We start from the raw sequence: 115,343 nt of genomic DNA, 5'->3' as shown, positions 1-115,343 counted from the left end.
GTCACCGGAGAGCCCGTCGGCAACGGCTACGCCCTGGAGATCGAGGACCGGGGGCTCGGCATGGGCGACGAAACCCTCGACGAGGCCAACCGCAGGATCGAACAGTCCGAGGCGCTCGACCTCTTCGACAGCGACCGGCTCGGTCTCTTCGTCGTCAGCCGCCTCGCCGCCCGCCACGCCGTCAAGGTCCATCTGCGCACCTCGCCGTACGGCGGCACCACCGCGGTCGTCCTGCTCCCCACCGGCCTGCTGCAAGCCGCCGTCACCGCCCCGTCCCGCCCCGCCGCCCGGCGCGAGGAGCAGCCGCCGCAACCGCGCGGCCGGATCGAGGCGCCCGTCGAAGCCGCACCCCGTCCCGCCCTGGTCGCCCAGCACGCGCCCCGGCCCGACTCCGCCGCGGTCCCCGCCGTCAGCACCCTGCGCCAGCGGGCCCGCGGCATTGCCCCCGACCGGGCCGAGGACGGACTGCCGCGCCGGGTGCGGCAGGCGAGCCTCGCTCCCCAACTGCGCGAGGCCCCCGCCCCCGAGGCCGACCCCGGCCCGGACGCCGCACCACCCACCCCCGAGCAGGCCCGGGACCGCATGACCGCCTACATGGGCGGCTGGGCCCGAGGCGGCGCCTCCCGCACCGCCACCAGCACTCCCGCACCGGGCGCACCCGGCGGCGACCACACGAGCGAAGGAGACCGCGCATGATCGACCACCAGAGGCTCGACGCCCCGCACCCCACCGGCTCGGCACCCGGTACGGGCGAACTCGACTGGCTCCTCGACGACCTGGTCCTGCGGGTGGGCGAGGTCCGGCACGCGGTCGTGCTGTCCAACGACGGCCTCGCCGTGGGCGCCTCCAGCGCGCTGACCCGAGAGGACGCCGAGCACCTCGCCGCCGTGGCCTCCGGTTTCCACAGCCTGGCCAAGGGCGCCGGACGCCACTTCAGGGTCGGCGGCGTGCGCCAGACCATGGTCGAGATGGACGAGGGCTTCCTCTTCGTCGCGGCCGCCGGGGACGGCTCCTGCCTCGCCGTACTGTCCTCGCTCACCACCGACATCGGACTCATCGCGTACGAGATGGCGCGCCTGGTGAAGCGGGTCGGCGAACACCTCTACACGCCGCCGCGGCACATCGTGCGCCCGCCGGCCGCCGGTTGACCGGAAAAGGGGCGCCCCTCCCATGAACGAGCCCTGGCCGGACGGCTCCCCGGGCCGGCCGAGCCACTGGTACGACGCCGACGCGGGGCCGCTGGTCCGCCCGTACGCCATGACCGGCGGCCGCACCGCGCCCGGCCCCAGCGGCGTCCGCCTCGACCTGATCGCACTCGTCACCCTCGCCGCGCCGCGGGGGCCCGAACCCGCCGAGGAGTCCCTTCTCGGCCCCGAACACCGGGCGCTGCTCGCGCTGTGCCGCAAGGAGACCCAGTCGGTCGCCGAACTCGCCGCCGACGCGGACCTGCCCGTCGGCGTCGTACGCGTCCTCGTCGGGGACCTGCTCGAAGCGGGCCACGTGGTCGTCAGCCGGCCGGTGCCGCCCGCCCAACTGCCCGACGAGATCATCCTGAGAGAAGTGATCGATGGCCTCCGAGCCCTGTGAACCCACCCCCGCCCTCGCGCTGAAGATCCTCGTCGCGGGGGGATTCGGCGTGGGCAAGACCACCCTGGTCGGAGCGGTCAGCGAGATACGGCCGCTGCGCACCGAGGAACTGCTGAGCGAGGCAGGGGAGTCGGTGGACGACACCGGCGGCGTGGACCACAAGACCACGACCACCGTCGCCATGGACTTCGGCCGGATCACCATCCGCTCCGGCCTGTCCCTGTACCTGTTCGGCACGCCGGGGCAGGATCGTTTCTGGTTCCTGTGGGACGAGCTGTCGCAAGGGGCGCTGGGCGCCGTCGTCCTCGCCGACACCCGCCGCCTGGAGGACTGCTTCCCGGCGGTCGACTACTTCGAGCACCGTCGCATCCCCTTCGTCGTGGCCGTCAACTGCTTCGCCGGCGCCCGTTCCTACGGCGCCACTGATGTGTCGGCCGCCCTCGACCTGGACCGCGGCACCCCCGTGGTGCTCTGCGACGCCCGTGACCGGGACTCCGGGAAGGAGGTGCTGATACGGCTCGTCGAATACGCCGGGCGCATGCACACCGCGCGCCTGCTCGACTCGGTCGGCTGACGCCGTCTCCCCGCGCCGCCGCGCGACTCCCCGGCATCCGGCACCGCTTGCCCGGGGCGCCCCGGTGGTGAAGGGTGGCAGGGAACCGGGAAACCGGGATAGCGGGACAACGGGGACAACGGGGAATTGCATGAGCGGGGAGGCCTGACATGGCACTGAAGAAGGAACTCGACTGGCTGCTCGACGACCTGACCCGGCGGGTGGAGCACGTACGCCACGCGATCGTGCTCTCCAACGACGGTCTGGTCACCGCCGCCAGCGCCGACCTGAAGCGCGAGGACGCGGAGCACCTGGCCGCGGTCTCCTCCGGCCTGCACAGTCTCGCGAAGGGTTCGGGACTGCACTTCCGGGCCGGCAAGGTGCGCCAGACCATGGTCGAGTTCGACGAGGGCGTCCTGTTCGTCACCGCGGCCGGCGAAGGCAGTTGCCTGTGCGTGCTCAGCTCCGCGGAGGCGGACATCGGCCAGATCGCGTACGAGATGACCCTTCTGGTCAACCGCGTGGGCGAGCACCTCTCGGTGGCCGCAAGGCAGCCCGGCGATTTTGGAGTGACAGAGCTCTGAACAGGCGCTTTCCGCCCACGGATTGAGGCCCTGGCCGGGTTGTCCACAGGCCGGGCGGGATGTCGGCGCGGCGGGGTACGGTCGTCACCGAGAGTATTCGTTCCGAGTACTCGTTCCTCACGGGGGAGGATCCGATGACCGTAGTCACCACCAAGAACGCCCTTGTTCCCGCCGTCGCCGCGCGTGCGGCCGCTCCGGCCGGGCCATGGCTCGCGCCGGGTGCCGCGGCCCGTGAACTGGAGCTCAGGCTCGGCGAGTTCGAGCTGGCCGTCCAGCTCGGCCACATCCGTACCGTGCCGGATCCCGGCGGCGGACACCGCCGGGTCGCGGTGCGCGAGGTGGCCCGGCTGCGAGCCGCCGCGGGCTTTCCCGAGGCCCTGCGCGAGCGGGTGCGGACCGTCGGCACCAGCGACGGCGCCGAGCTGCTCGGCGTCGCTCCGGGACGCTTCACGAGACTGGCCCGCACCGGGCGGCTCACTCCGGTGCGGTGCTACCTCAACCGCTACCGGGCGGTCGTCTGGCTCTACCTGGCCGAGGAAGTGGTCGAACTGGCCCTGCGCGAGCCGGGGTTGCTCAGCGGCCGCCATCCGGACCCCGACGGCGGCCAGGACCGGCGAGCGCGCAACTGGCGCGGCCGCAGAATCGCCATGCTGGCCCGCCAGACCGACGACCAGTGGGAACAGGCGGCCGCGGTCGCCTGCGCCCTCGACAGCGCACACCTCGCCGAGATCGTCCGGGATCCTTACGAACGGGCCTGTTTGCGCCGGTTGCGCCCCGAGACGTTCCGGGTCCACCCCGAATCCGCGATCGCCCAGGGCATCGTCGACCGGCTGCTCCTTGCGGACGAACCGGACGAGATCGAGTGGTTCCGGCTGCGTCTGGTGGAGGCTCTCGCCGACGCCCGGAACCAGCGCCCGGCTCCGCGCCCGGTCACCAGCCCGGCGGGGGAGCAGGGCCTTTCGGCCGCGGCGGAAACGCTGGAGCCACGGGCGTTGGGGCGGGCCGGACCGAGGGCGCCCGGTCCCGCGGCGCGCCGGGCGCGCGCCCCGCAGAGCCCGCCGACCCGGCAGGGAGGAGCGCCGCCGCAGCGAAGTCTGCTGGGGCGGCTGCGGCGGGCGAAGCAGCCGGATCGGGGTGGGCGGCGACCAGCCCGCGGTTCATGACATCCTGTGACGTCACAGCTCGCCGGACGGGATCGGCGGACGTCCGGTACGGGGAAGGTCGATGAGGCTCTGCTTCCTGGTGGAAGAGCACTACCGCCATGACGGCATGCCCGTCGAGGTGATCCGCCAACTCGACGCCTGGGGGCACCAGGTCGACGTGGTGCGGCCCGGCGGTTCACTGCTGCGGATGTCCGAGGCGGTCCGCGCGGGCAGCCACGACGCGTGGGTGCTCAAGACGGTCTCCGGCGGGCCGGGGCTCCCGCTTCTGGAAGCCGCGGCCGCGGTCGGGCTGACCACGGTCAACGACGTCCGCTCCATCCGCGGGGTGCGGGACAAGGCGCTCGCGTCGGCCATCGGCCGCAGCCGCGGACTGCCGGTGCCGATGACCTACGCGGCCGCCCGGCCCGAACTGCTCGCGGAGATACCCGAGTCCGAGTACCCGCTGGTGGTGAAGCCCGCCGACGGGAGCTCGGGGCGCGCCGTGCACCTGGTGCCGTCACCGGACCGGCTCGCCGCGATGCTGCCCGTCCTGGCGGGCGAGGGGATGCTCATCGCCCAGCCGTACGTCCCCAACTCGGGCATCGACCTCAAGGTGTACTGCGTCGGAGGGGAGCTGTACGCCACCGAGCGCCGCTCGCCGCTCCACCCCGACCACGGCGTGCGCGAACGGCACGTCCCGCTGCCGTCCGAGGTGGCCGCCATCGTCGACCAGGTCGGCGCGGTCTACGGACTCGACCTGTACGGGGTGGACGTGCTGCTCGGCCCGGACGGGCCGGTGGTCGTCGACGTGAACGACTTCCCGAGCTTCCGCCAGGTGCCGGACGCGGCTGCCAAGGTGGCCCGGGCGGTGCTCGAACTCGCCCGTACGGGCAGCGAGGTGGCCGCCGCGGCTTTCGTGGCAGGCGCGGCACGGATCCCGGAACAGCCCTTCGGCGCCGACGGGCCGGGCTCGGGAGCGCGGCCGGTCCGCAGCTCGGCCGGGGCGGGCGAGAGCCGGTGAGCAACGGCACGACGATCGGTCTCATCACGCCGGAGCCCGGCCACCCGCTGCTCGCGGCGACCACGGAACTGCTCGCGCGTGAACACCGCGTGGTGGCGGTCCACCCGGAGACGACCGACCCGGCCCGACTGGAGCGGGCGGCCGGTGTCTATCTGCTGAAGTCGCGCACGCCCCGCGCGCTGGCGCTGGCCCGCGACCTGGAGTCGCGGGGGGCGGTGGTGGTCAACTCCGCGGAGGCCACCTCCCTGTGCCAGGACCGCACGTACCTGGCCGACCAGGCCCGTCAGGCGGGGCTGCCCTTTTCGGCGACCCGCACCTTCGGGTCGCTGACGGAGTTCGCGCGGCTCGCCGGATCCGCCGGTGCGGCGAAGTGGGCGGGACCGCTGGTGGTGAAGAGCCGCCACAGCCGGCGGCACGACCTCGTGGCACGCGTGGACAGCCCCGGTCGGCTGGCCGAGCTGGCGGCGCGCTGGGCGGACGAGCCCGTCGTGGTGCAGGAGTTCACCGAGAACAGCGGCTACGACCACAAACTCTGGGTCATCGACGGAACGGTCTTCGCGGCGCTGCGCCGCTCCGAGCTGTCGCCCGGGGGCCGGGGCCCCACCGTGCCGCTCGCTCTGGCCGAACTGCCGCGCGGCTGGGCCGACTTGGTGGTCGAGGTCGGCGCCGTCTTCGGCCTCGACGTCTACGGGGTCGACGTCCTGGACGCGGGGGAGGGCGCCCCGCTCATCGTCGACATCAACGCGTTCCCCGGGATCCGGGGGCAGGCCGGTGCCCCCGAGGCCTTGGCGGCGCTGGCTCTGCGCAAGGCCCGGGAGACGGTGGTGGCGGCCTGAGGGCCGGGCCGGGGACACGCGGTACCCGGCCCGCGTGCCCCCACCGCACGGTGCGCGGTCAGTGCGCGGTGTGCTGAAGAACGGTGTTCCAGGCGGTGATCACCGGGCGGTCGTGTTCGCGGCCGAGCCGGGACACCGCCCCCGTGTCGAGCACGAACAGCGCGCCGCCGGAGGCCGGAAGGCCGAGGTAGCGGGCCGTGAGGACCCGCAGGAAATGCGAGTGGGCGATGAGGACGACGTCCTCGTCCCCGGCGCGCAGAGCGTTCGCGACCTCGGCGAGGACCCGGTCGGCCCGCTCGCCGACCTCGGCCGGGCTCTCGCCGGGGTGGTCGGCGGGACCGGGCGCGACGCCGTCGGTCCACAGGTTCCAGTCGGGTCGGCTGCGGTGGATCTCGGCCGTGGTGATGCCCTCGTAGCCGCCGTAGTCCCATTCGTGAAGGTCCGGGGTGATGCGGGCGTTCTTGAACCCGGCCAACTCGGCCGTGCGCACGGCTCGTTGGACCGGGCTGACCAGGACGAGACCGACCGGCCGGTCGGCGAGGAGCGGTGCGACCGCGCGGGCCTGCTCTTCCCCGTGCGCCGTGAGCGGCAGGTCGGTGTAGCTCGTGTGCTGCCCCGACAGCGACCATTCGGTCTCCCCGTGACGTACGAGGATCAACTCACCCATGGCTGTGTATTCCGTTCTCCGTGTGCGTCCCCCGGGCCGGTACCGCCCCGGCCGTACGCGAGGACAACCTCCGAGGAGCCGCGCGCATTCCGTGCGCGGGGGTGTGTCGGGCGTGGGATGTCCCACGCTTTCGCGACCGGGGGAGGGAGTATCCGCGCCGCGGATGCGGGAGGGCCCCGCCCTCTGGGCCGCGAGGCCGACCCGGCCGACCCGCGTTCCCTCCTGCTACCCAGCACCGTGAAGCGCAGTGAAGCCCGTCAGGGGTGCATGCGCGCGCCCTTGAGGGCCTTGTCGACCGCGTTGCGCGGCCCGTGGACGGCGAGCCCGACGAGATCAAGGTCGGCACCGGTGACGGCCCGGACCGCCGCCCGGTTGTCCGCGTCGTTGCCGGTACGGAACATGTCGCCCGTGAACACGGCCAGGGGCAGGGCGCGGCCCACGGCGCGGGTGTGGGCGGAGCGCAGCACTTCCTTGCTCCCCTCGAAGACGAGCACCGGCTGGCGGAACAGCGGGAGATAAGGGGTGCCGTCGGCATCGGCGTACGGTTCGCCGATCGTCTCGGGCCGTACGGTGCCGAGCCCGCTGACGAGGAAGGCCGTCACGTTGAGCCGCTGCCAGGTGTGCAGGTCGTCGCGGAGCAGCACGGCGATCTTCGTGTCGAAACGTACGGGCGCACTGTCTGATGTCATGGACTGAGACTGCCGAACCCGTCCCGGGCGCGTCTTGTACGTTCCTTGCATGACGGCCGGACAGGAGATCTCCGCTTGGCGCCCCCGGGTGGCGGGCGTGGTGGAGGTCTTCCACGCGCGGTTCACCGAGCACTCCTACCCGATGCACGTCCACGACAGCTGGACGCTGCTGCTCGTCGACGACGGAGCGGTGCGCTACGACCTGGACCGGCACGCGCACGGCACGCCGGGTGACGCGGTGAGTCTGCTGCCGCCGGACGTGCCGCACAACGGCTCCCCGGCCACGGCCCACGGCTTTCGCAAGCGGGTGGTCTACCTGGAGCGGACCCAGCTCGACGACAGTCTCATCGCGCCCGCGGTCGACGGGCCCGACCTCGTGGACCCGGTGCTGCGCCGCAGGGTCGGGCAACTGCACATGGCTCTGGCGCACCGCGGCGAGGAGCTGGAGGCCGAGAGCAGGCTCGCGCTCATCGCCGAGCGGCTGCGCGGCCATCTGCGGCCCCGGCTCGGAGGCGACCGGCGGCCCCCCGACCGTTCGGTGGCGCGGCGCCTGCGCGAGCTCCTCGACGCGCGGGTCGTCGACGGAGTGACGCTGGAGGAGGCCGCGGGCCTCGTGCACGCCCACCCCACGCATCTGGTGCGGGCCTTCACCGCGGAGTTCGGCATCGCGCCGCACCAGTATCTGACGGCCCGTCGGATCGACCGGGCCCGCGGGCTGCTCCTCGACGGCCGGGCACCCGGTGACGTGGCCCGCGCCACCGGGTTCTACGACCAGTCCCATCTGACCCGCCACTTCAAGCGCGTGGTCGGCACCGCGCCGGGCCGCTATGCCCGTACCTCCCGGCGCGGGCCGGACTGACGCCCGGGATCAGACGAACAGGAACGCCGCCGACGTGGCCGCGCCCAGCGCGCCGCCCGCGACCGTCTGCATGATCGTGTGGTAGCGCAGGGCCACCCGCGACCAGCACACCGCGACCGACACCGCGTAGGCGAGCAGCCACCAGGGGGAGTGCACCACGGCGAGCAGGGCCACGACCGCCGAGGCGACCGCGGAGTCCACCGAGATCTTCCACACCGTGTTCACGGCGAGCAGGAAGATCGTCATCACCCACAGGGCGAGCATCGCGGTCAGGATGCCGGTCGGGGCGTGGCCGAGGACCATGACGACCGAGCCGGCTCCGATCGACCCGAGGATGACGAAGAAGATCGGCGCACGCTTGGTGCGGTCCACGACGTGCCGGTCGCCCCAGGTGCCGCGCTTGCGCTCCCACTCGATGTAGCCGGCCGGGATGAGCCCGGCGCACAGCGCCCCGAGCAGCCCCCACAGCAGGCCGGTCCACTCGCCGGCCGCGGCGAGTCCGATCCCGAGCATCCCGGCGAGCAGGACGTTGCGGGGTTGCAGGACGTCGGTGACGGTGCGGGCCACGGCCGTCGTACGGCTCTCGCCGGCCTCGGTCAGGGTGTCGCTCACGCGGTCTTCTCCAGGGAGTTCAGGACGCCGCGGGCCCGTTCACCGCTGACGGTCCGGTAGGCGGCGGCCACCCGTACCAGCCAGGCGACCTCGCCGTCCTGGTCGGTGGCGTGCTTGGTCTCGACGGCCGCGGCGTCGCCCGCACGCGCGCCGTCCGCCTTGGCGGCGAGCGCCGCCTTGATCCAGTACGCCTCGGCCAGCGGCTCGGCGTTCTCCTCCCGCGGGCTGTCCTCGGCGGCGGCCCGCTTGGCGGCCGGGAGCAGACCGTCCGGCACGTAGTGGCGCAGCTTCTCGACGGCGTCCGCGATGTCGGCGGCCCACCGGTCGACCCGCAGGTCCGCGGGGGTGCCGAACCGGGTCAGCTCGCGGATGAGCGGGGCCGGGGGTTCGAAGGGCTGGTCGGGGAAGGCCGTCATCAGCTCGTGCCACAGCGGATGCAGCCGGGCCTGCGCCCGCCACAGCCGCACCCGGCGCCAGCCCTTGCTGAAGGCGGGGATGGAGGCGCCGAGGGCGAAGAACGCGAACAGGACGACCTGGGCCGCCTCGGTGATCTCGTCGAACTTCAGGGCGAAGGCGGGGCTCGGCTGGTCGGCGACGCTGACCCAGAGGAAGAGGGTGCGGCTCACGGTGTAGCCGACGCCGATGAACATGGCGAACGTCATCATGCCGAGGCCGATCCGCAGATGGCGGGCCGTGGCCCCGGCGGTGGCGAGCGCCCACTGGTAGGCGCAGACGGCGGAGGCGGCACCCAAGTAGAGGTAGAACACGCTCATGTAGAGCGTGGCGCCCCACTGCCCGGCGTGGTCGGAGACGAACCGGTCCGAGGCGTACGAGCGGTCGACCACGGTGAAGAAGAGCACGGTCAGCAGGATCAGCGTGGCGACGGACGCCTTGGCGGCCACCTGCTGGATCACCCGGGCGAACCGGACGTGGCGGGGGATGACGCCGCCCTCCGGGAAGTGCCCGTAGATGGCGACGATGTAGCTGAGGATCGCCAGGATCGCGATGGTCGCCGTGTAGTGCTTGATCAGTACGGCGAGGTCGACGACCGGGCTGTTGTTGAGGCCGATGCGTACGACCTTCGTCTTGGTCCACAGCGCGACGGCGAACCCGGCGTAGCAGCCCCACAGGGCGCGTCTGCGTTTGTCCTCCTCGTCGCCCCAGAGCGCCGCGGGCATGCGCCACAGGGCGACGGCAGTCATCACGCCGGCTATGAGGTAGCCGGCAAGGTCAAGCGCGGTCACGGAGATTCCTCGGGGGTCACGAACAGGGGACGGAGGGGGAGCGAGCCTGGGGATCCGATGGGCTAGGAGCGGCGGAAGAAGCCCCGGCGGCGGTGGGCCACGGGCCGGGACAGGGAGTTGGCGAGCCGTCCGACCATGTCGTCGCTCGTCACGTCGCGGGCCATGCGGGGGATGAGCGAGGCGCCGAACTCCGCGATCCGCTCGTCGTGCGTGTCGTACTGGGCCCGCGCCTGGATGGGGCCGCCGGAGCGGAAGGCCTCGGTGACCGCGGGCGGCAGCCCGTCGGGTTCGGCGGCGGGCTCGGCCGGGTCGGGTCGGCCGCGGTCGGCGGGCGCGTCGGAGGCGAGGACCCGTTTGATCAGGGTGGTGTTGAAGACGGGGAGCAGCTGGCGGAGCTGGTCCGCGCTCAGGGTCGTGCCGTGGTCGAACCACTCGTGGCACAGCTCGTGCAGGATCACGTGCTGGGTTTGGTAGACGGTGGGGCGCCGCCGGTAGAGCACGAAACTGGTGCCGCCCGACTTGAGGCGCAGGCCGCAGGCGGCGTTCACCCGGGCCAGCCGGTCGGGGAGTTCGTGCAGCACGATGGTGCGGCCGCGGGCCTCTTCCATGTTCGCCACAAGACCCGGGATGCTGAACGGGGCCGGGATGGGAAGATCCGCCAGTCCGGCTTCGCACTCTCTCCGCAGCTCGCGCATGGACATTGAGACCTCTTGATCGTAGTCACGCGTGTGTGACAAGCGGTCTGCGATCTTAGCCAATCGTCATGAACACGCGGCGGCCGCTACCGGGGCTGTCCGCCAGGTGCGCCTTCGGGCCCGTTGTCCCGCCCGTCCTTGCCGTCCTTGGTGTCCTCCAGCAGGGAGAGGACGAACTGGAGCAGCTCGGGGTCGAGGCCGTCGTCGTCGATGCCGCGGCCGGCCAGACCGCTGATCTCCCCGGTGCGCCGCTTGGCGAGGAACTGGAGACCGGCGACGACGTCGTCGACCACCTCGGACTCGTCCTTGAAGAAGCGCCAGTCCACGCCGAAGCCGAGCCCGAGCGCCTTGAGGATCTCTTCGGAGGGGTTGGTGACCTTGCCGGCGAGGATGTTGGAGAAGTAGCTGTGCGAGAGGGAGCCGCCCCGCTCCTTGACGAGGTCGGCGAAGACCCGGCCGGAGATCTTCTCTCCCGGGAAGGTCTTCTCGACCATGTACTCGACCTTCTGCTGCAGCGTCGTCAGCTCGGGCGTGCGCTCTTCGCCGTTGTCCATCAGGGTCCCCACGTCCACGTCCGCCGCTCATGTGTTGTCCGACGATGCGCGGTGTTCGATTCGGTCAACGGATTCGTACTTTAACTGACCTTGGTAGAAGGGCTCGGCCCCCGGGGAGTCTGTCGGCCATGTCGGGCGGTGACAAAACGGAACACTTTGCTCCGCGGTCAGAACCGGACTTGCGGAAACACTCTACGTCACTGTTAACTCGAAAAAACAAGAACAAGGGGCCACGAGGGGAGTCCCTTGCTCGGGTGGCTGCTGTGCCCTGCGCGCTTGGCGTGTTCGGTGCGCACAGCCGTGGCAAGCAGGTGTAGCCCTTCGCGACGGGGGACGCGCGAAGGGCTACACATGCATTATGCACCTTGTCTGTGGAGTCCGGTGACCACACCGCACGAGAAGCCGACCGGCTCCGCCCAACTCCTAGCCGGATACGACCGTTTGTCGAGAGCGGCCGACGGCGGCCGCCCCTGCGACTTGGCCGGGAAACACCTCCCGGCGCCGGGGGAGGAGACTGCCATGCTGACCGGGTGACGTCGAGCTATCAGCCGATCCTCGCGCGGATCCTGGCGCAGGCGGAACCGGCCACCCCTTGGCGGGTGCGCCACCGCGACCCGTGGTGCATGGTGACTCCGGCGCACCACATCAGCCGTCGGCAGGGCTGGAAGCTCCATCTGTCGGCCACGCCCGTCTCGGCGCCCGCCGTCCTGGAGAACGCGGCCCGGGTGCTGGTGGCGCACGGCTGCGCGTTCAAGTTCGCGGCCACGCCGGGCCTCGCCGCCGAGATGAACGCGGTGCGCGCCGCCCGCGCCCAGTCCGGCAAGTTCCTCACCGCCTACCCCGCCGACGACGACCAACTCCGGCTGCTGGCCGAGCAGTTGCACGACCGAACCCTCGGCCTTCCCGGGCCCGCGATCCTGTCGGACCGGCGCTACCGTCCCGACAGCCTCGTGCACTACCGCTACGGCTGCTTCGCCAGACCCCGCGAACTCAACGACGAGGGGTTCTACGAAGGCCGCCTGCGCGCACCCGACGGCACCTTCGTGGCCGACGAGCGCACCCCCTGGTTCGCCCCGCCGAGCTGGGCGGGCAACCCCTTTCCAGCAACCGCGGCGGCGAGTTCCGGACGACGCCGCGGCGAACCCGTGCTGCTCGCCGACCGCTACCTCGTCAAGGAAGCGATCCGGCACTCCAACCGCGGCGGCGTCTACCGCGCCCGCGACGAGCGCACCGGCGACAGCGTCCTGCTGAAGGAGGCCCGCCCGCACGTCGGCGCGGGGGCGGACGGCAGGGACGCGCGGGACTGGCTCCGGCACGAGGCCGAGATCCTGCGCCGGCTCGCCCCGCTCGGCCTCACTCCGCAGGTGCGGGAGGTGTTCGAGGCGGGCGGTCACGTCTTCCTCGCCGAGGACCTGATCGACGGGGTGAACCTGCAACAGTGGACCGCCGACCGGCTGCGTACCGGCGAAGGGCACGTCCTGGTCGCCGAGGCCTGGTGTCTGGCTCGCGAACTCACCTCCATGATCGGCCAGTTGCACACCGAAGGCCTCGTGCTGCGCGACTTCAAGCCGGGCAATGTCGTGATGACCCCCGACGACCGGCCCGTCCTGGTCGACCTGGAGTGCGCGGTCCGCACCGGTGCCCCGGCCCCCGTCGCGGGGACAGGGGGCTTCACCGCGCCGGAATACCTGGAGAGACCGACCGGCCCCGAGGAGGCCCGGCCCGCGCCCGGTCCGGAAGCCGACTGCTTCAGCCTGGGCGCGACCCTGCTCCACGTCACCGCCGGGATCAGCCCCGTGCTCGCCCCGGACACCCCGCCCGCCCGGCCGCCCGGCGAGCGCCTCGCCGCGCTCGTCGCCGCGGCCGCCCCCGAACTGCCCGCCCTGCGTGCGCTCGCCCCGCTCGTCACCGGCCTGACCGCGGACGGCGCGCGGCGCTGGACCCTGGAGCGGGCCGCCGCGTACCTGCGCACCGGCCCGGAGGCCAGGGCGGGGCATCGGCCGCCGGGAAGAGCCGAACCGGCAGACGCCGCCGCGCGACAGCGGTCCCGCCCGGCCGCTTCCGTACCGACCGCCGAGCGGTTGCTCGCCGACGGGCTGGCCCACCTCCGGGACACGATGGACCCCGCGCGGGAGTACCTCTGGCCCGGACCGGCCGCACTGCCGGACGGCGACCCGTGCAACGTGCAGCTCGGAGCGGGCGGCGTGCTCGGGGTCCTGGACCGGGCGGTGCGCTGCGGGTACGCAGCGGCCGAGCCCGCCCTGCGCACCGCCGCGCAGTGGCTCGACCGCAGACTGACCGTGCCCGAACGCGTCCTTCCCGGACTGTACTTCGGCCGCTCCGGCACGGCGTGGGCCCTGTACGAGGCCGCCATGACGCTGGAGGATCCGGCGCTGGCGGAGCGGGCGATCGCGTACGCCTTGAGCATTCCGCTGGAAGGCGGCAACCCCGACATCTGCCACGGGCTCTCCGGGGCGGGCCTGGCGCAGCTGCACCTGTGGCACGCGACCGGCGACGGGCGCTTCGCCGAACGGGCGGCGCGGTGCGCGCAGGGGGTGCTGCGACTGCTGCACGACGGTTCGGGGGTGGAATGGGAGGCGGGCCCCGCGTTCCGCGCCGAACTGGGCGGGTCGGTCTGCTACGGATTCGGGCACGGTGTCGCCGGCAACGCGGCCTTCTTCCTCGCGGCCGGCCGGGACCTGGACCGCCCGGACCTCACCGACATCGCCATCGGCGGAGGCCACGCGCTGTGCGCCGTCGCCCAATGGCGCTCCGGCAGCGCGCACTGGCCTAAGGGGCCGGGCCGTGCCGAGCGCCCCGGCCTGAACTTCTGGTGCAACGGGACGTCCGGCATCGGCGGCTTCCTGGTACGGCTGTGGCGCGAGACGGGCGACGAACAGTTCCTGGAACACGCCGAGGGCGCGGCCCGAGCGGTCCGCCGGCAGCGCTGGCAGGTCGGCCCCGGCACCTGCCACGGAGTGGCGGGCAACGCCGAGCTGCTACTGGACCTCCACGAGTTCACGGGCGAGCCCCGGCACCGGGAGGCCGCGCTCGACCTCACGTCCTGCCTGACCGTGCGGGCGGCCCGCCGCGAGGACCGTTTCCTGGTGCCGGACGACACGCTGCGCGAGGTCTGTGCCGCGTACAACGTGGGGATCTCCGGCGTACTCGATTTTCTGCTCCGCCTCATCCACGGCGGAGCGAGGTCGTGGCTGGTCGACCGGCCGGCCCGAGGGCACCATCCAACCCCCGGAAGGGACACGGCACATGGAGAGCCTCGTTCTGGAACTGCAGGAACTGCCCGAAACCGATGAACAGCAGCTTGAGCCGATGATGTGTTGCGACACCGGCCACCGCAGCTTCGAGGTGACCGATCTGTGCGCGGCGCTCGACTGACGCCGTGCGACGTTCGCTGACGGCGTGCTGACGTCCACGATCTCCCCCGCCGCCGACACGGCCGGGACCCGCGCGTAACGGCCCGGGTGAGCGGCACCTGCGCGGGCATCTCGCTGCCCGCACAGGATGCCCGGGCACCGCCGCGCCGCGCTGGCCGACCGGGCTACTCCGGCTGCGGGTTGTGACCCGGAAGGTGGACGACGACGAGCACGATGCCCGCCACCATGAAGTTGCGGGCGGCCGCGTCGAGGCCGTTCCAGGACTTGGACTGCCACATCGCGAACCACTCCCCGCCGACGGCGATGAACCCGGCTCCGAACAGCAGCAGCACCATCAACAGCCCCAGCGTGCTCAGTCGCCGGGCCCGGCCCAGGCCGGTGCGACGCCGCAGCCCGGTCAGCCACGCGGCCGACGCGGCGATGAGCACCAGGGCCGCCAGCGTCTCCCAGGCGATGATCAGGACGTAGGCGATGTCCTGGAGTGTGCCCGACGTGATGGCCCGCCACATGAGGTCGGGGTCCTTGAAGGTGGTGTCCATCGCCAGGACGTGCCGGACGAACTGGCGGTTGGTGTCGAAGTCGGTGATGTTGCCGAACGCGACGAGCGCGATGTACAGCGCCACGGTCGCGGTGAGCAGCGCCGCGGCGACCGGCAGCGCGGGCAGCCGTATCCCGGTCGCGGGCCGTGCGCCTCCCGCCGAACGTGCTCCGAACCTGAATCTCGACGTCATCCCGGACTCCCCTTGTCGGACGGACCGAGCCGATCTTATGCGGAGCACACACGGGTGCCGCGCGCGCCCGTGGTCCAGCCTTCCGCCATCGTGCCGCTCACCCCTGACCATCGTCCCCGGCGCCGACCGTCCATGACGCGGGGCCGCCTGCCTCGTACCCCGGCCGATCAGCACAAGTCCTCTGCTGGGCAGGGGAGTTGACGGCTAAGTGGTCGAGGAGTTGACTCGGGGTTGAAACGGCGCACCAGGGAAGGGAGCTTGACCATGATTCCCGAGCAGCCTGTTCCTCTTACGACTCCACTCGCCCCTCCGTTCGCGACGCCCCGCCCGGCGACCGCGCCGCCCGTGCGCGCGGCCAACTGCTCCTGCGGCCCGAGCTGCCAGTGCGGATGCCAGAGCGGCGGCCCGTGCCAGTGCGGGGGCGCCGTCCCCTGCTGATCCCGTGACGACAGCGCGGCCCCGCCGGAACCGGCGGGGCCGCGCTGGAGCGAAAGGGCGGTTGCCGTCCCGGTCAGCCGAGCCGGGTGAGCTTGGCGCCGAACGACGGCTCGGCCAGGTCGTCCTTGAGCGTGACGGGCACCTTCGCCTCACCGGCCCCGCTGCCCACGGTCAGCGTGCCGACCTCGGTGCCGGCCTTCGCCGAGTGCGGCAGTGTCTTGCCACCGTCGGTCAGCTTGATCGTGACCGAGGCGCCCGACCACACGGGCACCGCCAGGTCCTTGGCCGCCACGACCGGAACCGTACCGCCGAGGCCGTCCTCCACCTGGCCGACCACCTCGCCCTTCTTCACCACCGTCTCGGTCTTGAGCGCCTTGTCCGCCGCCAGGATCAGGCTTTTGCTCGCCGCGGTCGCGGTCTCGATGATGCTCGGCTTGTGCTGACCGAACACGGCACCGACGACCAGCTGCTTGGTGTCGCCGACGGTCGTCTCCGCAGCGAAGAGCAGATTGCCGCCCGCCTTGGTCGTCGAACCCGTCTTGATGCCCACGACGCCGTACAGCGGCACCAGCTTGTTGAAGTTGCGCTGGGTCTTGGCCGTCTCGGTGGTGGCGCCGCCGGACGTCGTCGTCGACGTGTACGAGGTCAGCTTGGCGATCTGCCGGAACACCGGGTCGGCCATCGCGCGCTTGGCCAGCTTGACCTGGTCCTCGGCCGTGCTGACAGTCGACTCCATCAGGCCGCTCGCGTCGGTGTACGTCGTGTTGGTCATGCCGAGTTCCTTGGCGGCGTCGTTCATCTTCTTGATGAACGCCTCCTCCGTCGAAGCGTCCCAACGGGCCAGCAGGCGGGCCACGTTGTTCGCCGACGGCAGCATGACGGCCTGGAGGGCCTCCAGTTCGGAGATCTGCTGCCCCGCCTTGACCTCGACGACCGACTCCTTCTCCTTGACGCCGTTGGCGTAGTCGTCCTGTGCCTTCTGGTCGACCGGGATCGACGGCCCCTTGTCACCGGCCTTGAGCGGGTGGTCGCGGAGGATGAGGTACGTCGTCATCACCTTGGCCACGCTGCCGATGGGCAGGGGCTTCATCTCCCCGTACGACCCCATCCGGCCGAGGCCGTCGATGTCGACCACCGCCTGGCCCTCGGACGGCCATGGGAGGGAGAGGGCGCCGCCCTCGGCGGTGTGGGTCGACTTCGCGGTGAGCTTCAGCGTCGGGGTCGGGATCGGGCGCAGCGCCTGGACGGCCACCAGGACGACGGCGAGCAGTGCGACCAGCGTGCCCCAGATCTTGATCCTGCGCGCGACGGTACGCCCCACCGTCTCGGGCTTCGGCGGGGTGTTCGTCAGCTGCGCGAGCAGGTCGAGCGGAGGCGGCGGCCCCGCGGAGTCGCCGCCTCCGGACGCGGTCGCCGGGGGCGTGACGGCGGGGGCGGGCGGGCGGGTCAGCGCCATGGTGCGGTCGTCGTCCCCGCGCGCGGGCGCGGCGAACTCCCGGGTGCGTTCCCGGTCGACGGCGGGCTCCCCGGGCTTCTTGCCGGGCGTCGGCGGCGCGGGGGTGGACCCGGCCGGGCGGGGCGGGGTCGGCCGCGGCAGGTCCGGCTTCAGCGCGACGAACTCACTGGTCCGCTCGGCATCCGACTCCCTGCGGGCGGCCCACGAGGGTGCGGGCGGCTTCTTCGCGGAGGCGGAGTCCGAGCCGGATTCCGTGTCGTCGGCGGTGTCCCGCTCGGGGGCGGGAGCCGCGCCCGAGGCGGAGGGCGCGTCGGAGTCGGAGGCCGAGCCCGGGACAGGTGTCGATGTGCGGGTGACTTCCGAGGCCGAGGCGGCGACAGCGGCCGATGCCGAGCCTGTGCCCGGGGACGAGTTCGCCGGAGAGGCCGGGCCCGCGCCGGGGCCCGATGCGGAGGCGGATCCGGAGGAGGCGGCGGGGGTGGGACGCGATTCCGCCTCCGCCGCCTCTCCGCGCTCCGTGTCCGCGGTGCGGCCCGGGGCGGGCTCGGGCTTGGCCCCGGCGCGGTCGGCTCCGGTGGGCCGTTCGCCGTCGGATTCGGTTGTGGCTGCGGGTCGTTCGTCGCGCTCCGGAGTGCTGGAGGTCGCGTCGCCGGCGCGCGGGTCGCGGGCGGCCCCGGCGTCCGTGTCGTCGGGCTGGCTTTCGTCACCGTCGGAGGCTGCGTCCTCAGACGTCCGTGCGGAGGAAGCAGGCGATGCCCTCGGCGTGAAGACCAGGGTCTTGTCCGCCCGGTCGGACTGACCCTGATTCGCCGCGGAGCGACCGGAGTCGGGGTCGTCCTCGTCCTCGTCGTGGTCTTCGCCCTTGTCCTTGGGCGCCGTTGTGGCCTGCGCCGCCCCGGCTTCGGGGGCTGTGCGGCCGGTGCGCGTCGATCCGGTCGGGGCCGTCCCGGTCTTCTGCCCCGTCTCGTCGGCCGGTGGGGACGCCGGAGCCTCAGCGTCCGGAGCGGCTTCCTCCGTCGCCTTCACCGCGTCGGCCCTCTCGTCCGGTACGGCTTCCTCGCCGGAAGCCCCGCCCGCCCTCGCGCTGTTCTTCTCGTTCATACGTAGTGCAGCCCGCCTTGCTGATACTGGTCTCGCCCTGTGCTCTGCGCTGTCGGCCGCCTAGACGCCCAGAACATACGAAGGCGTTCCAGTCGGAAGTCTTCAATTCCGATCCGGTCCGGAACTTTCGTGGCGCCAGGCGACCAAGCAGGCAACACCACGATCGCACGTCCGTGTGACCAAATGATGACAAAGGCGCTGGGGGAGCCGTGGTGCGTTCTCGCCGGTCCGCCGACTTGGGCGCATTGTCAGACCGGCTTCCTATGCTGGCAGGGCAAGATCGAACGGGGACCTGTCGGGAGGCAGAGGTGCGGATCGAGCGCCATCGGGTCGATGAGGCGGCGTGTGCCGCCGCGGAGTCCGGCTTCGCGGAGCGGATCGCCAGGGACGTGCAGCGGATGCAGGACGACCCGCGTCCGGCGCGGGGTTGGCGGCTGATCGCCGCCGCCTTCCTCGACTACCTCGGGGCGCGGTCGGCACACCGGCCCGACCTGGGCGGAAAGGACGCCGAGGTCGCACTCGGATCGGCCGCGGCCGCGGCGCTCGGAGCCCTGGGACTGACGAGCCTGCCGGGGCGGCAGTTCGACGTGTTCATCGACTACGTCGCAGCAGGGGTCTCCTACGGCGGCGAGTTCGAACGTGCTGCGCGGGACGAGGACCCGCGGCGGGACGGGGACATGGACAAGGGCGCCGCTGCCGCGAGGACCGGGCGGCGGGACGCGCCGGTCTGCACCTCCCCTTGGGTGGACTCCTTCTGCCTCGCCTTCCTCGCCCGTGCCGCCGACCGCGCGGCCGACGTCCTCATCGCGGCCGCCCCGCCGTGGCGGGGAAACGAGGGTCGAGCCGACGTGGCGCTGGTCCACGCCTTGATGGCGTACGCCTTCGGCCACGAGGAGGGGGCGGACGGGTTGGCCGCCACCGGCCCCGTTCAGGACATCGAGAAGTGCGCGCTGATCGACATGATGGTCGCCACGCTCGGCGAAGGCGACGACCGGCCCGGCCCCCGGGCCGCGCTCGGCACCCTGCGCGCGCTGGCGGCCGGTGACGAATCGGTCTTCACGCGCTGTCTGGCCGCGCAGTTGGAGCAGTACCGGACCTGCGTCGAGGAAGGGCACGCCGAGCCGCGCAGCCTGCTGCCGCTCGACGCCCTGGCGCTCGCGGCGTTGGCCCACCGCCGCTACGGCTGGTGGCCGCGGATCGACTCCGGGTACCTTCCGCGGGCCCTGGTGACCGGGTTTGCCCCCGGTGCGCCGAGGGTCCGGGCCTACGGACGGGACAAACGCGCCGATGCCGTGGCCGCGCTCGGCACCGGCCCCCTCGTCATCGAGCGCCCGGCGCACCCCCTCGTGGCCCGGGCCGCGGACGCGTCGTTGTACGACGACTACGCGGTGCGGGAGATGGCGCGCTTCCACGACCCGGGGGAAGACGCGAAGGTGCTGGCGCGGGATCTGACGTCGTTCATGTCCGACCAGCGGCGGCGATTGCTGGCGCGGGCGGCGCTCGATCCGGACGGGACGGATCCGTGCCTGTACGAGGCCCTGTTGCTCGCTGCCGAGGCCGGAGCCGGTGCCCTGCGAGTGGCACGGGCCGAGCCGGGCACCGAGGTGGAGGTCGCGATCGGCGGCACGACCCGGCCGCTGCCCGCCTGGCGCGGCTCCTTCCGGCCCAATCCGCACCAGTGGCAACGGGCGGTGGCGCTGGCACTGGTCGTCGGTGCGCGCGGGCCGCTGGCCGACTGTGTGCTGATGGAGCCCGAGTTCTTCGCGGAGGACGACCACCCCTCGCCCGGTGGGGCGTACTGCGCGGCGCTCCACGACTATCTGCGCGGAGTGGACCCCGAGGCCGCGACGGACCACGCGCTGGCGACGGCCGAGCGGACAACCGGCGGCGGTTTCCTCGTCCCGCCGGTCTTGTTGTTGTCCCAGCTCGTCGAGGGCGACCAGCGGGGTTTCGCCCTGGCGCTGGCCGATGCGCTGGAGGAGCACCGCGAGCACTACGCCGTCGGGGACCGGGGCAAGGACCTCGAAGCCGCCGTCAACCTCGATGTGCTGGGGCTGGCCTGCCACGCGCGCCGCATCGGCTGGCCCGTCCCCGTACGGTCGCCCTACCTCCCCGAGGGGCTGCTCCGGTAGCCGCGAGGACGGCCGCTATCGAGGGGTGACGGACCCCGAGCCCCGCACGACGAGCCGGGTCAGCAGGACGACGGAGCGGGGCTCGGAGCGGTCGCCGTCGATGCGGGAGAACAGGAGGTTCGCGGCCGTCGCCCCGAGGGCGACCGGGTCCTGGCTGACCACGCTGAGCGGCGGGCTGAGCCGGTCGGCCAGCGGGAAGTCGTCGAACCCGACGAGGGCGACGGGGCTCGGATGCCCCAGCCCGTCCATCACCCCGATCGTGATCAGGTCGTTCGTGGTGAACAGCGCTGTGGGGGGATCGGGCAGGGCGCGCAGTTCGGCGAGGGCGGCCGCCGCGTCGGACCGCGAGCGCAGTTCGTGGCGTACCAGAGCGGGGTCCTCGGGCACGCCGTGCGAGGCGAGGGCGTCGAGGTAGCCGGCGTGGCGCTCGCGCTGGGTCCAGATGTCGAACCGGTCGCCCAGATAGGCGATCCGGGTGTGCCCGTGGCCGAGCAGGTGCCGGACGGCCTGCTCGGCTCCGGCCCGGTTGTCGACGGTGACGGTGTCGACGGCCAGGCCCTTGGCGGGCCGGTCGACGCAGACGACACAAGTGCCGCCCGCCATGGGCTGCTTGAGGAATCCGTGGCCACCGCTGGTGGGGACCAGGATGAGTCCGTCCACCTGGCGGGCGGTGAAGGCGGCTATGACCTCGCGTTCCCGGCGGGGCTCGTCATTGGTGCTGCCGACCAGCACGAGACAGCCGCGCCGATGGGCCTCGTCCTCGACGGAGCGGGCCATGAGCGCGTAGAACGGGTTGGCCAGGTCGTCGACGACGAGCCCGATGGTGGACGTGCGGAGGTTCTTCTGGCGCAGGTTGCGGGCGTTGTCGTTGCGCTGGTAACCCAGCTGCCGTATCGCCTGCTCGACCCGGGCCGCGGTGTCCGGTGAGACCCCGGGCTCGCCCGACACCGCGCGCGAGACGGTCATGGGGCTCACGCCCGCCGCGCGGGCCACGTCCTTCATCGTCGGGCGCTTCACGAGCCTCCTCATCGACCGGTCCGTGACCGGGGCCCGGCACGGCGACGGGTCGATGATGACAGACGGCGCCCCATGTCAGGGGGCCCCTGGGGTACCTGGATCGGCCGAGGCGCAACTGCCGGAACCGCCGTTCCCGCTTGGTAACGTTCCCATCGTGCGAGCCCCGGGGGATCTTCTGAACTGAGGCGACGTCAAAGAAGGCTGGGCAGGGGCGGATTGGTGCCTTGGATTCGACACGGGCAGAGCTTCCGAGCGACGAAGGGCTCGATTTCGCCCCACACTCTTGACGGTTGGTCAGGGACACCTCAACAATCCGGAGTTGATTGGTAACGTTCACATGCACACCGAGCATCCCCCGTCCCGAGGCCGCTCGCCGGACGGCGAGTGGTCCTTTGCGAGAAGGTGGTCCCCCCTCGTGCTCCGCTCCGTGCTCTCCTCCGGATCCGTGGTCCGGCCCAGACGTGCCTCCCGATGCGTCAGCGCCCTCGGTGCTCTCGCGCTCTGCGCCCTGGGGCTCGCGGGCCTCGCCGCGGCGCCCGCCCACGCGGCGACCCTCCCGCTGACCGGGTACGTCGACCCGTTCATCGGCACCGACGACAGCAACGCCCCCAACCCGGTGCCCGGCGGAGCCGGGGGCAGCACCTACCCCGGCGCGGTGGTGCCCTTCGGCGGTGTGCAGGTCGGGCCGGACACCCCCACCGCCTCCCCGTCCGGCTACCGCTACAAGGACACCTCGATCGAGGACTTCAGCCTCACCCACTTCGACGGCGCCGGCTGCGCCAACAACGAGGACCTGCCGCTGCTTCCGGTCACCGGCGCGCTCGGCGGCTCTCCGGGCACCAACTGGACGAGCTACGCCTCCGGTTACACCAAGGCGAACGAAGTCGCCAAGCCCGGCTACTACAAGACCCGGCTCGACCGCTACGCGACCGACGTGGAGCTCTCCGCCACCACCCGCACCGCGATGGGCAAGCTGACCTATCCGGCCTCGACCGCGTCCCGGCTGCTGATCAACACCGGCCGCAGTGCCACCGGGAACCGCGCCGGAACCGTGCGCGTCAACGGCAACGAGCTGACCGGCAGCGTGACGGCGGGCGGATTCTGCGGCTCGTCCAAGACGTACCAGATCTACTTCGACGTGCGCTTCGACCGGACCCCGACCGGCTTCGGGACCTGGTCGGGCGGCACGGTGAGCGACGGCTCGGCCACCGCGTCCGGCACCGACACCGGCGCCTACGTCACCTTCGACACCACCAGCAACGCGGCGGTCCAGTTCAAGGTGGGCCTGTCCTACGTCAGCGTCGCCGGCGCCCAGGCCAATGTGACCTCGGAGAACAACGGCTGGGACTTCGGGGCCGTGCGCACCGCGGCCGACGACGCGTGGAACCGGATGCTCAACCGGATCCAGGTCTCCGGCGGCAGCGCCGAGGAGCGGCAGAAGTTCTACACCGCGCTCTACCACGTCCTCCAGAGCCCCAACATCTCCAGCGACGTCAACGGCGACTACCGGGGCTTCGACAACGCGGTGCACCACTCGGCCCGGCCGGTGTACCAGAACTACTCGGGCTGGGACATCTACCGGTCCTGGGCGGCGCTGATCGCGCTCATGGCGCCCACCGAAGCCGGTGACATCGCCAAGTCGATGGTCCTGGACGGGCAGCAGGGCGGCCTGCTCCCCAAGTGGTCGCAGCAGACCAACGAGGACTTCGTCATGACGGGCGACCCCGGCCCGATCATCGTCAGCAGCATGTACGCCTTCGGCGCCCGCGACTTCGACACCGCGGCCGCCCTGTCCCTGATGGAGAAGGCGTCCAACGGCGGCACCGCGCAGGGCAGTCCGATCCGCGGACGTCAGTCGACGTACACGAGCCTGCACTACCTCGACGATCCCTCGGACTCCCTGGAATACTCGGCGTCCGACTTCGCCGTGGCCCAGTTCGCGAAGGCCCTGGGCAAAGCGTCGAGCTACGCGACCCACATGGGGCGCGCCCAGTGGTGGCGCAACACCTTCAACACCGAGTCGTCCTATGTGCAGCAGCACAAGAGCGACGGATCCTGGAGCTGGCCGCTCGACCCGGCGAGCCAGTCGACCTTCACGGAGGGCAATGCCTCCCAGTACACCTGGATGGTCCCGTACGACTTCTCCGACCTGATCAACTCCATGGGCGGCGCGGGGACCGCGGTCCAGCGTCTGGACCACCACTTCACGGAGGTCAACGCCGGGCAGAGCAGGCCCTATTACTACATAGGGAACGAGCCGGAGCACGGTGTGCCGTGGGCCTACGACTACGCACGCCATCCGGCCGGTGCCACCGACGCGGTGCGCAAGGTGATGTCCGAGTCGTTCACGACCGGCGCGGGTGGACTGCCCGGGAACGACGACCTCGGCGCCACCTCGGCCTGGTACGTGTGGGCCGCGCTCGGCATGTACCCGGCCACGCCCGGCGCGGACACCCTCGCCCTGCACGGCCCGCAGTTCCCCTCCGTCGTGATCCAGCGGGCGGCCGGGGACATCACCATCAACAGTTCCGGCACCGGTCCCTACGTGCAGGCCCTGGACGTCAACGGGACGGCCACCAGCCACAGTTATCTGCGCTACCCGGACGTCGCGGGCGGCGCGACCCTCACCTACACCATGGGCGGCACGCCCGGCGCGACCTGGGGGACCGGCTCCCAGGACGTGCCGCCGTCCTTCCAGGACGGCGCCACCCCGGTGCCTGCCGCGCCCGAACTCGGAACCAACCTCGCCCTGGGCAAGCCCGTGACCGGATCGGCCACGTGCGCGCCGGCGGAGTCGGCCGACAAGGCCGTGGACGGCTCCCTGGCGAACAACAGCAAATGGTGCTCGGCCGCGTCGGACCCCACGCTCCAGGTCGACCTCGGGTCCGCCCGGAACGTGAACTCGTTCGTGGTCAAACATGCCGGTCTGGGTGGTGAGAACACGGGCTGGAACACCGGCGCATTCCAGATCCAGACCAGCACCGACGGCTCCGCCTGGACCACCGCGGCCACGGTCACCGGCTCCCGCTCCAGCCGCACGTACCACCCCGTGGCGGCCAGATCCGCCCGCTACGTACGACTCGTCATCTCCAGCCCCTCCAACACCGGCGGTGGCGGCAGCGACGCGGCGCGCATCTACGAGCTGGAGGTCTACGGGCCGAGCGGCGGCAACCGTGACCTCGCGATCGGTCAGCCGGCCACGGGCTCCGCGTCCTGCAACGCTAGCGAGACCCCGGACAAGGCGGTCAACGGCAGCTTCACCGGCGGCACCGGCGACAAGTGGTGCTCGAAGGTCTCGGGCACCAAGACCCTCCAGGTCGACCTGGGCGCGTCCCACCCGCTGACCTCGATCACCGTGCGCCATGCGGGCGCCGGGGGAGAGAGCGCGGACTGGAACACCAAGGACTTCGACCTGAGCGTGTCCAGCGACGGCAGCACCTGGACGACCGTGGCCCAGGTCCGGGGCAACACGGACGACTCCACGACCAGTCCCGTGACGTCGTCGGCCCGCCAGGTGCGCCTGTCGGTCATCACCCCGACCCAGAACAGCGACCCGGCCGCCCGCATCTACGAGTTGGAGGTCAACGGCACCTGACGCTGCACGGTCCCAGAGCGACGGCGGCCCGCCTCAACTCCCCTATGGCGGGCCGCCGTTGACCCCATCCTTCCCACGCGTGTCGGTGATCTTGGCTGCTGAAACGATTCACGCGCATAAAGCGCCCGAACCTTGGGAATTCAACCACCAGAACAGGGAACACCTGTGCGACACAGGGGTGAAGGTGGGGATGCGCAGATGAAGGCCATACGGTTCGCCGGCGCGGGACGGCCGCTCAACCTGGAGACCGTTCCGGACCCGGAGCCCGGACCGGAATGGGTGGTGGTCGACATCGAGGCGGCCGGTCTGTGCCACTCGGACCTCCACATCATGAGCGGCATGGACCTGGGGGACCTCACCGTCAAGTCCCCGGTCACCCTCGGACACGAGGGCGCGGGGGTGATCTCCGCGGTGGGCGACGACGTGCGCGGCTTCGCGGTGGGGGACCGGGTGGGCATCGCCATCGTCTCGCACCCGATCGAAGCGGCCCGCTTCGCGCCCGGCGTGGGGCACGACGGGGCGTTCGCCGAGCAGGAGTTGGCGCATGTCTCCACTCTGGTGCACATACCCGACAACGTGTCGTTCGCCGAGGCGGCGGTCGCCACCGACTCCGTGGCCACCGCCTACCACGCGGTGCGGGTCGCCGGTTCGGTGCGGCGCGGCCGGAAGGTCGGTGTCATAGGGCTCGGCGGGCTCGGCCTCAACGGCGTCCGCATCGCCCAGCTCCTCGGCGCGACGGTGTACGGGGTCGACATCAATCCGGCCACCTTCGGCGCGGCCGCGGAGGCCGGTGCCGTGGCGTGCTTCGAGGACGTCCGGCAGCTCGCGGGCCAACACCTCGATGTGATCGTCGACTTCGCGGGTGTCCCCGCCACGGCGGCCGCCGCCGTCGAGAGCGTGCGACCGGGTGGCCGCGTGGTGCTGGTGGGGCTCGGTGGCGCCGTCGCCCCGATATCGATCGCCTCCCTGGTGATGCGCAACGTCCAGCTCGTCGGCTCCCTCGGCGCGAGCAAGGACGACCTGCGCGAGGTGTACGACCTCATCGCGAGCGGTGCGCTGAAGCCCCGGGTGCACGAGGTGCCCTTCGCCGAACTCCCGGCGGCGATGGAGCGGTTGGCAAGGGGCGAGGTGCGTGGCCGCCTCTACACGCGGCCGCGCGCCACCATACCCGTGGCGGCGGAGGCCGCCTGAGGAATCACCGGCAGTATTGCCGAAGGCGGGCGGGGGAGCGTATGCCGGGTGCCGTGCGGCACCCGGCGCACTCGTCAGCGCGGTGTGGACCTGATCAGCACGGCGGCGGCCAGGGCGGCGAGCAGCGTGAGGCCGGCCGACCACCACAGCGCGTCGGTGTAGCCGTTCAGTGTCGCCTGCCTGAGCAGGGCGCCGAACGCGCTCGGCAGCCCCCGGCCGTTGAGGTTGCCGCTGCGGGCCGCGTCGGAGAGGCCGGGCGGAAGCGCGTGCTCCGCCTTCAGGCCGGTGGCGACGGCGGCGGCGAGCACGCTGCCGAGCAGCGCGGCGCCGAACACCCCGCCCACCTGGGCCGCGCAGTTGGTCACCGCGGCACCCCCACCCGTGTCCTGGGCGGCGACGCCGCCCGTGGCGATGGCGTACAGCGGCATCAGCGCCATGCCGAGGCCGAAGCCGGTGAGGAGCATGCCCGGCAGCGGCAGGGTCGCGTACGCGCTGTCGGTCCTGAGGAAGGTCAGGAGCGCGAGCCCGAGAGCGGCCGTCAGCAGGCCCGGCACGATCAGGGCGCGCGGCGCCACACGGTACAGCAGCCGGGCGGAGACCTGGGTGGCGCCCAGCACGACCGCGACGGCGGTGGGCAGCAGGAGTTGGGCGCTCTGGGCCGGGGCGTAGCCGAGGTCGCTCTGGAGGTGCGAGCTCAGGGCGGGCAGGAGCGCCGCGCCGCCGGCTCCGGCCAGAAGCAGCGTGACGAGGGAGCCGAGACGGTCGCGGTCCCTGAGGAGGGACGCGGCGAGGCGCGGATGGGGCGTGTTGAACTGCCAGAAGACGAAGGCCGTGAGGAGGGCGAGGCCGACCGCGAACAGGGCGAGCACCAGCAGGTCGGTCCAGCCGCGCGAGCCCGTCTCGTGAGAGCCGTAGACCAAGGCGGCGATTCCGGCGGAGCCGAGCAGCAGGCCCGGCAGGTCGAGGCGGCGGCGGGTGCCCAGCGGGCGGTCGTGCACCAGGGTGGCGGTGCCGATCACGGCGATCACCGCGAGAGGCACGTCGAGGTAGAGGGACAGGCGCCAGCTCAGGTTCTCGACCAGCCATCCGCCGAGGAAGAACCCCAGGCAGGAGCCGCCCGCGGTGACCGAGGCATAGATGCCGAAGGCCCGGCCGCGTGCCTTCGCTTCGGGGAAGTCCGCCGTGACCAGGGCCAGTGCGGCCGGTGTGAGGAGGGCTGCGGAGACACCCTGCAAGGCGCGGGAGGCCAGGAGGGTGTCCGCGTTCTGCGCCGCGCCGCCGCTCGCCCCGGCCACGGCGAAGCCGACGAGACCGATGATCAGCATCCGTTTGCGGCCCACCAGGTCCGCGAGGTGCCCGCCGAGCAGCAGCAGGGTGCCGAGGGCGAGGGCGTACGCCGTGAAGAGCCAGCTCACCGCGGAAACCGGCATGCGCAGATCGGCCACGACGGACGGCAGCGCCGAGTTGAGGGACGTCGCGTCGAGCAGCACGGACAGCTGCACCAGGGCGACCACCGCGAGACCCCACCAGCGCCTGGGGTGGGGAAGCGGCGCGTCCTGGGCCGGGGTCCCCGGCGGGGCGACGGGATGGGCCGGGGTGGTGGGCGCGTACGCGGGCGGCGGGGGTGTCGAGGAGCGCGGCGCGCCGGAGGGGACGCGCGGATCGACGGGTGACGACGGGGCGTCGGCGGGCGCCATGACCGGCATTTCCGGAGCGTAGTCGAGCAACTGGGCCGCGTGGCGGCCCAGTTGGGCCAGGACCGCGCCCGGCAGCCATTCGCCGCCCGTGTCGGCCGCCGTGCGGTCCGCGACCTGCTGGGGAGTGGGCCGCCTGGCCGGATCCTTGTCGAGGCACTGCCGTACGAGGTCGAGCAGGGACGCCGGTACGCCGGTCAGGTCCGCCTCCTCCTCGGCGACCCGGAAGAGGTGGGCGTTCAGGCCGGTCTCCGTGGCGCCGAAGAGCAGGCGCCCGGTGGCGGCGTGGACGAGGACGGCTCCCAGGCAGAACACGTCGCTGGCCGGGGTGAGTTCGAGGCCGCGCACCTGCTCGGGCGACATGAAGCCGGGGGAGCCGATCAGCATTCCGGTGCGGGTGTGCAGGCTGTCCCCGGCGAGGCTGTCCATGGCCCGCGCGATCCCGAAGTCGATCACGCGCGGCCCGTCCACCGTCACCAGGACGTTGGACGGCTTGAGGTCCCGGTGGATCAGGCCCGCTTCGTGCACGGCCCGCAGGGCGAGGGCGAGTCGGTTGGCCAGCACGCGTACGGAGTTCTCGGGCAGCCGCCCGAAGTCCTTGCCCACCACCGTGGTCAGGTCGGGCCCGGGTATGTACTGGGTCGCCACCCAGGGCACCGCGGCCTCGGTGTCGGCGTCGAGCACCGCGGCCGTCCAGGCGCCGCCCACCCGCCGGGCGGCGGCGACCTCGCGGGCGAAGCGCCTGCGGAATTCCGGGTGCTGCGCGTGTTCGGCCTGGACGACCTTCACGGCCACGGTCCGCCCGGCCTCGGAGCGGCCCAGATACACCAGGCCCATGCCGCCGGCGCCCAGGCGGGCGATCAGGCGGTACGGGCCTATGTACGCCGGATCGGATGAGATCAACTTGTCCACGGGGGAACCGTATTGCACGGTGCGGGCGCCTGGCACCGGATCCGCTCAAGACCGTTCAGGCGGGCCTCGTCGGCGGCCTGGGGGTTTCGTCCACGTGCAAGGTGAAAATGTCCGGGCGGCCGTAATGCCCGGTCGCGTCGAAGTCGAAGCGGCCGCGGGCGATGTCCCCCAGGTCGAGGTCGGCGAGGAGGATGCCCTCGCCGCCCCTGAGGGGGCCGGCCAGCACGTCGCCGAGCGGGGAGACGATGGTGCTGCCGCCGCCGATGAGGACCGTGTCCGGGGCGTCGCCCTGCACCGGATGGACGTCGGCGGGCAGATCCGACCGCAGCAGGTACTGGTTGGCGCTGAGCACGAAGCAGCGCCCTTCGAGCGCCACGTGCCGCATGGTGGCCTGCCAGGTCTCCCGGTCGTCGACGGTCGGCGCACACCAGAGGTCGACGCCCTTGGCGTACAGGGCGGTGCGCAGCAGCGGCATGTAGTTCTCCCAGCAGATCGCCGCCGCCAGCCTGCCGTGCCCGCTGTCGATCACCGGCATCGTCGAGCCGTCGCCGAACCCCCAGATGAGCCGCTCGGCGGCGGTCGGCATCAGCTTGCGGTGCTTGCCGAGATATCCGTCCGGCCCGAAGAACAGGGCGACGCAGTACAGGGTGGAACCGGCCCGCTCCACCGCCCCGACCACCGCGTGACAGCCCAACTCCCGGGTGAGCGCGGCCAGTTCACCGGTTTCCGGTCCCGGCACCTCGATGGCCGACTCCACGTAGCGCCGGAACGTCTCGCGCCCCTCACGGCTGCGGCTGCCGACCCGCACCCCGAAGTCGAGCCCTTTGGGGTAGCCGCCGAGGAACGCCTCGGGCAGCACGACGACCTGCGCGCCCCGCCCGGCCGCCTCACGCATCAGGCCCAGCGCCTTGGCCAGGGCGGCCGGGGTGTCGAACAGGGGGGAGCCCGCCTGGACGACGGCGGCGGTGAGGAGAGTCACGGGGCCCAGCGTAGGGCGGCCGGTGGTGCCCGGCCACGGACGCGGCCCGGGTTACTCCTCGATGGCTCCGCCGATGTGCCGCAGATGCCTGCGGAAGGTGTACTCCGGGTCGTCGGCGCGCCGGGCCAGATAGGCGTCGAAGGAGGTCTGGCGGCGCAGGGTGTGCCCGTCCCGGATCCGGTCGGCCTGCTCGCGCTCGGTCTCGCGAATCCGCAGCGCCGTCCCCAGGACGTCCTCGACGTGCTCGGCGCCCACGAACAGGACGCCGTCCGCGTCGCCGAACACGACGTCCTGCCTGCTCACGACGTGGGGACCGAAGTGCGCCGTGCTCAGTGCCTCGGGCTCCTGCGGATCGAGACGCACGGGGCCGGGCGGGTAGCTGCCATAGCTGAACACGGGCAGCCCGATGTCCGTCAGTTCCGGTGTGTCACGGTGCAGGCCCCACACCACCAGACCCGCCACCCCGGCGGCCGAGGCCTCCAGCGCGGCCAGGTCTCCGACACAGGCCTCGTCGGTCCGGCCGCCGTTGTCGATGACCAGCACGTCGCCGGGTTCCGCCCGGCCGAACGCCTCCAGGAACACGTCCACGCTGCCGTAGTGCCGCGCCGGCAGCACCCGACCCGCGATGCGGTGCCCGTGCACGACGGCACCGATGCCGGGCGGCGCGACGCGCAGCGGCACGCCGTGGCGGACGCAGGCGTCGGCCACCAGCGGCGTGGACAGGTCGGCGAAGGCCTTGAGCATGGAGTCACCCCTGACGTGGCAGCGCCGCCCCGCGCGACGGTGCGGCGCGATCCTACCGGCGACGCGGCCGTCGGCCGCGGGCCAGGGCCCCTGGGGCGGATCGCGCGGCCCTGGCTCCTGGCGCGCCGCGCGCACGTCGGTGTTGCTCGGCATGGCCCGGTGGGCGGCGGGGCAGAGCTACCTGGTGAGTGAGCCCGCACCCGTTTCACCGCGAGCCGACGTTCCGGCAATGGCCCGACTTTTTCGACCCCGATCGCTTCTCGGCCCCCCGTTTCGCTCCCGTACCCCAGAATTTCCGCGGTCAACTGGCGCCCGCGGCACGCCCGGAGGGAAATCCAGGATCCGCGTGAAATCTGTGCTGATAATCCGTCCCGTGAACGGGACAGCGGTAGGGCTGAGAAAACTCGGTTGGCGAGCCGCTTCAGCAGTGTGCGGGATGGCGATTCTGGCGTGGGGTCAGATCGCGGTTCCGGCGGACTCCTCGGCGGCGGCACCCGCCGCCTGCCGGAGCACCGTGTTCGCCGGAGTGGCGCACGAGGACGACGATCTCCTCTTCATGAGCCCCGACTTGCTGAACGACTGGGGAAGAGGGGCCTGCCTCGACATCGTCTACCTCACGGCCGGCGACGCCGGAAGCAGCGGTACCGGCTACACCGAGCAGCGGGAGCAGGGCGTCGGCCGCGCGTACGCGCGGCTGGCGGGCGTGCCCAACGACTGGGGCCGCCAGGACCGCCAGCACGCCGCGCGCACGGTCCGCTCTTTCGCGCTGCGGGTCCCGGCGGGCCGCCCCGCCGTGCGGGTCACGTTCCTCCGCCTCCCGGACGGCCTCCACGACGGCTCGGGCACCCGCCTGCAAGCGGGGCAGAGCCTCCTCAAGCTGGAACAGGGAAGAATCCGCCGCATCACGACCATGGACCGCAGCGCGAGTTACGACACGAAGGAACTCACCGAGATGCTGTCCTGGCTCGTCGCGGATTCCCACGCCAAGACCGTGCGCACTCTGGACTATCGGAACATCGACCACGGAATCGGCCCCCGGAGCGACCACAGCGATCACGAAGTCGCGGCCCGCTTCGTGAAATCGGCGGCTGCCTCGATTCCGGGACCAAAGCCCGCGGTCGTCGGATACCGGGGATATTCCATCAGCTCGCTTCCACCGAATCTGGCCCTTCCGGTGGCCCGGCGAAAGGAATCGGAATTCCGGCGGTATCTCTCCACGACGCTGTGCACCACGGCCTGCGCCGACTACACCGGGCCGCTGTGGTCCTCGTACCAGCACTGGATGGTGCGCCAGTACCGCGCGTAGCGGAGGTGTCCCGGTGCCGTCTGGGCAATCCGGCACGGTACCCAGTACAACGGGGGACCGGGCGGTGACCACTGGGAGGCATGTGTGCGCAGGATCGCGATCGTCGGGGCGGGGCAGGCCGGGCTGCATCTGGCCCTGGGGCTCCAAGCCGCCGACTACGACGTGACGTTGGTGTCGGAGCGGACCGCCGAGCAGATCCGCGAGGGCCGGGTCACCTCGACGCAGTTGATGTTCGGACCGGCGCTGGCCCTGGAGCGGGCGGCCGGGCTGAACCTCTGGGACGAGCAGGCGCCCGTGATGGGCGGCCTGGAGATGAACCAGTGGGACCCGACGGCGGATGAGCCCTGGTCGGCGCGGTTCACCACCTCCTACGACCACGAGGCCCGCTCCGTCGATCAGCGCCTCAAACTCTCCGCCTGGCTGGAACTGTTCGCCTCCCGCGGCGGGCGGGTGGAACACCGGGCGGCCGGTGCCGAGGACCTCGCGGGGATCGCCGCGCGCCATGAGCTCACCGTCGTCGCCACCGGCCGCGGGGCCCTCTCGTCCCTGTTCGGCCGCGACGCGGCGCGTTCGGTGTACGACCGGCCCCAGCGCGCCCTCGCCGCCTTCTACGCGTTTGGCGTGAAGGCGAGGGGGGACGAGACCGACGCGTATCTGCGGGTCACGGGGGTGCCCGCGGCCGGGGACGCGATCGCCCTTCAGGCGCTGACCGTGGGCGGCCCGTGCGAGATCCTGCTCCTGGAGGCCAAGTCGGGTGGCCCGTACGACTGTTGGCAGGACCGGCCCGGTCCGCGCGAGGGGCTGCGGCGCGCGGTGGAGCTGCTGCGGGTGTACGCGCCCTGGGAGTACGAGCGCTTCAGCGGCGCCGAGCCCACCGACCGGGGCGCCGCGTTGTACGGCGCGATCACCCCGACGGTCCGCTACGCAGTGGCCGCGCTGGGCAACGGACACCACGTCCTGGGCCTGGCGGACGCGGTGGTCGTCAACGACCCGCTCACCGGGCAGGGGGCGAACAACGCCGCTCGGGCCGCGGCCTGCTACCTCCAGGCGATCGTGCGCCGCGGCGGGCTGCCCTACGACGAGCCGTGGATGCGGCGGACCTTCGAGGAGTACTGGGAGCAGGCCCGGTACATCCACGCCTTCACCGACCTGATGCTGCGTCAGCCCCCGGCCGAGCACGTCTCCCGTCTGCTGCGGGCCACCTTCGAGTACCCCGAGCTCGCCCACCGCTTCGCCAACGGCTACGCGGACCCGCTCGGCTACCACGACTGGCTGATGGATCCGGAGCGGGCCGATGCCTGTCTCGCCTCGATCGCGGCGTCCGGCTGAGGACCTGTCCCTCAGCCGCGGCGGCTCCGACCGGTCGCCGTCCGCCCTCCCGGCTACGACGGCAGGGCGGATCCGGCGAGCGGGCGCTCCGTGAGCAGCAGGTCCGCGTGGTGGCGGGCCGCGACCAGCGGGTGGGCCCGCAGCTTGCCCTTGAGCTCGTTGCGGCCGTACTCGGCGAACAGCGGGTTCTCCGGGTCGGCGGTGGCGCCGGGTGCGTGGGCCGCGTGCGGGAAGGGCAGCGGCTCGATGTGGGCGTCCAGGCGCGGGTTGTAGAAGAACGGCACCGAGAAGCGCTCGGTGGCCCCGGGCGGGCTGACCACGCGGTGGTTGGTGGCGACGAGGTAGCCGTTGGTGGCCACTTCGAGCAGCTCGCCCAGGTTCACCACGAAGGCGCCGGGCAGCGGCGGCACGTCGTGGAACCGGCCGTCCTCGCGCTGCACCTGGAGGCCGCCGACGGTGTCCTGGTGGAGCAGGGTGAGGAACCCGTAGTCCTTGTGGGCGCCGACGCCCTGGCCGGTGCCGTCCCCGGAACTGCCCGGGTAGCGCACCAGCTTCAGATGCAGATGGGCGCGGTCGCCGAACACGTCGTCGTAGAAGTCCTCGGGCGCCCCGATCGCGGCGAGCAGCTCGTGCAGCAGCTTCTCGGCGACGGCGCTGAGCCGGTCGATCCAGGTGAGCGCCGCGGTGCGCAGCTCCGGAAGCGCGGTGGGCCACTGGTTGGGCCCTTCGAGCCACCAGTAGGCGGGCTCGCCCGGACCGGGTACGCGGGCGGCGCGCTCGGCGCCGATGTCGAGCTGGTCGCGCCAGTCCCGGGAGCCGCCGGTGCGTTCGTCGCCGATGCGCGTATAGCCGCGGAAGTGGGGCGAGTTGACGTTGTCGATGGCCAGCCGTTCCGCCTCCGGCAGCCGGAAGAAGGCCCGCATCGTGTCGTTGAGGGCCGCGGTCTCGGCATCGGTGACGCCGTGCCCGACGAGCTGGAAGAAGCCGACGTCATGAGCGGCGCCGTGGAGCTGGGCATGCAGCAGGCGACGGGCCCTGGGGCCGCGGTCGGCGGCGGAGAGGTCGATGATCGGGAGCTGCGAGGAGGACACGTACGACATGGGAGCCATCCGCTGGGTATGCCCCGGCCGGCGCGGGTGGGCGCGCACGCGGCGCCGCCAGGGTGGGGCGGGCGCCACGAGGACACGGGGAGGGTGAAAGGGGGGCCTGGGTCAGCGGTAGGTGCGACAGGCCATGCTCGTAACGCGGACGTAGTCCACGTGGCGGCGTCGTACGAGCGGAGGCATGGCGCAGAGGTTACTCCTAGGCGACCTTCTGGTGCTGTGACGGCCATCACATGTGCGGGAGCGCTGTGATCATGAGTCGGGACCCTCTCCGGGGGCCGGGCCCCACCCCTTGGCGGCCGTCGTCGTCGTGGGGTTCGCGCGCACCGAGGTGTGGCCGGGCGGTGAGCGCCGATGGCTGTGCTCGATGTCCGGGGACGCCGTGGCTGGTGGAGGTGCGCCCGGGCCCCGGCGGCGATGGGGCCGTCCGGCGGACGGGGTTTCCATCGGGGTCGGGGCGGGGCGGGGCGTCGGGTGTCAGGTGGACCTTCGGCCCCTGGTCATCAGAATGCCGCCCGCGACCAGTGCGAACAGGCACACGCAGGCGCCTGTGATGACGTTGCTGAGGATGGCTCCGGTGCCGGCGCTGCGTGCGGCGATCCAGGGGGAGACGATCAGCCAGGCTCCGAGGAGCAGGACCACGAAGTTCAGGTCCTGGGACCTCTCCGGGGCCATCGACATGCACAGGCCCAGGACCGCGAGGGCTATGCCGACGACGAGGTTGCTGAGCGCCAGGGTCGGCTTGGCGGCCGAGAAGTGGACCGTCCAGCCGGAGATCGCTGCGTATATGCCGGCGAGGATCACCAGTTCCTCGACCGCCGCGACGCCGCGGGTTTCCATCACCCTGGCGTAGCGGTCCCGCATCTCCGATACATCGGGGTGCCCGGAGATATCACCGGGGCGGTGTGAGACGTCGGCCATCCGACTCGCCTCCTTCTGAAGTCTGCACGACTGGCCGCGCTGCGACAGTATGTCGCCCATCCATTGTGCTCTTATATGTCCTTTATGTGTAGTCCGGGAATGCGGCAGCCCGCCCCACCCCGCGACGGGTCGCGCTCGGTGACTCATGCACTACGGAACGTGCGATGCGGCCGACTCGCGCGGACCGGATCCGGAGACCGGTCCACGTCGCGGGGGAGCTTCAGCCGCGGGGCGGCCGGGCCACGTCCGCCGGTCATCTGCCGGTCATCTGGCGGGAGTAGGACCGGGCCATGTCACAAACGACGAGTGCACCGGTGGCCTCCCCGGCCGGCTTCTCCGACGTCAAAGGCTGGTTCTGGCCGGCCGACCAACTGCTGTTCGACTGGTTCCTGAAGCGTCAGGACGAGACCCCGCGACAGGCCGGTGACCTGCTCGAACTCGGTGCCTACCTGGGCAAGAGCGCGATCTTCATCGGCGGCTATCTGCGATCCGGCGAGGAGTTCACGGTCTGCGACCTCTTCGACTCACCGGCGCCGGACGACCCCAACAGCGCGGAGATGGACCGGTCGTACTCGACGCTGACCCGCCGCGCCTTCGAAGCCAACTACCTCGCCTTCCACGAGGAGTTGCCCACCATCGTGCAGGCGCCCACCTCGGTCATCGCCTCCCGCCTGAAGGCGGGCAGCTGTCGCTTCATCCACGTCGACGCCTCGCACCTGTACGAGCACGTGCACGGCGACATCGTGGCCGCGCGGGAACTGGCCGCCCCGGACGCGATCGTGGCCTTCGACGACTTCCGGGCCGAGCACTGCCCCGGTGTCGCCGCGGCGGTGTGGGGCGCGGTCGCCACGCAGGAGCTCAAGCTCATCTGCATCACCGGCACCAAGGCGTACGGCACGTGGGGTGACGCCGAGCCGGTGCGCACCGAACTGCTCACCTGGCTCACGACGCGCACCGACCTGTGGCACGGGGTGGAAGAGGTGGCGGGCGCGCCGCTCATCAGGATCAGCGGCAAGAAGGCCCAGGCGCCGACTCCGCCCCGGCCGCTGCGTGGGGCCCCGCCGCAGGAGGCTGCTCCGGCCGCGGTGGCCGTCCCGGCCCGGGCGACCGCTTCCCGGGGACTGCTCGCCCGCGCGCTCGGCGGCCGGCGCCGGCGCTGAGCAACCCGACGGCCCCGGCTCGCCGTCTCGCGCGGGAGCCGGGGCCGTCACCGCCGACCGGGCCAGCCCCTTGGCCGTTCACGTTCGGCCGGGGCGCGAACTCGCGGGCCCCGGCGCCCCGTCGGGCTCAGTGGTCGACGACCACGCCCACGCCCTGCTCCTGCCCGAACAGGTCCGTCCACGAGCCGAAGAACAGGAAGCTGTTGTTCGTTGCGAGTCCCACCGCGGCGAACACCAGCAGCTGAGTCGCAACCAGCAGTCCCAGCCGGCCCAGGACGGTTTTCCAGTTTTGACGTGCCAGGCGCGGCCACAACCAGATGGTGACCGTGAACATCACCACCGCGCACAGCACGGTCAGTGCCAGCACCTTGTTACTCGTGAGACCCATGGGTCGATAAAACTCTCTGCCAGAAGTTCACCCGGGCAGGCCCGAGTGGCACCGCTCGGGGGTGCTCAGGAGAGTAGACAGCGATGCGGGCAGATCCGTTCCAGTGCGGGGCCCTCAGGATCTTTCCCTCCGGCCGGCCCATATGGCCCGGCGACCCGATCGCCCCGGCTAACTGAGGGCGGCGAGCTCCGTGCCCGCCAGCAGGAAGCCGCCGACGCCGAAGTCCGCCGTCGTGTCGTAGGTGACCGGCTGGCTCGAATCCGGGCGGTCGCCGACGCCCTGGACGTAGCCGAGGAATCCGTCGGGGTGGACGGCGGTGGAGACCAGACCCTGCCAGGCCCGGGCGGCGACCGGCAGGAACGCCGCCCGCGCGACCAGACCGGTCCGGACCGCGTGGGCGGCGCCGTAGGCAAGGAACGCCGTGCCGCTCGTCTCGGGGCCGGGGAAGTGCGCCGGGTCGGCGAGGTTGACGTTCCAGAACCCGTCGGCCCGCTGGACCCGGCGCGCCGCGTCGAGGAGGCGGACCAGCGTCCGGCGGTACTCGGCGACGTGCGGAGCGCCCGGCGGCAGTGCCGTGAGCGTCTTCACATGCGCCCCGGCGACCCAGCCGTCGCCCCGCGACCAGACCACGGGCTTCCCGGACGGCGACACCACGGCGCCCGGCAGACCGGGCACGAACCTCTTGTCGCGGAACCACAGCCCGAGCCCCGGGTCGTAGAGCCCCGGCCCGCCCTCGGCGCTCTTGGTGTGGCGGTAGAGCCGGTAGAGCTTCTCCGTGTACGCGGCGTCGCCGCGCAGCACCCCCAGCCGCGCGAACCCGGGCATGGCCATGTGCAGGGCGTCCGCCCACCACCAGTCGTCGTCCTTGCCGGGCCGGTCGACGGCCACCATGTTGTGCAGGCACTCCTCGATCGCCGCGATCTTCGCTGGTTCGGGTTCGACGGCGTAGAGGTCGAGATAGGTCTGGCCCGCGCACTGGTTGTCCGCGTGCCGGGTGCTCACACCCCCGAGGAGACCGTACGCGTGGCTCTCGGCCCAGCCTCGCGCGTACGCCAGGTAGCGCGCCTCGCCGGTCAGGCGGTACAGGGCCATCAGCCCGCTGAAGAACGTGGCCCGCGCCCAGCCGTTGTCGCCCGGCGCGGTGTGCGCGGCGATCCAGTGGTCGGCGACCCTGCGCAGCACGGGCACGATCTCGTCGCGGCGCGGAGGTCGGCCACCGGCGGCGGAGGCCGCGGGGGCGAACGGAAGCGCGGCGGCCAACGCCGCGCCGCCGACGAGGAGTTGACGCCGTTTCATGACTGACACCTCTCGGGTCGCGTGGTTCCGTATCCTGCACGCGAATCCGGAGGGTGTCCACGGGGCGGGCGCGACCGGGCCATTGACCGCATACGTGAACGCGAGAGGTGCGGCGCGTCAGTGTCCCGCCGGGACCTCCGGGGCGCGGCAGGAGCTCACCGTGTCGAGATACGCGGAGACCGCGTCGCGGTTGCGGGTCAGGCATGCGATGCGCTGCGTCATGCGGTCGCGTTCGAGGGTGAGCGTGGAGAGCATCTCCGGGGTGGCGTCGGGGAAGTGGATGACGCGGGGCTTGTTGAGGCAGGGCAGGATCTGCTTGATGATCCGGGTCGGCAGCCCGGCGTCCAGCAGCCCCCGGATCTGCAGGACGCGGTCCACGAGGTCCTCGTCGTAGTGGCGGTAGCCGTTGGGGGAGCGGCTGGAGACGATGAGCCCCTGCTCCTCGTAGTAGCGCAGCAGCCGGCGTGACGTGCCGGTGCGCTCCGAAAGTTCCCCGATGCGCATGTGCTCCCCCTCGGTCGACGGCCTGAGCCTCACATGTGTGTGAGGCTTGGGGCGAGTCTAGGGGGCGGGTACGGCGCGCTCGGCTATCGGCCAGGTCGCAGATCGCGTACGAAGCGAAGGCCCGGCCGCCCGCTCAGCCGCAGACCGCCGGTGGGGATGAAGCCGGTGCGGGCCAGCACGGCCCGGGAGGCGGTGTTGTCCAGGGTCGTGACGGCCGTCAGCTCGGTCAGGCCGTACTCCGCGACGGCCAGTGCGCAGACCTCTCGTACGGAGGCCGTGGCCAGCCCCTTCCCCGCGGCCCGCTCGGCGATGCGGTACCCGAGCTCCGCCGAACCGTCGTCGGCGTCGACCAGGTTGACCCGCCCCAGCACGCCGCCGCCGTCGTCGTCCACCACGACGTGGAAGAAGCAGCTGCCCGCGTCCTGCTCGGCGAGGAGCGCGGTCAGGCGTGCCTCGAACTGGGCGAAGTAGTCGTCGCCCCGGTCCGGGATCGACGCGGCGAAGTACTCCCGGTTCTCCCGCTCGAACTCCAGCAGCGCCGGGGCGTGGTCGGGGCGGAGTCGCTGGAGTCGGGGCACGCGCCAAGGTTACGGGGTGCCGGTCTCGTCCGCCGGGTCGAGCTTGCCGCACCCGCGCGGGGCTGCTCTGATGGGTGGCCGTGACGGCAGTGAGTGCGACCGGGACGGTCGAAGCGGTATTCAGGATCGAGTCCGCACGGATCATCGCGGGCGTGGCCCGCATCGTGCGGGACGTCGGCATCGCGGAGGAACTCGCGCAGGACGCCCTGGTCGCCGCCCTGGAGCAGTGGCCCGAGGCGGGCGTCCCCGACAAGCCGGGCGCCTGGCTCATGGCCACCGCCAAACACCGCGCCATCGACCTGGTACGCCGCAAGGAGACCTACGCCCGCAAACTCGCGGAGGTCGGTCGGGCGCTGGAGGACGTGCCGCCGCCCGACCCGGGGGATGTCGACGACCCCGACGCCATCGACGACGATCTGCTGCGGCTCATCTTCACCGCCTGCCACCCCGTGCTGTCGACACAGGCCAGGATCGCGCTCACGCTGCGCCTACTCGGCGGGCTGACCACTCAGGAGATCGCCCGCGCCTTCCTGGTTCCCGAACCGACGGTGGCGCAGCGCATCGTGCGCGCCAAGCGGACCCTCGCCAAGGCCGGGGTCCCCTTCGAGGTGCCGTACGGCGCCGACCGGGACGCCCGTGTCTCCTCCGTGCTCGACGTCATCTACCTCGTCTTCAACGAGGGGTATTCCGCGACGGCGGGCGACGATCTGGTGCGTCCCGCCCTGTGCGAGGAGGCGCTGCGCCTGGTCCGCGTCCTGTCGGGCCTGATGCCGAAGGAGCCCGAAGTGCACGGCCTGGCGGCCCTGTTGGAGTTCCAGGCCTCCCGCATCCCGGCCCGCACCGGATCCGGCGGCGTTCCGGTACTGCTCGCCGACCAGAACCGTGCCAAGTGGAACCGCCTGCTCATCCGCCGGGGCATCGAGGCCCTGCACCGGGCGGGCGACGGCCCCTACTCCGTGCAGGCCGCCATCGCCGCGTGCCATGCGCGGACCGTCCGCTACGAGGACACCGACTGGACGTCGATCGCCCTCCTGTACGGCCGCCTGATGGCGCTGACCCCGTCCCCCGTGATCGAGCTGAACCGGGCCGTCGCCGTCGCGATGGCCGAGGGACCGGAGGTCGGCCTCGAACTCGTCGACGCCCTGCGCGACGAACCGGCCCTGAAGGGCTACCACCTGCTGCCGAGCGTACGCGGCGACCTCCTGGAGCGCCTCGGCCGGGCCGCCGAGGCGCGGGCGGAGTTCGAGCGCGCGGCCTCGCTGACCCACAACGCCCAGGAACGGGAGCTCCTCCTCGGCCGTGCCGCCCGGGTCCACCCCGAAGGCCCCTAGCGGGCCGTCCGGATGCCGTCGGCGCCCGTTGCAGCTCACCCCGGTGGACGTCCATGGGGCCGTGCTGTCACCTCAACAGGCCGCACGCACAGGTCACTTACCGCAGAACTCCCCTTCCGCGACCGCCATCACGTCGCCGGTCCAGTCGGCGTTGAAGTTGAGGGCCAGCGCATGGCGGGCGTCCTTGGTCACCAGGGCCTCGGAGCTGGAGCCGAAGATGCCGCCGTCGTGACCCCACACCTCGGTGCCGCAGGACAGCGTCACCTTCATCAGGCCGAGCCCGTACGAAGCGTTGGGGCTTCTGTTGATCCGGACGGTCGTCGTCATCTCCGCGAGCTGGCGGGCAGGCAGCAGTTTCCCGCCGAGCAGGGCGCGCAGGAACCGGTTCAGGTCGGGGGCGTCGGAGACCACCTCGCCGGCCGACCCCGCGACCGACGGGTTGAGTTCGGTGACGTCGTACACCCGGTCCGGTGTGCCGCCGAGCGTGGAGTACGCCCGGCCGCTGGGGGCCGGCATCCGGGCCTCGGTGCCGGGGAACGAGGTGGGGCGCAGGTTCAGGGGGCGCAGGATGCGCCGCTCCGCCTCCTGCGCGTAGGTGTGGCCGGTGACCCTGTGGATCACCATCCCGGCGAGGATGTAGTTGGTGTTGGAGTACGTCCAGCTCGTGCCGGGCGCGAAATAGGGCTCGTGGGCCAGGGCGGTCCGTACGAGCCGGTCCGGGCTCCAGGTGTCGAAGCGGTGCTGGAGGAAGCCGGGTCCGAAGAGGAGGTTGCGAAAGCCCGGGTCCCTCGTGTAGTCGAAGATCCCGCTGGTGTGATTGAGGAGTTGGCGCAGCGTGATGGAGCGCCCGTCGTTGCCGTGGTCGCGCACCACACCCGGCAGCCAGTGGTCGACGGTGTCGTCGAGGCTCAGCCTGCCTTCCGCCTCCAGTTGGAGCAGCACGGTCGAGATGAACGTCTTGGTGAGGGAGCCGACCCGGAAGGTGTCCTGGGCCCGGCGTTCGCGTCCGGTGCGCGTGTCGGCGACGCCCGACTCGCCGGTCCAGCGGCCGTGACCGTCCTCGGCCACCCCGATCACGCCGGGCACGCCCGCGGCGACCGCGGCGTCCATGGCTCGCTGGGCGGCCCGATGGCCGGTGGGGCGTGCCTGCTCCGCCGAGGCGGGCTCGACGGACGCGGTGGCGATCACCGCCGCGGCGACGGCCGCCGCGAAGATCGCGGTTCTGACTCTCCGTACTGTACGAACTGCCATGGCCTCTGCTCCCGCTGGTTCTCGTGTGTGCGCCGGTCGGCCGGGAGGACCCGCGGCTGAAGAGAGGAGTTGAGCGGGCTTGGCACGGTTGAGCGCGATCCAGCCGATTTCCGGTTCCGCCCTCATGGAAGCGGAAGGACGGCTGCGGAGCGTCGCGACACGACCGCCGCATTGCCTGCGCAAGCGTGTCTGCCGCGAGCCGACGATCTAGGTTGGGCGCGCCCGATCCCTTCGCCACGGGGCGAGGGATGGCGCCGGGTGACGCAGGTCCGGCGCATGTCCGCGGACGCGGGGAAGCCTCGACCCTGGACAGGGGGCGGATGTGCGCGAGCTCGGCCGGCGCCGTTTCATGACCGCGGCAGGTTCGCTGGGAGCCCTGTTGGCGACCGGGGCCCCCGCCTTCGCCACCCCGCACGCGCGGGACGCGGCGAGCGCGCACGAGTACGTCGACGTCCAACTGCTCAGCATCACCGATCTGCACGGCTTCCTCCAGGGCGCGCCGGGGGCGGACGCGGTGATCACCGGCGCGGGCGGCCGGGAGTACGAGGTGGGCGGAGTGGCCTACATGGCCACCCATCTGGAGCGGCTGCGGGCCGGCCACGCCAACTCGATCTTCTTCGCCCCGGGCGACCTGTTCTCGGGGTGGACGTTCGCGGCGGAGACCCTGGCGGACGAGCCGACCATCGAGGCGCTGAACCGGCTGGGGCTCGACTTCGCGACGGCCGGGAACCACGAGTTCGACCGCACACCGGGGTTTTTGAACGGCCATATGCAACTCGGCATCCCGTACCCGGGGATGGGCCGCACCAATTCGTTCCAGGACTCCCGGGGCAGAGCGTTCACTGGGGCCAGCTTCCGCTACTACTGTGCCAACGCGGTCTGGCGGGACAGCGGCCGCACGGTGCTGCCGCCGTACAACGTCGAATGGGTCAGCGCACCGGGCGGACGCCGGCTGCCGATCGGGTTCATCCATCTCACCACGCTCGGCACCGAGCGGTTCTCCACCTCCTACCAGCCCGCGCTCTCGACGCTCGACGAGGTCGCCACCGTCAACCGGTACGCCGCGGAGCTGAAGGGCCACGGGATCAACGCCATCGTCCTGAGCATGCACGACGGGGCCGTGGCGGGGGAGGACTTCAACAGCGCGACGCTTCCTTCCGGCCCCGCCTACGACCTGGCCCTGGCCGTGTCGGCCGACATCGACGTGATCGTCACGGGCCACTGGCACTGCGCCTTCAACATGATGCTGCCCGATCCCCGAGGTGAACCCCGCCCCTTCGTAGAGGCGGGGTGCCACGGTCAGTTGATCAATGAGATCAACCTACGGCTCGACCCGCGCACCGGATCGGTGGTCCGCGCGCTGACCACCTCCACCAACCACCCCAACACCCGCGACGTACCGCCCGACCCGGCCCTCAAGGAGATCGCCGACTACTGGACCGGGTACGCGAACCGGCGCGGCTCGCGGCCCGTCGGGCGGGTGACCGCTTCCTTCTCGGACCGGCTGGGTGCGATGGGGGAGAGCCGGATGGGGAACCTCGTGGCCGACTGGGCGCTGTGGGCCGGGCGCCAGAAGCCGGATTCCTTCGACAACGGGAACGTCAACCCGAACGCGCCCGCCGAGCTGGCCCTGATCGCCGTGGCTCCCCGCACGGGGCGCGGTGTCATCGTCCACGGGCTGCCGCACGACCCGTCCTCGGGCGGGGCGATCACCTTCGACCAGGCCTGGAGAGCGGTCGGGTACGGCTGCCCCGTCCTCACCGCCACGGTCACCGGCCAGTGCATCCACGACGCGCTGGAACAGCAGTGGACCGAGGAGGGCACGGATCTCGTCTACGCGCCGCTCGCCGTCTCCTCCAACGTGCGCTACGTCTTCGATGCCGCCGGGCCGCCCGGCGCACGCGTCAGCCCGGACCAGGTCCTCATCGACAACGCCCCGCTCGACCTCCGCGCCTCCTACCGGCTCGCCTCCATGGCGTACACCTTCCTCGGCTCCGACGGCTACCCCGCGCTGCTCCAGCACACCGCGGCGGTCCGCCACACCCGCGACTTCGAGAGCTTCAACGCGTTCGTCCGCGCCAACTCCCGTCTGAGTCCAAGGCCGTTGGGGCGCGTGCGGGCGATCAACGCAGCACGGCCCGGCGCGCGACTGGGCACCCTGCCCCCGCGTTCGCGCTCCCGCGCCCTGCCCCCGCCGGCCCACGTCGCCTGCGAGGGGCCGCTGCCCGAACTGTAGGGAGCCGCCGTTCGGCGGGGATCATCCGCCAGGGCGCGGGCGGCGTGACCGGGTGAGGCGGGGCACGTACGCCACGCGGCCGGGCACTTACCCGCGGGCGGGCTGGGTAGGGTCGAGGCAAGTGGTGTCCGTGAGGGGAGGCCGGTTGACCGACATGACCGACGACTTCGATCCGGCGGTACGGCGGATGATGGCGTCCAACGAAGCGAACTGGGATGCCCGCACCCCGGTCCATCTCGCCAGCCGCTTCTACGCGGTGGCCGACAAGAGCGCCGACCCCGCCCGGTGGTTCGCGGAGTACGAGTGGCAGGACCTCGGGGACCTGGACGGACGGGACGTCCTGCACCTCCAGTGCCATCTCGGCACCGAGACGATGGCGTTCGCGGCGCGAGGGGCCCGTACGGTCGGCCTCGACCTCTCCGGCGCCTCGGTCTCCGCGGCGCGGGAGCTGGCCGCCGAGGCGGGCCTGGACGTCGAATACGTCCAGGCCAACGTCTACGACGCGGCCGGGGCACTGGACGGCCGGCGGTTCGACGTCGTCTACACCGGCAAGGGCGCGCTGTGCTACCTCCCGGACCTCGCCCGCTGGGCCTCGACGATCGCCGCCCTGCTGCGCCCCGGCGGCCGTCTCCACCTCGTCGAGTTCCACCCCCTGTTCACCTCCCTGGGGCCCTCACCGGGCCCGGGTGAGGGCGACGAACTGCTGCTGCGGCACGACTACTTGGCGGGCCGCGGGCCCATGCGCCGCGATGCCACGTACACCTACACCGACGGCCCGCCCGTGCGGGACGCGACCGAGTGCTTCGAGTGGGCGCACGGTCTCGACGAGGTGGTCAACGCCCTCCTCGGCGCCGGGCTCAGGATCACCGGACTGCGCGAGAGCCACGAGCTTCCCTGGCCCCGCTGGCCCCACATGGTGCCCACCCCGCAAGGCTGGTGGCGACTGCCCGACACCTCTCCGCGCATCCCGCTCCTGTACGCCCTGCAAGCCGAGCGCTGACCCTTGCGGTTCCGCGTCCGGGTCATTCAACTCCCTTGACCCGAGCCTGATTTGGAGGGGTGGCCGCGGGGGACAATTCCAGCGGGTGCATCTCGGCGGGGCGGCCGGGTTTCGTGCCGAAGAAGACGGGCGCGCGGTCCGTGGCCCGAGCCGGTTCCGGCGTCCGTCGGCCGCCGTGATGCGGACGGTTGAGCCGTGTGCCGGGCGCGCGGGAACTCGACGCGGAAGTACGGCCCCGACGCGGGGACGTGCGACACGGATCGGGGAAGGGCGGCCTTCGATGAGGAGAGGTCCAAGGAGCCGATTAGCCTCCGGTACCGCCGGGTCCTGTCCTGTGCGGGGACTCCGGATGGGCGCCGCATTCTCCGGTGCCGTGACTCGTATTCATGACGGCTGCGCGCAAGCGGGGTTGAAGGAGGCCGGTTTCAGTTCAGCCGCTCGTCATGTCACACCTCCTCCGCGTTTCGCGCGTCTTTTTCTGCCCGTGTGGTTCGTGCGCTTGAGTGGTGAGCGTCGGCGGCGGGGATCCGGCGCGCATGGTCCGGCGGCGTGTCTTGGGTTCGGCCATCCTGTTGTGTTGTATTTCTTGTGCCCGCAATGAGCGGATTCGTGTCGCGTAGTTCTTCGGGCCGCCAGGTGGGGAGCCGGAACATCACTCCCGGCGTGGCCGCGTAGGTTTCGAATGAGGGAGTCGATATGTGGGGCGTGGGTCGACGCAGCTTCATGACTGTGGCGGGATCACTCGTGACAATGGCGGCGACGGGCACGCCGGCCCTGGCCAGCGGCCACGCCCGCGACGCCGCGAGCGCCTCGGAGTACGTGGACGTACAACTGCTCAACATCACGGACCTGCACGGCTATCTGCAGGCCCCGCCGCCGGGTGACGCGGTCATTACCGGCGCGGGCGGAGAACAGTTCACCGTGGGCGGCGTCGCCTATCTGGCCACGCATCTGGAGAACCTGCGGGCCGGACACACCAACTCGCTGTTCTTCGCGCCGGGGGACCTGTTCTCGGGCTGGGAGTTCCCGGCCGAGTCGCTGGCCGACGAGCCCACCATCGAGGCGCTGAACCGGATGGGACTCGACTTCGCGACGGCCGGAAACCACGAGTTCGACCGGACGCCGGGATTCATGATCGACCACATGGAGCACGGCAGACCGTACGCGGGCGAGGGCTGGACGAACAGTTTTCCCGACTCGGCGGGACGGACTTTTCCCGGCGCGAACTTCCGCTACTACTGCGCCAACATGCTGTGGGGCAATTCGGGCAGGACCGTCCTTCCCCCGGTGAATGTGGAATGGGTGCAGGGGCCCGGCGGCAGGCGTCTGCCGATCGGATTCATTCACCTCACGGTCACCGGAACGGAAACCTCGTCGACGGGATTCCAGACGGCTCTGCGCATGCTGGACGAGTTGAAGACCGCGAACCGCTATGCGGCGCTGCTCAAATCGCAGGGAGTCAACGCGATCGTGCTCAGCATGCACGACGGCGCGGTGGCCGGAAGCGATTTCAACAGCGGAAGCGCGCCGTCGGGGCCCGCCTATGATCTGGCGCTCGCCGCGTCGCCCGACATCGACGCGATCGTCACGGGCCACTGGCACTGCGCGTTCAACATGATGGTGCCCGATCCGGCGGGCCGGCCGCGCCCGTTCGTCGAGGCGGGCTGCCACGCTCAGCTCATCAACGAGATCAACCTGCGGCTCGACCCGGTGACGGGGAAGGTCGTGCGCGAGCTGACCACCTCGACCAACCACCCCAACACGCACGACGTGACACCCCATCAGGACCTCAAGGACACCGCCGACTACTGGACCGGCTATGCCAACAACCGGGGCGCGACCCGCATCGGGCGTCAGACGGCGTCGTTCACGCGCACCCTGAACAGCATGGGCGAGAGCACGATGGGCAACCTCGCCGCCGACTGGGCGCTGTGGGCCGGGGCCCAGAACCTGGACCCGTTCGACACGGGGAACATCTACGCCAACGTCCCCGCGGACCTGGCACTGATCTCGCTGGCCCCCCGTGTCGGGCCCAGCGTCATCAACACCGACCTCACGCTCGACGCGACCACCCAGGGAGCCGTCTCCTACCGCAAGGCGTTCAACGCGGTGGGGTACGGAAACCCGATCCTGACCGCGACCGTCACGGGCCAGTGCATCCACGACACGCTGGAACAGCAGTGGAAGATGAAGGGGACCGTCCTGACCTACGCGCCCTTCGCCGTGTCGCACAACGTGCGGTACACGTTCGACGCCGCCGGGCCGGTGGGCAACCGCGTCAACCCCGCCGACGTCCTCATCGACGGTGCCCCGCTCGACCTGCACGCCACCTACCGGCTGGCCACCACGGCCTACACGCTGATCGGCGCGGACGACTACCCGGCCCTGCTCGACCACACCGAACCGGTGCGGCACACCCGTGACTTCGAGAGCTTCGTCGCCTACGTGCAGAGCCAGTCCGTGCTCACCCCCGCCCCCCTCGGCCGGGTCACCGCGCGCAACGCGACCGCCCTGCGCGGGGAAACGCAGGAGCTGCTGCCGCTGCCGCGCACCCGCAGCGCCGAGACCGGGCCCAGGGTCGCGGCCGCGGGCACCACCGGCGGCCGGGGTCGCTGCTGACCGGGCGGCCCCACGCGAGAGCGCGGCGGACGCGGTGGTGAGCAGCACGTAGGGTCTCCTGCGGTGGGGCGGCGCTGGACCCACCGCCGTGATCGCCCGTTGCCCGGAGGCCGACCCTGAGTACCGTCACCGCCGAGATCGTCTCGGCCGTCCTCCTCCTCGGCGTGCTCGCCTTCGCCGTCGTGCGCCCCCGGAATTGGCCGGAAGCGGTGGTGGCGCTCCCCGCGGCCGGGCTCGTCGTCGCGCTCGGCGCGGTCTCGCCCACCGCGGCGTGGCAGCAGACCCGCGATCTGCTGCCGGTGGTCGGCTTCCTCGCCGCGGTCCTGGTGCTGGCCCAACTGTGCGACGACGAGGGCCTGTTCGCGGCCACCGGGGACGCCGTCGCCCGGCTGTGCGGTGCCAGTGCCCGGCGGCTGCTCGGCGGCGTCTTCGCCGTGGCCGCGGTCATCACCGCGGTGCTCAGCCTCGACGCGACCGTGGTGCTGCTCACCCCCGTGGTGTTCGCGACGGCGGCCCGCTCCGGCGTCCGGGCCCGCCCGCACGTCTACGCCACCGCGCACCTGGCGAACTCCGCCTCGCTGCTGCTGCCCGTCTCCAACCTCACCAACCTGCTGGCCCTTGCCGCCAGCGGGCTCTCGTTCACCAGGTTCGCGGCGCTGATGGCGCTGCCCTGGCTGGCCGCCATCGCCGTGGAGTACGCGGTCTTCCGCGGCTTCTTCCGTGCCGACCTGTCCGCGACCCCGCGCGGGGCACGGGCGCCGGGCAGCACGGACATGCCGGTGTTCACCCTGGTGGTCCTCGCGCTGACGCTCGGCGGGTTCGTCGTGACGTCGTTCGCCGGCCTCAGCCCGGCCTGGGCGGCCCTCGCGGGCGCCCTCGTGCTCGCCGCCCGCGCGCTGAGCCGACGGCGCACCACCGCACGTGCCCTGGTGGCCTCGGCCGGTATCCCGTTCTGCCTGTTCGTGCTCGGGCTGGGCATCGTCGTGAAGGCCGTCGTGGACAACGGGCTCGGCTCCGCCATCGGACGGCTGCTCCCCGAAGGTGACTCGCTGCCCGCCCTGCTCGCCGTGGTCGCCGTGGCGGCGGTCCTCTCCAACCTCATCAACAACCTGCCCGCCGTGCTCGCCCTGCTCCCGGTGGCCGCGGCGGGCGGGCCCGGCCCGGTGCTGGCCGTCCTCATCGGCGTCAACCTCGGCCCCAACCTCACCTACGTCGGGTCGCTCGCCACCCTGCTGTGGCGGCGCATCCTGCACGAACACGACGACGCGCCCGCGCTCGGCGACTTCACCCGCCTCGGGCTGCTGACGGTTCCCGCCACACTGGTCGCGTCGACCACCGCGCTGTGGGCGGCGCTGCACACGATCGGAGGCTGAGCGCATTCCATGAGCGTCATCGTCTGGATCACCGAGAGCACCTGGCCCGCCTGCGTGGACGCCGCGCGCGAGCGGGCCGCCGACGGGGACTGCGTACTCCTGCACGTCACCGACGACGCGGTCACGGAGGCCGCGCATGGCGCGTTCGCCGGGCTCCTCGGCCGCGGCCGTGCCGACCGCGATCCCGGGACCCGGCTGGAAGGCCTCTCCCGGGCTGCCGCGGACGACCTCCTGGCCGAGGCGGAGCGCCGCCTGGGCAGACCGGCCCGCCGCCTCGTACTGCACGGACGCCCCGAACAGCAGGTCGTGCGTGCCGCGGAAGGCGCCGACCTCCTGGTCTGCGCCCGCGACGGCGACCGTTCGCATCTGGGGCCGCGCAGCCTCGGCCCCGCCACCCGGTTCGTCGTCGACCACGCGCCCTGCCCGGTCCTGCGGTCTGGCCGGACGCGGCACCCGGCCTCGACTCGCTGCCGCCGCCACCGCCGCATCACCCACGAGGTTGACCGAGGGCCCGGCCCGGGCCGGTTGGCGTGCGGGGGAGGGCCGGAGCTAGCCTTGGGGAAGCGGTGATCCCTGGTGTTCACCGCGCGGCGGTGGGGCCCGCCGTACCCGAACCGCGGCATCCGCGCCGCCAACGGTCCCTGCTTGCGAGCGCGTGCGCCCGGCGTGGGGTTTCCCCTGCTCGAACGAGCCGAGAGCTTGGGGAAGGGCGCCCTCCAGGTAGGAGACGTATGTCCAAGGGAGCCCAGCAGCCCAGGGCGATCACCGAGCCCACCGACCCGGATGTCGATCTGGCCGTGCCCGCGCAGCGCCGCGATGCGGCGCGCGGCCTGGGGCCGGTCGTCGCGGTGGTGGCGCTCGGCGGAGTGATCGGCGCCTGCGCCCGCTACGGGGCCTCCCTGCTGTGGGTCACCCGCTCCGGCTCGTTCCCCTGGACGACACTGCTCGTCAACGGGGTGGGCTGCGCCGTGATCGGGGTGTTCATGGTGGTGATCACCGATGTGTGGGCGGCGCACCGGCTGGTGCGGCCGTTCTTCGGCACCGGGGTGCTGGGAGGTTTCACCACCTTCTCCACGTACGCCGTCGACATCCAGAAGCTCATGGCCGCCGGGCGGCCGGGTACCGGCCTCGCCTATCTGGGGTTGACGCTCGTGACGGCGCTCGCGATGGTGTGGAGCGCGGTGTGGGTGACCCGTCGCGCCCTGGTGCGGAGGCAGCGATGACCAGACTGACCGGACGGGCCCTGCGCGTCACGATCTTCATCGGTGAGAGCGATCTGTGGCACCACAAGCCCGTCTACACCGAGATCGTGCACCGCGCGCACGCGGCCGGGCTCGCCGGAGCGAGCGTGTTCCGGGGGATCGAGGGCTTCGGCGCCTCCTCCCTCATCCACACCCAGCGGCTGCTCTCGCTCAGCGAGGATCTGCCCGTCGCCATCGTCATCGTGGACGACGAGCGGCGCGTGAGGGATTTCCTGCCGCAGCTCGACGAGCTCGTCGGCGAAGGCCTGGTGATGCTCGACGACTGCGAGGTCATCCGGTACGTGGGACGGGAGCGCGGCAAGTGAACTGGTTGCTCGTGGTGTTGGGAGCGGCCATCGGCGCGCCGCTGCGGTTCCTGACCGATCTGGCCGTGCAGAAGAGGCACGACAGCGTCTTCCCCTGGGGCACGTTCACCGTCAACGTCGTCGGCTGCCTGATCCTGGGCGTGCTGACCGGCGCGGTCACGGCGGGCGCCGCGTCCTCGCAGGTGCAGCTGTTCGTCGGCACCGGCCTCTGCGGCGCGCTGACCACGTACTCGACCTTCTCCTACGAGACGCTGCGGCTCGCCGAGGACGGGGCGAAGTTCTACGCGGCCGCCAACGTCGTGGTCAGCGTGGTGGCGGGGCTCGGCGCCGTCTTCATGGGCGTGGCCGTCGCCGAGGCGCTCTGGGCCTGAGGCCCGCCGCGAAACCGGCCCGGCCGGGCCGCGGTACCGGGCAACCGATCGCCGTCGTTTAACGTCTACGTGCGTGTAGACGTTCATGTTCCGCTCACCCGGCAGTCACCTGGAGTCCCGCCCGTCATCCCGTCCCGTTGCCCGCGGGGCGCGCGCTGCCGCCCGAACCACCGGAGAACAGCATCCCATGACCAGTTCCACCCCTACGACGCAGGCCCTGGACGGCGCGTCCATCGACGGCGGCCTGTACGGCGACATCACCGACTTCGCCCGGCACACGCACTGGCTGAACGGGCCGGTGTCCGCCTTCACCAGTTACGGCATCGCCCTGTTCGCGGTGTTCATGCTGGCCGGATGGTGGTCGGCCCGGCGCAAGGACGCCCCGGTGATGGCGGCGGCACTGGCCGCGCCGTTCGCGGTGGTGTTCGCGTACGTGGTCAATGACGCGATCAAGTCGGTGTTCACCGAGCCGCGCCCCTGCCGGGCGCTGCCCCACGACTTCCTCATCGAGAAGTGCCCGCCCCTGGACGACTACGCGTTCCCCAGCAACCACACGACGGTGGCCGCGGCCGCGGCCGTCGCCCTGTTCCTGGTCGACCGGCGCCTCGGCGCGGTCGCGGCGCTGGTCGCCCTCCTAATGGGCGCCTCGCGTGTCTACGTCGGCGCGCACTATCCGCATGACGTACTGGTCGCGTTCGTGGTCGGCGGCCTGGTCTCGCTGGCGGTGACCTGGTCCGCACGCCGGTACGCGGCGCCGCTCGTCACACGGCTGCGGGGCGGGGCGCTGAGGCCGCTGCTCGCCTGAGGCGGGCGCAGGGCGCGCTGCTTTCTTGGTGCGGGCGGGCGCGGACCGGTGTCAGCGGCGGGCACGAGCGCCTAGGCTCGGCGACGTGCTGCGAATCGTCGATGAACTCGCCGGGCCGGGCCCGCTGCGCATCTGCGCCCATGTGCCGGACGACGGCGCCCCGGGGACCGGACTGCGGGTACTGCTGATCGCGGACGTGCTGGCGCGCGTCGTCGAAATGCGGGGCAGGGCGGTGCTCATCGGCCGGTCCGGTCCGGACAACCCCTCCGCCTCCGCCGCCGGGATCCGGCCGGCCGACGCCGAGGGCGATCCGGCCGAACTGGCCGAGGCGCTCGGAGGCCCGCCCGGCGTCCACCTCACCAGCGGAACGTATGAGGGGCCGGGCGCGGCCTGCCTGCGGATCGGCGAGGCCCGGTTGCCGTCCCTCGAACCCGCCGATCCGCTGGCCGTACGGCTGTTGCTGCTCGGCCACGGCCACGAGGAACCGGTCTCGTTCACGGCCGACGAGGTCGGCGAAGCCGGCCGCACCCTGGCCCGGTGGCGGCACGCGGTGGCCACCTGGGCCGCGCAGCCCTCGAAGCCGGTCCCGGCCGAGCTCAAGGGCGCCGCCCGTACCGCCCTGGACAACCGGCTGGACACCTCGGCCGCCCTGCGCCTGCTGGGCGATCTGGAGAGGGACGCCGAGGTGCCGCAGGGCGCGAAGTTCGAGACCTTCGCCTACCTGGACCGCGTCCTCGGCCTCGAACTCGTCCGCGAGGTGGGGACGGTGTGAGCCCCGCGACGGGTGGGCGCACCCACGCCCACCGGCCTAGAGCCGTCAACCGGCCATCACGCAACAGTCGTTGAGGGCCTGGGCTCAGCCCTGGAAACCGCCCTCGCTCAGCGCCTTGTCGATGCGCGCGCGGTGCGCCTCCTGCCACGCGTCGAGGGACTCGGCCGCCTCCTTGGCCACCTTCCGCCGGGCGTCGAGCAGCACCTGCTCCCGGCGCCCGTGGGGAGTGACCACGACGCCTTCCTCGTCGGCCACCACGACATCGCCCGCCGCAACCCGCACCCCACCGCATCGCACCGGCTCGTTGAGCGGGGTCACCGCGGACTTGGTCCCGGGGATGGGGATGACGCCCCGGGCGAACACGGGAAAGCCCGACTCACGGACCTCGGCGAGGTCGCGGATGACGCCGTCGGCCACGAACGCAGCGATTCCTCGGCGTTGGGCGACGGCGCACACGTTTCCGCCCGCCAGCGCGTAGTCCAGATCGCCCGATTCGACGACGATGACCGAGCCGGGCTCGGCGCGATGGATGGCCGCGTGCAGCATGAGGTTGTCCCCCGCGGGGCAGCGAACAGTGAATGCGGGACCGGCGACACGCGGCATCGGAGACCACAAAGGGCGAATTCCGATATCCATGACCTGTGCGCGGCCCAGAACGTCGGCGAGAGTCGTGGGGGAAAAGCTTTTGAATTCGCTGATGTCGTTCATGTTCTTCCTTATAGGACTTGATGGGGCGTAAGAAAGGCTGTTCAAAGCGCCGGTTGTGCGGCCATGGTGGCGGGGCGCGGGCTGCCCGGCGGTCAACGCCGAAATGATTTCAGGCGATCTGATCGGCCGCCAGCAGCTCCCTGAGGGAGAGGGGATCGGTGGCGGCCGGCGCGGTGCAGGCGTGGGCGCCGGCCACCGCGCCGAGTCGGCCGCATTCCCGTGCGTCCCGGCCGCTGAGCCTGCCGTACAGGAAGCCGCTGACATACGCGTCTCCCGCCCCGTTGGTGTCCACGACGGGGGCGCGCGGCGGCGCCGCCGGGACATGGTGCGGGGTGGAGTGGCCGTCGCGGGTGAGGACGTAGGAGCCGTCGGCTCCCGCCGTCGCGACCACGGTGTCCGCGCGGCCCTCGCGCAGGATCTCCCGCATCAGAGCGGTCGTGCCCGTGCCCGCGCCCGCCGCGCTGAGGAACACGAGGTCGGAGCGGAGGGCGAACTCCCGGTGGTGTTCGGCCAGTCCGTCCCAGTCGTGCAGATCGGTGGAGACGGGCACGCCGAGCTCCAGGATGTCGTCGTAGAGGAAGCGCGCGAAGTTCGTGATCGAGAGGTGGACGTGCCGGGCCCTGCGGAGCCGGGGCAGGTAGAAGTCCGGGGGCATCCGCAGGTCGGCCGGGTCGCGTGCGTCGTAGAACGACATCCGCCGGCCCTCGGCGTCCACCAGGTTCACCGCCCGGCGGGTGCCCGCGGCTGAGATCAGCGGGGCGAAGTCCACGTCCCCCTCGGCCAGCAGCCGGCGCACCTGGGACCCGGTCCAGTCGTCACCGATGCAGTCGATCAGGCCGACCTCGAGGCCGAGTGCCCGGGCCCCGAGGGCGACGTTCGCGCCCGTGTGGCCGGGCCACTCCTCGATGGGCCCGACCTGCACCGAGTCGGCGAGCGGGACCGGCAGGGAGTCGACCCGTACGACCGTGTCCACCCCCGTGCCTCCGACCACCAGGACGTCGTACTCCGTGCTCTCCCGGATCACCGTGCCACCTCTCCGCCGCCGGTCCCGCCGCGGAGGGCGGGCTGTGAGCATGATCCCCGGCCAGGGTGTGCGGGGTCACGTGTGCCGACCCGTCGTGGGAGGCCTGAGGGGCGACAGAAGTCCCGAGTGTCCCTATTGGGGTGTTATCGGATTCGCGACCCCCGGTTTTGAAATGTCCGAATTAGGGGTTAATGGATAACACTCACCTTTTTGTGATCGACCTGCCCGGACGCCCGCTGGGCGAGTGAAGTGGGTCACGTGGGCGAGGGGCGGCCGATCGGGCTCCGGTCCGTCATTTCGGCTCGGCGGAAAGCGAGTTGAGGGCCTTCGGAGGCACGGGTGGGGCGGGTGGATTTAAGTGGATCTATATCCCGGACGGGCCCCATTGAATTCTGGCCTTGTTTCCACTCGGCATATTCGTTTACGTTCACCGTCAATCCGGAAGGAACGCCGAATCCTGCCGCCGTCCGGAGCCTCCCAGACACGTACGGCAGGAGCGGGGGACCCAGGTAAGCCGCCGATCCGCATTCCGGAACGGCTGGGGTGAAGTCGCGTGTGCCGCGACCGGACATCTCCCGTCCGAACCCGACAGCTCACCTCGTAGGCGACGGAGAGGAAAACACCATGCCTGCAAAGGGCAAGCACCGCCGCCCCAAGTCCAGCCCGCTCTCCCGTGGCCTCGCCGCGGCAGGCACGGGCGGCGCCGTCCTGGCCATTCCGGTGATCGGTGCGACCACGGCCACCGCCGCTCCGGCGTCGGTCCACTCCGCCACCACGGCGAAGGTCGCGGCGCCCACCCGCGCGGCCGCCCAGCCGATCACGGCGGTGAAGGGCGCTTCCACGAGCTACGCCGTCGTCGCCGGGGACTCGCTCTCCAAGATCGCCGACGCCCTCAACGTGAGCGGCGGCTGGAAGCAGCTGTACCAGGACAACCAGAGCGTCATCGGCGGCAACCCCGCGATGATCCACCCCGGCCTGAAGCTCACCGTCGGCGCCCCGGCCGCCCGCGACGCCTCGGCCGGCCGGGCCGACCGCTCCGCCCGCCCGGCCACCCTCACCGCGGCCAGCACGGCCGCCGCGACCAGCGCGCCCGCGTACGCCAACAACCTGGACGGCTGGATCCGGCAGTCGCTGGACATCATGGCCCAGCACGGCATCCCCGGCAGCTACGACGGCATCTACCGCAACGTCATGCGCGAGTCCTCGGGCAACCCGCTGGCCATCAACAACTGGGACTCCAACGCGGTGGCCGGAACCCCCTCCAAGGGGCTGCTCCAGGTCATCCAGCCCACGTTCCTCGCCTTCCACGTGCCGGGTACGTCCCTGGACAGCTACGACCCGGTGGCCAACATCACCGCCGCGTGCAACTACGCCGCCAAGACGTACGGCTCGATCGACAACGTCTTCGGCGCGTACTGATCCGCCCGCGGGGCCGGGCGCGCTCGGGGCGCCCGGCCCCGCCGCGCGAGCGGCCCATCCGCCGCCCGGCGCGCGGCCGTCAGCTCCGGCGGGCCAGCAGATAGGCCCGCCGGGTCTCGGCCTCCTCGGCGTACGGGGCACGCTCCATCCGCATCTCCACGGCGAACCCCGCGTCCTCCAGCGCCCGGACGACGCGCCCGGTTTCGAGGAAGCGGAACTCGATGTCCACCTCGTGGCCCCACCACTCGTCCAGGTGCCGCACCTCCGAACCGAGGTGGAACGCGACGAGGAGCAGGCCGCCGGGCCGCAGCACCCGATGCGCCTCCTCGAAGGCGCCGTGCAGCTCGGACGGCGCCAGGTGGATGACCGAGTACAGCGCGACGGCCGCGCCGAACTCCCCGTCGGCGGCGGGCAGTTCCAGCAGGTCCCCCTCGCGGAAGTCCACATCGGGGAACGTGCGGCGCCCGAGGGCGACCATGGCGCCGGACAAGTCGATGCCGACCGCCTTCACGCCCTGCCCGGCGAGCAGGGCCGCCACGTGCCCCGGCCCGCAGCCGAGGTCCGCGACCGGCGCCCCCGCCTCCGTCTGCTCGACCAGGCTCGCGAGCAGCGCCCGGTCGAGCGGCTTGCCCGTGAGCTCGTCGAGCAGCCGGGCCGCGTAGGTCTCGGCCACGGCGTCGTAGCTCCGGCGTACCAGGTCGTGGCTTCCGTGATCTCCCATGGACGAGAGCATGACATCCGCCGCACGGGGGCGATCCCCGCGGGGCGAGCGCGTGGGCCACTTCGGCCCGGGCTGACGCCGTGCCGGGCCGGAGCCCCCGGAATCTGGGCTTCACTCCCCGTGTGCGGGGTTCAAACGGGGAGCGGCGCAAATTTCGTTCACCCCCCAGGGTGAACAAATCGAAGGCTGCACGTTTCTGCATACGGGGCTGTTTCTAGGGTGGTAGTGCGTCACCCCGGGACCACGGTGACTGCCCATTACCGAGTACCTCCGCGCCCGTGGGGGTCAGTTCTGGACCGGGAGCTGTCATGGGAACCACCGCTCGGCCATCCGTCTCGGCCCCCGTGCCGCTTCCGCCGGGGCTGTTGCCGGACCGGTGCTGCAACGCGCGTACGTACCTGATGCAGGGGTTCACCGTGGTCGAGGTCCACGGCACGGTCGACCTGGCCACCGCGCCCGGCGTGCAGTTGCACCTCGACGCCGCCACCCAGCCCGCCGGCGCCAGGGTGATCGTGGACCTCCGGCCCGTGGAGTTCTTCGACTGCGCCGTCCTGACCCTGCTGAGCCGTGCCTATCGCAGGATCCGGGACCGCAAGGGGCACCTCGGCGTCGTCTGCGCCCGGCCGTGGCATCTGAGGATCCTCACGGCGGGCGGCCTCGACGCCCTGTTCCGGTCGGCCGCCACGGTGGAGGAGGCCGCGCGCGTGGCGCTGGGCGGGGGCGTCGCCGGAGACAACCGGCGCTGACAGGAGCCGAGTTGGCTCTCGGTAGTGGGGGCTGTGGCCCGCAAGCCGACCATCCCGTACGCGCGGCAGTCGAGCGCGCTGGAGCGCGAACGGCCCTCGGAGACCCGAGAGCCTGCCTGGCGCGGCGGCGACGCCCCTGGCACGTCCGGTGAACTCTGGCTGAAATCAACCGGGTTGCGGCCGCGTGGTGCTCAGCAGTCGGGTGCGGATTTCGCGTCCTGTCAACGGGCCGCGCGGCACGGCGACAGAAGGAACCTCTCGTACCCGAAAGAGGCCGACGGGTGCGCGGAATTCCGGGCGGTGCGGGCGTATCGTCGCTCGGGTGACTGCGACGAGAAAGATCATCCATTCCGTGTCGGTCTCTCTCGACGGCTTCTTCGCGGGGCCCGAAGGGCACATCGACTGGCACCTGGTCGACGACGAGCTGCATCGGCACTTCAACGAACAGCTCGCCACCATGGGCGCTTTCCTGGAGGGGCGCGTCACCCATGAGCTCATGGCCGCGTACTGGCCGACCGCCGACGCGGATCCCGCGGCCCCTGCCGTGGTCGCCGAATTCGCCCGCATCTGGCGGGAGATGCCGAAGATCGTGTTCTCCCGGACCCTGGAGAAGGCCGAATGGAACGCGACGGTCCGGCACGAGGTCGACGTCGCCGAGATCGAGGCGCTCAAGGCGCGGCCCGGCGGGGACCTCGCGCTCGGCAGCGCCGATCTCGCCGCCACATTCAGGCGGCACGACCTGATCGACGAATACCACCTCTACATTCATCCCGTCCTCCTCGGCACGGGCAGGCGCCTCTTCGCGGTGCCCACCGGCATGCACAAGGTGCGCGTCGTCGAAACCCGTACGTTCGGCAACGGAGTCGTCCTGTTGCGCTATGCGCGGGACAGGATCGCGGCGTAACCGGTAATGCCGGTCGATTCGCAGCGGAGGGACGAGGAGCATGGAACAGGATCTGGCCCGGCAATGGCTGGCGACGGCCGTCGAGGAAGCCCGGGCGGGCCTCGCCGAGAACGGTATTCCGATCGGTGCGGCGCTCTACGCCGCCGACGGCACGGTGCTCGGCCGGGGACACAATCTGCGGGTGCAGGAGGGGGACCCGTCCCTGCACGCCGAGACGGCGGCATTCCGTGCCGCGGGACGACAGCGTTCCTATCGGGGCACGACGATGGTGACCACGCTGTCGCCGTGCTGGTATTGCAGCGGCCTGGTGCGGCAGTTCGGCATCTCCCGCGTGGTCGTGGGGGAGGACAGGACGTTCTGCGGCGGGCAGGAATGGCTGGCCCGGCACGGGGTGGAGATCGTGGTGCTCGACGACCCGGAATGCGTTTCGATCATGCGGGAATTCATCGCGGAGTATCCCGCCTTGTGGAACGAGGACATCGGGAAGTGACCATGGTCGGGACCGCGACGCAAACAGCCGTGGCTCTTGCCCGAGCCGTCAATCCGGTGTGCCTGTCCGGTCGTTGAGGTGGGGGGCCAGCTCGTGGAGATGGCCGATCGTGGTGACGGCCGCGGGCAGGTCCGTCGGGCGGGGCCCTGAGGTGATGAGGGCCGCGGACATGCCGTACGCCGCGGGGCCGAGGGCGTCGGCCCATGGGTTGTCGCCCACGAACAGGATGTCCTCGGGCGGGCGGCCCGCCGCCCGGGTCACCGCGGCGTAGAAGCGAGGATCGGGCTTGCGGACGCCCAGGGTGCCGGACAGCACCAGCGCGTCGAAGCAGTCCCCGATCCCGGCGGCCCGCAGGGTCCGTCGGCGCACCGGCACCGGGCGGTCCGTGTTGGCGGCCAGCACGCAGGTGAGGCCGCTCGCGTGCAGCTCCCGCAGGGCCGCGGCGGCCAAGGGGTCGACTGTCGCGTCCGGCGTCGCCGTGAACACCGCCGCGACCGCGCTCCGCAGGTCGGGGATGCGCGCGCCGCAGTCCCGCGCGGCGCGGTGCAGCCGGGCGGTGAAGGTGCTGGGCACACCCCGTGCGGCGTCGGTGCGGCGCGCGCGGCGCGTGACGGTGTCGAACCGGGCGGGGAAGTCCTCGGGCACCACCGCCCCCGGCAGACTTCGCAGGACCTCCCCGACCAACTGGCCGTCCGGGGCCGGTCCGTGGCCCGCCAGGGTGCCGACGAAATCCAGCGCCAGTACGCGCACCCGCGCCATGCGAGCGCCCCCTTTCCCGTGCTTCCCCTCACCCTACGGAGCGGTTTCCTGGATATGGGTGCGCGCCCCGCGCGGGTTGACGGGCCCGTTGGGCCGAGCCGCTCAGGGGCCGGGGACCGCGACCCGGTTTCCGTTCGTGGCGAGCGGGATGGGAATCGTGCGGGATTCGACGGCACTCCGTCCGCCGCCCAAGGGTTTCTGGTCGGTGTTCACATTCAGTGAGACGCCCTGACCCCCGCTGAACGTACCGCTCGCGAAGGCATTCACCCCGTCGGCGACGATCTCGTATCCGGGGGTGTCGATGATCTGGTGCTGTCGGCAGTCCCGGAACACCTGCTCCACGGGCACGAACCACAGCCAGTGACGGCTCCCGTCCTGGTTGAGATCGACCTTCTCGTTGAACCAGATCGCGACGTTTCCCCGCAGCCCGACCGTCGCCGTCCAGTCGATGTCGTACTTCTGCGTGCCGACCACCAAGGTCGCCTCGACCAGCGACTTGGGCGGTATCCGCAGCGGGAGATCGACGCTCCACGTCTGCGTCTGCTTGTGCGTGAACTCCTGCGTCGAGGACAGGCTCGCCTCGATCGACGTGGTCTCGCTGACCTTGGCGACGGCCGGAATCTCGGCCGACACCTCCACGGTGACGCCGATCTTCAGGGATTCCGTGACGGATATCCGCAGATCCTGCTCGGTCGTCCTGCTCTGCCTATAGGTGACGGTCTGCTCGACCTCCGTTCCGTTGCGGTAGTTCGTGGCCACTGAACTGACCTGTCCGGGAACGGGAGAAGGGGCATTCGCGTCGTACCTGATGTCCTGGTACTTCGCGCCGACCTGATGGCGGTGGTAGTCGGCGAGAAAGCTCTGCTTCCCGTAATCCGTGGAGGCGGTGAAGCGGCATCCGTTCGACGCGGGGAACCGCTCGCGAGCCATCCACTGCCCCCAGGCATCGGTAATCTCCTGAAGGGGACGGGCCGATGTTCTGGTGCCCGCCCGACGGGGTGCGGCCTGCGCCGCCGTGAGAGACAGGGGAATGGCCGAGGCCACTCCCACGGCGGGGGCCAGAGTGAGCAGACGCCGTCTGGAGACATGACTCATCAGCACGGAAGCCCTTCGGTCGGTGGGGTATGAAACTGGCCAACTTCACCAACTTCCCTGGGGTGCCATGCAATCCACCGGCGCCCGCCGCCGCATAGGGGCTTTGGTCCCGACCCCGCGTCGAACCCGGCCGTGAAATGGGTGTCAGCATGTATGGACGTGACCCCTACCGATTGCGGAGACTTCCGGGACCAGCGTGTTCACCTCAGGCAGGCGGCTCTGTGCCCCGGCATCCCATGGAGGGCAGGCAGTTCACGGAGCAATGAGAGGACCGGCGATGTCGCTGTTCTGGCGCATCTTTCTGCTGAACGCGGCGGTGGTCGTGGTGGCGATGGCGCTGTTGCTGGGGCCGTATGTGACGGTGTCGAAACATGTGCGGCTCGGTGAGGCCGAGGTGGTGGTCTCCGGGGCCGCCGCGATGCTGGTGGTCAACGCCCTCCTCGTCCGGTTCCTGGGGCTCGCTCCTCTCAACCGACTCTCGCAGGCCATGACGACGGCGGATCTGACCCGCCGCGAGGCCCGCCCGGCCGTGGTCGGCACGGGGGAGGTCGCCGAGCTGACCCGGACGTTCCACTCCATGCTCGACCGGCTCGAATCCGAGCGCGCCGCCAGCAGCGCCCGCATCCTGGGCGCCCAGGAGGCCGAACGCCAGCGGGTGGCACGGGAGTTGCACGACGAGGTGGGGCAGACCCTCACCGCCGTACTGCTCCAGCTGAAACACGCCGCCGACCGGGCGCCCGCCGCCCTGAGTGACGAGCTCCGACTCGCGCAGGAGACGACGCGTGGCAGCCTGGACGAGATCCGGCGCATAGCCAGAGCCCTGCGGCCCGGCCTGCTCGAAGAGCTCGGCCTCGGCAGCGCTCTGCGCGCCCTGGCGGCCGAGTTCACCCTGCCGGGGCTGACCGTCCGCCACCGCATCGACCGGGGCCTGCCGCCGCTGGACCCCGAGAGCGAGCTCGTCCTGTACCGGATCGCCCAGGAAGCCCTCACCAACCTGGCCCGCCACTCGGGCGCCACCCAGGCCGAACTGCGGCTGCGCCCCGGCGCCGAGGGGCGGGTCGAGCTGCTGATCAGCGACAACGGCAAGGGCCTCGGCCAGGCTCCGGAGGGCAACGGCATGCGCGGCATGCGCGAGCGCGCCCTGCTGACGGGCGCGGAGCTGTCCTTCGCATCGGGACCGTACGGCGGCACCGAAGTGCGCCTCGTCATCGCCACCCTGGCAGGGAGGCCCGCATGACGACACCGGACCAGACCCGCATCCTGCTCGCCGACGACCACGCGCTGGTGCGCCGCGGCATCCGGCTCATCCTCGACAGCGAGCCCGGCCTCACCGTCGTCGCCGAGGCCGACAATGGGGCCGAAGCCGTCTCCCGGGCTCGGGACACACCGGTGGACCTGGCCATCCTCGACATAGCGATGCCGCGCCGCACCGGTCTCCAGGCGGCCCGCGAACTGTCCCGGTCCCAGCCCGGCCTACGCATCCTGATCCTGACGATGTATCACAACGAGCAGTACTTCTTCGAGGCGCTCAAGGCCGGGGCCTGCGGCTACGTCCTCAAGACGGTGGCCGACCGCGACCTCGTCCTGGCCTGCCGGGCCGCCATGCGCGACGAGCCGTTCCTGTACCCCGGCGCCGAGAACACCCTGATCCGCGAGTATCTGGAGCGCCTGCGCCAGGGGCGGCCGCTCCCCGACCGGACGATCACGGAGCGCGAGGAGGAGATCCTCAAACTCGTGGCCGAGGGGTACTCGTCGAAGGACATTGGTGAGCTCCTCGTCATCAGCAGCAAGACCGTGGAGCGCCACCGCGCCAACCTGCTGCACAAGCTCGGCCTGCGCGACCGCCTCGAACTGACCCGGTACGCCATCAGAGCCGACCTCATCGAGCCGTAGCCGACGACGTGCCGGACCCGCGATCCGCAGCTGAACGACCCCCGCACCTTGCTCCAGGAGCCACCGGTGGCCACACAAGAACGTGCCGTACGCACCCGCAACGCCCTCATCCACTCCGCGGCCGAAGCCTTCGAGCGGCACGGATACGCGCTGGCGAAACTGGCGGACATCAGCGCCGGCGCCGGTGTGAGCGTGGGGGCCCTGCACTTCCACTTCGAGAGCAAGGCCGCGGTGGCGACGAGTGTGGAGATGGCGGCGGCCGCGCGGCTGCGCCGGGCCGCCGAAAGCGCCCAACGGCCGGGCATGAACGCCCTTCAGCGCCTCACCGGCACCTCCTTCGCCCTCGCCGACCAGTTGCGCAGCGACGTCGTGTCCCGCGCCGGGCTGAGGCTGAGCAGCGAGGGGGTCCCCGAGAGCGGGCTCGACCTGCGCCGCGAATGGAAGGCCTTCGTGCGGCGGGAGCTCGCGGAGGCGTCCCACCAGGACCTCCTCGACGAGCCCGTCGAGCGGACCGACATGGCGGACCTGATCGTCGCGGCCACCACGGGCTTCGAGCTGCTGTCGCGCCGCGACCCCGCCTGGGGCGCGCCGCCCCTGCTCAACACCTTCTGGAGCCTGATCCTGCCCAAGGCGCCGCGGCCCTGACTCCGAGGCCCGTTCCCGCATGACCGATTCACGCGGGTGTCCCGGGGAGTACTGGGACTCTTGGGCGCGGAGGGGTCCGGCGCACGTAGAGGTGCGCCCCCGGCGAGGAGAGGAACGGACACATGCGCGAGAGGCACGGCGCCCGATGGGCGGTGCTGGCCGGTGCGACGGCGCTGGCTGCGACCCTGGGGGTGCTGCCCGCGGCGGCGGCCACGCCGGACCAGGACGGCTCCCAACAGGCACGGGTGCAGGCGTACTTGGAGCGCATATCCCACTCCCCGAGCGAGCTCCACCGCTTCATGGCGGAGCTGCCCAAGGGCGCCGATCTGCACCACCACCTGGCCGGCGCGGTGCGCGCCGAATCACTGATCGGCTACGCGGCCCGCGACGGCAAGTGCATCGACACCACGACGTACGTCGTCACGGCCGGGCCCCGGACCTGCTCGGTCGGACAGCGCCCGGCAGGGGACGCGGTGGCGCCGGGTCCGTTCCGGCGGCAGGTGGTCCGGGCCTGGTCGATGCAGGGGTTCGTCCTGCCGCCCGACGGTGATCCCCAGCCCGGTCACGACCACTTCTTCGACACGTTCGGCAAGTTCGACGAGGCCGAGCGCGGCCACGACGCCGACATGCTCGCCGAAGTCACCCGCGCCGCCGCGAAGGAGCACAGCGGCTATCTGGAGACGCTCACCACCCCGCAGGCGGGCGCCCTGAACCAGCTCGTCGACCGCATCCTGCCGAAGGACCCCGGCCCCGACGACTTCGCGCGGTTCCACTCCGTGCTGACGGCGGACCCGCGGTTCGGGGCGCTGGTCCGGCAGGCGGCCGCCGACACCGACCGCGCCGTGCGCGACTACCGCACGCTGCTCGGCTGCGACACCCGCACCGCCCCGGAGGCCTGCCGGGTCGCCGTCCGCTTCGACTACCAGGTCCTGCGCGCCCAGGAACCGCGTTACGTCTTCGCCCAGCAGATCCTCGGTTTCGAACTCGTACACCAGCGGCTCGGCCGGTTCGTCGGCGTGAACATGGTGCAGCCCGAGGACGCGCCCGTCGCGCTGCGCGACTACACCCTGCACATGAGGATGGTCCGTTTCCTCAAGTCGCTCTCGCCCGACGTGCGGATCAGCCTGCACGCCGGTGAACTCGTCGAGGGCCTCAACGGAGTCGGCGGCCGCGACCTGACCTTCCACATCAACGAGGCCGTCGACCTGGCCGGAGCCGACCGGATCGGGCACGGCGTCGACCTCGCCCACGAGAAGAACCCCCGGGCGCTGGTCGCGCGGATGCGCGAGCGCCATGTCCTCGTGGAGGCGCCCCTGATCAGCAACGCCCAGATTCTCCGGGTCAGCGGCGACCGGCACCCGCTGCGCACCTACCTCGACGCGGGCGTCCCGGTGGCCCTGGCCACCGACGACCCGGGCGTCAGCCGCACCGACCTGACCGCCGTCTTCCAACAGGCCGTCACCGACCAGGGGTTGACCGTCGCGCAGCTGCGCACCCTGGCCCGCGCCTCCCTGGACCACGCCTTCGTCGAGGGCGCGAACCTGTGGAAGGAACAGGACCGTTACGGCGCCTACGCCGAGCCGTGCCGCAACGACACCCCCGCCACCCACCGGCCGCCGAGCGCCGCCTGTCGCACCTTCCTCGCCGACAGCCCCAAGGCGGCGCTCCAGTGGAAACTGGAGGCCGACTGGCGGGACTTCGACAACCGGTACGCCCGTCGCTGACCCGCCGGGCCCTCGGGCTCACGTGACGGTGACCGCGATCGCGTGCAGGCCCGTCGCCCCGTTGGGGACGGTGGGGGTGCGCTCCTCGGTCTGGGGCGCTCCCGTGCGGTCGGTGGCGCGCACGGTCAGGGTGTGGGCGCCGGGGGTGGCGGCCTGCCAGGGGAAGGACCACAGGCGCCAGGTGTCGACGGTGTCCTGGTCCGCCAGGCGCGCCTGCTGCCAGGGTCCGTCGTCGACGCGCACCTCGACCCGTTCGATGCCCCGGTGCTGGGCCCAGGCCACCCCGGCGACCATGACGGTGCCCCGCCGGATCCGGGCGTCCGCCTTGGGCGTGTCGATGCGGGACTGAGTCTTGACCGGGGCCTGCTGAGACCAGGACCGCTGGACCCAGTAGGCGTCGTACGCGGCGAACGTCGTCAGCTCGATGTCCTCGATCCACTTGCACGCCGACACGTACCCGTACAGACCGGGTACCACCATGCGGACCGGAAAGCCGTGGGCGAACGGCAGGGGCACGCCGTTCATGCCGAGGGCGAGCAGAGCGTCGCGGCCGTCGAGGACGGCTTCGACCGGGCTGCCGATCGTCATGCCGTCCACGGACCGGGCCACCAACTGGTCGGCCGGGCCGCCCCGCGAGGGCGGCCGCACCCCGCAGTCCCTCAGGAGGTCGGCCAGCCGTACGCCGATCCAGCGGGCGTTGCCGACATAGGGGCCGCCGACCTCGTTGGACACGCAGGCCAGGGTGATGTCCCGCTCGATCAGTTCTCCCGCCCGGCCCCGGACGAGGTCGTCGAAGGTGATCGTGCGCGGGGAGGTGACACCCTGGCCGTGGATCCTCAGCCGCCAGGTGGTGGCGTCCACCTTCGGCACCACGAGTGCCGTGTCGACGCGGTAGAAGTCGGCGTTCGGCGTGAACAGGGCGCTCAGTCCCGGCAGTTGGAGGAAGGCGGCCTTCGGTACGGGGGTGGCGGGCGACGTCGGCCGGGGCAGGACGAGCTTGCCGCGCGAGGCGACCGCCTGACGGCCGCTGGAGGTGTTGAGCGCGCGCCCGAGCACCCCCGCGGCGGCGGACGCGGCGGCCGTCGCCGTGGCGGCGATCACGAAGCCGCGCCGGTCCCAGGTACCGGCGGCGGGGTCCGGCCCGGTGCCGACGGGCGGCCCCGGCAGCCGTCCGGCGAGCCAGTACAGGAGGGCCGCGCCGGCCAGCGCCCCGCACACCGACGGCAGCGCGTCGACCGCGCTGTGCGAGTCGGGGCGCCCCGTGGCGGCCAGCGCCCCCACGACCCCGAACACCAGGATCCCGGCGGCTCCGGCCCGGCGGAAGCGCGCCGCGACCACGCCGAGGACCAGGGCCAGGACCGCCAGCACCGCCAGGATGCCGATCTGCAGGACGAGCTTGTCGTGCGTCCCGAAGTGGCGGATCGCCCACTCCTTGAGGGCGGCGGGCGTGCGGTCGATGGCCGTTCCGCCGACCGCCGTCACCGGCCCAGCCTCCGGCCGGACCGCGGCCGCCACCAGCTCGGCCACCGCCAGCGCGGCGCAGCCCGCGAGGAGACCGCACAGGGCCCCGAGGGGAATACGGCTCCACCTGTTCCGATGTGTTGTCACAGCGGCATTCGATACCGCGGCCGTCCCGGATCGTCCACATTCTCCGGGCCCGGCCCGTTCCGTCACACGGCCGGCGGAACGCGCCCGGCCGGTGGTGTGCTCAGCTCATGGTCACGGTGAGGAGCGCGTACTGCACGACCGTCAGATCCACGCTCACCGTGGCGCCGCCGACCTTCCAGGCGACCGGCACCGGAGCGGGCGAGGCGCCGTCCGGCGAGCTGACCGCGGCGGCCGTCACCTGGCGGCCCGCCGGGACCGCCAGGGAGACGGTGCAGGCCGCCGGGGTGGTCGCGAACGGGGCGGGGACTTCGCCGAAGTGGCTGAAGTTGACCAGCTGGACCACGGTGTCCTTGCCGAGGTGGCTCAGCTCCAGGTGGATCCGCTGGTCACCGGTGAGCGAGACGGCGGGCGGCGCGGCCCTGCGGACGGGTTCGAGCAGCCGGTCGGCGGTCGGCCCGTCCGTGCGCGCCAGATAGGACAGCCCGGGCAGGTCGTTGAAGTACCAGCAGGTGCCCGCCCCGAACGCATGGCGGTTGGCTGCCGGCAGCGGGTCGGCCCTGCGGAAGCCGAGCACGTCGGCGAGGGCGTACTCGGTCCTGGCGGTGCCCAGCGGGTCGAGGGCGGTCGGCGCCGGGCCGGTGACGACGACCGTGCCGCCGCCGCTCACGAAGGAGCGCAGCACCTCGGCCTCGGCGTCCGAGACCGCCTGGAGGTTGGGCAGGTACAGGACGCGGTAGGGGGCGAGGTCGGCCGCGGTGAGCCCGGGGCTCGGCACGGTGTCGAACGGGATGTGCGCGTACACCAGCGCCTTGACGGTGCCGCGGAACTCGCCGAGCCACTTCTGCTGGGTGCAGCTCTCCTCGGAGGCCTCGAAGCTCCACCAGTCCGTCACGTCGGCGGGCGGCGTGGTGTTGACGTACATGCCGCTGCCCGGGACGGGGCTCACGAAGTCGCGGCTGGCGGACGAGTGGTACACGGCGACCCGCGCCCCGGAGACCGCGTCGAACAGCCGGTCCTGGTGCGCCGCGACGAACCCGAACATCCGGGTGCGCATCGCGGTGTCGGTGCTCTGGTCCTTGAACGGGCTCTTCACCTCGAAGGGGTTGCAGCCCGCGGCGAGCAGCTCGGCCATCACCAAGGAGGCGTCGTCGGCCTTCCAGCCGTACGAGAACGCCCAGGCGGGCTTGGTTCCGCTCGCGGCCCGCGCGTACTTGTACATCGAGATCAGGCAGATCCAGTCGCTCGCCGTGGCGTGGCGCATCCCGTCGTAGTTGCCGAGGATGTCCACCTCCCACACCTGGCTGACGCCCTCCGCCCGGCGCAGCTGCGCGCCGTCCAGACCGATGAGGCAGGCGTACTGGTAGTCCATGGTCACCGTCTCCACGAAGGTGACCAGGTCGGGGTTGACGGAGCGGCCGGCGGCGGCGATGTCCAGCTGGAACCGGGCCAGGTTGCGGTGGCGCCAGTCGACGTAGTGGCGAAAGCCTGCGTCGTTGAAGTCGGCCGTACGGGGCAGTTCGAGGCCGGTGTCCGCGCGGAAGGCGGCCGCGGCCCAGGTGGAGGCGTCGCACCAGCTCAGCGCGCCGTCGAAGTAGATCGGCACGTCCGGCCAGACGGCGTCGACACCGGTCGCGGCTAGGGCGCGGATGCGGGTCAGGTAGTAGTCGCGCCAGGGCGAGTTGGGGCTCAGCCAGCAGCTCTCGTCGCCCGGGTCCACCCAGACGACGAGGCCTCCGTAGAACACGTTGGGCTGCCCGTCGAGCCCCCGCTGCACCCAGTCCTTGCCGCTGCCGTCCTTGTAGAAGGAGGGCCCCTTCTCGCCGCCGGGGCTGATGAGTTCGAGCGAGGGGTAGTACATGACGACGCGCATCCCGGCCGCGTGCGCCAGGTCGGCGAAGCTCTTGACCTTCCCCATGTGCTCGGTGAACTGCTGGTCGGTCAGCCAGTTCGACAGGACGGTGTCGAGCTCGATCACGCTCACGTTCTGCGCCTTGAGCCGGCTGATGACCGGCTTCATGTCGCGCTCGGGATCGGCGTCGTCGTTGAAGGTGCCGTCGGCGAGCCGCGCGTAGCGGGCCCAGTCGGGGAAGGCGACCGTGGCCGCGTGTCCGGCTTCCGGCGCCTCGGCCCAGGCCGGGCGGGGCCCGCCGCCGGGCAGGAAGGGCAGCAGGTTCGCCGTCACCGCGAACCCCCCGGCGCCGAGCCCCGTCCGTAACACGCTGCGGCGGCTCAGTCTTCGTCTCGATTCCATGTCCGCGTCTCTCCCCTCGGCCCCGCCGGGTACGGTTCCGGCTCGGGCGAGGCATCCTGTCGCCGCCGGGAGGAGTCGGCCAGAGGGCCCTTTCGGCCAGCGCGGCGGGGCGAGGGGTACCGGTGCCGGTGCGCTAGGACACGACCTTCGCCGGGCACAGCCGTCGCGGCGCACCGCCCTTGAGGGTCGCGTCGACGCACCCGCCGGGGAGCCCGTCGTGGGCGGCGGTGCCGAAGTTGGCCGTCACGGTGAGCGTGCCGTCGCCGAAGACGGTCCGCTGTACGGTGCGGTCGGCCGTCAGCCAGGCGAAGGAGGTCAACTCCTGTGTCCCCGCCGCCTGGTGGAGCGGTGCGAAGTACCGCTGGAGCGCTGCCAGTTCGCGCAGGTTCTGGTCGTCGCGCCCGTCCTTGTCGCTCAGGACGAAGTTCAGCGGGGTGTTGTAGAGCATCGCGAGGAGCGCCCGCGTCGTCTTCTGCTCGGGAAGCTTGCCGAAGGGCAGCTCCCAGCGCTCCACGTTGACCAGCGAACCGTGCAGCGCCGTCTCGTACAGCGGCACGCGGTAGGCCGGGTCGTACATCGCCCGGAGGGCGTCGGCCACCGCGGCCCGGTGCTCCGGCTTGAAGTCGCCCACCCGCACCGGCTTGAAGAAGGTGTCAGGAGCCCCGGCCGGGGTGTAGCCGCCCCAGGCCGGGTCGTCCTTGGGCTGGTCCGGCGTGGTGTCGAAGTGGCCGGTCTCCATCGGCCACAGGCGGCCGTCGACCGGGGTGCCGGAGCCGTGGTCGAAGGCGAGGACCTGGTTGGCCCAGGAACCGGCGGCCTCAGAACCGAGCACGAGCGGCGCACGCCGTGCGGTGTCGTACGTCCCGTCGGTGATCCGTCGCATCCGGGCCAGGCGGTTGGCGCGGTCCTGGGCCATCGTCATCGGGTGCGCGGTGTCGTGGTCGCGGAAGAGCTCGCCTGCCGCGTCCACGTCCAGGAAGTAGCTCGCCGCGCCGTTGCCGACCAGCGAGCGGGTGCGGTCGGCGAGGTAGTGCCGCTGCGGCTCGGCCTGCTCGAAGGCCTGCGAGCTGAGGTAGCAGCCCTGCTTGTGGAAACCGGGCTGGGGCGTGCCGTCGGCCCGCCGCACACAGAACGCCGGGTAGACGCCATCGGGCCAGAGCGAGTTCGGGGGAGTGTCCGGGCCCTCGGCGCGCCCGTTGGCGAAGGAGTCGTAGGGCCCCACCAGATATCCGGCCCGCTGGGCGGCGGCGACGTCCGCCGCCGTCATGGGCGCGTCGTCCGCGTCGTAGCCGAGCCACAGCCGGCTCACGCCGAGCGACGTGAGCCGGGCGATGCCCGCCGCACGGCGGGCGCCGCCCCAGGCGTAGGCGTGGAACGCGCCGAGCAGCCGTCCCGTCTCCGGGTTCTCGCGGATCTTGTCGCTGAGGCTGCCGAGTCGGCCGTGTTCGGCGAGCCAGTGCCGGTAGTCGACGGCGGGCGCCACGGGAGATCCGTCGGTGAGTGCGAAGACGACGGTGTACGCACGGGTCGCGTTGGCGGCCGAGAAGGTGTGCCGTGCCGTCGTGCGCAGGCGTCCGCCCTCGGAGGCGTACGCGAGTGAGGTGGCGATGTCGGTGGGGGTGAGATAGCTGACGCCGTGCCCGCCGCCGAGCGTGTAGCCCCAGGCCGGCAGGGTGAGTTGGGAGGCCATGTCCTCCTCGGAGCCCACGAGCTGGGCGCGCGAGGAGTTCCAGAAGGGGTCGGCGACCGGCAGGGACAGGCCCTCGCCGCGCGGGAGTTGGAGGGCCGAGGCGGCCGGGTCGGCGCCCGTGACCGGCCAGGCCAGGCCGGTGTCCCGGTCGGCGGTGATGGTGACGAGCAGCCTGCCGTGCTCGGTGTGTGCTTCGGCGTTCAGGCCCCGGCCGGGGTAGGACCACCGGGCGCCCTGGCCCGAGACGGTCACATGCCCCGGCCTGCCGGGGGCGTCGGCCGCCGGGTCCGACATGCGCAGGGTCCGCCCGTCGTCGGTACGGGCGTCGACGCGCAGCGTCGCGGGATCGATCGTGGCCGTGCCGCCCCCGACGGGCAGCTCCACGCGGCCGTCGTGGAGGCGTGCTCCCGCGGACGGCGCGGGCCCGGCGGTGGCGGCCGGGGTGAGACCGGCCGCCAGGGCGGTGGCGACGGCGAGAACGAGAAGGGTGCGTCGGCCGGTTCGGCGGGCCGGGCGCGCGATGGATGACTTCCCCGTGCTGATGTCCATGGCGCAGTGATAGTGAAGAGTTGTAAGAGGACTCTAAGAGAAGGCCCCTCCGGGCAGAGGCACCGGCGTCCCCTTGCCCCGGTGCGCGGGTCGGAAAAGGGGGCGCCGCCCCGCACGCCGGTGTGCGAGGGTGCCCGCGGGGAAGCCCGCGCCGACGGCGTGCGGGTGCGCCCGACTCTGACACCGGAGGGGTGCATGGGGACCAGCAGGATCGCGGTCGTGACGAGTGGTGCCGGTCTGGAGCACGACAGCGACCTCCCGCTCATCATGGCCGGGCTGTCCGCCGAGGGGCTGGCGGCCGAAGCGGTGCCCTGGGACGCGAAGTCCGTGGCATGGGAGGGCTTCGACCTGGCGGTCATACGGTCCACTCGGAGCGCCTTGAGGAGTTCCTCGCCTGGGCGGACCGCGTGGCCCACCTGACCAGGCTCCTCAATCCGGCCCCGCTGGTGCGCTGGAACAGCGACAAGCGCTATCTGCTGGAACTCGCCGCCCGCGGCGTCCCGGTCGTGCCCACGCGGGTCCTCGACCCCCAAGAGCCGTGCGCTGAGGGCGACTTCACACGGCCCGGGGGCGTGGTGGTCAAGCCCAGCGTCTCGGCGGGCGCCCGCGACACCGCGCGCTACGAGCCGGGCCAGAGCGCAAAGGCCGTACGCCATGTGCGGATGCTGCACGCCCAAGGCCGCGCCGTGCTGGTACAGCCGTATCTGCCCCGGGTGGCCGAGGGCGAACGCGCGCTGGTCCACATACGGGGCGCCTTCAGCTACGCCCTGCGCAAGGGGCCTGTGCTGACCGAGCCCGGGGTCATGGACAACTCCAGGAACCCGCACCCCGGTCTCGCGCCTCATCTGCCGACCGACGCCGAACTGCGCACCGCGTCGGCCGCGTTGGCGGCCCTTCCCTCGGCGTCCGCTCCGCTGTTCGCGCGGGTCGACCTGGCTCTGGACGACGACCGGAAACCGGTGGTGATGGAGCTGGAGCTCATCGAGCCCAACCTGTTCCTCGGCACCAATCCGCGTGGTCTGAAGCACCTCGTGGCGGCGGTGGCGGCGGAGCTGAACACCGCACGCTGACCCAAGCGATCAGGAGGGCTCCGAGAGCCCCTCGGCCGGCACCGGCGGCCAGTGGCCGGGGGCGAGCACCCCCAGCGCGTACGCCTTGGCCACCAGTGCCGTCCGCCCTTGGACGCGCCAGCGCTGGGAGAGCCGGGTCAGGTGGTAGTTGACGCCGTCGACGGTCAGCCCCAGGGCCTTGCCGATGGCCGCCGTGGTCGCGCCGGACGCGGCCAGCGCGAGGATGCGGGCCTGCGCCTCGCTCACCGCGCCACGCGGAGCCGGCGGTGGTCCGGGGCGTTCGTCGCGGACGTACAGCATGGCGAGCAGGACGGGCTCGGGGTTGGGGAAGGCCATGATCGGGTCGATGGTGAACTCGCCCTCGCGCTCGGCTCCGTCCTGGCCGGCCCGCCAGGTCACCCCGATGGGATAGCGGGAGGTGCGCCCCGCGCGCAGCGCTTCGACCAGGCGATCGAGCTGCTCCTCGGAGCGCGGGGTGAACAGCTCGCGCAGCGAACGGCCGCGCAGACGCCCGGGCGTGGTGCCCCACTCGGCGGCCATCGCGGGATTGGCGACGTGCACCTCGCCGTCGATGCGGCAGACGGCGATCGGCACGGGGATGCGGTCGAGGAGGGTCAGGAAGTGGTTGCGCCACGCGCCGATGTCCTCCTCCACCGCCTGCTCGTCGCTCATGCCGCGGGTCACCGCCCCTTTTCCTGGCCCGTCCGCAAGAGCGGTACGCGAGAAACCACTGCACAATCATGCAGTCGCCCGCGGCGGCGGGGCACACCGGGCGGGTGAGTCTTGACGCATGACGGACACGATCCTGATCCCCGCAGACGCACGCCCCGACGACGAGACCGTCCCCCTGGTGGACATCTCGGCCGGCGGTCTCACCGAGACGCCCATCCAGCAGTCCATGGAGCTGGCCCGGGTGCACGGGCCGGTGTTCCGGCGCCGCCTCAACGAGCACCAGCACCTCTTCGTGAGCTCGCTCGACCTGGTCACCGAGCTCGCCGACGAGACCCGCTTCTCCAAGGGCATCTCGAAGGTCCTCGACCACGTGCGCGAGTTCGCGGGCGACGGGCTGTTCACGGCGTACAACGACGAACCGAACTGGGCCAAGGCGCACGACATCCTCATGCCCGCCTTCGCGCTCGGCTCGATGCGGACCTACCACCCCGCCATGCTGCGCGTCGCGCGCCGCGTCATGGACAGCTGGGACCGCCGGGCGGCGCTGGGCGAGCTCGTGGACGTCGCCGACGACATGACGCGGATGACCCTGGACACCATCGGTCTGGCCGGGTTCGGCTTCGACTTCGACTCCTTCGGACGCGCCACCGCGCACCCGTTCGTCGAGGCGATGGTGCGCTGCCTGGAGTGGAGCATGCAGCGGCTCGGCCGCACCCCGGACGGCGACCACAGCGAGCTGGACCGCGCGTTCGAGCGGGACGCGGCCTACCTCGCCTCGGTCGTCGACGAGGTCATCGCGGCCCGCACCCGCGGCGGCGACACCTCCGTCGACGACCTGCTCGGCCTGATGCTGGGCGCCGAGCACCCCGGGGACGGCACCACCCTGGACGCGGCCAACATCCGCAACCAGGTCATCACCTTCCTCATCGCCGGGCACGAGACCACCTCGGGCACGCTGTCCTTCGCGCTCTACCACCTGCTCAAGGACCCCACCGCGCTGCGCCTGGTCCAGCGCGAGGCCGACGAGCTGTGGGGCGACACCACCGACCCCGACCCCACCTTCGAGGACATCGGGAAGCTGCGCTTCACCCGCCAGGTGTTGAGCGAGGCGCTGCGGCTGTGGCCCACGGCGGCCGCCTTCACCCGCCAGGCCCGCGAGGACACCGTGCTCGGCGGCCGGGTCCGGCTGCGCGCCGGCGAGCTGGTCACGGTGCTCACGCCGATGCTGCACCGCGACCCGGCCTGGGGCGACAACCCGGAGCTGTTCGACCCGGCCCGGTTCACGCCCGAGGCGGAGGCGGCCCGCTCACCGCACGCCTACAAGCCCTTCGGCACGGGCGAGCGGGCCTGCATCGGGCGGCAGTTCGCGCTGCACGAGGCGACCATGCTGCTCGCACTGCTCGCGCACCGCTACCGCTTCGTGGACTCGGCGGACTACCGGCTGCGCGTCAAGGAGACCCTCACCCTCAAGCCCGAGGGCTTCACCCTCTCCCTGATTCCGCGCACCCCCGCCGACCGGTCCCTGAACCGGGCCGCCCACCCCGGCCAGGTCCCGCGCACGACCGCCGAGGCCGCCGCGTCCGCACCCGGACTGCCCTCGCGGGTGCGCCAGGGCACCGGGCTGCTGCTCCTGCACGGCACCAACTACGGCACCTGCCGCGAGTTCGCCGAGCGGCTGGCCGCCGAGGCCGCCGGGCTCGGCCTCGCCGCCGACGTCGCCCCGCTCGACGCGTACACGGAGGCGCTGCCCACGGACCGCCCGGTCGTCATCGTGGCCGCGTCCTACAACGGCCAGCCCACCGACGACGCGGCCCGGTTCATCCGCTGGATCGAAAGCGCGGAGCCGGACGCCGCCGACGGCGTGCCGTACGCGGTGCTCGGCGTGGGCGACCGCAACTGGGCCGCGACCTACCAGCGCGTGCCCACCCTCCTCGACGAGCGCCTCGCGGCCGTCGGCGGCGAGCGCCTGCTGCCCCGCGCCGAAGCCGACGCGTCGGGTGAACTGACCGGCACGGTCAGGGAGTTCGCGGCCGCCCTGCGGGTGGTGCTCCTCGAACGGTACGGAGACCCGGAGAGCGTCGGCGCCGCCGAGCCACCCACCGAGGCGGCCTACACGGTCACGGAGGTGACCGGCGGGCCGCGCCAGGCCCTCGCCGCGCGCCACGGCCTGGTGGAGATGACCGTCACCGAGGCCCGCGACCTCACCTCGCCGGGCCACCCCCGGCCCAAGCGCTTCGTGCGGGTGGCCCTGCCCGAGGGCGTCACCTACCGCACCGCCGACCACCTCACCGTGCTGCCCGTGAACGCCCCGGCGGTCGTCGCACGGGCGGCGGCGGCCCTCGGTGTGGAACTCGACACCGTCCTGAGCATCCGCGCCCCGCACACCACGCCCACGCCGCTGCCGCTCGACCGACCCCTGTCGGTGCGTGAACTCCTCACGCACTACGTCGAGTTGGGCGGCCGCCCCACCCGTGAGCAGACGGCGCTGCTCGCCGCGCACAACCAGTGCCCGCCCGAGCGCGCCGCGCTGGAGCGGCTGGCGGCGGACGATCCGCGCCCGCTGCTGGCGCTGATCGAGGACCACCCCGCGCTGCGGGGCGCGCTGGACTGGCCCACGCTCCTGGAGCTGCTGCCCCCGCTGCGGCCCCGCCCGTACTCGGTGTCGTCCTCGCCCGCCCGCGACCCGCGCCACGCCGACCTGATGGTCTCGCTCAACCCGGGCGGCACCGGATCCGGCCATCTGCACGCCCTGCGGCCCGGCGACACCGTCCTCGCCCGCGTCCAGCCCTGCCGCGAGGCCTTCCGTATCGCACCCGGGGCACCGGAACCGGTCATCATGATCGCCGCCGGGACGGGCCTCGCCCCCTTCCGGGGCGCCGTCGCCGACCGCCTGACGCTTGCTCACCCCGCCCCGGCCATCCTCTACTTCGGCTGCGACGCCCCGGAGGCCGACTTCCTGCACGCCGACGAACTGCACGCCGCCGAACGCGCCGGAGTCCTGTCCCTGCGCCCGGCCTTCAGCGCACCCGCCGACGGCGGGGGCCGCTTCGTTCAGCACCGTATCGCCGCCGACGCGGACGAACTCTGGCCGCTCCTGGAGTCGGGCGCGCGCGTGTATGTGTGCGGAGACGGCAGCCGCATGGCGCCGGGGGTGCGCGCGGCCTTCCGCGAGCTGTACGCCCGGCGCACCGGCGCCCCGGCAGCCGAGGCCGAGGAGTGGCTGAACCGGCTGACCGCCGAGGGCCGGTACGTGGAGGACGTCTACGCGGGCTGAGCCGCGCCGGGGTCCGCGTCCCGGCCGGGCGATCGGGCCCGTCCGGGGGGCGGGTCCGCGCCCGGCGCACCAGAATCGGAGTAACCGGGAGGGCCGGTGACCGCAGGGGCTCGCCGGCCCGTGCGTCCGGCCCTCCCCGCCCACCTCGACACCGGGAGAGAGCCCGCGATGCCCACCAGCTCCGCAAGCACCGAGAAGAGCACCATGAAGGCCATGACGTACACCTCGTACGGCGACAACTCGGTCCTGAGCCTGACCGAGCAGCCACGGCCCAAGGTGGGCCCGGGCGAGGTCGTCGTACGGGTGCGCTGCGCGGCCGTCAACCCGGTCGACTGGAAGATCATGTCCGGGGGTCTGGACGGCATGATGGACACCGTCTTCCCGGTGGTTCCGGGCTGGGACGTGGCCGGTGTCGTGGAGAGCACGGGCATCGACACCCCCGAGTGGAAGGCGGGCGACGAGGTCTACGCGTACGCCCGCAAGGACTATGTGCACGGCGGCACCTTCGCCGAGTTCGTGACGGTCCCGGTACGCGCCCTGGCCCGCAGGCCGAAGTCCCTGAGCTGGGAGGAGTCCGCGGGCGTCCCCCTGGCGGGCCTCACCGCCCAGCAGACCCTGACCCGGCTCGGCACCGGCAAGGGCGACACGGTGCTCGTGCACGGCGCGGCGGGCGGCGTGGGCACGTTCGGCGTACAGATCGCGAAGGCCCTGGGGGCCCGCGTCATCGGCACGGCCTCCGAGCGCAACCACGACCGGCTGCGCGAGCTGGGGGCCGAGCCCGTCGCGTACGGAGACGGGGTCACCGAACGCATCCGGGCCCTGGCCCCGGACGGTGTGGACGTCGTCGTCGACTACGTGGGCGGCGTGCTCGACACCACCCGGGCCGTCCTGCGCGAGGGGGGCCGACACGCCTCGATCGCCGACCCGTCCGTCATGGAGGCGGGCGGCCAGTGGATGTGGGTACGCCCCGACGGCCCCGGTCTGGAGACCCTGGCCGGGCTCGCGGACGCGGGGCAGCTCAAGGTGCCGGTGGCCGAGACGTTCCCCCTGGAACGGCTGGCCGACGCGTTCGAACTCAGCCAGACGGGCCACGCCCACGGCAAGATCGTGATCCGGGTCGGTGAGGACGGGGCGTAATGCGCGCCGTTCGGGGCGCAAGGCCGGTGTCGGGTCGGTGAACTCGGGGGTAAATCTGGGGGTGCGGCCACCCGGATGAGCGTTCGGGCCCGGCCGGTTGCCTAGCATGAGCGGCGTCGTCCCCTCGCTGCTGACACGAACGGAGTGCCGTGATGAGCGACCCCGAACCGGGCTCGGGTCACGAACCGGCCGAACCCGACGAGGGGCCCGGCATACCGGCACGCAAGAGGTGGCCCAGCGGCCGCCGCACCGCCGCGATCGTCGCCGTGGCCGCTGTCACGGCGGGCACGGCGACGTACGCCCTCGGCCCCACGGGCGGGTCGGCCGGCGCGAAGCGCCCGGCGGCGAAGGGGCCGACCGTCGTCGAGGTGGCGCAGGGCGCGTGCGGCACCGGCTGGAGCGGCGCGACACCGGGGCCCCAGGTGTTCGCGCTGCGCAACACGTCCTCGACACCGGCCGAAGTCGATCTCACCGATCCGTCGACCGGCGCCGTCTACGGGGAGGTCGAAGGGCTGGCCCCCGGCACGACCCGCGAGCTGCGCGTGGTCCTGGGCGGCGGCTCCTACGCCTTCAAGTGCCTGCCGGACGACGCCGACGCGATCACGGGCCCCACCGTGACGATCGCGGGCGCCCCGGGAGGCGGGGGACCGGCCGCGGTGCCGGTCACCCAGCACGACCTCATTCCCGTGGCGCTCGCCTACCAGCAGTGGATCGCGGCCAGAACCGTCGAACTCTCCGACCGCGCCGATGAGTTGAAGCGCGCCGTCGACGACGGCGACCTCGCGGCGGCGCGGGACGCGTGGCTGCCCGCGCACCTCGTCTACGAGCGCATGGGCGCCGCCTACGACCAGTTCGGCGAGGCGGACGGAGCCATCAACGGCTCGGGCCCCGCCCCGTCCGCGGCCGCGTCGGCCCAGGGCTTCGAGGGCTTCCACCGCGTCGAGTACGGCCTGTGGCACGGCGAGTCGGCCGCCTCGCTGCGCGGCCCCGCCGACCGGCTCGCGCAAGCCGTGCACGCGCTGCGCGACAGCTGGCCGCAGCAGCGCCTCGACCCGGCCCAACTGGGGCTGCGGGCCCACGAGATCCTGGAGGCCACCGCCCAGTCGGAGCTCACCGGGCGCACCGACTACGGCAGTGGCACCAGCCTGGCCACCGCCCGCGCCAACCTCGATGGCACCCGCGAGCTGCTCACCCTGCTGCGTCCGCTGCTCACCACCCGCTACCCGGACCTGCCGCGCCTCGACGCGTGGCTGGACCGCACCCAACACACCCTGGACGGCTTCGGCGCGGGCGGGCACTGGACGCCGCTGGACCGGCTCGGTCACCAGGACCGGCAACGGATCAACAGCGACGTCGGCCAGGCCGTGGAGCTCCTGGCCCCGGTGGCGACGATCTGCGACGCGCGGAGGACGGCATGAGTGAGGTACGACGGCGGGGATTCCTGCGGGGCGCGGCCGCGGGGGTCGGGACCGCGGTCACCGGAGCCGCCCTGTCCGGCGGGGTCCCGCGCCCGGCCCGGGCCGACGACACGCGCGCGACCGCCGCGCCCGTGGACTTCCACGGGGCGCACCAGGCCGCGATCCTCCAACCCCCGCGGCGGGCCACGGCGTTCGTGTCCTTCGACGTGACGGCCGCGGACCGCAGGGAGCTCACGGAACTGCTGCGGACGCTCACGGAGCGGGCCCGCTTCCTCGCCACCGGCGGCTCGCCCGCTCCGGTCGGCATCACCGCGCCGCCCAGCGACTCCGGGGTGCTCGGCCCCCAGGTGCCCACGGGCGGGGTGACGGTCACGACGGGGGTGGGGGCCTCCCTCTTCGACGACCGGTTCGGGCTGAAGGGCCGCAAACCGGCCCGGCTCGGCACGATGCCCGCCTTCCCGGACGACGACCTCGACCCGGCCTGGTGCCACGGCGACCTGAGCGTGCAGCTGTGCGCCGACAGCCCGGACGTGGTCCTGCACGCCCTGCGCGACATCGCCCGGCACACCCGCGGGGCGATGCAGGTGCGCTGGCGCATGGACGGCTTCACGAGCCCGCCGAGACCGAGCGGGACCCCCCGCAACCACATGGGTTTCAAGGACGGCACCGCCAACCCGGACACCCAGGACGCGGCCGCGATGGACCGGCTGGTGTGGGTGGGCCCCGGCGGCGGCGAGCCCGTGTGGGCGGTCGGCGGCAGTTACCAGGTCGTGCGGCTGATCCGCATGCTGGTGGAGTTCTGGGACCGGGTCTCGATCGGGGAGCAGGAGCGGATGTTCGGGCGCAGCCGGGACACCGGCGCGCCGCTGGACGGCTCCGCCGAGTCCGACGTCCCCAGGTACGCGGAGGATCCCAAGGGCGACGTGATCCCGTTGAACAGTCACATCCGCCTGGCCAACCCGCGCTCGGGACAGCCGAGTGAGAGCCAGCGGATTCTGCGCCGCGGCTACAACTACGACCGGGGCATGGACGCCAATGGCGACCTCGACATGGGGCTCGTGTTCTGCTGCTACCAGCAGGATCTGGCCCGCCAGTTCGAGACCGTGCAGAAACGGCTGAAGGGCGAGCCGCTGGTGGACTACGTCAAGCCGTTCGGCGGCGGTTACTTCTTCGCGCTGCCGGGAGTGCGGGACCGGACGGACTGGTTCGGGCGGTCCCTGCTCGCCTGACCGGCCACGCTTCACCAACAGAGGGTCAAGTTTTGGCCTGATATTCCTGACTGGCTGTTCACCAGGAGGACACGGTGTCGCCGTCGCGGTGTAGTGGTCCGCGCGAAACATCGCGTCTCGTCAACGACATCACGAAGGCGGCCGGTCGCCGGACGCCAGTGGAGGCACGCGGAGCATGGGCAGCAAAGGCAGCGCGGCGGGTCCGGGGCGCTGGGCCAGACGGTGGGGGGCGTTCGCGGGAGCCGCGGCACTCGGCCTGCTGAGCGGTACGGTCCCGGCCGCGGCGGACTCGGCGGACCACCACGGCGGCCAGACGGCCACCCCGGTCAAGCACCTGGTGGTGCTCTTCCAGGAGAACGTGTCCTTCGACCACTACTTCGGGGCCTACCCGGTGGCGGCGAACACCGACGGCACGAAGTTCACGGCGGACAAGCACACGCCGAAGGACATCAACACCCTGCGCAACGCCGGGCTCCTGACGAAGAACCCGAACCAGTACCTGCCCAAGCGGCTCACCCCCGAGCAGGCCATGACCTGCGACCAGAACCACAGCTACGGGCCCGAGCAGTACGCCGCCAACGGCGGCAAGGCGGACCTGTACGTGCAGAACACGGACTCCGGCAAGTGCTCCGGCAACCTGTTCGGCGAGCCCGGCCTGGTCATGGACTACTACGACGGCAACACCGTCACCGCGATGTGGAACTACGCCCAGCACTACTCGCTCGGCGACAACTCCTTCAGCACCACCTACGGGCCCTCCACGCCCGGCGCCCTGAACCTCGTCTCGGCGCAGACCCACGGGGTGATCTCCACCGACCCCGCCTCGGGCACCGAGCACCCCAAGCAGACCGCGAAGCCCGACCCGTACACGGTCGTCTCTCCGGACGCCCAGGGTGTCGGCACGCTCGTCAACGACCCGGACCCGGCGTACGACGACTGCTCGGACAAGGACCACACGAGCAAGAACGCGCTGGCCGCGATGCAGGGCCGCAACATCGGCGACCTGCTCAACCAGCAGAAGGTGTCCTGGGGCTGGTTCCAGGGCGGCTTCCGGCCCAGCACCGCGTGGGACGGCAAGCAGGGCGACTACGCGAAGTGCTCGGGCAGCACGCACACCAACGTGGGCGGCGCCGCGGCCGTCGACTACAGCCCGCACCACTCGCCGTTCCAGTACTACAAGTCCACGGCCAACCCGCACCACCTGCCGCCGAAGAACACCGCCGAGATCGGCCACGGCGGACAGGCCAACCACAACTACGACCTCAGCGACTTCGACGCGGCCCTCAAGGCCGGCAACCTGCCGGCGGTGAGCTTCCTGAAGGCCGCGGAGTTCCAGGACGGCCACGCCGCCTACTCCGACCCGATCGACGAGCAGCACTTCCTCGTCGAGCAGATCAACAAGCTCCAGCAGTCGCCGGAGTGGAAGGACACCGCCGTCGTCATCGCCTACGACGACTCGGACGGCTGGTACGACCACGCGTACGCCAAGCCGCAGAACGGTTCCAAGGACACCAAGCCCGGCTCCGACGGCAAGGCCCCCGACAGCCCGGCCTGCCAGGCCGGACCGGCCGCGGCCGGCGGCTACTCCGACCGCTGCGGCCCCGGCACGCGCCAGCCGCTGCTCGTCATCTCGCCCTACAGCAAGGTGAACTCGGTCGACCACACCCGTACCGAGCAGGCGTCCATCACCCGCTTCATCGAGGACAACTGGCACACCGGACGCATCGGCGACGCCTCCTTCGACGCCCGTGCCAACTCGCTGGAGTCGGCCTTCGACTTCAAGCACCCCAACGGCAAGCAGGTCCTGCTGAACGCCGACGGGTCGGTCAAGTCGGTCACGGACATCCCCCAGCACCCGACCGGGCCCAGCGCCCCGGCCGGGACCGGCGGCGCCGCGGGTGGCGCCGGCACCTCGGGCACCGGTGGCTCCGGCAACGGCCCGACGACCCAGACGGCCGGTGAGACCCTCGCCGAGACCGGCTCCTCCTCGGCGCTCCTCCCGGTCGGCCTCTGGGCGGGCGCGCTCGCCGTGGCCGGCGCCGGCATCGCCTTCGGCCTGCACCGCCGCAGGAACCGCGCCGCCCAGTAGCACCCGCCGGGCGCATCGGCGCCCGCCGCACCAAGGACCGCCGACCCCGGGTCGGCGGTCCTTCGCGTCGTGGGCCCAATGCAATGTGCACGACAGGCCGCGGCGTGCGTCGGGCCACCGGATCGCGGGCAAGCAATCTGTGGGAAGAGCCGGTTGCGCCGGCTCGCGGAAGGTTGCTGATGGGGATCTACGGCCAGGACTGGGCCTCCTACCAGTCCTCGACACCGAGCACGAGCGGCCTGTCCTTCGCCTTCGTCAAGGTCACCGAAGGACTGTCCTACGTCAATCCGCGCTGGGTCAGCCAGCGCGACCACGCCAAGGCGAACGGGCTCGTGTGGGGCGGGTACCACTACCCCAACATGGGCAACAGCGTGCGGGCCGAAGCCGACTACTTCGTCGACCAGGTCAACTGGCGCCCCGGCGACCTGGTGGTCCTGGACTGGGAGGGCTATGACGACGCCAACTCCCGCGTCGCCAAATCGACCCAACGCGCCTACAAGGACGCCTGGTTGAGATACGTGAAGGGTCGGCTGCCGCACAACCCGGTCGGCATGTACGCCAACCTCGACTACTGGTGGAACGTCGACCAGGACGGCTACTACGCCGACTTCCTGTGGATCGCCACGGCCGGCCGCCCCGCGGGGAGCCCCGGGATCCAGGCCGACTGGCTGTTCCACCAGTACGGCGAGTCCAACGACCTCGACCTCGACTACTGCCGCCTCGCCAGCAAGGGCGCCCTGCGCGACTGGGCGCTCTCGTTCCAGTACTCACCGCCTCAGGAGACCGACATGCCCCAATGGATCACCGGCCGCGTCGACCCCGGCGCGCAGCCCACCGTCGTCCTGCTGCCGCACGGCAGCGCGTGGAACGCCTACAACCGAAGACTGCACCTCGGCATGGACCAGATCACCGCCACCCCGGCGACCGGCTCGGTCCGCGTCGCCCTCCACGACGGCACCACGTGGCACGGCGTCCAGGCCGTGCAGGTGGCGGCCGACGCGGGCGCGGTCGACGTCGACATCACCAGCGCCGATGTGAAGCTGAGCCTGCAGACGGACACGGCGGGCGTCTGTTTCGCCGTCGAAACCTGGTAGGAACCGATCGAGAACGACAGGACTCGGCCGTCCTGTTCGGCGACGCGCGGCGCGGAGCGTGACACGCTGGGCACTCTTGTGTCCTCAGTCATGCAAGGAGGCGGGTGCGCGTGCGGCCCATCCAGCCGGGGGAGACCCCTTCGGTCCTGACCGTCCTGGGCGAGGAGCGCCGGCTCCGCAAGGAGCTCGGCTTCTGGAGCCTGACGGCGATCGGGTTCTCCAACATCCTCGGCTCGGGCTGGCTGTTCGCCGCCATGTTCGCCGCGCAGACCGCGGGGCCCGCCGCGCTGCTGTCCTGGGTCGGGGCGGGCGTGCTGTGCGCGCTGGTGGCCCTGGTCATGGTGGAGCTCGGGGCCACCCGCCCGGAAGGCGGCGGCACCGTGCGGTGGCCTCTGTACGCCAGCGGCCGCCTCGTCGGCACCATCGTCGGCTGGTCGGTGCTCCTGTCGGTCGGCGGCACGGCGGCCGAGATCAGCGCGATCATGCAGTACGCCGCGCACTACCTGCCCGGCCTCTACGACCACGGCCGCCTCACCGGCTCCGGCCTCGCGGTGGCCACCGGGCTCAGCGTAATCCTGACGGCGCTCAACTGGTTCGCGGTGCGGACCTTCGCCCGGCTCAACAACCTGGTGTCCCTCTTCAAGGTCCTCATCCCGGTCCTCACCGTGGTCGCCCTGTTCCTGTCCGGCACGCACTCCGGCCGCCTCACCGACCACGGCGGATTCGCCCCGTACGGCTACGCGGCCTGTCTGACCGCACTCGCGGGCGGCGGGATCGTGTACTCCGTCAACGGGTTCCAGGCGCCCCTCGACTTCTCCGGCGAGGCCCGCAACCCGCGCCGCACCGTGCCGCTCGCCGTGCTCACCGGGATCGGGCTCGCGGTGCTCGTCTACCTCGGCCTCCAACTGGCCTTCCTGTTCACCGTGCCCGACTCCCTGCTCGGCCACGGCTGGCACGGCGTCAACTTCGACTCGCCCTTCGGCCAGCTCGCCCTCGTCCTGAACCTGCACTGGCTGGCCACCCTGCTGTACGCGGACGCGGTGGTCTCGCCGGGCGGTTCGGCCTACGTCGGCGTCGCCATCGACGCCCGGCACACCTACGCGCTGGCCAAGAACGGCCTGCTGCCCCGCTTCTTCATGCGGATCGACCCCCGCTCGGGCACGGCCCGCCGGGCGCTGCTGCTCAACCTCGTCGTCATCATCGTGTTCATGCTGCCGTTCGGCGGCTGGCAGGACATCGTGAGCGTGATGGGCGACATGTACCTCCTGGTGTACGCGGCCTCGGCCGTGGCCGCCGCCGCGTTCCGGGCGCACGACCGGGACCGGGGGGTTGCGCCCGCCGAGGGCCAGGTGGCCGGGGTGCACTGGATCGCGCCCATCAGCTTCGTCGTGGCCAGCGAGTTCGTGTTCTGGTCGGGCTGGCACCATCTGCGGCTCGCCCTGCCGCTGGTCCTGGCGGGCGTGCCCCTGTTCCTGATGCTGCGCCCCGACACCGACGGCCGCTCCTCGCGTGACGAACTGCGCCACGGCGCCTGGCTCGTCTTCCACCTGGCCGCGCTGACCCTGCTGTCCTGGCTCGGCACGTTCGGCGGCTCGGGCCACCTCGCGGCGCCGTACGACTCCGTGGTGGTGGGCGCGCTCTCGCTGGCGGTCTTCGTCTGGGCGGTCCGCTCGGGAACGGCCCACCTCAGAACGGCCCCGGTCACGGCGCTGCCGACGACCTAGACCGCGGGGCCCCAACAGGCCTCTCCGTGCCCTGAGTTGACCCTCTCCGGAGTGCGGGCGGACCCCGGTGGCTGCATCTGCCACCAGGGATCCGCCGCCCCGAATCCCCGCAAGTGCCGCACACCCCCCGATCCACCGGGCGGATGTGCGAGAACACCCGTCGCGGCCTGTCCTTGTGGTGTTACCTTCCGTGTCAATCGATGCGGAAGGTACGCCTTGTGTGTGTCGGTTCCGGGGGGCGGTGAGTGCGGTGGGGGATCTTGATGTGGCCGGGGGCGCCGATGCGTTCCTGCGGCACATGTTGTGGCGGTACCCGGGTCAACGGCAGCCGATCGTGGCGCTGCTGGGGCCCCGGGGGTCGGGCAAGACCGATCTGTTGCGGGCGGTGTCACGCGCCTGCGGCGGCACGGTGGTCCATGCCTCGCTCGACTTCGAGGAGAACCCGGTCGACCCGGTGTCGGCGGCCGCCCTCGCCGCGTTCCAGATGATGCGCGGCTGGGACAACCTGCGCCACGGCCCCGTGTTCCACCGCTTCGGCCTCGGCCTCCTGGCCCTGAACGAGAACCTGGACGCGGACCGGGGCCGCGCCGCCGACCAGATACGTGAGCTCATCCAGAAGTACACGCGCAACACCCGGCCGGGGCGGTTCGCCACCGGCATCGAGCACGCCGCGTCGACGACCATGGACGTCGTGGCCGAGGGCGCGTTGAGCCCTCTGGTGTCGGGGCCCGCGCGGGAGGTGGTCTCGGCCGTCCGCGACCGGGCCAAGCCCGTCATCGGCTCCTTATTGCAGAGCGCCGCGCGCTGGGGCGTACGGGACGCGCTGCGCTGGCACATCAGCGTTCCCGAGGCCGAGTCCGCCCGCTCCATCGACGCGCTGATCAGGCTGAGTTCCTCCTCCCGGTCCGCGGCCGTCGGCCCGCTGATGGCGGCGTTCCTCGCCGACGTCAAGGCCCAGGCCGAGCGCCATCCGCCGCTGCGGTCCGCCTGCTCCTGCGTCCTGCCCGCCCACGGCGGCCGCCGGGACCGGCACGACCACGCCTGGGTGCTGCTGGCGGACGGCGCGCAGACACCGGCCGGGCGCCGCTTCCTCACCGAACTCGCCGGTGCCCGCTCCCGCAACCAGGCGGCCGACCTGGACGGCTCGGGAGCCGCGGACCCGCTCCTCGTGCTGGCCGCGTGCGCGCAGTGGCAGTCCGAGTGGACGTCGTGGTGGTGCGAGCCCTGGCGCTCGACGCCGCTGGCCGCGTCCCCCCAGCGCCGGGTCCCCCTGCTGTCCCGGGCGACCCGGACCCTGTGGGCGGGGGAGAACGACGCGGCCGTCGCCGTCGAGCGCGCCCCCGCGGCCGCCTGGTGGTACCCCGTGTGGCTCGACCCGATGACCGAGGAGCAGGTCGGGTACTCGATGGACCGCTCCGATCCGACCCCGGCCCGCCCGCTGCCCGCCTCCGTGGTGCACCGGCTCACCGGCGGCCACCGCGGCGCCGTCTCCGCCGTCCTCGACGAACCCTTCGGCGCGCACCCCGGCCCGCACGGACCCGCCGTCCCGCTGCTCGCCCCGGCCGACGAGGACGGCACACCGCTGTGGTCCCTCGCCCTGGAGACCGGCCTGCCCGAAGGGCTGCCCGTCCCCGGCACCGCCTGGAGCACGGCCCCCGCGGTGGTCCTCGCGGCCGCCTACCTCGCCGACGTCCGCACCGCGCACGACCCGCGGCTGCCCGCCGCCTCCACGGAACTCCCACGCGCACTGGAACTGTTGCGCCGGAACCTGTGGGTGAGCACCTTCACCCACCGCCCCTCCCGCATCCGGCAGATCGGCTGGGGCGACGCGGACGGCCCCGCCACGCTGCACCCGTGGCTCGCCCGCTCCGCGCTCGCCGCGCTGAACGCCGCGCGCCAGGCGCGGCCCGACCGGCCGACGCCCTGGGACGAGGTGTTCGCCGCGCAGTCCCTGGCTTTGGCGGCGCTTCCGGTCCCCGGCGGGGACACCGCGGCCGCCGAGCGACGGCTCTTCCACGACCTGGCGCTCGGCCGCTTCACGCCGGTCGCCGCGGCCCTGGCCGACCGGTTCGACGAGGACCATCGCGCGTGGATCCGCCTGCTCGACTACCTCTCCTCGGCGCCCTGCCGCCTGCTGTACGACCAGGCGCCCCAGGATGCGTACGCCACGCTGCTCGGCGGGATCGAGGACGGCGGACAGACGGTCCTCGCGGTGGCCACCGCCAAACTGCTCGCCCTGCTGTGGCTGTACAACGACCCGCTGACCGAGCACACCCGGCGCTGGGACGGCGAGATACAGGAATGCTTCACCCGCCTCGCGCACAACTCCCGTCTGCTGGACGTCAGTCCGCTCCAGCAGGCGGCGGCCGCCTTCGCCTAGCCCCGCGACGGGCGCGGCACCGCCGCGCCCGTCGACCGCACCGCAAGGAGTGTCCATGCCAACCGTTGTAGGCAACCCCCGCTTCGGCCGGCTGCGCCGCCACCCCGTGCTCTCCCTCCTCGCGGCGCTCGTCGTCCTCACCGGCCTCGTGTTCGGCGGCCGCTGGGCCTACGGGCGGCTCTTCCCGCCCTCGCTGACCTGCGGCACCGGCCTGACCGCCACGGGAACACCGCTCGCCTGCGCGGGGGTGAACATCGACAGCGTGCCCTTCACCGACCACGAGCCCGCCCGGATGCGGGAGTTGGAGAACATGGTCAAGACGGCCAACGACACGGTGAAGGGCCCGTACACCAGCGTCGTGCTGATGCTGGACCTCTCGCCCGTGTCCGACGTGGACACGCTCACCTACGACTCGCTCTACCCCAACATCGAAGGGGCCCTCACCGCCGTGTGGCGGGCCAACAACACCGCCGCCTACGGCAGCACGCCCGCCATCAAGCTCTACCTCGCCAACATGGGCAGCCAGTACGGCTCCTGGTCCGAGACCGTGGCCCAGCTGAAGGACCGGATGAGCGCCGAGCACGTCTCGGCGGTCGTCGGGCTCGGCCAGTCCACCGACCAGACCCGGCGCGCGGCCGCGGCGATCTCCTCGCAGCTGCACATCCCCGTGATCGGATCCACGGTGACGGGCGACTCGATGAACATCGACCCCGCCGACCCCACCGGCAAGAAGCAGATCGCCGACATGTTCCGGGTCTCCCCGACCAACACGGACTCGGTGATTGCCGCGAACCAGTACGTGTCCACCCTGCGCCCCGCCGTCACCTCCCTCGCTGTCGTCGCGGACAGCGTCACGGGTGACGACTACACGCAGACCCTGGCCGAGGCGGCCAAGACCCGGTTCAAGGCGGCCGGCCGTACGGTGACGGTGCTCCCGTACACCTCGCCCAGCGACCTGCCCGCGGGGTCGGGCCGCCAGGACTACCTGGTGCAGCAGTTCAACCTCATGCACGCCAACCTGTGCCAGGCGGCGCCCTCCGTGGTCTACTTCGCGGGCCGGGGCCGCGACCTCGGGGCGTTCGTGGAGAACTGGGTGCAGGGCGCGCCGTGCGGGATCGCCCAGCTGCACATCCTCGTCGGTGACGATGCCTCGGAGAGCATCCACGACAAGGGGGTGCTCAACGGCATTGCCTCGGGCCGGGTCACCGTCGCGTACACGGCGCTGGCCAGCCCCGACGAGTGGGGCAAGGACTGCCCCGGCTCCGACGCCAAGCACAACTACGACCAGTTCTGGTCCGCCTTCACCGGCCGTCCCGACCCCTGCACCGGCCAGCCCCTGACCGCCGACAAGGACGTGGCGACGCTCTCCTTCGACCCCGCCGATCTGGCCAGCGGCCAGGCCATGCTCACGCACGACGCGGCGGTGGCCGCGATCAGCGCGGGCCGGCACGACGCGGTGGGGCTCAAGAACCCGGGCCTGGAGACCGGCATCCTGCACCAGTTCTACTGCGCGCAGATGCTGCCCGGCGCCAGCGGATGGCTCTCGTTCCGCACCGACGGCACTCCGGCGGGCAAGCCCAGCCCGGTGGTCCAGCTCGGCTCCGACGGCTCGGGCAGAACGATCGCTCTGACCTGGCCCGACGGCGCCCCCAACCTCAGCCTTCCGCAGCGCGGCGGCAAGGGGGCACCCGGCTGCTGACCCCCGCACGCGGAAGGCTCCTTGGCCGCATGAACCGGCCAGGGCACGGTACTGGGGGAGTGACGAGGCGGCCGGCCGGGCCGCCCGGGCACTGACCGAGGAGGTGGCTTCGCATGACGGAGCCGATGAGCCGGACCCCGAGCAAACCCGAGTCGGACGCGTTCCGTCCGGCCGTCGACAGCACGACGCTGGAGCCCGCGAAGGCCGGGGCGGGCGAGCCGCCCGCGACCCGGGGCAGGACCACCATCGCGGGCGGCGTCGTGGAGAAGATCGCCGGGATGGCGGCCCGTGAGGTGCCGGGCGTCAACTCCCTGGGCAGCGGGCTCGCTCGTACGCTGGGAGCGATGCGGCCCGGGCGGGCCTCGGTGACCCGGGGTGTGAAGGTCGAGGTCGGCGAGCGGCAGACCGCGATCGACCTGGAGATCGTCGTGGAGTACGGGGTGAGCATCGCCGACGTGGCCGCCGAGATCCGGCTGAACGTCATCGGTGCGGTGGAGCGCATGACGGAACTGGAGGTCGTCGAGGTGAACATCGCGGTGAGCGACGTCCACCTGCCCGACGAGAGTGAGCCCGAGGTCCCCGAGAGCAGGCTTCAGTAGCATCGCCGCCACAGTGCGACGGAAGGCGGCCCGATGAGTACCGAAATGAAAGTGGCCCTGGTCCTGGCGGCCCTCGCGCTGCTCGCGACCGCCGTGGTGACGGTGGTCCTGACGGTACGTCTGATCCGCGCCCGCAAGATCCTCAAGGACGCCGGGGTCCCGCTGACGCACAAGGCCGCCTTCTGGGGCGCCCTGCTCTACGTCATCAGCCCCGTCGACCTCCTCCCGGACCCGATCTACCTCGACGACATCGGCGTCCTCCTGCTGGCTCTGCGCACCTTGCACATGGCGGCCGCCGCGCCGCGCGGCCCGGAGAAGCTCACCGGGGGCGAGACAGGAGGGCGCGGAGAGCGGCGGTGGTGACGAGGGCCTGGGTACAGCCGTCCCGCAGGACGACCGCGGTGTTCTGGTCGCGCGCCGCCAGCGCGTCGAGGGCGGCGTGGGCGGCCTCGCCGTAGCCGAGCTGGGGGAGGGGTGGTTCGAGATGCGCGGACAGCGGGTCGGCCGGGGTCGCCCGGCCGTCGCGGAGGGCTGATGCGAGCGCGGCCAGGGTCACCGAGCCGGTGAGCTCGGGCGCGGTGGGGCGGCGGCCGGGGCTCGCCGGGCAGGGCCCGGCCGGCACGACGGGCTCCGCGCCGCGCGCCGTGGCCGCGCGCAGCACCTCCAGGGCGTCACCGACCGGGGTGTGGTGGTTGAGGTAGGGGCACGCCGGGACGTCGCGGTCCCCGGAGACCGCGTCGCCGACCCTGGCGGCGCTCTCGTCCCCGTCGAGGAAGCCGAGCCGCAGCATCCAGGCGTCGTTGAAGTACTTGGACAGGTACTGCCGTCCGGAGTCTGGCAGGATCACCACCACGAGGGCGTCCGCCCCGGCCTCGGCGGCCACCTGGTGGGCCGCGGCCAGCGCGGTCCCGGCGGACCCGCCCACCAACAGGCCCTGTTCTCTGGCGAGTTGGCGCAGCGTGTGCAGGGCGTGCCGGTCGGCCACGGGTACGATCCGGTCGACGACGCCTGGGTGGTAGGAGGCGGGCCACACGTCGTGGGCGGTGTCCGGGTGGAGGAAGTGCCCGGCCGCCTCGATGAAGTAGGGGCGCCCGTCGCCACCGGAGTACACGGAGGAGGCCGGGTCCGCCCCGATCACCTGGACGGTGTGGTCGCTGACTTCCTTGAGGTAGCGGCCCGTGCCGCTGATCGTGCCGCCGGTTCCGATGCAGGACACCAGGTGGGTGACGCGCCCTTGGGTCTGGCGCCAGATCTCCGGCCCGGTGGTGAGGTAGTGGGCCTCGGGATTGGCCGGGTTGTCGTACTGGTTGGCCAGCCAGGCTCCCGGTGTGGTCGCGGCGAGACGGGCCGCGTGGTTCACGGGGTGGTCGGGATGCTGGCGCGGCAGCCCGCCGGGCCTGATCACCACCTCGGCGCCGAACGCCCGCAAGGTGGCGACCTTCTCCTCGCTGACGCGGTCCGAGACGACCAGCACCGTCCGGTAGCCCTTCTCGGCCGCCACGAGGGCGAGCCCGATGCCGGTGTTGCCGGAGGTGGCCTCGACGACCGTCCCGCCGGGCAGCAGCAGCCCGTCCTGCTCCGCCTGCTGGATCATGCGCAGGGCGATCCGGTCCTTGGCGCTGCCCCCGACGCTCAGGTACTCCAGCTTCGCGTAGAGGGCGGCGGCACCTCTCGTGCGCAGCCGGACCAGCGGAGTGCCGCCGACGAGGTCGAGCGCAGACTCATATACGTCCATCACCGCACCCTAGCCAAGGGCCCGGCGGCACAAACGCCGTGCCGGGGTGGAGAGTTGGGTCAGGGCGGCGCGCGGGCGCCACGGGTCGGCTCCCGCCCCGTGGCGCCCGCGGAGCACGCCGTCCGGCAGGACGCCGTCCCGGAAACGGCAACGCGAGTTGCCGGGACGGCCGGATGGGCGCACGCTCCTCCGCATGAGCGAACACCACACATCGGGACACCCACACGGCCACGATCACGACCACGGTGACATCGACTGGGAGGCCATGGCCGCCCACCTGGAGAACGGCGGTGAAGTCCAGCTCCCCGTCCTGCGCCGCACGGCGGCCCGGCTGGCGGAACTGCTCGTCCCCGAGCAGGAGGTCCGGCGCGTCCTCGACATCGGCAGCGGGCCGGGCGTGATGACCTGCGTGCTCGCCGAGACCTTCACCAAGGCCGAGGTGGTGGCCGTGGACGGCGCGCCCGCGCTGCTCGACCACACCCTGGCCCGGGCCGAGCGGCTCGGCGTCGCCGGGAACGTGGCCGTACGGCACGCCGAGTTGCCCGCGGGTCTGGAGGGCGGGGGGCTCGGTGCGGCGGATCTGGTGTGGAGCAGCAAGGCCGTGCACCACCTCGGCGATCAGCAGGGCGCGCTGGACGCGCTGGCGGCCACGCTCAGCCCCGGCGGGATGCTGGCCGTGGCGGAGGGCGGCCTGCCCCCGCGCTTCCTGCCCCGCGACATCGGCGCCGGAAGGCCGGGGCTCCAGGCCCGGCTCGACGCGGCGCAGGAGCACTGGTTCGAGGTCATGCGCGCGGACCTTCCCGGCAGCACTCCGGTCGTCGAGGACTGGCCAGCGATGTTCCGCCGGGCCGGGCTCGCCGACACCGGCAGTTTCACGCTGCTGCTCGACCTGCCGGCGCCGCTGGGCGAGCCGGTCCGTACGTTCCTGCACGCCCATCTGACGCGGCTGCGGGAGACGATGAGCGAGTCGCTGGACGAGTCGGACCTCGAGACCCTCGACCTGCTCCTCGACCCCGGTGCGGCGGAGGGCATTCTGCGCCGGCCGGACGCCTTCCTGCTGTCCGCGACGACGGTCCACACGGGCGTACGCGCGGCGCGATGACCGCTGCCGGGGTGCGACGGCCGGCGCACAACGGGCCGTCGCAGCCCGGTGGTAGGGGGCTATCGCCCGACGTGGCCGTTCGCGAGCGGCCACTCGCGGTGGAGGCTGCCCAGCGGAATGCGGTGCTCGATGACGGGCGTGCCGAACAGGGACAGGTGGAAGTCGAGCCGGCCGTTCAGGTCGAAGCCGCCGTACACCGCCCAGGAGGCGGACGCCGACGTCTTGCCGTCGCTGGACGCGGTCGCCTTGGCGTCGGCCTCGCCGCGCAGGTACGGGGCGAAGTCGGCGGTGACACCGACCGCGCCGTACAGCCCGACGGAGGCCTCGGCGCCGAGGGCTCCCTTGACGCTGCCCGCGGCGCTGACGCCGGCGTTCACCGGCGTGCTGTGCACGGCCGAGGTGCTGACCGGCGCCCAGCCCTTGCCCGCGGCGTAGCTGCCGCCCACCCGGAAGTCGCCCTTGACGTCCTGCTGGACGTCGAGCGTGACGTGCCCGTCGGCCTCCACCTGTACGTAGCAGGTCAGGTCGAGGTTGACGACGACGGGCACCGGGCCCACCTGGATGACCGGTGCGCTGTGCAGCTTGGCGAACGGGAGCCGCTTGGGCGCGCCCGCGCTCGCCGCCGCGCGGCCCTTGAGCGCCCACTGCGAGGACCAGTCGCCGCTCATGCCGAGGAAGGCGGAGCTGAGATGGAGGCCGCCGTCCTTGCCGCCGTCGTAGGAGAACTCCACCTGCGGGGCGAGCTGCACGAAGCCGGAGACCGAAGCGGCCGCGGAGGCGGGGGCGTCCTTCGCGGTCTCCACCCCGGCGTTCACGTCGAGTCGCAGGTCGCCGAGGGGGAGCCCTGCGCCCTGGGGGCCGAACCGCACGCCCTGGCTCTTGGCCCAGGAGAAGGTCACGCCCTTCATGAGGGGCACGACGGTGACGGATGACGGGTCGACCGGGACCTTGCCGTCCGCCTTGTCGTCCTTGAGGACGGATGCCAGCGTCGTGGAGGCGGTCTTCACCTCGGTGCCGCGGTCGGTCTTGCCGACGACCTCGGTGACCTTCGCGAGCAGCCCGTTGGGGGCGCCGGGGGCCGGTGCGCTGGCGATGATGTCGCCGACGGCGACGGGCTTGTCGGACGGCTTGCCGGGTGTGGGCGAGTGGCTCGGCTTCGCCGTGGGGGAGGGCGAGGCGGTGGATATGACGGCGCGTCGGCTCGCCTGGTCGTAGGAGGCGACCTTGAGCGAGGACTTCTCCGGCTGCCCCTTGCCGGTACGGGTGCGGGCAAGGGGCGTCGGCGCGGCCGACCCTTGCGGCGCGGCGTTCACGTCGAGCCGCTGGGCGCCGTCGACGGTCACCGCGGGGGAGGAGGCGCCCTCCGGTCCGGCCGCCGCGGGGTGGCCGGGCGAGGAGCAGCCCGTGCCGGCCAGCGCGAGCGCGGTCAGGCCGGGGAGCAGGAGGCGTCTGGTGAGGGTGCGCACGTAGATGTGACCTTCAGGTTCGGGGGGTGGCCGTTACCGACAGGTAACGTGAAGATGATCATGCCATGGTGTGCGGCCGTGGTCATCTCCGGACCCGTCAACTCCCCCTGGGAGAAGGTCGGTTGAAGCTTCATCTACGGCTGGGGTCGGAAGCCTCCACGGGGGCCGTCCGCCGCCAGGGGTGAAGCCCCTCCAACTGCGCCGCCAGATCGAGCAGTTGATGCTCGGATCCGGGGCGTCCGACGAGCTGGACGGAGCCGGGCAGCCCCGAAGGGAGCGAGCCGAACGGCACCACGAGAGCGGGCCGCCCCGAGAGGTTCCAGGCCGGCGTCATCGGCGAGCAGGCGGTGTTCACCAGCATGTTGGCCAGCCAGCCCCGCTCGTGCCAGGCCTCGGCCGCGGGTCCGGGGCGGGCCAGGGAAGGCGTGATCAGCACGTCGTACTTCTCGAAGAACGGCGCGAGGCGCTCGTTGAGCGCCGCCCGGTGGTCCGTGCGCAGCATGCCGAGCGCGTGGCGCCGGGTGCGCGGCGCGAGCAGCCGCGGGTCCAGGCCCCGGGCGTCCTGTGCGGTGCCGCCGGTCCACCGCGCGAGGGAGACCGCGCCGAAGGACAGCGGATAGGGCGGATGGGCGGTCGTCACCCGGTGTCCGGCCCCGGCGAGAGCCCGGGCGGCCCGGCGGGCGAGCGCCGCGTACGCCGCACCGACGTGGACTCCCGCGATCGGGCTGCGCGTCGAGAAGGCGAGGGCGAGCCCGCGCGGGGAGTTCTGCTCGGGGGCCGGCGCGTCGCCCTCCGCCCGGTCCCCTGCGTCCGCGGCCGCCTCGCCGGCCAGCACCGAGAACATCAGCCGCGCGTCCGCCGCCGTCGTCGCGAGCGGCCCGTTCTGCGACATGCCGAACCAGCCGCCGCCGAGCTCGACCGGTACCCGCCCGGTGCCCGGCTTGAGGCCGACGAGGCCGCAGTGCGCCGCGGGTATGCGCAAGGAGCCCATGCCGTCGTTGCCGAGCGCGACCGGCACGAGTCCCGCCGCCACCGCCGCCGCGCTGCCCCCGGACGAGCCGCCCGCCGTGCGCGTGGGGTCCCAGGGGTTGCGCGCGATGCCGTGCACCCCGTCCGTGGTCCCGAAGACGCACAATTCCGGGACGTGGGTGAGCCCCACCACCACCGCGCCCGCCGCCCGGAGCCGGGCCACCGTGACGTGGTCCTCGGCGGCCGGTGTCGCCGGGGTGGCCGCCGAACCGTTGCGGCTGCTCTCGCCGCGTACCGGCAGGTTGTCCTTCACGGCCACGGGCACGCCCGCGAGCGGCAGCCGGGCGAGGTCCGGGCGTGCGCCGACCGCGTCGGCCTCCTCCAGCGCGGCGGCGGCGCGCACCACGCGGAACGCGCCCACGCGGCCGTCCACCGCGGCGATCCTGGCCAGGTGGTCGGCGACCACCTCGCGGGGCGTGGCCTCCTCGCGGCGCACCGCCTCGGCGATCTCGACGGCGGTCCGGCCTGCCCACTGGGTCACGGTGGCTCCTCGGTGCTGGTGCGGTCTCTCGGGCTGAGGAGGCCACTGTTGTATGCCGGTACGTGTTCTGTCGATGGCGCGATCTTCAGGGTCGGCGGATTCGCGCGCCTGGCGGGGCCGGGGCCGAGAACGCTCCGCTCCGGCCTCACCGGGCGGCGAACTCCCGCAGATCGGCGTTGAGTTGCTCGGCGTGCGTCACGTAGAGGCCGTGGCCGCCGTTCTCGTACAGCTTGAAGGTGCTGTCGGGGATGAGCCGCGCGCAGCGGCGGCCGGTGAGGTCGATGGGGGCGGAGGCGTCCTGGTCGCCGTGGATCACGAGGGTGGGGACGTCGATCTTGCGTACCTCGGGGGCCATCTCCAGGGTCTCGAAGTTCGCGACGGCGGCGGTCGCGGCCCGGGGAGTGGCGCCGTGGCAGTCCTGGACCACCTTCTGGACGTAGGCGGCCGAGACGTGGTTGCCGGGGTGGCCGAGTGCGAAGTAGTCCTCGGCGCCGCTCGAGAAGAATTCGGCCCGGTCCTTGCGGAACGTCTCGTTGGCCGCCTTGACCGCCTCGGCGGGCAGCCCGGCCGGATTGTCGTCGCTGCGCACGATGCCCGGCGCCATGGCCCCGATCAGCACGAGCCGGGCCACGCGCCCGCTGCCGTGCCGCGTCAGGCAGCGCACCGCCTCGGCCGTGCCGAGCGAGTGCGCGATCAGGGTGACGTCACGCAGATCGAGGTGGTCCAGGAAGGAGGCCAGGTCGTCGGCGAGGGTGTCGAGGTCGTAACCGCCCCAGACGTCCTCCGACTTGCCGTGGCCCCGGCGGTCGAAGCCGACGCAGCGGAAGCCCTCCTCGGCGAGGGGGAGCATCTGGAACTCCCACATCTGGGTGCTGAAATAAGCGCTGTTGACGAAGACGAGGGTGGGTCCGTCGGACGGTCCGTAGTCGATGAAGTGGAGGGTGGTTCCGTCGGTGGCGGTGGTGAAGTACGGCATGGGACTCTCCCCGTCGAGTGGTGTGACCGGCCTCGTCGCGCGGCGTGCACCCACTGTGGCCCGCGGCAGGGGGTGCCCGCGATTACCGCCGAGGTAATGGTCGACCGACCTGGTGCCGGTCCACTCCGTGCGAGGTGGTTCTGGGGGGAGGCCGGGCGGGGCCCTTGGGTTCGCGGCGTGCGATCCGCAGCTCCCCGATCCCGCGGCCGTCGCCGCCCCGGCGCGAGCACCCGAGGGTCGTCGCCGTCACCGCTCCGGCGGCCGGGCCGCGGGGACGGCTTCATGATGGCGGACGTCAGCCGGTCTCGTCCGGGGCCGGGTCGTACTGGGCGAGCCCGTGACCGAGCGACCAGTCAATGGACTCGTTCTCGGTCAGGGTGATGAACACGTTGCGCGGCTCGGTGCCCGCGTAGGCGTGGGCGAGTTCGGCGATGCGCCGGTAGAGCGCGCGCTTCCGGGCGGGCGTCCGTCCGGCCCGCAGGGTGATCGCGACGTACACGATGCCGTGGTCGCGGCGCACGCCGAGGTAGTCGTCGTAGCGCAGAGTGCCGCGGGTCCCGTCGTGACCGACCAGGACCTGGAACCGGTCGTCGGGCGGGATGCCGATGGTTTCGACCAACGCGTCGTGCACGGCGTGGCCGAGCGCGTCGAGCCGGTCGCTGTCGGCCCCCAGCGCATCGATGCGGACGAACGGCATGTCAGGTCCCCTTCCGGATGGCGGGCGGCTCCGTCGAGCCGACAGCTGTACATACTAGTAGGTACAACCTGGAGAGGTGAAGACACCTGTCGAGCCTGTAGGGGAGGAGGGCTCAACAGGTGGAGGGATCAAGCGACTTGATGGGGAGTCAGAAGACGGACAGGCCCGTCAGGGTGGTGAAGCGGTCGAGTGCGGCGACCCCCGCCACCGAGTTGCCGCGTTCGTCGAGGCCCGGGCTCCAGACGCACAGGGTGCAGCGGCCGGGGACGACGGCGATGATGCCGCCGCCGACACCGCTCTTGCCGGGCAGACCCACACGGTGCGCGAAGTCGCCCGCCGCGTCGTAGGTGCCGCACGTCAGCATGACCGCGTTGATCTGCTTGGCCTGGCTCCGGGTGAGCAGGGACGAACCGTCGGCTCGTATGCCGTGCCGGGCCAGGAATCCGGCCGCCCGCGCCAGATCGGCGCAGGACGCCTCGAGGGAGCACTGGCGGATGTACTGGTCGAGCAGGTGCGGCACCGGGTTGGTGATGTTGCCGTAGGACGCCATGAAGTGCGCGAGCGCGGCGTTGCGGTCGCTGTGCGCGGCCTCGGACGTGGCGACCTGCTCGTTGAAGGACAGCTGTGCGTTGCCGGACTCGGCGCGCAGGAACATGCGCGGCGTGTCGGCCGCGGCGCCGGTCAGGGTCTGGAGGCGGTCGGTGACCACCAGGGCGCCCGCGTTGATGAACGGGTTGCGCGGGATGCCGTCCTCGTACTCCAGCTGAACCAGGGAGTTGAAGGGGTTGCCGGAGGGCTCACGGCCGACGTGCTCCCACAGCTCCTCGCCTTCGCGGGACAGGCAGAGCGCCAGCGTGAAGACCTTCGTGATCGACTGGGTGGAGAAGGGGTGCTGCCAGTCGCCGACTCCGTACACCGTGCCGTCGAGTTCGGCGACGGCCATCCCGAAGCGCTGCGGATCGGCCGAGGCGAGCACGGGGATGTAGTCGGCCGGGCGGCCGCGGCCCGGGGTTGCCGCGATCTCGGTGGCGATGCGGTCCAGGACCGACTGAAAGGACGAGGACACGCTCAACTTGCTCCGGCTTCCTGCGGCACTGCACGACTGCATCACCCTACGACAGGAGTCACACACCTGTGCGCAGGTGTCGGGGCGGCTCCGTGCGCCCCACTCGTCCGGAGGCCGGGGGGGTGGTGCGACCGGGATCGTCCGAAAGGGACCGAGTCCGCGCGGGTCGCCTGTCGGGCCCGCGGGGTGGGTAGGGAGAAGTTACGTTGGGCCCCACCAGGCGAATCCGGGGAGTTCCGTTGCCCGCATCGACGTTGCCGCTCCACCCCGTCCGCGGCCCGCGCGGCCTGCCGCTCCTGGGCAACCTGCCGGCCTTCGGGAAGGATCCGCTGGCCTTCCTCACGCGCCTGCGCGACGAGTTCGGCGACGCCGTGACCTGGTCCCTGGGTCCGCGGCGCAGCCTCTTCATCTCCCAGCCCCGCCACATCGCGGAGCTGCTCGCGGCGCGCGAGGACACGTACGAGATCCTCGAAATCGGCTGGGCGTTCAAACAGATCACAGGGCCGAGCGTCCTTCTGAGCAAGGGCAGCGACTGGCGGCGCAAGCGCTCCCTGGTCCAGCCCACCGTGCGGCCGCGCCAGGTCCGTTCCTACGCCCGGACGATGGTCGAGTGTGCCGGGGCCGCGGCCGACGGCTGGCGTGACGGCGCGCGCATCGACGTCCGCAGGGAGATGGCCCTCATCACCCAGCGGGTCGTCCTGCGCACGCTGTTCGGCAACGACCTCGGACAGCAGACCGAGGCCCTGGGCGAAGCGATGGACGTCGCGGGAGCCACGGTGGGGGAGGAGTTGCGGGGCATCGGCCTGTTCCTGCCCGAGTGGGTGCGGACCCAGTCCCGGCGGCGGCTGCTCGCGGCGGTGGCCACCATCGACACCGAGGTGCACCGGCTCATCGAAGAACGGCAGGAGGCCGCCCGCGCCGCACGGCCGGACGGGTCCCGGCCCGCCGAGGAGCGCGACGACCTGCTCACCCGGCTCCTCGCGGCCCGGGACGAGCAGGGCCGCCCGCTCTCGCCCCGGGAGGTGCGCAACGAGGCCGTCACCCTCTGGGCCGCGGGCCACGAGACCACCTCGACCGCCCTGACCTGGACCGTCCATCTGCTCGCCCGCGCACCCGAGGCGCGCGCCCGGCTCGAAGCCGAGCTCCGTGACGTCCTGGGCGACCGACCGCCCACCATCGACGACTACGAGCGGCTCACCTGGACCCAGCAGATCGTCAAGGAGGCCATGCGGCTCTACCCGCCGGCCTGGCTGATTCCCGCGGTGGCCCGCGAAGGCGCCACGCTGGGCGGCACCCGCATCCCGGCCGGAACCGTCGTCTGGTGCAGCACGTGGACGACGCACCGCGACCCCCGCTGGTTCGCGGGCCCCGACCGGTTCCGCCCGGAACGCTGGGCTGCCGACGCCCCGGACGTGGTGCCCGACCATGCGTGGTTCCCCTTCGGCGGCGGCCCGCGCACCTGCCTCGGTGCCCGTTTCGCTCTGGTGGAGGCCGCGCTGGTCCTCGCCACCCTCGCCCAGCGCTTCCACCTGGACCTCCCGGACACGGACGTGCCGCCCCACGCCGGACTGCTCCTGCAGCCCGCCACCGCGCTCCACGCGACCCTGCGCCAGAGAAGCGCGCATGATCCGGCGCGTGTCAACTAGCCAAGGCGGCTGGCGAGTTGGGCTGGGACGGGCGGGCCGAGCCTTTCCCCGACCGCCACCCCTGGCCGTACGCCCATTACCTGACTATGGTCAGAGAATGGACGCACGCCACATCGAGCAGGTCCGGCACTTCAACCGCACCGTCACCGAACGCGTGGGGGTGCTCCACGACCGTTATCTGGGCCGCGACCGCCCCATCGGCGAAGCTCGGCTGCTCTGGGAAATCGGTGAGGAGGGGCAGGACGTACGGGCACTGCGCGAGCGACTCGGGCTGGACTCCGGGTATGTGAGCCGCCTGCTGCGGTCGTTGGAGAGAGACGGGCTGGTCACGGTGGAGCCGCAACCGAGGGACCGGCGGGTGCGCACCGTGCGGCTCACCGAGGCGGGACGCGGCGAACGCGCCGTGCTCGACCGGCGCAGCGACGAGCTGGCGGGCTCTCTCCTGGATCCGCTCAACACCGCTCAGCGGGTCCGGCTCGTGGAGGCCATGGCCGAGGTCGACCGGCTGCTGACCGCCGCGACGGTCGTCGTGGACACCGTCGACCCGGACAGCCCCGACGCCCAGCACTGTCTGCTGTCGTACGCCAGCGAGTTGCGGGAGCGCTTCGACACGGGCTTCGACCCCGCACGGAGTCTGCTGCCCGACGCGGGTGAACTCCGGCCTCCGTACGGCCTGTTCCTCGTGGCGCGGATGCATGGCGAGCCCGTCGGCTGTGCCGGTCTGAAGCTGCCGGGCGGGGCGCCGGCCGAGATCAAGCGGATGTGGGTCGCGCCCGCCGCACGGGGCCTCGGGCTCGGCCGGCGCTTCCTGGCGGAGCTGGAGGCGCGGGCCGCGGAGCACGGCCGGGACGTTCTGCGCCTGGACACCAACAAGGCCCTCAGCGCCGCGATCGGCCTGTACCACGCCTGCGGCTTCCAGGAGGTCCCGGCCTTCAACGACGAGCCCTACGCCCACCACTGGTTCGAGAAGCGCGTCGCGGAGCCGCCACCGCGGTGAGGGCCGCGGGGCCGCGCCCCCTGGCTCGGCGCAGGGGGCGCGGGTCGCGCGTCAGGCGCGCTGGGCGGCGACGAGTTCAGCGGCTTCCTCTTCGGTGGCCACCGAGGGCGGCGAGCCCTCCAGGGGCTGGCGGGCCGTCTCCTTCATGGCGAGCGCGGCCACCAGGCCGACGAGACCGGCCAGCATCGTGTAGAACGCGGGCATCAGGTCGTTGCCGGTGGCACCGATCAGGCCCTGGACCACCAGCGGCGTCGTACCGCCGAACAGGGACACCGAGATGTTGAACCCGATGGACAGCGAGCCGTAGCGGATCGCCGTCGGGAAGAGGGCGGGCAGCGCGGAGGACATGGTGCCGAGGTAGCAGACCAGGGCGAGGCCGAGCGCGAGGAGTCCGGCGAAGACGGCGGCCGTGCCACCCGTCTTGATCAGCAGGAAGCTGGGCACCGCCAGCACGATGAAGCCGAGCGAGCCGCCGATGAGCATGGGCCTGCGGCCGACCCGGTCGGAGAGCCTGCCCACGGAGTTGATCAGCGCCATCAGCACGATCATCACGACGACGATGGACATCAGGCCGCCGGTCTCGTTGAAGCCGAGCGTCGAGAGGTACGTCGGCATGTAGGAGAGCAGCATGTAGTCGGTGATGTTGAACGCGGCGACCAGGGCCAGGCACAGGAGCATCGCCCGTCCGTTGCCGAACAGGATCTGCCTGAGCGGCACCCGCTCGCGCTCGGCGTCGGGCGAACCCGCCTCCTCCAGCTTCTTGAAGGCCGGCGACTCGTCCAGCTTCAGCCGGAGATACAGGCCCACGAGGCCGAGCGGACCCGCCACCAGGAACGGCACCCGCCAGCCCCACTGCTGCATCGCGTCGTCGCTGAGCAGCAGGGTGAGGGCGGTCACGAGCGAGGCGGCCAGCGTGTAGCCGATCAGCGTGCCGAACTCCAGGAAGGACCCCCAGAAGCCGCGGCGCCGGTCGGGCGCGTACTCCGCGATGAACGTGGCGGCGCCGCCGTACTCGCCGCCGGTCGAGAAGCCCTGGACCATGCGGCACAGGATCAGCAGGACGGGGGCCCACACGCCGATGGTCGCGTAGCTCGGGATCAGGCCGATGGACAGCGTCGCCGCAGCCATCATGATCATGGTGAGGGCGAGGATCTTCTTCCGGCCGACCCGGTCGCCGAGCGGCCCGAAGAACATGCCGCCGAGCGGCCGCACCAGGAAGGCTGCGGCGAACGTCGCCAGCGAGGCGATGACCTGCATGGTGTCGCCCGCGCCGGAGAAGAAGACCTTTCCGATGATCACGGCGAGGTAGGAGTAGACGCCGAAGTCGAACCACTCCATGGCGTTGCCCAGCGCGGTGGCCTTCACGGCGCGCTTGACGGCGGCCTCGTCGGTGACGGTGATGTCCGAGCGGCGCAGCAGGGGGTTACGCCTGCGGTGGACCGCCCGGAACAGCGAGCGGTGCCTGGCTACTGCCTCGGGCGGATGATCCTCGGTACTCAGCACGCAACGTCTCTCTCAGTCGGCGATAGAAGGGTGCGCCCTACATGGAACTCCCTCGGGGCGGCGCGATCGTGCGGTGAAGGTCCCTTGTCGCCGGACCAAAGCCCCGGCCCGGGGCGGGGGCTTTGGTCCCGAACCACAGCAAAGGGGGACACGCGCGCTCGGGAGTGCCGGGCACAGGGGGCGGGGCGACCCGCACCGGCCGTCGCGGGCCGGTCGCAGCGGCCGGAATTCCGAACGAGGGAGCCGGGGCGGTTCTGGCTATTCCCCGGAACCACAGGCGACCGCGTCCCTGAGGACGCGGCCCGAGTCGAATGCGTCGGAATTCTGGGCGCCTATGGCGATGCCCGCCGCCGGATTCCCCGAGTTTCCGGGCGGTTAAAAGCGAGCGTGCGCGGCACTTGCGCGCCGCGCTCACTCCGCTCACTCGATGGCTCAGTGCTTGAAGACGTCCTTGGCCTTCTCCTTGGCCTGACGGGCATCGCCCTTGGCCTGGTCGACGCGGCCCTCCGCGGTGAGGCGCTCATTGCCCGCCATACGGCCGACGGCTTCCTTGGCCTTGCCCTTGACCTGCTCGGTCTTCGCCTTGGCCTTCTTCTCGCTCGACATGGAATTACCTCCACATGCGGTCGATTGCTTCACCCGACATCGATACACCTGGCCGTTCCGGCGGATTTCAAACGGGTGGACCGCGTCAAGAAAATATGGCCGCGACGCGTCAGCCTGTTGAGCCCGCCCGCGCGCGATGCGGCTGCGTGGTGAAGTCGTCCAGGGGAGGGAACGGCTCTGTCGCCGGTTGCGAAAGCGTCACGTCGCCCGGGGCCCCGAAGACGGCCATCGTGCTGAACATGGACTGTTCGCCGAAGGGGTGCGCACGCGTTCCAGGAGCGGTCGACGATCGCAGGCGTGGCGGCGCGGCTCGCGCCAGCCCGTCAGACCGCCTGGAGCTGGGCCAGCGTCTGACGCAGCTCCTTCTGCAAGGTGCGGCCCGCGCTGTCGGCGTCGCCTCCGGTGATGGCCTCGACGAGTGCGGCGTGCCCCGCGTCGCCGTGGTTCGGCTCGTCGGTGCGCAGGCCGAGCAGGTCCACCAGGTCGATCAGTCCTTGGCGCAGGGCGGGCACGAACTCGGTGAACAGGGCGGTGAGGACGGGATTGTGCGCGGCGGCGACCACGGCGGTGTGCAGGGCGATGTCGGCATCGACGAACTCTGCGGTGCCGCCGTGCGCGGCAGCCCGGCGGCCGGCCAGCGCAGATTCGAGGGCGGCGAGATCCTCGGCGGTGCGGCGCCGCGCGGCCAGCCGCGCCGCCTCGACCTCGATGACCATGCGGACTTCGTAGACATCGGCCACGGCCGCCCGGCGGAGCTGGGTGGTCCAGTCCTCCCTGGGCCTGGTGGCGATGACGAAGACCCCGGCACCCTGGCGGGCCTGGACGAGCCCTGCCCCGGCGAGTGCGCGCAGCGCCTCGCGGACGGTGGAGCGGCCCACGCCGAGGGCCTGCGCGAGGGCGTTCTCGCCGGGGAGTTTCGTCCCCACCGGCCACTCCCCGCCGACGATCTGCTCGCGCAGCCGGTCAGTGGCCTGCTCGACCAGGGGAGTTGGCCGCAGAGTGCCCAACGGCATCCGGGATCACCTTCTTTCAGATCTCAGGTTGTCTGAGGAGTTCAACTGTGGTTACTGTACCGCCATGTTGACGCGTGAGCTTCTCCTTCTCGGCTGCCGCTGCGGGGTCTGAAACGACCGGCACCCCGCAGCGGGTGCCTGGCCGCGCCGGTCCTCCCAGGGTCGAATGAAGGAAGCACCGCCGCATGAACTCCTCCCGCACCGAAGCGTTTCCCACGCTGCGCACCCCGTCCGCCGCGGTACCCCAGGGCGCCCCGGCCTGGAATCCGCAGCGCCCCAGCGCGATGCCCCACCACCGCTACCGGCCCGCACCCGAGCGGGTGGCCCTGCCGCTGAGGGACCGCGCCTGGCCGTCCCGGCAGCTCCAGCAGGCTCCGCTGTGGGTCCCGGTCGACCTGCGCGACGGCAATCAGGCGCTCGCCGAACCGATGGACACCCCGCGCAAGCGGCGCATGTTCGACCTCCTGGTGGCCATGGGGTTCAAGGAGATCGAGGTGGGCTACCCCTCCGCGAGCCAGACCGACTTCGACTTCGTACGCCATCTGGCCACGAGCGGTGCCGTGCCCGAGGACGTCACCATCTCCGTCTTCACCCCGGCCCGCGCCGACCTCATCGACCGGACCGTCGCCTCCATCGAGGGGCTCCCGCGCACCCTGGTCCACCTCTACACCGCCACCGCCCCGGTGTGGCGGGACGTGGTCCTGGGACGTTCCCGCGCCGACGTCCACCGGCTGATCCTGGACGCCGGAACGCATCTGATGCGGCGCATCGGACAACTGCCGCGCGCCGACGTCCGGTTCGAGTTCTCTCCCGAGGTCTTCAACCTGACGGAGCCGGACTTCGTCCTGGAGATCTGCGACAGCATGACCGAGCTGTGGGAGGCGAGCCCGGACCGCCCGGTGGTGCACAACCTCCCGGCCACCGTCGAGATCGCCACGCCCAATGTGTACGCGGACCAGATCGAGTACATGCACCGCCATCTGGCGCGGCGCGACGCGGTGATCCTCTCCGTGCACCCGCACAACGACCGGGGCACCGGGGTCGCCTGCGCCGAACTCGCCGTCCTGGCGGGGGCGCAGCGTGTGGAGGGCTGCCTGTTCGGCAACGGCGAGCGGACCGGGAACGTCGACCTGATCACGCTGGCCCTGAACCTGTACGCCCAGGGCGTGAACCCGATGATCGACTTCTCGGACATCGACGCGGTGCGCGAGGTGGTGGAGCACTGCAACCGGCTGCCGGTCCACCCCCGCCACCCCTACGGCGGTGACCTCGTCCACACCGCCTTCTCCGGAACGCACCAGGACGCCATCTCCAAGGGGATGGCCCATCACACCAAGCAGGCGGCGGAGCTGGGCGTCCCCGCGGAGGAGGCCCCTTGGGAGGTTCCCTACCTGCCCATCGACCCGGGGGACATCGGACGCACCTACGAAAAGGTCATCCGCGTCAACTCCCAGTCGGGCAAGGGCGGCATCGCCCACCTGCTCCGCACCCACCACGGCCTGGACCTGCCCAAGGCCATGCGGCCGGACTTCTCCCGCACGGTGCAGCAGGCCACGGACGCGAGCGGCCGGGAACTCTCCCATCAGGATCTGTGGGAGCTCTTCCGGGCCACGTACATCACCCCCGGCGTGGCCGGACCGACCACCCTGACGTCCTGGGACACGGCCGAAGTCCGCCCCGGCGAGCACCGGTTCACCTGCACGCTCCGCACGGACGGGCAGGAGCGCGGGCTCCGCGGAACGGGCAACGGGCCCCTGGCGGCCTGCGTCGACGCGCTCGCCGCGGCCGGGCTCACGGTCGACATCCTCACCTACGCCGAGCACTCCACCGGGCTGGGCCCGGGCAGCCCCGCCGTCGCCTACGCCGAGTGCCGCGTCGGCGACGTCACGACCTGGGGCGCGGGCTGGGACACCTCCATCCTCGCCGCGTCGGTCCACGCGGTCATGGCCGCCGTCAGCCGCGCCGGGCGCGGCTGATCATGATGGCTCCTGTGATCCAGGTGCGGGACGCCGACGTCGTCCGCGACGGCCGCCCGCTTCTGTGCGACGTGTCGCTGACCGTACGTGGCGGAGAGCACTGGGCGCTGCTCGGTGCCAACGGGGCGGGCAAGAGCACCCTGCTCAGCCTGCTGGGGGCCCTCGTGCACCCCACCCGGGGGACCGTCGAGGTGCTGGGGCACGCGCTGGGCCGGGTCGACATGCGCCACCTGCGCACGTACATCGGCCATGTGAACCCGCGGCACGGGGTGCGCGGCCCCCTGCGGGTCCGTGACGTGGTGCTGACCGGGCTGACCGGCACCAGCGAGGTGGTCCCGCGGTGGAGCCCAACGGCGGAGCAGACCGCACGGGCCGATCGCCTCATCGCCGTGCTGGGCCTCGGTGAGCGGTGTGAGGCACGGTGGCCGACGCTTTCCCAGGGCGAACGAGGCCGGGCGCTGATCGCGCGGGCCCTCATGCCCGGGCCCAGGCTGCTCCTGCTCGACGAGCCGGCGACCGGTCTCGACGTCGGGGGCCGGGAGCAGCTCATCGAACATGTCGACGCACTCCAACGCGACGATCCGGAGCTGTCCTCGGTCCTGGTCACCCACCACTTGGAGGAGCTGCCGCCGGGCACCAGCCATGCGATGTTGCTGCGCGAGGGCCGTGCACTTGCCTGCGGGCCGGTGGCGGAGGTCCTGACCAGCGAGGGGGTCAGTACGTGCTTCGACCACCCGATCCGCCTCTCCCGAGCCGGCGGGCGCTGGACGGTGCGGACCGGCCGGTGCGTCCGGGAGCCGGTCGGATGAGCGCCGCCGAGGGGAGCGGACCCTCGCGCGAGCCCCCCTCGGCGGCGCACGGCAACCTCAACTACGTTGGGCGACAATCGAGTTGGTGCCCTACCCGTCGTAGTCGTACACAGTCACGGATATGCCCCGGTCGACGAGCCGAGCCGTGATCAATGGTTCCACCCTGGACCAGGCGCCGCCCGCGAGACCGCAGCCGATCCTCGGCATGTGGACCGAGGCGCCCAGCTCGTCGGCCTTGTCGGCGAGTGCGCCAAGGGCCGTGTCGATCGCCTCGTACCGCACGGGCACGCCCTTGCTGCCCGTGCGGATGCCCCGCTGTCCCACCATGTTCGCCACCCACAGGCAGCGGTCGACCTGAACGAACTGCACCGCACCCAGGCCGAAGTCATTGCCCGCACGGTCACGGTGCCAGCGCCGGTAGGCCGCCTCCGGTTCCGGCCAGCGCCGGGACACGGAGACGACGAAGCCCTTGCCCCAGCCCCCGAGGTCGTTGCAGACGTGCGCGACCAGCTTGACGCCCTTGCCGTGCGGCGCGGTGGCGTCCCCCCGTACATACGTGATCCCCGTCATGCCGCCAGCGTACGAGGCCCCTCTGACAACAGGGCTGTGGCCAGTGGACGTCGCGCGTGGGTCAGCCGCGGCCGAAGAGTCGCTTCAGGCGGCCCGTGCGGGCCGGTGGGGGTGAGGCGGGCGTGCTCGGCTGCTTGTCCCGCGCCAGTTCGGCGAGGCGCTCACTCGTCTGCCGGCGCGATCGCTCGTCCTCGGGCCTCGGTTCCGCCTGTTCCTCGCGGTCCAGTTCGGCCATGGTGCGGGCCAGGCTCAGCGCGGCGCCGTCCGCCCAAGGGCAGCACAGCATCAACGCGCAGATGGACTGAAGGGTCGTCACCTCACGCTGCTGGGAGCTCGTGGCCGCGTCCAGGAGGCGGGCCCACAGCTGGGTTCCGATGTCGGACCGGGTCTCGGGGTTCGTCCAGGCCACGGTGACCAGCGCGAAGGCCGCCGCCTCGTTGACCCAGTCCTCGGAGCCGAGGAGCAGATCGAGCAGCACCTGGCGGCGCTCGGACTCGGCCCAGGGCTGGTCGGTGCGGTGGTGCGCGATGCCGAGGCAGGCGAAGACCTGCACGCCACGGACCCAGAGCTCGGGCTGGCGGGCCAGCAGCGCGCGCCCCAGCTCGTCCTCGCGCGGCGCGGGCGGGTGGGCGAGGGCGCCGAGGAGGTCGCGGAGCGGGAGCCCCGCGAGCCGGACCGCATGGTCGTAGGCGGCGGGCAGGGTGGGCCACGAGATCTCGGCGGTGGCCCGGATCAGCTCGGCCGCCTCCGCCGACGGCGCCGGTACGGCGGGGCGGGCGTCGAGAGCGTGGTACTCCCATATCCGGGTGCCGACCTCGCGCAGCGTCCTGCGCGGGTCCGGCTCCGGCAGCGACTGGTATTCGATCGTGGCGCGCGGGAAGGCGAGGCGCATCGCGAGGAGCGAGCTGGGCGGCTCCAACTGGGACGCGGTGCAGACGATTTCGCTGTCGCGGTTGCTGGAGGCCGAGTTCAGGAACTGGTGCAGCACGTTGACGGTCGCCTCGGTGGCCGGGTGGACCATGCCCAACCAGGGTTTGCGCCAGGTGAGTTGGGCCAGCAGCTCGGGAGCGTAGTCGTGGTCGGGGTGGGCGCGGTGGTGGTCGGCCAGGGCGAGCAGATGCACGGCGTCGCCGTCGATCCGGTAGCGGAGCCCGTGCAGTGCGGGCGCCGCCTTGGGGTGGTCCGGCTCGGCGGCCAGGACCCGCTCCAGCCACGGCAGCCCGTCGGCCGGACGCCCGGTGGCCCCGTACAGCTCGGCCACGTCCACCGCCAGGTAGTCGTCGAACGCGTGGGCCAGCTGGGCTTCCCAGACCGTGAGGGCCTCGTCGGGCCGGCCATCCGAGCGCAGCGCGTTGCCGAGCATCACGGCGGGCATGAAGCCGGGGGCGGTCCGCTGGGCGTGTTCGGCGAGCCGGACGGCCTCCGCGGTGTCACCGAAGCGCCGGACCAGGCCGGAGGCCATCGCGGACAGCAGGGCGTGATCCGGGTGCCGGGCGGCCACGGCCCTGACCAATTGCTCGAACGTCCGCAGCGGGGGCCGCTGCTCCTGGGGCAGGGGGTCCGGGAGGTGTCCCGCGACCCGGGTCACCGACTGCGCCAGCGCGTCGGGGCTGAGCAGCGCCGCCAGGTCGGGGTCGGCGAGCCAGGCGGCGTCCGCCCAGGGCATGCCGCGGTCGTAGGCGATGGCCGAGGCGATGAGTCCGACGGCGGCGTCGCGGTCCCCGGCGGCCGCCTCGACGTGCGCCCGGCACACCAGGGTGCCCAGATACACCTCCCCTTCGATGGGGAAGAGGTCCCGGGCGGCGGCCGCGCCGCCCGCCTTCGCGCACAGCTCGGCCAGGGCCTCGTGCAGCTCGGGCAGCTGCGGTTCGTGCAGCATGGCGTCGGCCAGGTGCCGAGCCGCGTGGGGAAGGTCGTCGTCGTGGAGCGCGAGACGAGCCACCGCCACCTCTCCCCCCGCCGCCAGCCGTTCGTCCCCGCACTCCGGATGCCGCATGCCCCGCTCCCCCCTGAAAACCAGCCGTGTCGAGCGCTGAGGTTATCTGCTGGGCGCAGCCGGGTCGAACCGCCCGGATCCTGCGGCGAGACCGCTGTCCTCGCAGGTCAGGAGAACGGTGTCGGAAGGTCTGCGCCCGGGGGAGGCGGCGGCAAAAGGGTTTGACCTGGGTGGCGCGCGGCGGTGGGATGGCGGGCCATGAGCGCGGAGCGGATGCACGAGGGCCAACACCCCCTGGACGGCGACCTCGTACGGCGGCTGATCGGCGCGCAGTTCCCGCGGTGGGCGGGGCTCGCGGTGGAACGGCTTCCGTCGGACGGCACGGTCAACGCCATGTACCGGCTCGGCGACGACAAGGTCGTACGGCTGCCGCTGGTGAGCGGTGGGGCCTCGGACGTGTTGCTGGAGCGGGAGTGGCTGCCCCGCCTGGCGCCCCTGTTGCCCGTGGCCGTCCCCGAGGTGCTCGGCGTCGGGAAGCCTGGCCAGGGATATCCCTGGCCCTGGTCGGTGTACCGGTGGCTGCGCGGGCACAATCCCGAGGCCGGGGCACTGGAGGAACCCCTGCTGCTGGCCAAGGACCTCGCCGCCTTCGTGACCGCGATGCGCGGCATCACCCTGTCGGGGGCGCCAACGGCCCATAGGGGAGGGCCACTTGGCTCGCTCGACGCGGAGACCCGTGGCGCGATCGAGCGGCTGCGGCGGATCCCGGAGGAGGGCGTCGACTGTGACGCGGTGGCGGCCCTGTGGGACGAGGCGGTGCGTGCCCCGCGGTGGGACGGCCCGCCGGTCTGGCTGCACGCCGACCTCATGCCGGGCAACCTCCTGGTGGACGGCGGCAGGCTCACCGCGGTCATCGACTTCGGGTGCCTGGGGACGGGCGACCCGGCCTGCGATCTCTTCCCCGCGTGGAACCTGCTTCCGGCCGGTGCGCGGCAGGTCTTCCGGGGCGAACTCGGCGTGGACGACGCGACCTGGCGTCGTGGGCGGGCCCGCACGCTCTCCCAGGCGCTGATCGCGCTGCCTTACTACCGCACGACCAACCCGGCGATGGCCCACAACGCCCGGCACGTGATCCGCGAGGTGCTGGGGGAGTGGATGTGACAGTCAACCAAGCTGTACGGCAAGCGAGTTGTAGGTGTGTGCGCCTGTGGCCCTGGACGGCTCGGTCCAGGGCCACAGGCGTGGCCGCGTCAGGCGAGCGGCTTTTCGAGCACGGCCTTGCGGTGGCTGAACGTCTCGATCGAGTAGCGGCCGTGGTAGCTGCCCATGCCGGACTCGCCAACCCCGCCGAACGGCAGGTCGGAGACGGTCAGATGGGCCAGCGGCAGCCCGAACCCGAGGCCGCCGGACGACGTCTCGGCCGCCAGGCGCTCGCGGGTGGTGTCCGCGTCGGTGAAGGCGTACAGGGCCAGCGGCTTGTCGCGGTCGTTGATGAAGTCGATCGCCTCGTCCAGGTCCGCCACGGTGACGATCGGCAGGATCGGCCCGAAGATCTCCTCCCGCATGACCGGGGCCTTGGGATCGACATCGGCCAGAACGGTCGGCGCGATGTACTTGGCGGCCCGGTCGGTGGCGCCGCCGACGACGGCCCGCCCCGAGTCGAGCAGGGAGCTGAGCCGGTCGAAGTGCCGCTCGTTGACGATGCGCCCGAACTCGCGGGAGCTCCGCGGATCGGCGCCGAAGAGCGCCTCGACGGCGCGGGCGAACTCCGGCTCCAGGGCGCGGGCCGTCTCCGGGTCGGTGAGCACGTAGTCGGGTGCGACACAGGTCTGCCCGGCGTTGAGGAACTTGCCCCGGGCCAGCCGGTCGGCGACGACGGACAGGTCGGCGCCGCGGTCGACGAACGCCGGTGACTTTCCGCCCAGTTCGAGGGTGACCGGGGTGAGGTGCTCGGCGGCGGCGCGCATCACGATGCGGCCCACCGTGCCGTTGCCGGTGTAGAAGATGTGGTCGAAGCGCTCGGCGAGCAGCGCGGTGGTCTCGGGTACAGCACCCTCGACCACGGCGACCGCGGAGGTGTCGAGGTACTGGGGCAGCAGGCGGGCCAGGGCCGCGGAGGCGGCGGGGGCCAGCTCGCTGGGCTTGACGACGACCGCGTTGCCTGAGGCGAGCGCGCCGAGCATCGGGGTGAGCAGAAGCTGAACCGGATAGTTCCAGGGCGCGATGACCAGGACGACACCCAGCGGGTCGTACTGCGTCCACGCCGTCGCGTCCGCGCCCAGGTGCCCGGGGACCGGGGCGGGCTCCGGGCGCAGCCACTCGTCGAGGTGTTCCAGAGTGTGGTCGATCTCGCGGACCGTGAAGTCGATCTCCGTGCGGAACGCCTCGGTGGGACTCTTGCCCAGGTCGGCGTGGAGGGCGTCCGCGAGGTCGGCCCCGTGCGCGGTGAGCATCTCGCGCAGCCGGCGCAGCTGGTCGACGCGCCACGCGACGGGCTTGGTGCGGCCGGAGCGGAAAGTGGCGCGCAGCCGGGCGACGATCTCGGCGGGCTGCTCGGGGGTGTGGTCGTTCACGATGCCTCGCTGATCCGGGGCCGACCTGATCGCCGTGAGGCGTTCACAGGCCGAGCCGAATAGTTCGATGCATATGCCAACCATTGAGTTCGTCAACAAATTCCGCTGCCGCCGGAACTACTTTCCGTGAGGGGATGACCGCGGGTGGCGCAGGGGCGGCGCCCCTACATGCGGGGCTGGCCGTAGTACCTCGCGAACCGCTCCAGATAGGAGGGCTCGCCCGCGTGCTTGGCCGCGTCGTACTCGGGGGCGTCCTTGACCTGGTCCTTGGTGCGGTCGACATGGACCGTCCGCTCGGCGGCGTCGATGCGCTCGATGGTTCCGACGGGCAGGAGCACGTGCCTGCCGAAGATCCAGACCCCGGTGTCGACCACGAGATACGCGGCGCCGACGGCCTCCGAGTGTTTGTCGATCCTCCCGATGTGGCCGTCGGTGGCTTCCACCCGGTAGCCGACCAGGTCGACTCCCGCACGGTATCCGGCAGTTGACCGATAGTCCCAGATCTCGTGGCTCACCGTCTCACCTCTCCGGTTCCCGCGGACGCGCCGTCGGTCGGTTGCCGTGACGGTACGTCGGCGGCGCCAAGGCCGCCACCGGGCTCTTCGCGCACCGCGCGCCAGGAACCGGGCTCCGGGTGAGCGCGGGCTAGGGCCTGGCCGGGAGATAGGGGCCGGGCCCCTTCAGGGTGCGGTGGATGGGCACGGTCGCGGTGTGACGCAGGCCGGGCAGCGTGGCCACGGACTCCGTCAGGTAGCGGTAGAAGAGCTGGGCGGTCGGGACGTCGATGCTGGCGTAGAGGTTGGCCGTGCCGGTCACGGCGGCGGCGAAGGACACCTGCGGATGTGCGGCGATCGCCTCACCCGCCTCGGCCAGACGGGACGGATCGATCTCCAGCCACAGGGCGGCCCGGAAGTTCCGCCGCAGCACGTCCGGGTGGTACTCGACGTCGAAGTAGAGGACCCCGGCCGTTCTGAGCTCGGTGATGCGACGGCGCACGGTCGAGGGGGACAGGCCGGTCGCCGCCGCCAGCTCCCCGGGCGCCGCCCGGCCGTCCCGGGCCAGCAGGTCGAGCAGGTGCCGGTCGCCGTCGTCCAGGGCCACGGGAGGCGTGTCCGCCGTGGCCCGCACGGGGGCGGCGGACGGCGTGAGTGCGGCGACCTGCGCCGCCGTCAGCGGCCCGCTCTTGTTGATCGTGCTGAGGTCCTGGCCGAAGAAGATGTGCAGCAGGCAGTGCGCCGAGACGTCCACCACCTGGGGGGTGCGCGGCAGCTTGCGCAGCAGCAGCGACTCCTCGATCCCCGGGCCCCGCGTCCGTACCGAGCAGGAGATCTCGGTGCCCCCGGAGCTGAGGTTGACCCAGCTGGTGTCCGTGCGGCGCGCCATCGCCTCCCCGATGGAGGCCGCCGCGTCCGGTGTGCACCGTACGCGCACCACCCACGGGGAGTCGCCAAGTCGCTGCGGATCGGTCAGGCCCAGCACCCGGAGCCTGCCTGTCGAGCGCAGGCGCGACCAGCGGCGGGCGGCCGTCTGGTCGGACACCCCGAGGACGTCGGCGATCTCCCGGAACGAAGCCCGCCCGTTGATCTGGAGGGCGTGCGCGAGCGCCAGGTCCTCCTGCGACAGGTGGTGATCCGCCGGGGTGAGGGTGTCGAGATACGTCGTCATGGCTCCCATGATGTCGGATCCGCGCAAGATGCTGGTGCTGGCTCAGGAAAAGCGCCTGACACGTCCAACACTCGCTCCAGGGGCCACGCCGCGGTCAAGCGCGCGTTGCGGCCCCCGACACACGCTCGAACCGATCGGAGAACCTGACATGCGCAAGTGGTGGCCCCTGACGGCGGTCTGCCTGGGCGCCTTCATCCTGCTGGTGGACGTGACCATCGTGAACGTGGCACTGCCCAGCATGGCTGAGGACCTCGACGCCTCTTTCACCTCGCTGCAATGGGTGATCGACGGGTACGCCCTGGCCCTCGCCGCCCTGCTCCTGGCCTCCGGCTCCCTGGCGGACCGGTTCGGCCACCGGCGCTGCTACGTCTACGGCCTGGCGCTGTTCGCGCTCGCCTCCCTCGTGTGCGGACTGGCCCCCAGCGTGGGCGTGCTGATCGCCGCGCGCGTGGTGCAGGGCGTCGGCGGTGCCGCCATGTTCGCCACCGCCCCCGCCCTCCTGCTGACCTCGTACCAGGGCAGGGACCGGGGCACGGCCTTCGGCGTGTGGGGGGCGGCCAACGGGGCCGCCGCCGCGGCGGGTCCGCTGCTCGGCGGCCTGCTCACCGAGCACCTCAGCTGGCCGACGATCTTCTGGGTCAACCTGCCCATCGCCGCCGTCGCCATCGCGATGACGCTGCGCGTGGTGCGCCCGGACCAGCTCCGTACGCCCGCCGGTCATGGCGCGCCCGCCCGCATAGACCTCCCCGGCGCGACCGCCTTCACCCTCGCCGCGGGCACCCTCACCTACGGACTCATCCGCGGCGGCGAGGCGGGCTGGACCGCGGCCGAGACCCTGGCGACCTTCGCCGTCACGGCGCTGGCGCTGGTGGCGTTCGTCGTGATCGAGCACCGGACCGCGCGGCGCGGCGGCGCTCCGATGCTGGACCTGACGCTCCTGCGCCGCCCCTCGTTCGCCGGCCTGATGAGTGGCGCCCTGCTGTTGCAGGGCAGCGCCTTCGGCTGCCTGGTGCTCGTCTCGCTGTGGCTTCAGTCCGTGCTGGGCCTCAGCCCGGTCGCCGCGGGTCTGGCGCTGACCCCGCTGGCCGCCGCCTCCTTCGTCGTGGCCGTCTTCGCCGGGCGCCACATCCAGCGGCTGTCCCCCCGCGTGCCGATCGGCGCGGGCCTGCTCCTGGTGGCGGCGGGCATGCTGCTGCTGCGCGCCGGGATGACGGCCGAGGCGGGGCGCGCCTCGCTGCTGTGGGGCCTCGTGGTCACCGGTGTCGGGGTCGGTCTGGCCACGCCGGTCCTGGTCTCGGCCGCCACCGCCACCGTGCCGCCGCAGCGGGCGGGCATGGCGGGAGGCGCGGTCAACACGTTCCGTCAGCTCGGCATGACGCTGGCCATCGCCGTCCTCGGCGCGGTCTTCACCAGCCGGACGGCCGACGTGTTCGCCGCCTCCGGCACGGTGCCGGACGCCGACAAGGGCGCGGCCGCGCTGGCCGCCGGGCAGGCGCAGCATCTCGTCGAGGCCGCGCCCGCGGCCCGGCACGACGCGGCCCAACACCTCGTCCACCAGGCCTTCGCCACCGGCCTCGACCGCGTCTTCCTGCTGTCGGCCGCGGCGGCAGCCCTGGGCGGCCTGATCGTCCTGGCGCTCGTCCGTCCGTCGAGCCGCCCGGCAGCAGGGCCGAGTGGCGGCGGCCCGTCGATGGCCGCGCCGGAGCAGCCGCGCCGCGAGGACCCGGTGACGTCGGGGGTGTGAGGAGGCCTCGCCGCGCACCTCGTGGCGGCGAGGGTTCAACGGGGCGCGCCCGTCAGGCCGTTCGGGGTTCCACGAACACGATGACGGAGGCGACCTGCTCGCGCTTGGGGTGGGTGTCCGCGCCACCGAGCCCGTAATGGGTCTCGACGCGGCGGACGACCAGGGGGTGGCCGGTGACCCACAGGGTGACGGACTGCCCGACGGCCGGGATGGGCAACGGGCCCTCGAACATGGCGAGTTCGACCGCCTCCGCCCCGTTGGTGGTGTGGACGAAGGTCATGATCTGGCGGGTGCGCGCGAAGTCCTGCTCGAAGTCGACCTTGTCGCGGGCGGCGAGGGTGGCGGTGATGGCGTCGGGAAGGCTCATGAAGCCATCATCGCGTGTCGCGGGACCGGGCCGGATCACCACCCCGGACGAACGCGAACAGCCGCCGGTGCTTCGCCGGCGCAGGACCCGGGCCGACCCTGTCGGTCCGGGTCCTCGTACGTGCCGCGGGCGCGGTGACACGGTGTCCCGCCGAGCGGGGGCCGCCAACCGATCAGGATCGGAGAAGCGCGGCTCCGGGGCCGAAGCTAGCGTAATCAGCACATCGACCCCCGGGTTCCCGCCCGGCTACGAGCGGGGCGGAGCGCGCCGGGTCGATGACACCCACGACCCAAGGAGCGACCATGGCCACCGGCTCTTCCACCCAGGGAATCAAGACCGTGCTGCACCCCGTGACCGACCTGGCGGCGGCCAAGGAGGTCTTCACCGCGCTGCTCGGGGTCGCGCCGCAGACCGACGAGCCGTACTACGTCGGCTTC

Annotated in this window: 98 protein-coding genes, 2 pseudogenes and 1 riboswitch (2 of these 101 running past the window's edge); of the genes and pseudogenes, 57 read left to right on the top strand and 43 right to left on the bottom strand. The window is 72.2% G+C overall.

The genetic code is table 11. The features are described 5' to 3' along the window. From AC07F3_RS11335 to AC07F3_RS11300, 8 genes are all read left to right on the top strand, one after another. A protein-coding gene (locus AC07F3_RS11335) for a sensor histidine kinase (protein WP_479112745.1) crosses the window boundary here: on the top strand, positions 1-696 show its final stretch. Its footprint begins 1,776 nt before the window's first position; only the last 696 of its 2,472 coding nucleotides appear in the window; the start codon falls outside the window, past its left edge; its stop codon occupies positions 694-696. Then, positions 693-1,148: a roadblock/LC7 domain-containing protein gene (locus tag AC07F3_RS11330; protein ID WP_479112743.1), complete on the top strand. Its 456-nt coding sequence runs from the start codon at positions 693-695 to the stop codon at positions 1,146-1,148. Before AC07F3_RS11335 ends, AC07F3_RS11330 begins: the two co-directional genes overlap by 4 nt. Before the next feature lie 22 nt (positions 1,149-1,170). Then, positions 1,171-1,587, top strand: a complete 417-nt coding sequence (locus AC07F3_RS11325) for a DUF742 domain-containing protein (RefSeq protein ID WP_479112741.1) — start codon at positions 1,171-1,173, stop codon at positions 1,585-1,587. Then, the gene (locus tag AC07F3_RS11320; protein WP_479112739.1) at positions 1,568-2,161 is read left to right on the top strand and encodes a GTP-binding protein; all 594 of its coding nucleotides are present in this window, start codon (positions 1,568-1,570) and stop codon (positions 2,159-2,161) included. The genes AC07F3_RS11325 and AC07F3_RS11320 overlap by 20 nt, the downstream gene beginning before the upstream one ends. Positions 2,162-2,310: 149 nt before the next feature. Continuing rightward, complete coding sequence (locus AC07F3_RS11315; RefSeq protein WP_479112737.1) at positions 2,311-2,724, top strand: roadblock/LC7 domain-containing protein; 414 nt, start codon at positions 2,311-2,313, stop codon at positions 2,722-2,724. Between the two features lie 134 nt (positions 2,725-2,858). After that, positions 2,859-3,887, top strand: a complete 1,029-nt coding sequence (locus AC07F3_RS11310) for a DUF6397 family protein (protein WP_479112735.1) — start codon at positions 2,859-2,861, stop codon at positions 3,885-3,887. A gap of 61 nt (positions 3,888-3,948) precedes the next feature. Then, positions 3,949-4,887: an ATP-grasp domain-containing protein gene (locus AC07F3_RS11305; protein ID WP_479112733.1), complete on the top strand. Its 939-nt coding sequence runs from the start codon at positions 3,949-3,951 to the stop codon at positions 4,885-4,887. Further along, positions 4,884-5,723, top strand: coding sequence for an ATP-grasp domain-containing protein (locus AC07F3_RS11300; protein WP_479112731.1), 840 nt, complete (start codon positions 4,884-4,886; stop codon positions 5,721-5,723). Before AC07F3_RS11305 ends, AC07F3_RS11300 begins: the two co-directional genes overlap by 4 nt. Positions 5,724-5,781: 58 nt before the next feature. Here AC07F3_RS11300 and AC07F3_RS11295 read toward each other — a convergent pair whose 3' ends face one another. Together AC07F3_RS11295 and AC07F3_RS11290 are read right to left on the bottom strand one after the other, a co-directional pair. Continuing rightward, on the bottom strand, positions 5,782-6,390 hold the full coding sequence (locus tag AC07F3_RS11295) for a histidine phosphatase family protein (RefSeq protein WP_479112730.1): 609 nt from the start codon (positions 6,388-6,390) through the stop codon (positions 5,782-5,784). Between the two features lie 257 nt (positions 6,391-6,647). Continuing rightward, a complete protein-coding gene (locus tag AC07F3_RS11290) occupies positions 6,648-7,079 on the bottom strand; it encodes a DUF2000 family protein (protein ID WP_479112728.1) in 432 nt (143 codons plus the stop codon). A gap of 49 nt (positions 7,080-7,128) precedes the next feature. Between AC07F3_RS11290 and AC07F3_RS11285 the strand changes: the two genes are divergently transcribed. Next, a complete protein-coding gene (locus AC07F3_RS11285) occupies positions 7,129-7,938 on the top strand; it encodes a helix-turn-helix transcriptional regulator (RefSeq protein ID WP_479112726.1) in 810 nt (269 codons plus the stop codon). Positions 7,939-7,947: 9 nt separating this feature from the next. Here AC07F3_RS11285 and AC07F3_RS11280 read toward each other — a convergent pair whose 3' ends face one another. The 4 genes from AC07F3_RS11280 to AC07F3_RS11265 form a co-directional block, all read right to left on the bottom strand. After that, a complete protein-coding gene (locus AC07F3_RS11280; protein WP_479112724.1) occupies positions 7,948-8,550 on the bottom strand; it encodes a hypothetical protein in 603 nt (200 codons plus the stop codon). Further along, entirely contained in the window at positions 8,547-9,794 is a 1,248-nt protein-coding gene (locus tag AC07F3_RS11275; RefSeq protein WP_479112723.1) for an MAB_1171c family putative transporter, read from the bottom strand. Before AC07F3_RS11275 ends, AC07F3_RS11280 begins: the two co-directional genes overlap by 4 nt. Positions 9,795-9,856: 62 nt before the next feature. After that, on the bottom strand, positions 9,857-10,495 hold the full coding sequence (locus AC07F3_RS11270; protein WP_479112721.1) for a toxin: 639 nt from the start codon (positions 10,493-10,495) through the stop codon (positions 9,857-9,859). A gap of 80 nt (positions 10,496-10,575) precedes the next feature. After that, positions 10,576-11,043 (bottom strand): hypothetical protein, encoded by a 468-nt coding sequence (locus AC07F3_RS11265; protein ID WP_479113097.1) that lies wholly within the window; start codon positions 11,041-11,043, stop codon positions 10,576-10,578. A gap of 530 nt (positions 11,044-11,573) precedes the next feature. Here AC07F3_RS11265 and lanL point away from each other — a divergent pair. Beyond that, positions 11,574-14,357 (top strand): class IV lanthionine synthetase LanL, encoded by a 2,784-nt coding sequence (gene lanL, locus AC07F3_RS11260; RefSeq protein ID WP_479112719.1) that lies wholly within the window; start codon positions 11,574-11,576, stop codon positions 14,355-14,357. Further along, a complete protein-coding gene (locus AC07F3_RS11255; RefSeq protein WP_479112717.1) occupies positions 14,311-14,439 on the top strand; it encodes a hypothetical protein in 129 nt (42 codons plus the stop codon). The genes lanL and AC07F3_RS11255 overlap by 47 nt, the downstream gene beginning before the upstream one ends. 163 nt (positions 14,440-14,602) lie before the next feature. Here the strand turns inward: AC07F3_RS11255 and AC07F3_RS11250 are convergent, their stop codons facing one another. Both AC07F3_RS11250 and AC07F3_RS11245 read right to left on the bottom strand, forming a co-directional pair. After that, on the bottom strand, positions 14,603-15,169 hold the full coding sequence (locus AC07F3_RS11250) for a DUF2165 domain-containing protein (RefSeq protein ID WP_479112715.1): 567 nt from the start codon (positions 15,167-15,169) through the stop codon (positions 14,603-14,605). Between the two features lie 511 nt (positions 15,170-15,680). Continuing rightward, positions 15,681-18,164 (bottom strand): D-alanyl-D-alanine carboxypeptidase, encoded by a 2,484-nt coding sequence (locus AC07F3_RS11245; protein ID WP_479112713.1) that lies wholly within the window; start codon positions 18,162-18,164, stop codon positions 15,681-15,683. 308 nt (positions 18,165-18,472) lie between these two features. On the opposite strand from AC07F3_RS11245, the gene AC07F3_RS11240 reads away from it, so the two are divergent. Further along, positions 18,473-20,296 (top strand): immunity 49 family protein, encoded by a 1,824-nt coding sequence (locus AC07F3_RS11240; RefSeq protein ID WP_479112711.1) that lies wholly within the window; start codon positions 18,473-18,475, stop codon positions 20,294-20,296. Between the two features lie 15 nt (positions 20,297-20,311). On the opposite strand, the gene AC07F3_RS11235 is transcribed toward AC07F3_RS11240, so the two are convergent. Next, complete coding sequence (locus AC07F3_RS11235; protein ID WP_479112709.1) at positions 20,312-21,313, bottom strand: LacI family DNA-binding transcriptional regulator; 1,002 nt, start codon at positions 21,311-21,313, stop codon at positions 20,312-20,314. Positions 21,314-21,728: 415 nt separating this feature from the next. On the opposite strand from AC07F3_RS11235, the gene AC07F3_RS11230 reads away from it, so the two are divergent. Further along, entirely contained in the window at positions 21,729-24,908 is a 3,180-nt protein-coding gene (locus AC07F3_RS11230) for a GH92 family glycosyl hydrolase (RefSeq protein WP_479112707.1), read from the top strand. A 198-nt stretch (positions 24,909-25,106) separates the two neighbouring features. Then, complete coding sequence (locus AC07F3_RS11225) at positions 25,107-26,099, top strand: zinc-binding dehydrogenase (protein WP_479112705.1); 993 nt, start codon at positions 25,107-25,109, stop codon at positions 26,097-26,099. 74 nt (positions 26,100-26,173) lie between these two features. Here AC07F3_RS11225 and AC07F3_RS11220 read toward each other — a convergent pair whose 3' ends face one another. The 3 genes from AC07F3_RS11220 to AC07F3_RS11210 are packed head-to-tail and all read right to left on the bottom strand — an operon-like array spanning position 26,174 to position 30,428. Beyond that, positions 26,174-28,705, bottom strand: coding sequence for an MFS transporter (locus tag AC07F3_RS11220; protein ID WP_479112703.1), 2,532 nt, complete (start codon positions 28,703-28,705; stop codon positions 26,174-26,176). A gap of 55 nt (positions 28,706-28,760) precedes the next feature. Further along, a complete protein-coding gene (locus tag AC07F3_RS11215) occupies positions 28,761-29,684 on the bottom strand; it encodes a nitrilase-related carbon-nitrogen hydrolase (protein ID WP_479112701.1) in 924 nt (307 codons plus the stop codon). A gap of 51 nt (positions 29,685-29,735) precedes the next feature. Then, on the bottom strand, positions 29,736-30,428 hold the full coding sequence (locus tag AC07F3_RS11210; protein ID WP_479112699.1) for an RraA family protein: 693 nt from the start codon (positions 30,426-30,428) through the stop codon (positions 29,736-29,738). Positions 30,429-30,864: 436 nt separating this feature from the next. Here AC07F3_RS11210 and AC07F3_RS11205 point away from each other — a divergent pair, with 436 nt between their 5' ends. Beyond that, the gene (locus AC07F3_RS11205) at positions 30,865-31,734 is read left to right on the top strand and encodes a PIG-L family deacetylase (protein ID WP_479112697.1); all 870 of its coding nucleotides are present in this window, start codon (positions 30,865-30,867) and stop codon (positions 31,732-31,734) included. A gap of 84 nt (positions 31,735-31,818) precedes the next feature. Further along, positions 31,819-33,063, top strand: coding sequence for a styrene monooxygenase/indole monooxygenase family protein (locus tag AC07F3_RS11200; protein ID WP_479112695.1), 1,245 nt, complete (start codon positions 31,819-31,821; stop codon positions 33,061-33,063). A 53-nt stretch (positions 33,064-33,116) separates the two neighbouring features. Here the strand turns inward: AC07F3_RS11200 and AC07F3_RS11195 are convergent, their stop codons facing one another. Both AC07F3_RS11195 and AC07F3_RS11190 read right to left on the bottom strand, forming a co-directional pair. Beyond that, positions 33,117-34,163, bottom strand: a complete 1,047-nt coding sequence (locus AC07F3_RS11195; protein ID WP_479112693.1) for an isopenicillin N synthase family dioxygenase — start codon at positions 34,161-34,163, stop codon at positions 33,117-33,119. A gap of 480 nt (positions 34,164-34,643) precedes the next feature. Then, positions 34,644-35,087 (bottom strand): SPW repeat protein, encoded by a 444-nt coding sequence (locus tag AC07F3_RS11190; protein WP_479112692.1) that lies wholly within the window; start codon positions 35,085-35,087, stop codon positions 34,644-34,646. Between the two features lie 290 nt (positions 35,088-35,377). On the opposite strand from AC07F3_RS11190, the gene AC07F3_RS11185 reads away from it, so the two are divergent. Further along, on the top strand, positions 35,378-36,247 hold the full coding sequence (locus tag AC07F3_RS11185) for a class I SAM-dependent methyltransferase (RefSeq protein ID WP_479112690.1): 870 nt from the start codon (positions 35,378-35,380) through the stop codon (positions 36,245-36,247). A 130-nt stretch (positions 36,248-36,377) separates the two neighbouring features. On the opposite strand, the pseudogene AC07F3_RS11180 reads toward AC07F3_RS11185, so the two are convergent. The 4 genes and pseudogenes from AC07F3_RS11180 to AC07F3_RS11165 all read right to left on the bottom strand — a co-directional run. Beyond that, positions 36,378-36,635 (bottom strand): annotated as a pseudogene (locus AC07F3_RS11180) (esterase); the annotation flags it as partial. Between the two features lie 168 nt (positions 36,636-36,803). Next, entirely contained in the window at positions 36,804-37,931 is a 1,128-nt protein-coding gene (locus AC07F3_RS11175) for a glycoside hydrolase family 88 protein (protein ID WP_479112688.1), read from the bottom strand. A gap of 117 nt (positions 37,932-38,048) precedes the next feature. Then, a complete protein-coding gene (locus tag AC07F3_RS11170; RefSeq protein ID WP_479112686.1) occupies positions 38,049-38,435 on the bottom strand; it encodes a MerR family transcriptional regulator in 387 nt (128 codons plus the stop codon). 83 nt (positions 38,436-38,518) lie between these two features. After that, entirely contained in the window at positions 38,519-39,013 is a 495-nt protein-coding gene (locus AC07F3_RS11165) for a GNAT family N-acetyltransferase (protein WP_479112684.1), read from the bottom strand. Positions 39,014-39,087: 74 nt separating this feature from the next. Between AC07F3_RS11165 and AC07F3_RS11160 the strand changes: the two genes are divergently transcribed. Next, the gene (locus AC07F3_RS11160; RefSeq protein WP_479112683.1) at positions 39,088-40,344 is read left to right on the top strand and encodes an RNA polymerase sigma factor; all 1,257 of its coding nucleotides are present in this window, start codon (positions 39,088-39,090) and stop codon (positions 40,342-40,344) included. Positions 40,345-40,437: 93 nt separating this feature from the next. On the opposite strand, the gene AC07F3_RS11155 is transcribed toward AC07F3_RS11160, so the two are convergent. Beyond that, the gene (locus AC07F3_RS11155; protein WP_479112682.1) at positions 40,438-41,595 is read right to left on the bottom strand and encodes a serine hydrolase domain-containing protein; all 1,158 of its coding nucleotides are present in this window, start codon (positions 41,593-41,595) and stop codon (positions 40,438-40,440) included. Positions 41,596-41,917: 322 nt separating this feature from the next. Between AC07F3_RS11155 and AC07F3_RS11150 the strand changes: the two genes are divergently transcribed. From AC07F3_RS11150 to AC07F3_RS11105, 10 genes and pseudogenes are all read left to right on the top strand, one after another. After that, entirely contained in the window at positions 41,918-43,831 is a 1,914-nt protein-coding gene (locus AC07F3_RS11150; RefSeq protein ID WP_479112681.1) for a bifunctional metallophosphatase/5'-nucleotidase, read from the top strand. A 154-nt stretch (positions 43,832-43,985) separates the two neighbouring features. Further along, positions 43,986-44,831 carry a class I SAM-dependent methyltransferase gene (locus tag AC07F3_RS11145; RefSeq protein ID WP_479113095.1) on the top strand — a complete coding sequence of 282 codons (846 nt, stop codon included), beginning with the start codon at positions 43,986-43,988 and terminating at the stop codon, positions 44,829-44,831. A 750-nt stretch (positions 44,832-45,581) separates the two neighbouring features. Next, positions 45,582-47,450 carry a bifunctional metallophosphatase/5'-nucleotidase gene (locus tag AC07F3_RS11140; RefSeq protein ID WP_479113093.1) on the top strand — a complete coding sequence of 623 codons (1,869 nt, stop codon included), beginning with the start codon at positions 45,582-45,584 and terminating at the stop codon, positions 47,448-47,450. A 116-nt stretch (positions 47,451-47,566) separates the two neighbouring features. Next, positions 47,567-48,823 (top strand): SLC13 family permease, encoded by a 1,257-nt coding sequence (locus AC07F3_RS11135; protein WP_479113091.1) that lies wholly within the window; start codon positions 47,567-47,569, stop codon positions 48,821-48,823. A gap of 9 nt (positions 48,824-48,832) precedes the next feature. Further along, positions 48,833-49,326: pseudogene (locus tag AC07F3_RS11130) on the top strand (universal stress protein). Positions 49,327-49,554: 228 nt separating this feature from the next. Continuing rightward, entirely contained in the window at positions 49,555-50,046 is a 492-nt protein-coding gene (crcB, locus tag AC07F3_RS11125) for a fluoride efflux transporter CrcB (RefSeq protein WP_479112680.1), read from the top strand. Beyond that, a complete protein-coding gene (locus AC07F3_RS11120; RefSeq protein WP_479112678.1) occupies positions 50,043-50,390 on the top strand; it encodes a DUF190 domain-containing protein in 348 nt (115 codons plus the stop codon). The genes crcB (AC07F3_RS11125) and AC07F3_RS11120 overlap by 4 nt, the downstream gene beginning before the upstream one ends. After that, positions 50,387-50,761 (top strand): fluoride efflux transporter CrcB, encoded by a 375-nt coding sequence (gene crcB / locus AC07F3_RS11115; RefSeq protein ID WP_479112676.1) that lies wholly within the window; start codon positions 50,387-50,389, stop codon positions 50,759-50,761. The genes AC07F3_RS11120 and crcB (AC07F3_RS11115) overlap by 4 nt, the downstream gene beginning before the upstream one ends. Before the next feature lie 187 nt (positions 50,762-50,948). Then, positions 50,949-51,566, top strand: a complete 618-nt coding sequence (locus tag AC07F3_RS11110; RefSeq protein ID WP_479112674.1) for a phosphatase PAP2 family protein — start codon at positions 50,949-50,951, stop codon at positions 51,564-51,566. Positions 51,567-51,651: 85 nt separating this feature from the next. Further along, positions 51,652-52,338: a hypothetical protein gene (locus tag AC07F3_RS11105; RefSeq protein ID WP_479112672.1), complete on the top strand. Its 687-nt coding sequence runs from the start codon at positions 51,652-51,654 to the stop codon at positions 52,336-52,338. 84 nt (positions 52,339-52,422) lie between these two features. On the opposite strand, the gene AC07F3_RS11100 is transcribed toward AC07F3_RS11105, so the two are convergent. Then, positions 52,423-53,046, bottom strand: a complete 624-nt coding sequence (locus AC07F3_RS11100; RefSeq protein ID WP_479112670.1) for an RraA family protein — start codon at positions 53,044-53,046, stop codon at positions 52,423-52,425. Positions 53,047-53,155: 109 nt separating this feature from the next. Next, on the bottom strand, positions 53,156-54,070 hold the full coding sequence (locus tag AC07F3_RS11095; protein WP_479112668.1) for a carbohydrate kinase family protein: 915 nt from the start codon (positions 54,068-54,070) through the stop codon (positions 53,156-53,158). Between the two features lie 438 nt (positions 54,071-54,508). Beyond that, positions 54,509-54,692, top strand: a riboswitch (cyclic di-AMP (ydaO/yuaA leader). 2 nt (positions 54,693-54,694) lie between these two features. Between AC07F3_RS11095 and AC07F3_RS11090 the strand changes: the two genes are divergently transcribed. Then, positions 54,695-55,489: a transglycosylase SLT domain-containing protein gene (locus AC07F3_RS11090; protein WP_479112666.1), complete on the top strand. Its 795-nt coding sequence runs from the start codon at positions 54,695-54,697 to the stop codon at positions 55,487-55,489. A gap of 79 nt (positions 55,490-55,568) precedes the next feature. On the opposite strand, the gene AC07F3_RS11085 is transcribed toward AC07F3_RS11090, so the two are convergent. Next, positions 55,569-56,210, bottom strand: coding sequence for a class I SAM-dependent methyltransferase (locus tag AC07F3_RS11085; protein ID WP_479112664.1), 642 nt, complete (start codon positions 56,208-56,210; stop codon positions 55,569-55,571). 308 nt (positions 56,211-56,518) lie between these two features. On the opposite strand from AC07F3_RS11085, the gene AC07F3_RS11080 reads away from it, so the two are divergent. The 3 genes from AC07F3_RS11080 to AC07F3_RS11070 all read left to right on the top strand — a co-directional run bounded on the left by AC07F3_RS11080 (position 56,519) and on the right by AC07F3_RS11070 (position 58,350). Continuing rightward, positions 56,519-56,956, top strand: coding sequence for an anti-sigma factor antagonist (locus AC07F3_RS11080; protein ID WP_479112662.1), 438 nt, complete (start codon positions 56,519-56,521; stop codon positions 56,954-56,956). Between the two features lie 322 nt (positions 56,957-57,278). Next, positions 57,279-57,860 carry a dihydrofolate reductase family protein gene (locus tag AC07F3_RS11075; protein ID WP_479112660.1) on the top strand — a complete coding sequence of 194 codons (582 nt, stop codon included), beginning with the start codon at positions 57,279-57,281 and terminating at the stop codon, positions 57,858-57,860. A 40-nt stretch (positions 57,861-57,900) separates the two neighbouring features. Next, entirely contained in the window at positions 57,901-58,350 is a 450-nt protein-coding gene (locus AC07F3_RS11070; RefSeq protein ID WP_479112658.1) for a nucleoside deaminase, read from the top strand. Positions 58,351-58,398: 48 nt separating this feature from the next. Here the strand turns inward: AC07F3_RS11070 and AC07F3_RS11065 are convergent, their stop codons facing one another. Both AC07F3_RS11065 and AC07F3_RS11060 read right to left on the bottom strand, forming a co-directional pair. Further along, positions 58,399-59,109: an HAD family hydrolase gene (locus AC07F3_RS11065; RefSeq protein WP_479112656.1), complete on the bottom strand. Its 711-nt coding sequence runs from the start codon at positions 59,107-59,109 to the stop codon at positions 58,399-58,401. Between the two features lie 102 nt (positions 59,110-59,211). Beyond that, positions 59,212-60,039 carry an ETX/MTX2 family pore-forming toxin gene (locus tag AC07F3_RS11060; RefSeq protein ID WP_479112654.1) on the bottom strand — a complete coding sequence of 276 codons (828 nt, stop codon included), beginning with the start codon at positions 60,037-60,039 and terminating at the stop codon, positions 59,212-59,214. 442 nt (positions 60,040-60,481) lie between these two features. Between AC07F3_RS11060 and AC07F3_RS11055 the strand changes: the two genes are divergently transcribed. The 4 genes from AC07F3_RS11055 to AC07F3_RS11040 all read left to right on the top strand — a co-directional run bounded on the left by AC07F3_RS11055 (position 60,482) and on the right by AC07F3_RS11040 (position 64,466). Beyond that, positions 60,482-61,441, top strand: a complete 960-nt coding sequence (locus AC07F3_RS11055; RefSeq protein ID WP_479112652.1) for a HAMP domain-containing sensor histidine kinase — start codon at positions 60,482-60,484, stop codon at positions 61,439-61,441. Then, on the top strand, positions 61,438-62,097 hold the full coding sequence (locus AC07F3_RS11050; protein WP_479112650.1) for a response regulator: 660 nt from the start codon (positions 61,438-61,440) through the stop codon (positions 62,095-62,097). Before AC07F3_RS11055 ends, AC07F3_RS11050 begins: the two co-directional genes overlap by 4 nt. A 66-nt stretch (positions 62,098-62,163) precedes the next feature. Then, the gene (locus tag AC07F3_RS11045; protein WP_479112648.1) at positions 62,164-62,742 is read left to right on the top strand and encodes a ScbR family autoregulator-binding transcription factor; all 579 of its coding nucleotides are present in this window, start codon (positions 62,164-62,166) and stop codon (positions 62,740-62,742) included. A gap of 122 nt (positions 62,743-62,864) precedes the next feature. Next, positions 62,865-64,466: an adenosine deaminase family protein gene (locus AC07F3_RS11040; RefSeq protein ID WP_479112646.1), complete on the top strand. Its 1,602-nt coding sequence runs from the start codon at positions 62,865-62,867 to the stop codon at positions 64,464-64,466. Positions 64,467-64,484: 18 nt separating this feature from the next. Here AC07F3_RS11040 and AC07F3_RS11035 read toward each other — a convergent pair whose 3' ends face one another. The 3 genes from AC07F3_RS11035 to AC07F3_RS11025 form a co-directional block, all read right to left on the bottom strand. After that, complete coding sequence (locus AC07F3_RS11035; protein ID WP_479112644.1) at positions 64,485-66,074, bottom strand: molybdopterin-dependent oxidoreductase; 1,590 nt, start codon at positions 66,072-66,074, stop codon at positions 64,485-64,487. A gap of 100 nt (positions 66,075-66,174) precedes the next feature. Continuing rightward, positions 66,175-68,256, bottom strand: coding sequence for a beta-galactosidase trimerization domain-containing protein (locus AC07F3_RS11030; RefSeq protein WP_479112642.1), 2,082 nt, complete (start codon positions 68,254-68,256; stop codon positions 66,175-66,177). Between the two features lie 202 nt (positions 68,257-68,458). After that, complete coding sequence (locus AC07F3_RS11025) at positions 68,459-70,564, bottom strand: glycoside hydrolase (protein ID WP_479112640.1); 2,106 nt, start codon at positions 70,562-70,564, stop codon at positions 68,459-68,461. A gap of 195 nt (positions 70,565-70,759) precedes the next feature. Between AC07F3_RS11025 and AC07F3_RS11020 the strand changes: the two genes are divergently transcribed. Together AC07F3_RS11020 and AC07F3_RS11015 are read left to right on the top strand one after the other, a co-directional pair. Continuing rightward, positions 70,760-70,984 carry a hypothetical protein gene (locus tag AC07F3_RS11020; RefSeq protein WP_479112638.1) on the top strand — a complete coding sequence of 75 codons (225 nt, stop codon included), beginning with the start codon at positions 70,760-70,762 and terminating at the stop codon, positions 70,982-70,984. Next, the gene (locus tag AC07F3_RS11015) at positions 70,972-71,634 is read left to right on the top strand and encodes an ATP-grasp domain-containing protein (protein ID WP_479112636.1); all 663 of its coding nucleotides are present in this window, start codon (positions 70,972-70,974) and stop codon (positions 71,632-71,634) included. Before AC07F3_RS11020 ends, AC07F3_RS11015 begins: the two co-directional genes overlap by 13 nt. Positions 71,635-71,643: 9 nt before the next feature. Here AC07F3_RS11015 and AC07F3_RS11010 read toward each other — a convergent pair whose 3' ends face one another. Continuing rightward, the gene (locus AC07F3_RS11010; RefSeq protein WP_479112634.1) at positions 71,644-72,306 is read right to left on the bottom strand and encodes a PAS domain-containing protein; all 663 of its coding nucleotides are present in this window, start codon (positions 72,304-72,306) and stop codon (positions 71,644-71,646) included. Positions 72,307-72,424: 118 nt separating this feature from the next. On the opposite strand from AC07F3_RS11010, the gene AC07F3_RS11005 reads away from it, so the two are divergent. The 11 genes from AC07F3_RS11005 (at position 72,425) to AC07F3_RS10955 (ending at position 89,312) form a co-directional block, all read left to right on the top strand. Next, positions 72,425-75,580, top strand: coding sequence for a cytochrome P450 (locus AC07F3_RS11005; protein WP_479112632.1), 3,156 nt, complete (start codon positions 72,425-72,427; stop codon positions 75,578-75,580). Positions 75,581-75,784: 204 nt separating this feature from the next. Beyond that, positions 75,785-76,717, top strand: coding sequence for an NADP-dependent oxidoreductase (locus AC07F3_RS11000; RefSeq protein ID WP_479113089.1), 933 nt, complete (start codon positions 75,785-75,787; stop codon positions 76,715-76,717). A gap of 152 nt (positions 76,718-76,869) precedes the next feature. Further along, a complete protein-coding gene (locus AC07F3_RS10995; protein WP_479112630.1) occupies positions 76,870-78,135 on the top strand; it encodes an imelysin family protein in 1,266 nt (421 codons plus the stop codon). After that, a complete protein-coding gene (gene efeB, locus AC07F3_RS10990; protein WP_479112628.1) occupies positions 78,132-79,364 on the top strand; it encodes an iron uptake transporter deferrochelatase/peroxidase subunit in 1,233 nt (410 codons plus the stop codon). Before AC07F3_RS10995 ends, efeB begins: the two co-directional genes overlap by 4 nt. Before the next feature lie 175 nt (positions 79,365-79,539). Beyond that, positions 79,540-81,453: a phospholipase C gene (locus tag AC07F3_RS10985; RefSeq protein WP_479112626.1), complete on the top strand. Its 1,914-nt coding sequence runs from the start codon at positions 79,540-79,542 to the stop codon at positions 81,451-81,453. A gap of 179 nt (positions 81,454-81,632) precedes the next feature. After that, positions 81,633-82,547 (top strand): glycoside hydrolase family 25 protein, encoded by a 915-nt coding sequence (locus AC07F3_RS10980; protein ID WP_479112624.1) that lies wholly within the window; start codon positions 81,633-81,635, stop codon positions 82,545-82,547. A 119-nt stretch (positions 82,548-82,666) separates the two neighbouring features. Further along, on the top strand, positions 82,667-84,271 hold the full coding sequence (locus AC07F3_RS10975; protein WP_479113087.1) for an APC family permease: 1,605 nt from the start codon (positions 82,667-82,669) through the stop codon (positions 84,269-84,271). Positions 84,272-84,521: 250 nt separating this feature from the next. Then, positions 84,522-86,651 (top strand): hypothetical protein, encoded by a 2,130-nt coding sequence (locus tag AC07F3_RS10970; RefSeq protein ID WP_479112622.1) that lies wholly within the window; start codon positions 84,522-84,524, stop codon positions 86,649-86,651. A gap of 55 nt (positions 86,652-86,706) precedes the next feature. Further along, positions 86,707-88,350, top strand: coding sequence for an ABC transporter substrate-binding protein (locus AC07F3_RS10965; protein WP_479112620.1), 1,644 nt, complete (start codon positions 86,707-86,709; stop codon positions 88,348-88,350). Between the two features lie 113 nt (positions 88,351-88,463). Continuing rightward, a complete protein-coding gene (locus AC07F3_RS10960) occupies positions 88,464-88,949 on the top strand; it encodes an Asp23/Gls24 family envelope stress response protein (protein ID WP_479112618.1) in 486 nt (161 codons plus the stop codon). Positions 88,950-88,982: 33 nt separating this feature from the next. Then, positions 88,983-89,312, top strand: a complete 330-nt coding sequence (locus AC07F3_RS10955) for a YkvA family protein (protein ID WP_479112617.1) — start codon at positions 88,983-88,985, stop codon at positions 89,310-89,312. Here AC07F3_RS10955 and AC07F3_RS10950 read toward each other — a convergent pair. After that, complete coding sequence (locus AC07F3_RS10950; protein WP_479112615.1) at positions 89,269-90,684, bottom strand: pyridoxal-phosphate dependent enzyme; 1,416 nt, start codon at positions 90,682-90,684, stop codon at positions 89,269-89,271. The genes AC07F3_RS10955 and AC07F3_RS10950 overlap by 44 nt on opposite strands. 193 nt (positions 90,685-90,877) lie before the next feature. Between AC07F3_RS10950 and AC07F3_RS10945 the strand changes: the two genes are divergently transcribed. Then, positions 90,878-91,786, top strand: a complete 909-nt coding sequence (locus tag AC07F3_RS10945; protein WP_479112613.1) for a class I SAM-dependent methyltransferase — start codon at positions 90,878-90,880, stop codon at positions 91,784-91,786. Between the two features lie 59 nt (positions 91,787-91,845). Here the strand turns inward: AC07F3_RS10945 and AC07F3_RS10940 are convergent, their stop codons facing one another. From AC07F3_RS10940 to AC07F3_RS10920, 5 genes are all read right to left on the bottom strand, one after another. Further along, positions 91,846-93,252 carry a hypothetical protein gene (locus AC07F3_RS10940; RefSeq protein WP_479112611.1) on the bottom strand — a complete coding sequence of 469 codons (1,407 nt, stop codon included), beginning with the start codon at positions 93,250-93,252 and terminating at the stop codon, positions 91,846-91,848. Between the two features lie 130 nt (positions 93,253-93,382). Next, entirely contained in the window at positions 93,383-94,762 is a 1,380-nt protein-coding gene (locus AC07F3_RS10935; RefSeq protein ID WP_479112609.1) for an amidase, read from the bottom strand. 145 nt (positions 94,763-94,907) lie between these two features. Next, positions 94,908-95,738, bottom strand: coding sequence for an alpha/beta fold hydrolase (locus tag AC07F3_RS10930; RefSeq protein WP_479112607.1), 831 nt, complete (start codon positions 95,736-95,738; stop codon positions 94,908-94,910). Between the two features lie 295 nt (positions 95,739-96,033). Beyond that, entirely contained in the window at positions 96,034-96,435 is a 402-nt protein-coding gene (locus AC07F3_RS10925) for a tautomerase family protein (RefSeq protein WP_479112605.1), read from the bottom strand. A gap of 148 nt (positions 96,436-96,583) precedes the next feature. Next, complete coding sequence (locus AC07F3_RS10920) at positions 96,584-97,543, bottom strand: glutaminase (RefSeq protein ID WP_479112603.1); 960 nt, start codon at positions 97,541-97,543, stop codon at positions 96,584-96,586. A 197-nt stretch (positions 97,544-97,740) separates the two neighbouring features. On the opposite strand from AC07F3_RS10920, the gene AC07F3_RS10915 reads away from it, so the two are divergent. Further along, entirely contained in the window at positions 97,741-99,147 is a 1,407-nt protein-coding gene (locus AC07F3_RS10915) for a cytochrome P450 (RefSeq protein WP_479112601.1), read from the top strand. A gap of 97 nt (positions 99,148-99,244) precedes the next feature. After that, positions 99,245-100,144 (top strand): bifunctional helix-turn-helix transcriptional regulator/GNAT family N-acetyltransferase, encoded by a 900-nt coding sequence (locus tag AC07F3_RS10910; protein WP_479112599.1) that lies wholly within the window; start codon positions 99,245-99,247, stop codon positions 100,142-100,144. 51 nt (positions 100,145-100,195) lie between these two features. On the opposite strand, the gene proP is transcribed toward AC07F3_RS10910, so the two are convergent. The 3 genes from proP to AC07F3_RS10895 all read right to left on the bottom strand — a co-directional run bounded on the left by proP (position 100,196) and on the right by AC07F3_RS10895 (position 103,266). Further along, on the bottom strand, positions 100,196-101,647 hold the full coding sequence (gene proP / locus AC07F3_RS10905; protein ID WP_479112597.1) for a glycine betaine/L-proline transporter ProP: 1,452 nt from the start codon (positions 101,645-101,647) through the stop codon (positions 100,196-100,198). Between the two features lie 432 nt (positions 101,648-102,079). After that, a complete protein-coding gene (locus AC07F3_RS10900) occupies positions 102,080-102,253 on the bottom strand; it encodes a CsbD family protein (RefSeq protein WP_479112595.1) in 174 nt (57 codons plus the stop codon). 323 nt (positions 102,254-102,576) lie between these two features. After that, the gene (locus tag AC07F3_RS10895) at positions 102,577-103,266 is read right to left on the bottom strand and encodes a FadR/GntR family transcriptional regulator (protein ID WP_479112593.1); all 690 of its coding nucleotides are present in this window, start codon (positions 103,264-103,266) and stop codon (positions 102,577-102,579) included. 185 nt (positions 103,267-103,451) lie between these two features. Between AC07F3_RS10895 and leuA the strand changes: the two genes are divergently transcribed. Both leuA and AC07F3_RS10885 read left to right on the top strand, forming a co-directional pair. Then, positions 103,452-105,242 carry a 2-isopropylmalate synthase gene (gene leuA, locus AC07F3_RS10890; RefSeq protein ID WP_479112591.1) on the top strand — a complete coding sequence of 597 codons (1,791 nt, stop codon included), beginning with the start codon at positions 103,452-103,454 and terminating at the stop codon, positions 105,240-105,242. A gap of 5 nt (positions 105,243-105,247) precedes the next feature. Then, positions 105,248-106,051 carry an ABC transporter ATP-binding protein gene (locus tag AC07F3_RS10885; protein WP_479113085.1) on the top strand — a complete coding sequence of 268 codons (804 nt, stop codon included), beginning with the start codon at positions 105,248-105,250 and terminating at the stop codon, positions 106,049-106,051. A 90-nt stretch (positions 106,052-106,141) separates the two neighbouring features. Here the strand turns inward: AC07F3_RS10885 and AC07F3_RS10880 are convergent, their stop codons facing one another. Together AC07F3_RS10880 and AC07F3_RS10875 are read right to left on the bottom strand one after the other, a co-directional pair. Then, positions 106,142-106,621 carry a macro domain-containing protein gene (locus tag AC07F3_RS10880; protein ID WP_479112589.1) on the bottom strand — a complete coding sequence of 160 codons (480 nt, stop codon included), beginning with the start codon at positions 106,619-106,621 and terminating at the stop codon, positions 106,142-106,144. A 61-nt stretch (positions 106,622-106,682) separates the two neighbouring features. After that, positions 106,683-108,617 (bottom strand): hypothetical protein, encoded by a 1,935-nt coding sequence (locus AC07F3_RS10875; RefSeq protein ID WP_479112587.1) that lies wholly within the window; start codon positions 108,615-108,617, stop codon positions 106,683-106,685. A 213-nt stretch (positions 108,618-108,830) separates the two neighbouring features. On the opposite strand from AC07F3_RS10875, the gene AC07F3_RS10870 reads away from it, so the two are divergent. After that, entirely contained in the window at positions 108,831-109,718 is an 888-nt protein-coding gene (locus AC07F3_RS10870) for an aminoglycoside phosphotransferase family protein (protein ID WP_479113083.1), read from the top strand. 89 nt (positions 109,719-109,807) lie between these two features. On the opposite strand, the gene AC07F3_RS10865 is transcribed toward AC07F3_RS10870, so the two are convergent. The 3 genes from AC07F3_RS10865 to AC07F3_RS10855 form a co-directional block, all read right to left on the bottom strand. Further along, entirely contained in the window at positions 109,808-111,130 is a 1,323-nt protein-coding gene (locus AC07F3_RS10865) for an aldehyde dehydrogenase family protein (protein ID WP_479112586.1), read from the bottom strand. Positions 111,131-111,294: 164 nt separating this feature from the next. Continuing rightward, positions 111,295-111,645 carry a PRC-barrel domain-containing protein gene (locus tag AC07F3_RS10860; protein ID WP_479112584.1) on the bottom strand — a complete coding sequence of 117 codons (351 nt, stop codon included), beginning with the start codon at positions 111,643-111,645 and terminating at the stop codon, positions 111,295-111,297. Between the two features lie 130 nt (positions 111,646-111,775). Then, positions 111,776-112,795, bottom strand: a complete 1,020-nt coding sequence (locus AC07F3_RS10855; protein WP_479112582.1) for an Lrp/AsnC family transcriptional regulator — start codon at positions 112,793-112,795, stop codon at positions 111,776-111,778. A gap of 148 nt (positions 112,796-112,943) precedes the next feature. Here AC07F3_RS10855 and AC07F3_RS10850 point away from each other — a divergent pair, with 148 nt between their 5' ends. Beyond that, positions 112,944-114,539, top strand: coding sequence for an MFS transporter (locus AC07F3_RS10850; RefSeq protein ID WP_479112580.1), 1,596 nt, complete (start codon positions 112,944-112,946; stop codon positions 114,537-114,539). A 52-nt stretch (positions 114,540-114,591) separates the two neighbouring features. On the opposite strand, the gene AC07F3_RS10845 is transcribed toward AC07F3_RS10850, so the two are convergent. Further along, the gene (locus AC07F3_RS10845) at positions 114,592-114,906 is read right to left on the bottom strand and encodes a hypothetical protein (protein WP_479112578.1); all 315 of its coding nucleotides are present in this window, start codon (positions 114,904-114,906) and stop codon (positions 114,592-114,594) included. A 302-nt stretch (positions 114,907-115,208) separates the two neighbouring features. Between AC07F3_RS10845 and AC07F3_RS10840 the strand changes: the two genes are divergently transcribed. Then, positions 115,209-115,343, top strand: partial view of a VOC family protein gene (locus AC07F3_RS10840; protein ID WP_479112576.1) — the 5' portion only. Its footprint extends 225 nt past the window's final position; the window shows 135 of its 360 coding nt (coding positions 1-135); the start codon lies at positions 115,209-115,211; its stop codon lies off the right edge, out of view.

The organism is Streptomyces sp. NPDC045846, assembly GCF_056431605.1.
The sequence above is the reverse complement of the archived record's forward strand: the minus strand, read 5'-3'. Positions and strand labels throughout refer to the sequence as shown.

Excerpts from the sequence above, each read along its gene's own strand:
- AC07F3_RS11330 (WP_479112743.1), top strand. The coding sequence starts at position 693 with ATGATCGACCACCAGAGGCTCGACGCCCCGCACCCCACCGGCTCGGCA.
- AC07F3_RS11325 (WP_479112741.1), top strand. The coding sequence starts at position 1,171 with ATGAACGAGCCCTGGCCGGACGGCTCCCCGGGCCGGCCGAGCCACTGG.
- AC07F3_RS11320 (WP_479112739.1), top strand. The coding sequence starts at position 1,568 with ATGGCCTCCGAGCCCTGTGAACCCACCCCCGCCCTCGCGCTGAAGATC.
- AC07F3_RS11315 (WP_479112737.1), top strand. The coding sequence starts at position 2,311 with ATGGCACTGAAGAAGGAACTCGACTGGCTGCTCGACGACCTGACCCGG.
- AC07F3_RS11310 (WP_479112735.1), top strand. The coding sequence starts at position 2,859 with ATGACCGTAGTCACCACCAAGAACGCCCTTGTTCCCGCCGTCGCCGCG.
- AC07F3_RS11305 (WP_479112733.1), top strand. The coding sequence starts at position 3,949 with ATGAGGCTCTGCTTCCTGGTGGAAGAGCACTACCGCCATGACGGCATG.
- AC07F3_RS11295 (WP_479112730.1), bottom strand. The coding sequence starts at position 6,390 with ATGGGTGAGTTGATCCTCGTACGTCACGGGGAGACCGAATGGTCGCTG.
- AC07F3_RS11290 (WP_479112728.1), bottom strand. The coding sequence starts at position 7,079 with ATGACATCAGACAGTGCGCCCGTACGTTTCGACACGAAGATCGCCGTG.
- AC07F3_RS11285 (WP_479112726.1), top strand. The coding sequence starts at position 7,129 with ATGACGGCCGGACAGGAGATCTCCGCTTGGCGCCCCCGGGTGGCGGGC.
- AC07F3_RS11270 (WP_479112721.1), bottom strand. The coding sequence starts at position 10,495 with ATGTCCATGCGCGAGCTGCGGAGAGAGTGCGAAGCCGGACTGGCGGAT.
- AC07F3_RS11265 (WP_479113097.1), bottom strand. The coding sequence starts at position 11,043 with ATGGACAACGGCGAAGAGCGCACGCCCGAGCTGACGACGCTGCAGCAG.
- AC07F3_RS11255 (WP_479112717.1), top strand. The coding sequence starts at position 14,311 with ATGGAGAGCCTCGTTCTGGAACTGCAGGAACTGCCCGAAACCGATGAA.
- AC07F3_RS11250 (WP_479112715.1), bottom strand. The coding sequence starts at position 15,169 with ATGACGTCGAGATTCAGGTTCGGAGCACGTTCGGCGGGAGGCGCACGG.
- AC07F3_RS11245 (WP_479112713.1), bottom strand. The coding sequence starts at position 18,164 with ATGAACGAGAAGAACAGCGCGAGGGCGGGCGGGGCTTCCGGCGAGGAA.
- AC07F3_RS11225 (WP_479112705.1), top strand. The coding sequence starts at position 25,107 with ATGAAGGCCATACGGTTCGCCGGCGCGGGACGGCCGCTCAACCTGGAG.
- AC07F3_RS11210 (WP_479112699.1), bottom strand. The coding sequence starts at position 30,428 with ATGCTCAAGGCCTTCGCCGACCTGTCCACGCCGCTGGTGGCCGACGCC.
- AC07F3_RS11205 (WP_479112697.1), top strand. The coding sequence starts at position 30,865 with ATGGCGATTCTGGCGTGGGGTCAGATCGCGGTTCCGGCGGACTCCTCG.
- AC07F3_RS11195 (WP_479112693.1), bottom strand. The coding sequence starts at position 34,163 with ATGTCGTACGTGTCCTCCTCGCAGCTCCCGATCATCGACCTCTCCGCC.
- AC07F3_RS11190 (WP_479112692.1), bottom strand. The coding sequence starts at position 35,087 with ATGGCCGACGTCTCACACCGCCCCGGTGATATCTCCGGGCACCCCGAT.
- AC07F3_RS11185 (WP_479112690.1), top strand. The coding sequence starts at position 35,378 with ATGTCACAAACGACGAGTGCACCGGTGGCCTCCCCGGCCGGCTTCTCC.
- AC07F3_RS11175 (WP_479112688.1), bottom strand. The coding sequence starts at position 37,931 with ATGAAACGGCGTCAACTCCTCGTCGGCGGCGCGGCGTTGGCCGCCGCG.
- AC07F3_RS11170 (WP_479112686.1), bottom strand. The coding sequence starts at position 38,435 with ATGCGCATCGGGGAACTTTCGGAGCGCACCGGCACGTCACGCCGGCTG.
- AC07F3_RS11155 (WP_479112682.1), bottom strand. The coding sequence starts at position 41,595 with ATGGCAGTTCGTACAGTACGGAGAGTCAGAACCGCGATCTTCGCGGCG.
- AC07F3_RS11145 (WP_479113095.1), top strand. The coding sequence starts at position 43,986 with ATGACCGACGACTTCGATCCGGCGGTACGGCGGATGATGGCGTCCAAC.
- AC07F3_RS11140 (WP_479113093.1), top strand. The coding sequence starts at position 45,582 with ATGGCGGCGACGGGCACGCCGGCCCTGGCCAGCGGCCACGCCCGCGAC.
- crcB (WP_479112680.1), top strand. The coding sequence starts at position 49,555 with ATGTCCAAGGGAGCCCAGCAGCCCAGGGCGATCACCGAGCCCACCGAC.
- AC07F3_RS11120 (WP_479112678.1), top strand. The coding sequence starts at position 50,043 with ATGACCAGACTGACCGGACGGGCCCTGCGCGTCACGATCTTCATCGGT.
- AC07F3_RS11110 (WP_479112674.1), top strand. The coding sequence starts at position 50,949 with ATGACCAGTTCCACCCCTACGACGCAGGCCCTGGACGGCGCGTCCATC.
- AC07F3_RS11100 (WP_479112670.1), bottom strand. The coding sequence starts at position 53,046 with ATGAACGACATCAGCGAATTCAAAAGCTTTTCCCCCACGACTCTCGCC.
- AC07F3_RS11090 (WP_479112666.1), top strand. The coding sequence starts at position 54,695 with ATGCCTGCAAAGGGCAAGCACCGCCGCCCCAAGTCCAGCCCGCTCTCC.
- AC07F3_RS11085 (WP_479112664.1), bottom strand. The coding sequence starts at position 56,210 with ATGGGAGATCACGGAAGCCACGACCTGGTACGCCGGAGCTACGACGCC.
- AC07F3_RS11080 (WP_479112662.1), top strand. The coding sequence starts at position 56,519 with ATGGGAACCACCGCTCGGCCATCCGTCTCGGCCCCCGTGCCGCTTCCG.
- AC07F3_RS11070 (WP_479112658.1), top strand. The coding sequence starts at position 57,901 with ATGGAACAGGATCTGGCCCGGCAATGGCTGGCGACGGCCGTCGAGGAA.
- AC07F3_RS11065 (WP_479112656.1), bottom strand. The coding sequence starts at position 59,109 with ATGGCGCGGGTGCGCGTACTGGCGCTGGATTTCGTCGGCACCCTGGCG.
- AC07F3_RS11060 (WP_479112654.1), bottom strand. The coding sequence starts at position 60,039 with ATGGCTCGCGAGCGGTTCCCCGCGTCGAACGGATGCCGCTTCACCGCC.
- AC07F3_RS11055 (WP_479112652.1), top strand. The coding sequence starts at position 60,482 with ATGTCGCTGTTCTGGCGCATCTTTCTGCTGAACGCGGCGGTGGTCGTG.
- AC07F3_RS11050 (WP_479112650.1), top strand. The coding sequence starts at position 61,438 with ATGACGACACCGGACCAGACCCGCATCCTGCTCGCCGACGACCACGCG.
- AC07F3_RS11040 (WP_479112646.1), top strand. The coding sequence starts at position 62,865 with ATGCGCGAGAGGCACGGCGCCCGATGGGCGGTGCTGGCCGGTGCGACG.
- AC07F3_RS11025 (WP_479112640.1), bottom strand. The coding sequence starts at position 70,564 with ATGGACATCAGCACGGGGAAGTCATCCATCGCGCGCCCGGCCCGCCGA.
- AC07F3_RS11020 (WP_479112638.1), top strand. The coding sequence starts at position 70,760 with ATGGGGACCAGCAGGATCGCGGTCGTGACGAGTGGTGCCGGTCTGGAG.
- AC07F3_RS11010 (WP_479112634.1), bottom strand. The coding sequence starts at position 72,306 with ATGAGCGACGAGCAGGCGGTGGAGGAGGACATCGGCGCGTGGCGCAAC.
- AC07F3_RS11005 (WP_479112632.1), top strand. The coding sequence starts at position 72,425 with ATGACGGACACGATCCTGATCCCCGCAGACGCACGCCCCGACGACGAG.
- AC07F3_RS11000 (WP_479113089.1), top strand. The coding sequence starts at position 75,785 with ATGAAGGCCATGACGTACACCTCGTACGGCGACAACTCGGTCCTGAGC.
- AC07F3_RS10995 (WP_479112630.1), top strand. The coding sequence starts at position 76,870 with ATGAGCGACCCCGAACCGGGCTCGGGTCACGAACCGGCCGAACCCGAC.
- efeB (WP_479112628.1), top strand. The coding sequence starts at position 78,132 with ATGAGTGAGGTACGACGGCGGGGATTCCTGCGGGGCGCGGCCGCGGGG.
- AC07F3_RS10985 (WP_479112626.1), top strand. The coding sequence starts at position 79,540 with ATGGGCAGCAAAGGCAGCGCGGCGGGTCCGGGGCGCTGGGCCAGACGG.
- AC07F3_RS10980 (WP_479112624.1), top strand. The coding sequence starts at position 81,633 with ATGGGGATCTACGGCCAGGACTGGGCCTCCTACCAGTCCTCGACACCG.
- AC07F3_RS10965 (WP_479112620.1), top strand. The coding sequence starts at position 86,707 with ATGCCAACCGTTGTAGGCAACCCCCGCTTCGGCCGGCTGCGCCGCCAC.
- AC07F3_RS10960 (WP_479112618.1), top strand. The coding sequence starts at position 88,464 with ATGACGGAGCCGATGAGCCGGACCCCGAGCAAACCCGAGTCGGACGCG.
- AC07F3_RS10955 (WP_479112617.1), top strand. The coding sequence starts at position 88,983 with ATGAGTACCGAAATGAAAGTGGCCCTGGTCCTGGCGGCCCTCGCGCTG.
- AC07F3_RS10950 (WP_479112615.1), bottom strand. The coding sequence starts at position 90,684 with ATGGACGTATATGAGTCTGCGCTCGACCTCGTCGGCGGCACTCCGCTG.
- AC07F3_RS10945 (WP_479112613.1), top strand. The coding sequence starts at position 90,878 with ATGAGCGAACACCACACATCGGGACACCCACACGGCCACGATCACGAC.
- AC07F3_RS10930 (WP_479112607.1), bottom strand. The coding sequence starts at position 95,738 with ATGCCGTACTTCACCACCGCCACCGACGGAACCACCCTCCACTTCATC.
- AC07F3_RS10925 (WP_479112605.1), bottom strand. The coding sequence starts at position 96,435 with ATGCCGTTCGTCCGCATCGATGCGCTGGGGGCCGACAGCGACCGGCTC.
- AC07F3_RS10920 (WP_479112603.1), bottom strand. The coding sequence starts at position 97,543 with ATGCAGTCGTGCAGTGCCGCAGGAAGCCGGAGCAAGTTGAGCGTGTCC.
- AC07F3_RS10910 (WP_479112599.1), top strand. The coding sequence starts at position 99,245 with ATGGACGCACGCCACATCGAGCAGGTCCGGCACTTCAACCGCACCGTC.
- AC07F3_RS10900 (WP_479112595.1), bottom strand. The coding sequence starts at position 102,253 with ATGTCGAGCGAGAAGAAGGCCAAGGCGAAGACCGAGCAGGTCAAGGGC.
- AC07F3_RS10895 (WP_479112593.1), bottom strand. The coding sequence starts at position 103,266 with ATGCCGTTGGGCACTCTGCGGCCAACTCCCCTGGTCGAGCAGGCCACT.
- leuA (WP_479112591.1), top strand. The coding sequence starts at position 103,452 with ATGAACTCCTCCCGCACCGAAGCGTTTCCCACGCTGCGCACCCCGTCC.
- AC07F3_RS10885 (WP_479113085.1), top strand. The coding sequence starts at position 105,248 with ATGGCTCCTGTGATCCAGGTGCGGGACGCCGACGTCGTCCGCGACGGC.
- AC07F3_RS10880 (WP_479112589.1), bottom strand. The coding sequence starts at position 106,621 with ATGACGGGGATCACGTATGTACGGGGGGACGCCACCGCGCCGCACGGC.
- AC07F3_RS10875 (WP_479112587.1), bottom strand. The coding sequence starts at position 108,617 with ATGCGGCATCCGGAGTGCGGGGACGAACGGCTGGCGGCGGGGGGAGAG.
- AC07F3_RS10870 (WP_479113083.1), top strand. The coding sequence starts at position 108,831 with ATGCACGAGGGCCAACACCCCCTGGACGGCGACCTCGTACGGCGGCTG.
- AC07F3_RS10855 (WP_479112582.1), bottom strand. The coding sequence starts at position 112,795 with ATGACGACGTATCTCGACACCCTCACCCCGGCGGATCACCACCTGTCG.
- AC07F3_RS10850 (WP_479112580.1), top strand. The coding sequence starts at position 112,944 with ATGCGCAAGTGGTGGCCCCTGACGGCGGTCTGCCTGGGCGCCTTCATC.
- AC07F3_RS10845 (WP_479112578.1), bottom strand. The coding sequence starts at position 114,906 with ATGAGCCTTCCCGACGCCATCACCGCCACCCTCGCCGCCCGCGACAAG.